The sequence below is a fragment of the Candidimonas nitroreducens genome (genome assembly GCF_002209565.1).
In the GTDB taxonomy this organism is placed as follows: domain Bacteria; phylum Pseudomonadota; class Gammaproteobacteria; order Burkholderiales; family Burkholderiaceae_B; genus Candidimonas; species Candidimonas nitroreducens.
Genome location: NZ_NJIH01000012.1, coordinates 1 through 115343, shown reverse-complemented (window position 1 = coordinate 115343; position 115343 = coordinate 1). Strand labels below are relative to the sequence as shown.

Below are 115343 nucleotides of genomic sequence, written 5' to 3'. Positions count from 1 at the left end.
TTCGGGTTGCGCAGGGTGAATGCGGGGTGCAGCATCAGGGCGCGCACGGCTTCCACGCTGGTGGTGGGGGCGGTGGCCTGCAAGGTGAACCAGCGATCCACCACCAGCGGGTCTTGCTGCCACTGTTCGTAGAAATGGCCCAGTGCCTGCGTGGCGGCGGGCGTATCCGAAAAATTGACCAGAGCCGACAGGCCGCCCATGCGGTCGGTCATGTTGGCGGCCTCGTAGTACTGGTCGAGCGCCAGTTTGGGCGCCTGCGGGTGGGCGCCGGCCATCAGGTAGCTGAGTGCCAGGTTTTGCAGCGCGCGCCGCCCGGCCTGCAGGGCGTCCGGGTGGTATTCCTGCGGTTCGTCGGCGCACTCTTGGTAGATGCGTAGCCACGACGAGCCCAGTTCCGCGCCCAGTACGCCGCGCAGTTCGGCGCGTGCGTGCGCCACGGCCTGCGGATCCATGGGCGAGGTGCGCTCGAGCAGGATTTTTTCCGCCGGCAGTGTCAGGGCGCGCGCCTGGTAGGCGGGCGAAAGCGTCTTGTCGTCGAGCAGCGCGTGCCAGACCTGCACGAAACCGGGGTCGACCCGCGGCGGCTGGCCGGCCTGGATCGCTGCCACCAGCGCCAGCAACTGGCGCATGGCCAGCTCCTGGCCGGCTTCCCAACGGGCAAAGGGGTCGGTGTCGTGCCCGGCCAGCAGCGTCAGTTCGGCGTCGCTGTACGGGTATTCGACGATGACGGGCGCCGAGAAATTGCGCAGCAGCGACGGCACGGGGCGTTCGGGGATGCCGTCGAAGCTCCAGCTTTGGCTGGCGGCGGTAAGGTCGAGCAGCACCGTGTCGCGCGCCTGGCCTTCGTGCTGCAGGCTTAGGGCCTGCCCCTCGCGGCCCAGCAGGCCGAGGGCGAACGGGATGTGCAGCGGCGGCTTGGCGGCCGGCGGCACCTGCAGCTTCTCGATGCCGGCGGGCTCGCAGTGCTGGCTCAGCGTAATCGTGCAGCGGCCCAGCGCCTGGTCGTAGTCCATCTTGACCTGGACGCGCGGCGTGCCGGCCTGGGAATACCAGCGGCGGAACACCTCGAAATTCTTGCCGGGATGCTGGCGTGCGTAGACCGATTCCATGGCCGCGACGAAATCGTCGCAGGTGACGGCCGAGCCGTCGTGGCGGCGGAAATATTCTTCGAGCCCGGCACGGAAGCCCGCCTCGCCCAGCAGCGTGTGCTGCATGCGTATGACCTCGGCGCCTTTCTCGTACACGGTTGCGGTATAGAAGTTGCCGATTTCCTGGTAGCTTTCGGGGCGTATCGGGTGCGCCATCGGGCCGGCGTCCTCGGGAAACTGGGCGATGCGCAGTGTAGTGACATCGTCGATACGCTTGACGGCGCGCGCGCTGCGGGCCTCGGCCTCGGGCAGGTCGGCCGCCAGCATGTCGGCCGAGAATTCCTGGTCGCGGAAGACCGTCAGGCCTTCTTTCAGGGACAGCTGGAACCAGTCGCGGCAGGTGACCCGGTTGCCGGTCCAGTTATGGAAGTATTCGTGCCCGATCACCGCCTCGATGGCCCGGAAGCTGGCGTCGGTGGCGCTTTCGGCGTCCGCCAGCACATAGGCCGAATTGAAGATGTTCAGGCCCTTGTTTTCCATGGCGCCCATATTGAAGTCGCGCGCCGCCACGACCATGAAGCGATCCAGGTCGAGTTCCAGGCCGAAGCGCTGTTCGTCCCAGCGCACCGCGCGGGCCAGCGATTCCAGCGCCCATTCGGTCTTGTCGCGCGATTCCGGGTCGCTGTAGACCTGCAGCAGGGCCTCGCGGCCGCTGCGGGTGCGTATCGTTTGTTCGCGGCAGGCGAAGCCGCCGGCCACCAGGGCGAACAGGTAGCAGGGCTTGGGATGCGGGTCTTCCCAGACGGCCTCGTGGCGGCCGTCGTCCAGATCACGGCTTTGCAGCAGATTGCCGTTGGACAGCAGCAGCGGATAGCGGCTTTTGTCGGCGCGCAGCGTGACCCGGTAGCGCGACATGACGTCGGGGCGGTCCGGAAACCAGGTGATGCGGCGAAAGCCTTCCGCCTCGCACTGCGTGAACAGGCTGGCGCCCGATACGTACAGCCCCATGAGCGAGGAATTTTCGGCCGGCTTGCAGAGACTGGTGATTTCGACCACAAAAGCCGCCGAGCGCGGGAACAGGCGCAGGGTTTCGCCGCTTAGTTCATATTGATCGGCGCGCAGCGCCTGGCCGTCGATGGCCACCGACACCAGCTCGAGCTCGGAGCCGTCCAGTACCAGCGGCAGGTCGGCTGCGGCATCGGGCTTGCGCTGGAAGTGCAAGCGCGCGCTGACTTTGGTGGCTGCGGCGTCCAGATCGAACTCCAGTTCTACGTTCGGCAGCAGATAAGGGTAGGGCTGGTAGTCCAGCCGGGAAATCGTGGTGGGAATATCGGATCGCATGCGGGAATCTGCCAGTGGCGATAATCTATGATCTATGGAAATGGCCGGCGCATAGCGTTTTTGCGTAACAGGCTGCCCGCCCTCTGGGTGGGCTCGGGGTGCGCCGGCCGTAGTTTGAATATTGCTGCTATTGTAGTGGCAGCCGGCTCACGGCAATGCAACCTTTTCCGCTTACGAGCTGTCTCAGGACTACGGGGCTCGTGCCCGCGAGCCGCGCAAGCGTGGCCGTGCGGCGCCCGCGAGGCGGCGCGGCTGCCGGTATTCCAGGAATATTCGCCAGGGCCGCGGACGCGGCAGGCGGCCGGCCCATAGCTGTAAGCACAAAGAGCACAGAGGTAACATTATGTTGAAAATACTGGAACCCATCAGGGCGCTGAGATCAGGGGCGCCGCGCGCGGCTTTGGTGCTGGCCGCGCTGCTGCTCAGCGGCTGCGTGTCCACTATTTCCGCGCGTGTGACTTCATATCAGCGCTGGCCCGGAAATGTGCAGGGCCAGACCTATCGCATCGTGCCCGACGCGGCGCAAAGAAATAATCTGCAGTACCAGTCGTTTGCCGATATGCTGCGTGCCGCCATAGGGCCTACGGGCCTGGTGGAATCGCATACCTCGAGCGCGCGTTTCGATGTGGGATTCACATATTCGAGCGCCCCGATGCAGGCCTGGGTGCAGCGTTTTGCACCCGCTCCGTATTATTATTCCGGCCCTGGCTGGGGCGGTTACTGGGGCGGTTATTATGGGCCGTGGGGGCCGGGATATTATGGCGGGGCGGCGGTGGTCGACGTGCCGGTGCCGGCTTACCGTAATACGCTGACGGTTACCATTAAGGACAAGAGCAACCATGACGCCGAGGTTTACCGCAGCAGCGCGGTCAGCGTCAGCGGCGGAAACGACCTGCAGATGCTCATGCCATACTTGGCCCGAGCGGTATTCGACGGCTTTCCCGGCAATAATGGGCAAGTGCGCGATATCAATTACCCGATGGACAATTACTGACGCGCACTTGCCAGCGCTGCGCGCCCCGAGGGGCGCGCAAAAGAACTGCGCCGGTTTTGCGTCCCCGCGCTGGCGCAGCGGCAGGGGACGTGGCCTTCTGCTTATTCGACCAGGAATTCGTCGCGCTTGCGGCCTTCGGCTTCGGCGGCCAGTATCCAGCGCGGCGATTTGCCGCGGCCCGTCCAGGTCTCGCCCGTGTCGGGATGGCGATACTTGATTTGCACGACCTTCTTGGCGGCGGGCTTGGCGCCGGCCCTGGTGCCCGTCTTGGCGGTTTTGCCGGCTTTCTTGCGGCCGAATGCGTCGATGATTTCTTGCGGAGAAATATCGTACTCGTGCATGGAACGGATAATCGACTCGATTACCGGGGCGCGGCGCTTCACACGTAGATCGTGAGCCTTTTTCTGCAGCTTGACGATTTCTTTTTCGATTTTCGACTTGAGGGTGGCGTATGAGTCACGTGGCATGCTGTATTCCTGTGTGAAGAATCAGTTGATGTCGTTGAAAAAAATAGCTTTACCCCTGGTTTCCATGGTTTCGCCGCCATACGCAAGCCATGCATTGAATATCGGGGGCAATGATATGCAAGGCCTGCGGCTGCCGGTTCATCTGGGAAACTCTGGGAGTTGCGCGAGTAGCGCCGCTAAGTTTGAAAATGGATAATGGATTCGTGCGCATAAACCCCCCACTGGCGCCGAACTCTTATTCATGCCCCAAATGTTAGCATTAACTGAATGATTTTCCGCCCGCTTTAAGGATTATTTTTTATTTTCTATTTGTGTGTTACAGAATAAGGTAATGCGAGTAATAGGCGGCTGCGCAGTTTGGGGCCCGCCTGCGGGCGGGCATATGGCGGGCGCGATGCAACGCGGGTTTTGCGAAACATGAAAAACACGGCTGTCTTGCAGGCCGCTGTCTTGCAGGCCGTGCACATACTTGTAAACTTGTATTCTCGGCCCCAAATAGTCAATGATGGGGTCGTGCCGCGATGGGCCGGCTCCGCCTTCTACTAACACGAGTGCAACATGACGATCAAACCTGAGTTTCGCGTGGCAGCCGTCCAAACCGTATCGGCCGCCGATTGGCCCAGCAATCGCGACCAGGCCGCCGGCCTGATCGAGCGTGCCGCAGGCCAGGGTGCGGAACTGATTGCCCTGCCCGAATATTTCTGCCTGATGGGGCGGCGCGATACCGACAAGGTGCAAATGAAGGAACAGCCGGGGCAGGGCCCGATCCAGGATTTCCTGCGCCAGCAGGCCGAACGCCACCGCGTCTGGCTGGTGGGGGGCACGCTGCCGCTGGCCAGCCCCGACGCGGATCGCATCTACAACACCAGCCTGGTCTACGGCCCCGACGGCGAGTGCGTGGCGCGCTACGACAAGATCCACCTGTTCGGCTTCCGCAAGGGCGAAGAGTCCTATGACGAGTCGGTGTCCATCCGCCCCGGCTCGAATACGCCCCAGTCTTTCGACGCTCCTTGCGGCAAAGTGGGGCTGTCGATCTGCTACGACCTGCGCTTTCCCGAACTGTATCGGGCAATGGGGGAACTGAGCCTGATACTGGTGCCCGCGGCCTTTACCTACACCACCGGCTCGGCGCACTGGGAAATCCTGCTCAAGGCCCGGGCCATCGAGAACCAGTGCTACGTGCTGGCCCCGGCCCAGGGCGGCAAGCACGAAAATGGGCGGCGCACCTGGGGCCATTCTGTTCTAATAGATCCATGGGGCGAGATTATCGACGAGTGCCCCGAAGGCCCGGGCGTGGCCGCCGGCGTCATCGACCAGCAGCGCCTGGCCGAAGTACGCGCCTCGCTACCCGCCCTGAAACACCGCACCATGTGACATATGGCAAAACCCGCAAGCCGCATCATGAAACCTACCGATCCCGCCATCCAGGCCCTGGCCACCGCACGTTCCGTCCTGCTCGAGCCCTGGGGCCTGTCCGAATCCGACATGGCCCGCGCCCTGGGTGAAATCTGCACCCATTCGGTCGATTATGCCGACCTGTACTTCCAGTACACCCGCAGCGAGGGCTGGAGCCTCGAAGAAGGCATGGTCAAGACCGGCAGCTTCTCCATCGGCCAGGGCGTCGGGGTGCGTGCGGTCAGCGGCGAGAAAACGGCCTTCGCGTATTCCGACGTGCTGTCGGCCGACGCGCTGCTGTCGGCGGCGCGCACGGTGCGCAGCATCGGCCGCCAGGGCAGCGGGCGGCGCAAGGTTACGGCGGCGCAGCCGCCGGCCGGGCATGGCCTGTATGCGCCCATAGACCCCTTGAACACACTGCCGGCGCCCGACAAGGTGGCCCTGCTGGAACGCGTCGAGGCCATGGCGCGCAAGGCCGACCCGCGCATCATCCAGGTCATGGCCGGCCTGGGCGCCGAATACGACGTGATCCTGGTGGCCGGCAGCGACGGCCGCCTGATGGCCGACGTGCGGCCGCTGGTGCGCCTGTCCCTTACCGTAATCGCCGAGCACGGCGGGCGCCGCGAAATGGGCCACGGCGGCGGCGGCGGCCGGGTAGGGCTGGCCTACTTCACCGACGACATACTGCGCTCTTATGTAAAGCACGCGGTGCACGAGGCCTCGATCAACCTCCAGGCCCGGCCGGCGCCGGCCGGCGAAATGACCGTGGTGCTGGGCTCGGGCTGGCCCGGCATTTTGCTGCACGAGGCGGTGGGGCACGGGCTGGAAGGCGACTTCAACCGCAAGGGCTCGAGCGTATTCGCCGGACGCATCGGGCAGCGCGTCGCCTCCAAGGGCGTAACCGTCATCGACGACGGCACCCTGGCCGATCGCCGCGGCTCGCTGAACATCGACGACGAGGGCAATCCGACCCAGCGCAACGTGCTCATCGAAGACGGCGTGCTGCGCGGCTACATGCAAGACTCGACCAACGCGCGCCTGATGAAGACCGCGGTCACCGGCAACGGCCGGCGCGAATCCTTCGCGCACCTGCCCATGCCGCGCATGACCAATACCTACATGCTGGCGGGCAAGGAAGACCCCGCGGGCATCGTCGCCTCGGTCAAGAAGGGCCTGTACGCGGTCAATTTCGGCGGCGGCCAGGTGGACATCACCAGCGGCAAGTTCGTCTTTTCCGCGTCCGAAGCCTACATGATCGAAAATGGCAAGATCACCTATCCGGTCAAGGGCGCCACGCTTATCGGCAACGGCCCCGACGCCATGAACCGCGTCAGCATGATCGGCAATGATCTGCAGCTGGATTCGGGCGTCGGCACCTGCGGCAAGGAAGGGCAGAGCGTGCCGGTCGGCGTGGGCATGCCGACGGTGCGCATGGACGGCCTGACGGTGGGCGGCACGGCGCAAGCCTAGGCCCCGCTGCACGGCAAGGCGGCTGCACTGGCTGGCAAACCGGCGCCTGGCCTGGCCTGGCCTGGCCCGGGCTGGGCGAGGCCAGGCCAGGCCAGGCTTGGCGCGAGGCCAGTAGGCCAGTAGGCCAGTAACGCGAGGCCAGTAATAGTGTCGTCTTGGCGCCACGTTCGCCGCGTACCGATGGCCGCAGCGTTTGGCAGGCGCCCGTGACTGTGCTAGGATTTGAAAACCATGTACCGCGCTACCCAGTTTTTCTTCTTTTATTTTGCTTTTCCGAAACCGCTGGTGGAGGAAGGGAAGCGTCGTACCCGGTAAAAAAACCGAATTCCCCGAAAAAGCCGCCAGCTTCGCTAGGCGGCTTTTTTAATGCCGCCGTGCCCGGCAAATGCTTGCAAAGCAGCTTGAAAAGCAGCCTGAATAGCGGCCTGAAAGCGAACCGCCAGTGTGACGCCACACAGACGGTATGGCCATTAACCTTGGAGTCCAGCCGTGTTACACAATACCGACGATTTACGTATCCGCGAAATCAAGGAACTGAGCCCTCCGGCTCACGTCATGCGCGAATTCGCGTGCACCACGCAAATCTCCGACACGGTCTATCGAACCCGGCGCGCCGTGCACAATGTGCTGCACGGCGCCGATGACCGGCTGGTGGTGATTATCGGGCCGTGCTCCATCCATAATCCCGACGCCGCGCTGGAATATGCCAAGCGCCTGAGCGCAGAGCGCGAGCGCCACAAGGGCGAGCTGGAAATCATCATGCGTGTCTACTTCGAGAAGCCGCGTACGACGGTGGGCTGGAAGGGTCTGATCAACGACCCCATGCTCGACGGCAGCTTCAACATCAACCAGGGCTTGCGCACGGCCCGCGAGGTGCTGCTCGGCATCAACGGCCTGGGCCTGCCGGCCGGCTGTGAATTCCTGGATATGATCACGCCGCAGTACATCGCCGACCTGGTGTCCTGGGGCGCCATCGGCGCGCGCACCACCGAAAGCCAGGTGCACCGCGAGCTGGCTTCGGGGCTGTCGTGCCCGGTGGGCTTCAAGAACGGCACCGACGGCAACGTCAAGATCGCGGTCGACGCGATCAAGGCTGCTTCGCAGCCGCACCATTTTCTGTCGGTTACCAAGGGCGGGCACTCGGCCATCGTGTCCACCCTGGGCAACGAAGACTGCCATATCATCCTGCGCGGCGGCAAGGCGCCGAACTTCGATGCCGCCAGTGTCGAGCAGGCCTGCCAGTTCCTGGTCAAATCTTCGATGCGGCCGCGGCTGATGATCGACGCCAGCCACGCCAACAGCAGCAAAGACTACCGCAAGCAGCCCGAAGTCGTGCAGGACATCGCCCACCAGATCGAGCAGGGCGAAGAGCGGATCTTCGGCGTCATGGTGGAAAGCCATTTGCTTGGCGGACGCCAGGATCTGGTGCCGGGCCGGCCGCTGGTGTATGGCCAGAGCATCACCGACGGCTGCATCGATTGGGATGCGTCGGTGCAGGTGCTGGATCGGCTGGCGGCGGCGGTCGTCTCCCGCCGGCAGGCGCTCGAGTCCGCGGCTGTGGCCGGCGGCAATCTGGCCGCATAGAACGGCCGCACATGGCTCGCGCAGCGCCGCCGCCACCCCTGGCCAACGGCGCCAGGCTGACGCTGCGCCAGTTGCGGTATTTCATCGAGATCGTCAAGGCGGGCAGTTTGTCGGGCGCGTCGGGGCGCCTGGGTATCGCGCAGCCGGCGCTCAGCCAGCACATCGGCGCCATGGAAGACGCCCTGGGGGCGCGGCTGTTCGAGCGCCATGCGCGCGGCATGAAGATCACGGCCGAAGGCCAGCGCCTGTACGGCCGGGCTTTGTCCATACTGGATCAGCTCGGTGCGCTGCGCGAAGACGTGCGCGATGCCGCGGCCAATCCGCGCGGCCGCGTGCGCCTGGCGATCGCCGGCGCCCTGAGCACGGTGCTGGCCGCGCCGCTGCTGCGCGCCGTGAGCCAGCGTTACCCCGACATCCGCCTCGATCTGATGGAGGGCCTGTCGCAGCGGGTGGCCGAATTGATCGAATCGCGCACGGTGGATCTGGCCATCTTCCCTGGGGCTGCCGACATGGAAGGCGTAGCGGCGCGCCCCTTGTTTACCGAGAAACTGCATCTGTTCGGCACTCCGGGCAGCCTGCCGGGGCGGGGCAAAACGCTGCGCTATGCGCGGATCGCCGATTGCGCGCTGGTGGCCCCCGACCGCCGCCACGATCTGCGCAAAATATTGGAGCGCGAGGCGGTGGCCCAGGGCCTGCGCCTGGACGTGCGCTACGAGCTGAACAGCGCCGCCATGACGGTGTCGCTGATCAGGGAAGGGCTGGCCTGCGCCGTGCTGCCGCGCAGCGCCTTCGGGGGGATGCTGGCGGCCATGCCGGTGCAGTCGCGCCTGATCGTGGAGCCGCAGCTCAGCCGCGTGCAGTCGCTGGTCTGGTCGCAGGATAGGCCGCTGGGCTCGGCCGCCCGGGCGCTGGTCGACCTGGTTGCAGAAGTGGTCGAGCAAGCGCACGCGCGGCAAGACATATAAGTTTTTCGATATAGGTTCCAGAAAAATATTGTATTTGTGCTGCCTTGCCCGGCTTCCCATAATAGGGGCGTGCAATGACTGCGGGAGGCCCCGTGCAACAGCAGCGAAATATGGTGATCGTCATGTCCGACGAGCACGATCCGAGAATGATGGGTTGTTCCGGCCACCCGTTCGTAAGTACGCCCGCGCTGGACGCATTGGCCGCCGGCGGAGTGCGTTTCAGCAATGCTTATACCCCCAGCCCGATTTGCGTGCCGGCCCGCGCGGCTTTTGCCACCGGCTGCCGCGTACACCGCATCGGCTATTGGGACAACGCCATGGCCTACGACGGCGCCCAGCGCGGCTGGGGCCATGCGCTGCAGGATCGCGGCATCCGGGTCGAAAGCATAGGCAAGCTGCACTACCGGGCCGAAGAAGATCCCGCCGGCTTCGATGCGGAGCACATCCCCATGCACGTCGTGGGCGGCCACGGCATGGTCTGGGCCTCGATACGCGACCCCTACGTGTCGCGCCCGGACGGCCCGCGCATGCTGGGCGAGCGTATCGGCCCCGGCGAATCGCCCTACACGGCCTACGATAGATCCGTGACCGGCCAGGCCTGCGACTGGCTGCAAGCAGCCGCGCGGCGCGGCCAGCCCTTTGTGCTGTACGTAGGCCTGGTGGCGCCGCATTTCCCGCTGATTGCGCCGCCGCAGTTCTATGCGCCCTACGAGGCCATGGCGCTGCCCGAGCCCAAGCTTCTGCCGCGCGACGGCTACGTGCGCCACCCCTGGGTGCAGGAATATGTGGATTTCATGGATTCCGAAAGCCGCTTCCGCAGCCCCGAAGAGCGGCGCATGGCTTTTGCCGCCTACTACGGGTTATGCAGCTGGCTGGATCACAACGTCGGCTGTATCACCGATGCCTTGCGCCAGGCCGGGCTGGATGACAGCACCTACGTTGTATATACGTCGGATCATGGCGAGAACCTCGGCGCGCGTGGGGTGTGGGGCAAGTCGACCCTGTACCAGGAAAGTGTATGCGTGCCCATGATCCTGTCCGGCCCGGGGCTGGCGCCGGGGGTTTGCGAGGCGCCGGTGGATCTGCTGGATCTGTACCCGACCATATTGCAGGCCGCCGGCGTCGATCCGCTGCCGTTGATGGAAGGGCGCCCGGGGCGCTCGCTGTTCGAGACCGCCGCCGATCCCGACCCGCAGCGGCCGGTGTTCAGTGAATATCATGCCGCGGGCAGCAACAGCGCCGGCTATATGCTGCGCAAGGGGCGCTGGAAGTACCACTACTACGTGCGCCATCGCCCCGAGCTGTTCGATTTGCAGGCCGACCCCGAAGAGTTGCGGGATCTGGCGGGCGACCCGGCGCATGCCGCGGTGCTGGCGGAAATGCATGCCGCGCTGCTGGAGATTGTCGACCCCGAGGCGACCGACCGGCGCGCCAAGCGCGACCAGCGCGCCATGATAGAGCGGCTCGGCGGCCCGCAGCGGGCGGCGAGCCTGGGCGCCCCGGGCGCCACGCCCGCGCCTCGCACCGGGCAGGGCGAGCGGCCCTGAGCCGCGCGTCGCCCCGCAGCTTCGACAAAAACCTGGATGGAGACCAAGGCCATGAATATCGAGCCAGCTATATTTTCCCGCCTGTGCAAATGCTTGTACGGATATTCCCGCCGCCACCGGAGCCTGGACTCGGGCGCTGAGCCGGCATCGGCCGCGGCGTCGCGGCCGCGCACACCGCGGCGCCGCCTGGCATTGCTGTGCATGGCCGCTTTCGTGTGCGGCGGCGCCGCCCACGCCGAAGGCTATCCATCCAGGCCGATACGCATGATCGTGCCCTATGCGGCCGGCGGCGGGATAGACGCTACCGCGCGCCTGTTCGCCAAGGCCATGGCGCAACAATTGCACGCGTCCCTCATCGTCGAGAACCGTCCTGGGGCGGGCGGCATGATAGGCGCGGAGGCGGCCGTGCGCGCGGCGCCCGACGGCTATACGGTGTTGTTCTCGGGCAATCCGGAACTGGGCAGCAGTCCGCGCTTCTACGGCCATGCGCCCTACGACCCGACCAAGGATCTGCGCCCGGTGGCGATGGTGGCCGAGTCTCCCACGGTCGTGGTGGCCTCCCCGTCGTTGCAGGCGGCGACGCTGCGCGACGCGCTGGCCCTGGGGCGCAAGGATCCGACCTTGTTGACCGTGGCGACGGCGGGGGTCGGCACCACTCACCATTTCGCGCTCGAGGCGCTCAGGCACAAGAGCGGCGTGAATCTGCTGCACGTGCCCTATAAGGGTGCGGCGCCCGCGACCATGGCGGTACTGGGTGGCCAGACCAAAATGGCCATCGTCGGCCTGCCGCCGGCATGGCCGTACATCAAATCGGGGCGCCTGCTTGCGTACGCGGTGCTGCAGCCCAAGCGTTCCGCCTTTCTGCCCGAGGTGCCGACGATCGAACAAGCCACGGGCATGAAGGGGCTGGATGCCTTTGCCACCTGGTACGGCCTGGTGGTGCCGGCCCGCACGCCCGACGCGGTGGTCGCGGTGCTGGAGCAGGCGGCGCGCAAAGTGCTGGCCGAGCCGCAGCTGGCGCAGGCGCTGGCCGTGCAGGGCACCGAGGTGCAGCCCTTGTTTGGCGCCGACTTCGGGCGGCGCATACAGCACGAATGGGAGCTGTACGGCGAGCTGGTCAAACAGTACGGCATTACCGCCGAGCACGAAGGAAAAGCCGGCCCTGCGAAATAAGCGGGCTGCGGCGTGGGCCGGGTGGAAATGCTACATTGATCGGTGCAGGCTCCGCGCCGGCGGCACCACTTGGCACACGCCGGCTGGTGGCCACAAGAGAGCATCGAAAGCAGGGCACCCAGAGCGAGGCACCCGGAGCAGGACATCAGGAGCTGTACCCATGGATATACCCCATTTTTCCGCCGGCGAACGCTGCGTTATCCCGCCGGGCTTCATCGAGGCGCTGCAGCAGCGCTTCGGCGCGCGCTGTTCCAGCGCGCAGGCTGTGCGTGAGCACCATGGCCGCGACGAGTCGCCTTACCCCACCATGCCGCCGGATGCCGTGGTCTATGCAGAAACCACCGAAGAGGTGGCCTGGGTAGCCCGGCTGTGCCATGAAAGCCGCGTGCCGCTGATCCCCTACGGCGCGGGTTCTTCCATAGAGGGGCATCTGCTGGCGATACGCGGCGGCATTACCCTGGATCTTTCCGGCATGAACCGCGTGGTTGCGGTCAATGCCGAAGACCTCACCGTGACGGTGCAGGCGGGCGTGACGCGCAAGCAGCTCAACGAAGAAATACGCGATACCGGCCTGTTCTTTCCGATCGATCCGGGCGCCGACGCCAGCCTGGGCGGCATGGCCGCCACGCGGGCCTCGGGCACCAACGCGGTGCGCTACGGCACCATGCGCGAGAACGTCATGAACCTCAAGGTCGTGACGGCCGACGGCCGCATCATCGAGACCGCCAACCGCGCCCGCAAGTCCTCGGCCGGCTACGACCTCACACATATTTTCGTGGGCAGTGAAGGAACCCTGGGCATCATCACCGAGGTCACGGTGCGGCTGTACCCGCAGCCCGAGGCGATCTCCGCCGCGATCTGCAATTTCCCCGACCTGGATGCCGCCGTCAACAGCGTCATCGAAATCATCCAGATGGGCATCCCGGTGGCGCGCGTGGAATTCTTGGACAATGCCGCGGTCAAGGCCACCAACGCCTACAGCAAACTGGGCCTGCGCGAGTCGCCGCTGCTGCTGTTCGAATTCCACGGCAGCCCCGCCGGCGTGAAAGAGCAGGCCGTGGCGGTGCAAGAGATCACGCGCGAACACGGCGGCATGGACTTCGATTGGGCCGAGCGGCCCGAAGACCGCAGCCGTCTCTGGACGGCGCGCCACAACGCGCTCTTTGCCGGGCTGCAGCTGCGGCCGGGCTCGCGCGCCAGCACCACCGACGTATGCGTGCCAATCTCGCGCCTGGCCGAGTGCGTGTCGGCCACCGCCCAGGAACTGGATCGCGCCAGCTTCCCCTACATGATCGTGGGCCACGTGGGCGACGGCAATTTCCACGTGCTGATGCTGATCGACCCCGACAGCCCAGAGCAATGGGAAGAGTCCGAGCGCCTCAATCGGCGCCTGGTGCGGCGCGCCATCGACATGGACGGCACTTGCACGGGCGAGCATGGCATCGGCCTGCACAAGAAAGAATTCATGCTGGCCGAGCACGGACAGGACGCGCTCGATCTGATGCGCGCCCTGAAGCTTGCTTTCGATCCGCACAACATCCTGAATCCAGGCAAAATACTGCCCTGAAGCGGCAGCGTCCGGCAAGCTCGGGCTGCCCGAGGCACGTGCGGCGCCGGCCTGCGCGGCAAGGCCGTGCGCGGCCGGCCCGGCGCGCCTGTACGCGGATTCTTAGGGTAGTCCCGATCATGTGTTTTCGAGGGGTTCGCGTTACATTCATGGCTTGAAGGAAGCCAATACATGAACCAGAACCCGATACCCCGGGTACCGCCGCAGACGCCAGATTTCCAGGGGCTCATAGCCAGGCTCAAGGCCGTTCTCCCCGCTCATTGCATCCTCTCCAGAATCGAGGACACCCGCCCGTACGAATGCGACGGGCTTTCCTTGTATCGCTGCCTGCCGGCGTTGGTGGTGCTGCCCGAAAACGAGCAGCAGGTCATTGCCGTGATGCAGGCCTGCAAGGCGCTGGACATACCCATAGTGGCGCGTGGCGCGGGCACCGGCCTGTCGGGCGGCGCCATGCCGCACGCGCAGGGCGTGGTGCTGGGCCTGTCGAAACTCAATCGCATCATCGGCATCGACCCTGAATCGGCCACCGCCGTGGTGCAGCCCGGGGTGCGCAATCTGGCCATCTCCGAGGCCGCCGCGGCCCACGGCCTGTATTACGCGCCAGACCCGTCCAGCCAGATCGCCTGTTCGATCGGCGGCAACGTCGCCGAAAACTCCGGCGGCGTGCACTGCCTCAAGTACGGCCTGACGGTGCACAACGTATTGCGCGTGCGGGTCGTCACGATAGACGGCAACGTGCTGGAACTCGGCGCCGAGGCCCCTGATGCGCCGGGCCTGGATCTGCTGGCCGTATTCATAGGCTCCGAGGGCATGCTCGGCGTGGTCACCGAGGTCACGGTCAAGCTGATCCCGCGGCCCGCCTGCGCGCGGGTCGTCATGGCCAGCTTCGCCAGCGTCGAGGCCGCCGGCCAGGCAGTCACCAACATCATCGCCGCCGGCATCATTCCCGCCGGCCTCGAAATGATGGACAAGCGCGCCATCCATATGGTGGAGCCATTCGTATGCGCCGGCTACGACCTCGAAGCCGCGGCGATCCTGTTGTGCGAGTCCGACGGCACGCAGGACGAAGTCGACGACGAGATCGAGCGCATGGAGGCGGTGTTCCGCGGCGCCGGCGCCACGCGCCTGCAGGTGTCGGCTTCCGAAGCCGAGCGCCTGAAATTCTGGGCCGGCCGCAAGAACGCCTTTCCCGCCGCGGGCCGCATCTCGCCCGACTACTATTGCATGGACGGCACCATCCCGCGCCGCCACCTGGCGCGCGTGCTCGGCGCCATCGAGCAAATGGAAGACGAATACGGCCTGCGCTGCGCCAATGTGTTCCATGCCGGCGACGGCAACCTGCATCCGCTGATCATGTTCGACTCCAACAAGCCCGCCGAGGTCGAGCGCGCCGAGAAGTTCGGCGCCTCGATCCTGGAACTGTGCGTCCAGGTGGGCGGTACGGTCACCGGCGAGCACGGCGTGGGCATCGAAAAAATCAATCAGATGTGCGTGCAGTTCAAGCCCGAAGAGCTCGGCGCCTTTGCCGCTGTCAAGGCGGCGTTCGATCCCTACGGCTTGCTCAACCCTGAAAAAGTCATCCCCACGCTGGCCCGCTGCGCCGAATACGGCAAGATGCACGTGCACGGCGGCGACATCAGTTTCCCCGAATTGCCTCGTTTTTGAGACCCCTATGGAGTTCGTTCTTGCGGAATTGAGCGACCAGGTCATGACTGCGCGCGCGGCGCAGCGGCCCTTGTCGATACGCGGCGGCGCCACCAAGCGCTTCTACGGCGAGGCCACCGACCTCGAAGACTTGCACAGCCACGCCGTGCTCGACATGTCGAGCCTGTGCGGCGTGGTGAATTATCAGCCCGCCGAACTGGTGATCACCGCCCGCGCGGGCACGCTGCTGTCCGACATCGAGCAGGTGCTCGACCAGGAAGGGCAGATGCTGGCTTTCGAGCCGCCGCGCCTGGGCGCGGCCTCGACCTTGGGCGGCTGTGTCGCCTCGGGGCTCTCGGGCCCCAGGCGCATGGCCGCCGGCAGCCTGCGCGATTTCGTGCTGGGCGCCAAGCTGCTCGATTCTTCGGGCGTGGTGCTGGAATTCGGCGGCGAGGTCATGAAGAACGTCGCGGGCTACGATGTATCGCGCCTGCTGGCGGGTTCTATGGGGGTGTTCGGCGCTCTGGTGGAGGTCTCGCTGAAAGTCGTTCCCAAGCCCTTCGAAGAGGCTACCCTGGTGCTGCAGGCCACCGAGGCCGAAGCGCTGCAGCATTTCGGCCGCTGGCGCACGATGCCGCTGGCCATATCGGCCACCAGCTGGGAAGATCCGGGCGACGGCGGCCGCGTCTCGGTGCGCCTGTCCGGCAGCGGTTCGGCGGTGGCCGCGGGCGTGCGCCGCATCGGCGGCGAGCGGCTCAACGAAGACGAGGCGCAGGCCTATTGGGTCAGCCTGCGCGACCAGACGCATGCTTTTTTCCGGGCGCGGCCCCTGTGGCGCCTGGCCTTGCCGCCGCGCGCCCGGGCGCTGCAGGCCGGGCCCACACTGATCGAATGGAATGGTGGCCAGCGCTGGCTGGCCGCCGATGCCGACCCGCTGGATCTGCGCCGGCGCGTGCAGGCGCTGGGCGGCCACGCCACGCTGTATCGCTACGACTACAAGCCGGTGGGGGTGCCAGTGTTCCATCCTCTGGCCGCCGGCCTCTTGGACGTGTCGCGCAGGCTCAAGCAAGAGTTCGACCCGGTGGGCATTTTCAACCCTAAACGCCTGTTCTCTGAATTCTGAGGTTTATCGCCGTGCAAACCAATCTAGCAGCCTGGGCGCGAGACAGTGAGTTGGGCAAGGAGGCCGAAGAAATCCTGCGCCGCTGCGTGCATTGCGGCTTCTGTACGGCCACCTGTCCCACTTATCAGATCCTGGGCGACGAGCTCGACAGCCCGCGCGGGCGCATCTATCTGATCAAGCAGGTGCTGGAGGGCGTCGCGCCCACCGCATCCACCCAGCAGCATCTGGATCGCTGCCTGACCTGCCGCAACTGCGAAACCACTTGTCCGTCGGGTGTGCAGTACGGCGCGCTGGTCGACATCGGCCGCAAGCTGGTGGACGAACGGGTCGAGCGTCCCGTGGCCCAGCGCGCCACGCGCACACTGTTGCGCCGCACATTGACTTCGCCGCTGTTCGCGCCCGCCTACAAGCTGGGCAGGGCGCTGCGCCCCGTCCTGCCCGCGGTGCTGCGCAACAAAATAGCGGCGGCGCGTCCGGCCGGCAAGCTGCCCGACGGCTCCGGCCTGCAGCGCCAGGTGCTGATGCCGGCCGGCTGCGTGCAGCCGGCCATGATGCCTTCCATCGACGCGGCCACGGCGCGGGTGCTGCACGCGGTGGGCATAGGCACGCGCACGGTGGCGGGGGCCGGATGCTGCGGCGCCATCAATTTCCACCTCGATGCGCAGGAAGCTGCTTTGGGCCAGATGCGCGCCAATATTGATGCCTGGCTGCCGCTGCTCGATAGCGGCCAGGTCGAGGCCATCGTCATCAACGCCTCGGGCTGCGGCGCCATGATGCGTGAATATGCGCATCATTTGCGCTTCGATACCGACTACGCCGCCCGCGCCTTGCGCTTCGTCGACAAGGTCAAAGACGTAGCCGAGATCCTCGCGCCGCATGCCGCACAGCTCAAGTCGGTGCTGGGAGACCTGCCGCAGCCGCTGGTGTTCCATCCGCCTTGCACCCTGCAGCACTGGCAGCAGTTGCGCGGCATCACCGAAAAGCTGCTGGGCGAACTGGGTTTTGATTTGCAGCCATTTGCCGAATCGCATCTGTGCTGCGGCTCGGCCGGCACCTATTCCGTGACCCAGCCCGAGCTGTCCAAAGCCTTGCGTGACCGCAAGCTGGAGGCGCTGCAGGCTGGCGGCCCGGCCTGCATCGTTTCATCCAATATGGGATGTATCGGCCACCTGCAAAGCGGTACCGACACGCCGGTGCGGCACTGGGTCGAGACGCTGGACGCCGCCCTGAGCGCCCGCGGCTAGCCTGGCCCGGGCGGCTCGAGCCCGTGGGCTCCGGCCGGCTGCTGCGTGCCTCGAGCCGGCCCACCTGGTGGGCTCGAACGGCGCGGCCGCGGCTCGATTCCGGCCCGATCTGTCCGGAAAGATCAGGCCGGCGCCCCAGCAAAGCATTATTTCCTTTGAGCAAATGCGGGTGGCGGATTTTGGTTACATTATGAGGCTGTTCTAGGGCTTGTTCACGACTGGGGGTGTGGCGTCTTCCCATGGCCTGAACAGGCCCCGGCGGTTCCGGGCTCCTTATCCGGCTCCCGGTTTGCCCCGGGCCATTGGTTTGGCTCGGGGGTCTGGTGTCCCATTTGGTTGAAGCATGGTTGAGTTCGGCGGCCGCAAGGCCCATACAGGGTTGCAAATCCACGCGATGGCCGGCGGCCGTTGCCGTGGGCCGCGCCTGGGCGGGGCGGTGCATTTGCCCGGCTGCATGTCCATGAATCAAGCCGACGGGGCGCTGGACGGCACGATGGCCAAAAAAAATGCACCGACAATTGCCTGGTAATTTGTATTCCTCGCAAGGAGCCGCCTACGGGCCGCACGTCCTGTTGGTGGACGACGATCTCGAAGAGTCGCGGCCCTTGGTAGAGGCGCTGTCACGCCGGAATTTCCGCGTCAGCGCCGCGTGCGACGGCCTGCACGGCTACGGCCGCGCCACCACCAGCATGCCCGACCTGGTGCTGTTGGAGGCCGAGATGGCCGGCATGAGCGGCCTGGCGGTATGCCGGCGCCTGAAGGCCAACCCCCGCACTGCGGCGATACCCGTGATCTTCCTCAGCACCCGGGCCGAGCTCGAGCATCGCCTGGCCGGCCTGAGCACCGGCGCCGTCGACTACATCATCAAGCCTTGCGCGCCGGCAGAGGTCATCGCCCGCATAGACATACACCTCGAGCTGGCACGCGGCTATCGCCGCGACGATCTTGCCGAAGCCGTGCAGAATCTCAGCGCTGCCGACGTGCTGGTGCGCTCCACCCAACGCTATCTGTCGGATCGGCTGCGCGACACGCCATCGGCCGAACTGCTGGCACAGGCGCTTGGCACCACCGAAAAGCGCCTGGTGCGCGCATTTCGCGAATGCCTGGGGCTCACGGTCTTCGAGTATGTGCGTCATGAGCGCATGCGCATGGCCAAGCGGCTGCTGGCGCAGACCTCGCTTAGCGTGGGTCAGATCTCGGCGGAAATGGGCTTTTCCAGCGCCGCGAATTTTTCCACCGCTTTTCGCGAACATACCGGCGTCTCGCCCTCGGTGTTCCGCAAGAATTCGTCCCTGAGCCACATGCCCGCCCTCTCGGCCGGGTTGACGCAGGCCGACGATGGGCAGGGCGATCCCGCCGACGCCTTGCCGGCCTGAACCGCGCCCTTGCGCCGGGCCGCATTCGGCGGGGCGTGCGATAAAAGGCGCAGCCGGAGCCCAGCCGCCACCAGGCTGCATTCTTGCGGGGCGGGCCATGGGATTAAAATGCGCTCCATGGTTAATTCATCCGTATCCAAAGGGCGCGTAGTCGTGGGCATGTCCGGGGGCGTCGATTCCTCGGTCGCCGCGTGGCTGCTGAAACAGCAAGGCTACGAGGTTGTCGGCCTGTTCATGAAGAACTGGGAAGACGACGATGATTCCGAGTACTGCTCGTCGCGCCAGGACTGGCTCGACGCGGCCAGCGTGGCCGACCTTGTGGGCGTGGACATCGAAGCGGTGAATTTTGCCGCGGAATACAAAGAGCGCGTCTTCGCCGATTTCCTGCGCGAATATTCGGCTGGGCGCACACCCAATCCAGACGTGCTGTGCAATGCCGAGATCAAGTTCAAGGCTTTTCTCGATCACGCCATGACGCTCGGGGCGGATTTGATCGCCACCGGCCATTACGCCCGGGTGCGGGCGCGCGGCGAGGCCGGTACGGCGCGCTACGAATTGCTCAAGGCACTGGATGCGACCAAGGATCAAAGCTATTTTCTGCATCGCCTGAACCAGGCGCAACTGGCCCGCACGCTTTTCCCCTTGGGTGAGTTGCGCAAGACCGAGGTGCGGCGCATCGCCCACGAGCTGGGTCTGCCCAACGCCGCCAAGAAAGATTCCACCGGCATCTGCTTCATAGGCGAAAGGCCGTTCCGCGAATTTCTCGGCCGCTATCTGCCTACTCGGCCCGGCCTCATCCGCAGCGACGAAGGCGAAGTGCTGGGCGAGCATCACGGCCTGTCCTTCTACACCCTGGGGCAGCGCAAGGGTCTGGGCATCGGCGGCGTCAAGGGCCGCCAGCGCGACGACGGGACGGCCGACGCCTGGTACGTGGCCCGCAAAGATCTCGCCAACAACACCTTGTACGTGACGCAGGGCCATGACCACCCGTGGCTGCTGGCGCGCAGCCTGTGCGCCGACGAGGCAAGCTGGGTGGCCGGCAGCGCACCGCCGCCCGGCGCGTATGCGGCCAAGACGCGCTATCGCCAGGCGGACGCGCCCTGCACGTTGAAGTCTACCGAGGCTGGCTGTTTCGAGCTGGATTTCGAACAACCGCAGTGGGCGGTTACGCCGGGCCAGTCGGCCGTGCTGTATGACGGCGACGTCTGCCTGGGCGGCGGCTTCATTGCGCTACAGGAAGCACTCGTGGCCGCCGCTGCCTGAGTCGGGCAGGGTACGTCGAGGGCAACCGGAAAAGCAGGGGCGCTAATTCGGCACCAGGATGGTGCCGCGATATCAGGCCTTGGGCGGCAGGCTGGCGACGAAAGAAGGGCGCTGCGCCAGTTTTTCTTCGAGCCGCGCCAGATGGCCGTACTGCTGACGCCAGTTCAAGTCTTCGAAGCGCAGATCCAGATAGCCCAGCGCGCAGCCGACGGCAATGTCGGCCAGGCTGAAATTAATGCCCGTACAGAAAGGCTGCGTGTCCAGGCCCTGATCCATGAAGCTGAGCGCCGCGGTGATTTTCTTGTGCTGGCGTTCTATCCAGGCGTCGCTGCGCAGTTCCGGCGGACGCTGGCGGTTTTCGATGTTGATGGCCGTTGCCGCATCGAGTACGCCGTCGGCAATCGCTTCCCAGCACTTGGTGGCGGTGCGGTCGCGCCCCGGCTGGGGGATCAGGCGGCCCACCGGCGACAAGGTGTCGAGGTACTCGACGATGACGCGCGAATCGAACAGGCTGCCGCCGTCGTCCATGAGCAGGCAAGGGACTTTGCCCAGGGGATTGGATTCCTGAATAGTGGTTTCTTCGGCCCAGACGTTTTCCAGCACGAATTCGTAGTCGAGCTTTTTTTCGGCCATGACGACGCGCACTTTGCGTACATACGGGCTAGTCAGGGAACCAATCAGTTTCATGGCAAAAAGTGGATGGTTACAGGCGGAAAAAGTATAGCAGGATAATACCGCCGCTTAGCCGCGTAAAAGGTTTGAAACCGGGCTTGCGGCGACATAAATTGCCAATCTGTGGTTTATATGTGGCGCGCCTTGCCGTGGGCCGGCGGCCGCAGCTTGCGCCGCCCCGGCGCGGGGTGCCGCGGCGTTGCGCCGCTGAGGGCGGTGCGAGGCGACCCGTTGCCCGAGACGGGGCCGCCAGGCAGCGGGCCGGATGATAAAATTTGCGCTCGAATTCAAGCATCTACACCATTACGATCCTCACGATTCCCACACGAGCCCCCCGATGCACATAGCCGAACAACTGAGTCATTTGAATGCCCTTTCGCCGCTGGACGGCCGCTACGCCGCCAAGGGCGAGCCGCTGCGTGGCTTGTTGTCGGAGGCGGCGTTCATGGCCCACCGCGTCGAGGTCGAGATCGCCTGGCTGGTCGGGCTGTCCGACGCCGGGCTGCCCGAACTGCCGCCTTTTTCGGAACGGGCACGCGCCGCGCTGCGCGAACTGGTGGAAGGCTTTTCCGAGCGCGATGCCGCGTTCATCAAAGAAATCGAAAAAACCACCAATCACGACGTCAAGGCCGTCGAGTACTGGCTCAAGGAACGCGTGGCCGACGACCCCGAACTGGCGCGCGCCGGCGAGTTCATCCATTTCGCCTGCACTTCCGAAGACATCAACAACACCTCGCACGCGCTGATGCTGACGCGCGCGCGTTCGCAATTCATCGTGCCGCGCCTGAACGAACTGTGCCGGCAGCTGCAGGCCTGCGCCCAGCGCTATGCCGAACAGCCCATGCTGTCGCGCACCCATGGCCAGCCGGCCAGCCCGACTACGCTGGGCAAGGAATTCGCCAACGTCGCGGCGCGCCTGCGGCGCGCTATCGATGCGATCGCCGCGGTGCAGCCGCTGGCCAAGCTCAACGGCGCCACCGGCAATTACAACGCGCACCTGGCGGCCTATCCCGAGATCGATTGGCCCGCCTTCAGCGCCAAGGTGCTCGAAGGGCTGGGCCTGGTGCAAAACCCCTACACCATACAGATCGAGCCGCACGACTGGATGGCGGCCCTGTTCGACGCCGTGGCGCGTGCCAACACCATCGTGCTGGATCTGGATCGCGACGTCTGGGGCTACATCTCGCTGGGCTACTTCCGCCAGCGCCTGAAAGAAGGCGAGGTCGGCTCGTCCACCATGCCGCACAAGGTCAACCCCATCGACTTCGAGAATTCGGAAGGCAATCTCGGCCTGGCCAATGCGCTGCTGCGGCACCTGTCCGAGAAGCTGCCCATATCGCGCTGGCAGCGCGATCTGACCGATTCCACGGTACTGCGCAACCTGGGCGTGGCCTTCGGCTACTGCGCGGTGGCCTGGGATGCCTGCCTGCGCGGCATCGGCAAGCTGGAACTGAATGCGCAGGCCATCGACGCCGATATCGACGGCTGCTGGGAAGTGCTGGCCGAGCCCGTGCAGACCGTGATGCGCCGCTACGGGCTGCCGCAGCCTTACGAGCAGCTCAAGGCCTTGACGCGCGGCAAGGGCATAGACCAGGAAGGCCTGCGGGCCTTCATCGCCGGCCTGGATCTGCCGGCCGAGCCCAAGGCCCGCCTGCTTGCCATGACGCCGCGCTCGTATGTGGGCCTGGCCGCCGGGCTGGCGCAGCGCATAGGCGGCTAGGGCCTGTTGAGACTACACTTGCAGGGCACGGGCCCTGGCCCATTGAAACGACGGAGACATTTCCCATGACCATGAAACACAAGCTGCTGCCCATTGCTGTGCTGGCCTTGGCAGGGGCCGTTGCCACGCCGGCCATGGCGCAGTTCGCGAAGGCCAAAGACGCCCAGGAATACCGCGAGGCCGCCATGACCCTCATGGCCTCGCATTTCGGGCGCATGCTGCCGGTGGTCAAGGGCCAGGTTCCCTACGACAAAGAAAAAATCAAAGAAAACGTCGCCATACTCAATGTGCTGGCCACCTTGCCTTGGGCGGGGTTTGCGCCGGGCTCCGAGGGCGGCAAGGCCAAGGACGACGTCTGGCTCGATCCCGATGGCTTCAAGCAGGCGCAAGACAAGTTCCACGCCAGCATGAAGAAGCTCACCACGGCCGCCGACGCCGGCGATTACGATGCCTTCCGCGTAGCCTTCGGCGACGTCGCCAAAAGCTGCAAGTCCTGTCACGACTCGTATCGTCAAAAGAAAAAATAGGTCTGTTGTGGCCGCTGTGGCCTGCTGTGGCTTGTTGCGGGCGGCGCCAGGCCGCCCCGCGCACCATGTTCGGGCCGCGGGGCCGCGCCCCGCTTAGCGGTGCGCGAGCCCGCGCAGCCGCCTCATGCGGCCCGGCAAACATAATTCCACTTCTGATACGGGCTTGCTAGTGCGGGTTTGCGAGCAATACGGCAAGCGCATCGAAAGAACAAGGCGCGAAGCCGTAGGCAGCACACATGGTGCGGCAAGCGAAGCTGGCTACTTGTCGCGCCACACCTCGGTGTCCAGCTGGCAAATCTCGATGATTTCCTGGACTAGCTGTCTTCTGGATTCAGGCAGCGATCGGATTTTCTCGATCATTCGCAACTCTTCGGCTGTCGGAATGGTCGGTTGAGGCTCCCGAAGCGGCGCCGGGGCCCTGGGTCGATCTGCCGTGCCATAGAGTAGCCAAGTGGGCGACACGTTCAGCCACGTAGCCAACGTCTTCAACTTGTCTGCCGTCGGGCGGCTCTTGCCGGTCAGCCACTTATGGGCGGACTGCGTCGTGATGGCTGTGGCCGAGTGCCTCAAGCTGAACTGCACCGCCAGATCGGCGGCCGTCTCGATTTTCTTCGGACTGCGCTTCAACGCCTGCCGCAACCGAGCCGCAAAAGCCTGTTTGTCGTCCAATTTTTGCATGGACGAAGTGTGGAAGATAGTTCAGCCTTGATGAAACCTGGCAGTTTAATAAGTTAAACTACTAGTTTTGTTTTGTGCCATTTGCAAATAAACTGTCATGGAAACGTCGAGGGCGTATCCCGGGCAAACCATCTAGGTTCCCGCGAAAGCTACTAAAAAAGCCGGCCCAGCGCCGGGATGCCACTAAAAAAATGCCTATCCCTGTCGACCATACCGCGACAAATCTGCCCGAGCTGCTGGCCTTGTTCTTCCATCCACAGGGCAAGGGCAGAAAAGCTGTGCTCGTAGACGTAGGGCCCCACTTGCTCGAGGCAGCCGGCCGGCCAGACGACTACATACTGCGCACGCTTGCTCCGCCTGCCGGCATCCAGGCGCTGGCGGTTCTGGGCGCGCAGTTTCATTTGTGCCGGCAAGGAACCATCCGTGTATGGCTGGCGGGCAAGCTGGTTGCCGCGGAAGCCGAGGCAGACTGTACCCATTATCAAGTGCGCAGTTTGGATCACGCCGAACTCGAATATTTGAGCGCCTACATGGTGGCAACCGGCCGGCGTTGGGATGATTCGGATCAACCGGACATATCCGAAACTACGGCCGCACCCGTGGCGTCTGCGTCGATACAAGACCGGCTTGCACAAGGGCTGTACAGGCTTGTGGTGCGCAGCCTTCAGCAGTCGTGACCTGTGCTTCCGTGGCCAGAAGAAGAAAACGAGGGTTTGTTCGCCGGCAGCAGGGGCCAACGGCAGGGCTAAGACCAATAGGTGGAGACATGCCTCGATCGTGTGGCCTTACCCAGACGATAGATAACTAGAGGGGTATGGTCATGAAGGCTGTAGCCTTGTACTATGGCTCCACTCTGTTTTCTATCGGCAATCCCTGTATGTCCGCCCTGATCGCAACACGGCGCTTGTATTTCGTCCATAAATGGTCAAGCCTGATTTGCACGGTATTCCTACTGTTTCTTTGCATCACGGGGTTGCCGCTGATCTTCAAAGATCAGATCGCGGCGCTGACCAACACCGATCCGCCTTTTGCGCAAGTCGACGCGGGCACGCCGCGTGTCAGCCTGGACAAGCTTGCTGATGACGCCCACGCCCGTTATCCGGGGCAGGTCATTACGTCGTTCCTGATCGACGACGACGAACCGCAAGTCATCGTCTACATGACGCCGTCGTGGAAGACTTTTCTCGGGCCTGGGTCGAAAAACCATTCGCTCAAATTCGATGCCCACAGCGGCGCGTTGCTGAACGACTCGACCGTGCCCGCCAACCCGGGCTCCGCTTTCATGAAGCTGGTGCGCGATCTGCATACCGATATCTTCCTGGACTTGCCCGGTGCATTGTTCCTGGCCGTTATGGGGCTGCTATTCGTGGCAGCCATTGTCTCGGGTGTCCTGCTCTATGGGCCGTTCATGAAGAAGCTGGATTTCGGCACGGTGCGTGCCGGTCGCTCTAAGCGCATCAAATGGCTGGATCTGCACAATCTGCTGGGCATTGTGCTGGCTGTCTGGACTCTAGTGGTCGGGGCGACCGGAGTAATGAACGAGTTGTCGACGCCGCTATTCAAATACTGGAACCGTACTGAAGTGCAGGCCATGCTTGCCCCGTACAAAGGCCATCCCGTGCCGGTGCGCAAGGACTGGGTCTCGCCCGAGCAAGTATTCAATACGACGGTGCAAGCGCTGCCGGGGCATACAGTCATGCTTCTGTTTCCCCCCGGTAATCCTTTCGGCAGCCCCTATCATTATCTGGCCTGGGCCAAAGGCGATACGCCGCTGACTTCGCGTCTGTTCACACCCGTGTTGATCGATGCTCTAACTGGCCAGATCACGGACAAGGTCAAGATGCCGCCCTACCTGCGGCTGTTGGAAGTATCGCGCCCGCTGCATTTCGGCGACTATGGCGGCATGCCGCTGAAGATCCTGTGGGTATTGCTCGACCTCTCCACCATCGTCGTGCTCGTCAGTGGTCTGTACCTGTGGCTGAAGCGCCGCAGCGTGCGCGAGCGGCGCTTGGCTGTTCCGTCGCTGCAGCCAAGTAGCGTAAACCAGGGGTGAAGCGATACCCCCGCGCCTGTCTCGCCTGCATCCGGTCTTGCGCTTCTTACTGGAGCCACATCTCCTCTTTTGATGCGGGCTGATCCGAGGCCTTGTCCGCGCTTGGGAATCCATCGGCGATTGCCTGAGCGGGGTGCGGACTCCGTGCGAATGTGGAGTACCTAAATCTGCTTGCCTATGAGCCGCCCTTGCGGGCGTGCCATATAGTTGCTAGAATAATAATGATAACTATTACTATTATCTGATAACTATTTCAAGCTGCCGCGGTTCAGGCCACACGGCCATATTGCGCTCCGTGGCCTTCCTATGCATACAGGCTTATGGCGACTCGGCATCCTGACGTCCATTCATCCGTCGCCCAGCTGTACAGGGATCACGGCGGTTGGCTGGTCGGCTGGCTGCATCGGCGTTTGGGCGATGGCCACGATGCCGCAGATCTCAGCCAGGACGTCTTCACCCGACTGCTTGCCCGGCCTAGGCCCCTGCCGCTGAACCAGCCGCGTGCGTATCTCAGCAGTATTGCGCGCGGCTTGGTCATCGACCATTGGCGGCGCCGCGACCTGCATCGCGCCTGGGTCGAAGCGTTGTCGCACCTGCCGCGCGAGTATGCTCCTTCCGCTGAGGCGCGCGTCGCGTTGTTTGAAACCATGGCGCTGATCGATCGAGCCCTGGATACTTTGAAGCCGGCGGTTCGTGCCGCTTTTTTGCTGGTGCAGTTAGAGGGGCTGACCTGTGCTCAGGCGGCGCAGCAGCTCGATATCTCTTTGTCTACGGTGGAGAGGCATGTGGCAAAGGCCTTGCGACATTGCTACGCCGTGTGGTTCGAATCCTGATCATGGCATCCCCGGCTCCGCCCCAGGCTATCGTCAATGCGGCCATCGATTGGGCCGTTAAGCTGCAGCTCGGAACTCCGAGCGCCGAAACGCGCGCCGCGTTCGACGTCTGGCTTGCCGATAATGCCTTGCATGCCGTGGCTTGGGATCGAGTACAGGCCATGTTCGGCGCCATGTCTGGCATGCGCGGCGGCGTGGCGGTGGATGTCCTGCGCAAGCTCGATGACGAGCGGTCGCAACGGCGCGACCGGCGCCGCAGTGCGTTGCGCAGGATCGCGGCTCTGGGCGTAATTTCGCCGCTCGCATTCTGGATCGCATACGAGTACAGCCCGTGGCAGCGTGTTCTCGCCGATCACAGCACGCGCCTGGGCGAACTGCGCAGCGTACGCCTCGCTGACGGGACTGTAGTCGACCTGAATTCGGACACGGCCATTTCCTTCAGCCAGTCCAATGGCCGGCGCCTCCTGACGCTGTGGCGTGGCGAGATCTACGTCCGAACCGGCCACGAGACGGGCGCAGCGCTGGGGCCTTTTTTCGTACGTATACCCTATGGGCTCGCCCAGGCGCTGGGCACACGCTTCACCGTCAGGATAGAGCAGGCTTCAAGCAGCCTGTTCGTGGACGAGGGTGCGATCCGCCTGTTGCCGGCCAATGGTCGTTCCCTGGTATTGAGCGCGGGGCAGAGCGGCTGGCTTTCCGACGCCGGGGCGGGCCGCTCGCCGCGGCCGCCCATCGACCCGATGGGCTGGATGGACGGCGTCATCAGCAGCCGCAGCGTCCGCCTCGCCGACTTGTTGGCCGAGGTGGCGCGCTACCGCAGTGGCCGCATCGTCTGTGATTCGCGCATCGCCGACCGCCGGGTATCGGGTACGTTCCATGTCGGCGATACCGACGGTGTATTGCGCTTCCTGGCCCGCACTCAGTCGCTACAAATCACTTATTACACTCCGTTGTGGGTTCATGTGGGCCCCCGCGCTGACGGAAGGGGCGGGGTGCGACAGTGAAGTTACAAATAAATTGAAAAATTCGTGAGGGGTTTTGAGCTTTCGTTCGGCCTAGGGTGAAGTTCCTTATACATTCAACCTTACTTCCTAGAGCCTTTATGCGCATCCCTCTACGTCGAGTTTCGTCTCCGTCCGCACGGCGGGTTTCCAACTTTGCAGTCTGCGCCAGCCTGTTGCTTGGCGGCGCCGGCTTGTTGCACTCGGCTGTTGCTGCCGCACAGTCACGGGCGGCCGAGGTCGTACACTTTGCAATACCGGCAGGCTCATTAGCTTCCGCGCTAGATTCGTATGCACGCGCTTCCCACGTCAACATTTCCTATGATGCAGCGCTGGTCGCGCATGCCCGCACGGGGGGCCTGAACGGCGCATACAGCGTTGCTAGTGGGCTCGCTCGCTTGTTGGCGGGAACGGGCCTGGCTGCGGATCGGCAACCGGAGGGCGGCTACGTGCTGCGTGCCGCGCCTGAGGGGGCGGTCACTCAATTGTCCACCGTGACCGTAAAGGCGTCCCCCGTTGTGGACGCAGTCATTCCCTATGCCGGCGGCCAGGTCAATATCGGTGCAGCACTGGGCCTGCTGGGTGGCAAGGACATCATGGATTCGCCCTTCAACGTCACCAGCTACTCTAGCCAGCTGATCACCGACCAGCAGGCGCGCACGGTAGGTGCCGTGGTGGAAAACGACCCATCCATACGCGTGTCGAGCCCTCCGGGCGGCATGTTTCAGGACTTCACCGTTCGTGGCTTTTATCAGGACTCACTCGCGGTCAATGGCCTGTATGGACTGTGGTTCGGCGAATCGATTCCAACCGCGATCGCTGATCGCGTGGACGTTGTGAAGGGGCCCACGGCATTGATCGCCGGTATGTCGCCCAGCGGTGCGGTCGGTGGTCTGATCGATGTCCATACCAAGCGGGCTACGGATGATCCTCTGACCCGGTTGGCCGTAGATTACACATCTGACAGACAGGTAGGCACGCATGTTGACCTTGGCAGGCGCTTTGGCGACGAGCAGCAATTTGGTGTCCGTTTAAACGGGGTATACCGTGATGGCGACACCGCCATAGACCACAACAGCAACCGGTTGGCGCTGGGTGCGCTGGGGCTGGACTATCGCGGAACCAGGCTGCGCGCCTCGCTGGACGTGACCACGCAGAGCTCTGCTGTCGACGGCTACCCGCGCTACATAGGCTTCGCTGGAACCTCCGTACCCGATGCCCCACGGAACTCGGTCAACCCCTTTGCCGGCTCGGCCTACCGCAGCAATACCACCATGGCGTTGGGGCGCGTTGAATACGATGTCGCCGACCATTGGACGGCTTATGTAACGGGTGGAGTATCCAGCAACCGCGCGACCATGGCCGGCATCAATGCCATCGGCGGGGTCGACCCGTATGGCAACTTCACTGCGACCGCGCTGAATGGGCGCCTTTCGAAGGACGGGGAATCCGGCGAGGCCGGCCTGAGCGGCAGCTTCCGAACCGGCGCGGTGTCGCACAAGCTGTCTTTGGCGGTCGATGGGGTTCGCACCAAGATAGGCTCGAATTACCTCAACGGCGAGACGATGAAATCCAATATCTACGATCCCGTGGATTTCGATTTTGCCAATAATCTGCCTGGCGAAGCCCGTCTTACCACCCGTACGACTTTACGTGGGATCGCCCTGGCCGACACGCTGGGCATCATGGATGATCGCATACAGCTTACGGTGGGCGGGCGCCGGCAGTGGGTGAAAACCGAAAACTTCAACGCGGCCGGGGCGCGCACGGCCGAATATGACGACAGCGCCCTGACCCCTATGGTTGGCCTGGTGGTCAAGCCCTGGAAGAGTGTTTCTCTGTATGCCAACTACATCGAAGGGCTGACGCCGGGAACAACGGTATCGGACATTACCGCTGCGAATTATGGCTCGACTTTCGCGCCTTACAAGTCCAAGCAGTACGAGGCAGGCGTCAAATGGGATCTGGGGCACGTTACAAACACTCTGAGCGTGTTCCAGATCGACAAGCCCAGCTTGATCAAGGATCCGGTTACCACCGTATACAGCGCCGACGGCAAACAGCGCAACCGGGGCGTCGAGTGGAACATCTTCGGTGAGATCAGGCCCGGTCTGCGTATTCTGGGCGGGGCATCGTATACACAAGCCGTTATACGCAAGAGCGCTGGCAATACATACAACGGCAACCAAGCGTTCGGTGTGCCGAAGTGGCTGGCCAATGCCGGTGTGGAGTGGGATTTACCGTGGATGCATGGCATGTCGGTCAACGCACGGGCCATTTACACCGGCAGCATGGAGATTAATACCGCGAATACGCAGAATATTCCCAGCTGGGTCCGCTATGATGCCGGCCTGCGTTATGCCACGCACATCGCCGGCAAGCCGGTAACCCTGCGCTTCGATGTGCAAAACTTGTTCAACAAAAGTTATTGGATAGGCGAGACATATCTTAGTGGCTTCGTCATCAAGAGTTATCCACGTACCTTCCTGCTGTCGGCCTCCATTGATTTTTGATTGGTGCCAGCAGTTCCGGCGGTTGTTTCTTGTCGTGGTACGCGCCAATTCACCATTGGCGCGCGTTGTGCAACGGTATTGAATAAGGTGGCCGGCTATTCGGACAATCGCCCTGATCCGCTAGTCGTCCCATACCGCGCTTGCCGGAAGGACGCTGATCGCTGCGTGGCAGCTTTTAGACGCACAAGCGATGACGGCCATCGGCTTGTCCGCATTCACCACGGCGTCGTCAAGCAGCGCAATAAACCCTTCATGGCCGCATTTCGGGCATACGGGGCGGATCCCCGCCGCGCAGAACTTGTCAAAAAAACTGCGCCCGGATTCTTTTTTCATCGGCGATATCTCCCTTCCGGCCGATCTTACCTTGATTAGCAGAGTTTGATGGATGCCGCTTTCCCGATTGTGGGCAGGGCTCCGCATGCGGGGTTTGGCCCAGTGCAGCTGGGCCGGTGTGATTAACCGAGTGTAGTGCATGCCCTGATTCCCCGAAAGTGGGGAAGAGCGTCTAATTATGGGGTAGAGCCCGATAACAGGGTAGAGCCAATACCCGTCTCATTGGAAATGGAGTAGAACCCGGAAAAGCAAAACGCCAACCCCGAAGGGTTGGCGTAAGTGCTTGGTATTTCTGGTGGGCTGTGAGCGGCTCGAACGCTCGACCTACGGATTAAGAGTCCGCTGCTCTACCAACTGAGCTAACAGCCCGAAAGCCTGTTCAGCGCCCTCTGTGGCAGGGGGCCGGCTGCGGCAAGACGTGAATTATATATTAAATTTCGAGAACGTTCTGGCGGCCGCTGGCCGCGTTGCGGAGATCCCGCTTCGACAGCGGCATGCCCGGGCCTTCAACCCGCCGCAGGGTGCGTGCAGGCGCCTGCGAGACCTTTCCCGCCTCTATCAACTATCATATACAGGTAGAGATTAGACACGTGCCTATCAGTAAGGAGTCCACATGATCAGGAAGCTGTTTTGTGTCGCGGTATTGAGTATGCAGGCGGCCTGCGCTTCTACCGGGCTGCATGCCCCCGGGGCTGCCTCGTCCTCCGATGCAGCACTGACTTCCAGTTCGGAGGGCGGTGCGGACATGGGCATGGGCGGGTCGGGAATCGCTGGCATGGGCAGCCAGGCTGGTGTTTGCAACGACGATGCGGTGCAATCCCTGGTCGGCAGCAAGTTCTCGCAGTCGCTGGCCGAACAGGCGCAAAAACGTTCCGGCAGTTCGGCGCTGCAGGTTGTGAAGCCGGGGCAGGTCATGACTATGGGCTACAACCCGGGGCGCCTGGACATCATCATCGACGAGCACGGTACGCTCAGCTCGATACACTGCGGCTGAGGGCATCCACGGGGCATCCACGGGGCATCCACGGGCTCTATACCCCTACGGGCAGATAGCTTCGGGCCGCTTGGCACGCCTATCCTGGTTCCCGTCTACGGATCCTGCCTCGCTATTTCCACAAAAGCCTCGATCATGGCGTTGCGCCGGTTGCTTTGCGACACCAGGGCCAGGTCGTAGTGCAGCAGCTTGCGTGCGTTGGCAATTTCCACGAAGCTGACGTTGTCCAGATGCATGGCTTTCATCGCGCCGGGCACGACCGCCACGCCCAGTCCGCTTGCCACGAGCGTGAGTATCGTCAGCATTTGCGAAGCTTCCTGCACGATGCGAGGTGTAAAGCCCGCCGCGTGGCAGGCCGCCAGCACGGCGCCGGCAAAGCCTCTGCCTTCGGTAAAAGGGAAGGAAATGAAGGCCTCCCGCGACAGGGTGGCCAGCGCGACGCTCTTGCGGCCGGCAAGGCGGTGCTTGCCGGGAACCGCCAGCACCATGGTTGCGGTGCGCAGCACCGAGATATCCAGGCCTGAAGTATCCGCCAGGGGCGGCACGATGATTGCGGCGTCCACCGATTGGGCGTGCAGCGCATCGATTTCCTTGCGGGTGGTGTCGGCGGTGAGTACCAGGCGCAGGCTGGGATAGGCCGCCTGGAAGCGCTGCAGTACCCCGGGCAGGAAGTCCAGTGCGGCGCTGGGCACGAAGGACAGGCGCAATACGCCGGTCAGGCCGCGCGCTACGCCTTGGGCCGCTTCGATGGCGAAGTGCGCCTGTGCGATGGTGCGCCGCGCCTCTTCGAGGAAAATTTCCCCTGCGGGCGTCAGGCGCACATAGTGCTTGGTGCGATCCAGCAGCTTTGCACCCACGCTTTGTTCGAGGCGGCGTATGGCGGTGCTCAGGGGTGGCTGGGACATGTGCAGGCGCTGCGCGGCGCGGCCGAAGTTCAGTTCAGTGGCCACCATGACGAATTGCTGCAATTGTCTGATGTCGACCATGGCTCGGATCTCCTTGCCGGTGTGCGGCTGTCTGGAAATGGCGCTGGTGCGCACAGAGCCTGCCGCCTCGGGACAAGAACATAAGGGCCGAGGCACGGGCTGGGCGCGCAGGCACGCCCTCAAGACAGACGCCTTCGAACAGACTGGGCCCGGGTGTGGCGGACAGGCTCTCTTTAATATATTAATGATATTACGAAGTCGTATGAATAGTATTGGAAATATTGCCTGGCTGTTCCTATACTGAATTCGCAGTTCCGCAGTTCCGCAGTTCCGCAGTTCCGCAGTTCCGCAGTTCCGCAGTTCCGCAGTTCTGCGGCGATGCCGACGGCAATTCGACAGGAGACAACCATGCAGCCATCTTTGCTGGAGGAATTGACTCCAGTACCGAATCCTTATCCGGTGGTTTCGGAACTCGAGTTTCCCGATATCTGGAAGTTGTGCGAGCAGGCGCGCGAACTGGCCTGGGATCCGCGCAGCATCGACCATACCGACATTGAACAGGCCGACATTCCCGCCGAGGTGCGCGCCGCCGGCGCGGAATGGTGGAGCCTGCGGGCGTGGATGGAGCATGGCGCCATACCCTATGGCGCCGAGCGGCTGCGTGACGCGATCTTCGGCCACCAGCCCTTCGAGGTGAAGCAGCACGTCGTGAACTTCATCGCCGAAGAACTGCGCCATCACGAGGCTTCCTTTCACATCGCCCAGGCGCTGGGCGGCTACCAGCCCACGCCGCGCGCCGAATACTTCAAGTCCATCATCCCGCGCTTTCACGAAGAAGGCGCCGAGAAGTCGATGTCGTTCTTCGGCAGCCTGGCAGTCAACACGCTGTTCGAAAAGTTGTCGGGCGAGCTGCTGCAGGCGCGCTACGAGAACGCCCGCTACGCGTCGATCCAGCAGGCCTGCAAGCTCATACTGCGCGACGAGGCCCGGCACATACAGTTCGGTCGCATCATCATGCGGCACTTCTTCGAAACCCTGGGGGCCGACGAAAAGGCGCTGCTGGGCCGGCAGTTCGCCAAGAAGCTGCAGGGCTCGCTGCTCAACGGCGTGTACGCCGTCGTCAATCTTCCCGAAGACGAACGGCTGCGCGCCGGGCGCAACCGCGCGCTGGCGGCCGATTATGGCCTGGGGGCGACGCACCCGGACGAAGAAGTCGGCATCATCCGGCGCTCGCTGGAAGAGATCCGTGCCGACGTGTCCGTCTATGGCATAGAAATTCCCGAAATTCCAGAGCTCGACGGACAGGCGGCGGTCTCGGCCTGAGGCTTGCCCGTTCTTGCAACATTAACAGCAACATTAACGGGGATGGCAGTTGCGGCCACCCCCGAGGATGAAAGAGGCTTCTTTCACATTAAAACCACTTGCCGCAAAGGCGAGGAGACATACCATGATCAAGCGGCTTGCAGTGGGCCTGGGGGCCTGTATGGTGGTGCTGTGCGCGACGGTTGCGGGTAATGCGTGGGCGGCAGGGTACCCCTCGCGGCCCGTACATCTGGTGATTCCTTATCCGCCGGGCGGCTCGGCCGATATCCTGGGCCGGGTCATGGGCAAAGAGCTGGAGGCCCAGCTAGGCCAGCCCGTGGTCGTCGACAACCGGCCCGGCGCCGGCGCCATCATAGGCGCGCGCTATGTGGCCAACGCGGCGCCGGACGGCTACACGCTGCTGATGGGCACGGTCAGCTCCAACGCCATGACCCCGGCAGTCAATCCCAAGGCGGGCTACGATCCGGTCAAGAGCTTCACGCCGGTGGCGCGGCTTGCCTCGATGCCGTTCGTGTTGTTGACGCGGCCTTCGCTGCACGTCAAGAGCTTTCAGCAGTTCTTGAAGCTGGCCAAGTCCAAGCCGGGTTCGATCTCGTATGGCTCGGCCGGACTGGGTACTTCGAACCACCTGGCTGGTGTGCTGTTGAGCCAGCAGGCCGGCGTACGCCTGTCTCACATACCCTACCGCGGCAGTGCGCCCGCCATGAATGCGCTGCTGGGCGGGCAGGTGGATGCCATGTTCGACCTGGTGCCCACGTCCATCGCGCATATCCGCGCCGGGACGGTCGATGCGCTGGCCACGACCGGCGCGCGGCGCAGCCCGTTCCTGCCGAAGCTGCCCACGCTTGCCGAACTGGGCCTGAAAGATTACCAAGTAACGGCATGGTTCGGCATTTTCGGGCCGGCCGGCATGCCGGCGGACGTGACGAAACTGCTTAGCCAGAAGATCAACGCGGCCTTGCGCAAGCCCGATGTGGAAAAGCAGTTCAAGCGCCTGAGCATTACGCCCGAGCCGGAAACCGCGGCCCATTTCAGCGCCTTCGTCAAGCAAGAGGCAGTGAAGTGGCACCGCGTGGTGGATCAGGCGGGGCTGGTACTGAAGCCATGAGCACGCACCCCGCCTCGCGGCGGATGTCGTGCGGCGGCGGGAGGACGCGTCGATGAGCAAGAGCCTTGGCCGGGCGGGCGCCGGTGGCGTCGAAGAGGGCGTCGGCCCGGCGCTGCAAGCCGAAGCCGGCCTGCCGATCGAGCAGCAGGACTACGAGGCATGCCCGTATCCCGTCGAACTCAAGCCCGTAGTCGGCGAGCGCATGGTGATCGCCACGCAGCCGCTGGCGGCGCAGGCGGGGCTGCGCATGCTGGAGCGGGGCGGCAACGCGGTGGACGCGGCGATCGCGGCTGCCGCGACCATTGCCGTGGTCGAGCCGACCAATAACGGCATCGGCGGCGACGCGTATGCCATGGTCAGGCAAGGCGACGGGCTGCACGGCCTGAACGCCACGGGCCGCGCCGGCCTGCGGGCCGATGCCGCTGACATGCGTGCGCGCTACGGCGAGCGGCTGCCGCAGCGCGGCTGGGACAGCGTAACCACGCCGGGCGCCGTGTCGGCCTGGGCGGCCTTGTCGGCCCGCTATGGCTCGCTGCCGTTCGCAGAGCTGCTGGGGCCGGCCCTGCATTACGCACGCCATGGGTTCCGCGTTTCGCCAGGCGTGGCCCGCAAATGGGCGGAGCAGGCGCGAGTGCTGGGCGGGCAGGAAGAGTTTCGCCGCGTGTTTCTGCCCGAGGGCGCGGCGCCACCGGCCGGCGCCTTGTTCACGCAGCCCGAGATGGCCGAGACCCTGGAGCGGATCGCCGCCACTTCCGGCGCCGACTTCTACACTGGCTATACTGCGCGGCTGCTGGCCGATCATGCGGCGGCTAGCGGTGCCTGCCTTACGCAGGAAGACCTGGCCGCGCACCGGGCCGATTGGGTCGAGGTATTGCGCGGGCGTTATCGGGACACGATCTTGTCCGAAATGCCGCCCAATGGCCTGGGCGTAGTCGCCTTGTATGCGCTTGCCGTGCTGGATCGGCTGGACGTCGCCCGCCACCCGGTCGATTCGGCACCTAGCCTGCATCTGCAGATCGAAGCCATGAAACTGGCATTCGCCCGGCTGGCGAGCCGCCTGGGCGACCCTCGCAATATGGATGCGGACGCCGCGGCACTGATGTCGCGGGAAAATATCGAGCAGGATGCCGCGCGCATCGACCCTCGGGCCGCGCTGGATCCGGGGCAGATCCTGCCCGCCGCGTCGGGCACTGTGTATCTGGCCGCGGGCGATGCGTCAGGCATGATGGTGTCGTTCATCCAGTCCAATTATATGGGTTTCGGCTCGGGCATCGTGGTGCCGGGCACCGGCATTGCGCTGCAGAATCGCGGTGCCTGCTTTTCGCTGGATCCGGGCTCGCCCGCGCGGCTGGCGCCCGGGGCGCGGCCGCTGCACACCATATTGCCCGGGTTTCTCGAGCGTGCCGACGGATCCGTGGCGGCCTTCGGCTCGACCGGCGGCATCTTCCAGCCGCAGGGCCATGTGCAGCTGACGGTAAGGCTGGCCGCCTATGGGCAGCAGCCGCAGGCCGTGGTCGATGCGCCGCGCTTCAAGGTCGGCAATGGCCGCCGGCTGGTGCTCGAGCCTGGGTTCGCGCCGGATACGGTGCGCGCGCTGGCCGATCTGGGGCACGAGATCACGCAGCGGGAAACCAGTACCTGGGATTTCGGCGGCATGCAGATACTGCTGCGACGCAATGATGGCTGCTATGTCGGCGCGCGCGACGCACGCCGCGACAGCCATGTGGCCGTCGGCTGAACCGCCGCGGCGCGGCACCGCGCCGCATTCCGCGTCCGGCCGCATCGCCGTCGACTGGCATCCCGTGCCGATGGATCCGCAAGTCTCTGCCCGGATTTCCTTGTCTCCATAGAAAGTCGTTACGGCTTTCGGGGCGTTTCGTTGCCGGGGCCTGTCCCCGGAATTTTCCGGCACCGGGATATCTTGTCCTTGTTTAATATATTTATGTATGCAAAAATATATTAAACGTTGTGGACGAGCATGCATGGAGCTGCCAGGCTGGGCCGTGCAAGGTACCGGCCATTCCGGCGGCCGGCATGCAACAGGATTGCTTCCGGCGCCCGGGCCGGCCGCGGGGCGCTTGTCCGCAGTGTCAATTGCGTGAAACTTTCCTGCACTCTGCCAAGCATGCCCGTATCCAAGCACAACACGCAGTTCTTTGCCGCATACAACGACATCAAGCAGAAGATTCTCAGCGGCTTTTTTTCCCATGACGACAGGCTGCGCGAGATCGAAGTCGCCAACCTGCTGGGCATGGGGCGCACGCCTGTCCGCGAGGCGCTCAAGCGGCTCGAAGATGAGCGCCTGCTGACGCACGAGCCGCGCCGTGGCCTGGTTGTCACCCGCATCGACCAGCAGGGTGTCACCGAGTTGTATGCCATGCGCGAGATACTGGAAGCCGCGGCGGCGGAATTCGCCGCGCGCCATGCCACGGATGCCGAAATCGACAATATGGAATCCATATTGGCGGAAGAGTCGCGCTGCGGCGACGACCCGGTGGCCTTGAATCTCGCGTTTCACGATGCCATCTATGGCGCCGCCCATAATCAGCACTTGATACGGTCCCTGAAGGCGGTAACTGAAACCACGTACTTGCTTGGTCGCAGCACGCTGCAGAATCCACAGCGTTCCGATGTCGCGCTCGGCGAACACCGTGCCATCGTTGCCGCCATCCGCGCGCGCGATCCGCGGGCCGCGGCAGAGGCGGCCAGGCATCACATCCGTCAGGCGTTCCTCGAGCGGCTGAAGATTCTCAGAGAGCGGGTGAGTGCACCTGACCCGCATCCCTCACCGAAGACGGGTGCGGCGCGGCGCGCGCGAACCGTCCGCGGCACGTAATCAAGGTGCGCCATGAAACCAGGAGCAAGCATGAAATCCAGCGTTACGATGAATCGCAAGGCCGATGCGGAAGGGAGCGGGGCCGGCGCCGTCCATGTCGGCCGCCGACATTTTCTGACTACCGGCTGCGCTGCCGTGCTGCTGGCGGCGGGCCAGCGCAGCGCCTTGGCCGCGCAGGCATATCCGGCCCACTCCGTCAATGTGATCGTGCCTTATGCGCCCGGCGGCCAGGGCGATCTCTTTGCCCGTGTGCTGTCCGACCCATTGGGCAAACTGCTCAAGCAGACCGTCATCGTCGAGAACCGTCCTGGCGCCACTGGCATGCTGGGCACCCGCTACATTGTGCGGGAGAAGCCCGATGGCTTGAACCTGCTGCTGGGTCAGACGGGCGAGATCGCCATCATTCCCTTGGCCAACAAGAAAGCCGGTTACGATCCGCTCAAGGATCTCGCGCCGATCGCGCTGGTGGGCGACTCGCCGCTGGTGATGATTACGTCGGCGAAGTCGCCCTTCAAAAGCGTCCAGGAGCTGATTGCGCTGGCGGCCGGCAAGCCCAAGCAGGTCGCCTATGCCTCGTCGGGAACGGCGACTCCCGGCCATCTGGCGGCTGCCGCCCTGGCCTTGGGAACCCACTGCGACATGATCCATGTGCCGTACAAGGGAGCCGGCCAGGCGATGACGGACGTCATCAGCGGCCAGGTCGGTTTTTTCTTTTCCAGCGCGTCGGCGGCGATGGGGCACATCAAGTCGGGCTCCGTCAAGGCGCTGGCCGTCGCTTCGACGCGGCGCATGCCCGCGCTGCCCGATGTGCCGACCATCGACGAGACCGTGCTCAAAGGCTTCAGCTACAGCTTGTGGGGCGGCTACTTCGCGCCCGCGGCCACGCCGGCGCCGATCATCGGGCAGCTCAATCGCGACATCAATGAACTGCTGGCCACGCTTGCGATCCGTACGCGCTTCGAAGCCGACGGCGCCGTCGTGAAAGCCAACACTCCCGAGCAATTCACCGAGTTCGTGCGGGCCGAAGCCCTCAAGTATCGCGACCTGCTCAAAACGACGGGCATCACCATAGGCTGATTGCCGCAACCCTTCACGACAAGGTATTTTTGATGAAGATAATAGTTCTGCCCGGCGACGGCATCGGCGCCGAAATTACCGCGGCCACCCTCGAAGTGCTGGAGGCCGCGTCCGGCCGCTACGGGCTGGATCTGCAGCTCGAGCGCGAGGCCGCCGGACACGACAGCCTCAAGCTGCACGGTGCCACCGTCACCGAGGCCTTGCTGGACAAGGTGAAGGCGGCCGACGGCCTGGTGCTCGGCCCCATGGCCACGTATGACTTCAAGGATGAATCCAAGGGCGAAATCAACCCGTCGAAATATTTCCGCAAGGAACTCGATCTATACGCGAACATCCGGCCGGCGCGCACCTATAAAGGCATGCCGGCGCGCTTGGGAGAATTCGATCTCGTCGTGGTGCGCGAGAACACCGAAGGCTTTTATGCCGACCGCAATATTGAGTCCGGCTCCAGCGAAATGCTGATCACGCCGGACGTGGCGATATCTCTGCGGCGCATCACGCGGCAGTGCTGCGAGCGCATCGCCCGTTCGGCCTTCGAGTTGGCCGTGACGCGCAAGCGTCATGTGACCATCGTGCACAAGGCCAACGTGCTGAAGATTGCCGATGGCATGTTCATCGACATCTGTCAACAGGTCGCAAAAGAATTTCCCGATGTGCAGGTGGACGACTTCATCGTCGATGCGATGATGGCGCATGTAGTGCGCGCGCCGCAGCGTTTCGATGTAATTGTCACGACCAATATGTTCGGCGACATTCTGTCGGATCTGACGGCTGAGCTGTCCGGCAGCCTGGGCCTGGGCGGCTCGCTGAACGCGGGCTCGCGCTACGCGATGGCCCAGGCCGCGCATGGCTCGGCCCCCGATATCGCGGGCCAGGACATCGCCAACCCGTTTTCCCTGGTGCTGTCGGCGGCGATGCTGCTGGGCTGGCACGGCCAGCGCCATGGCGATTCGCGCTTCCTGGATGCCGGCAAGGCCATATCCGAGGGCGTGGCCCAGGCCATCGAAGCCGGGGAAGCCACGCGCGACGTTTGCGGCCGCCTCGGAACCCGGGACACAGGGCTTGCGCTGGCGCGTCGCGTGGCCGGCAAATGAGCAGCGCCGCAGCGTTGCCGCGAGGCGCCTGCGATTGCCATGTGCATGTCGTCGGTGCGGCCGGCCGCTATCCCATGGATCCGGATCGCCCCTACACGCCCGCGCCCGCCGGCGTCCAGGATCTGCGCGCGCACCTGGCGCGCTTGTCGCTGGAGCGGGCGGTCATCGTCCAGCCCAGCGTCTATGGCACGGACAACCGCTGCCTGCTCGATGCGCTGCGGGAGATGGACGGTGCGGCGCGCGGGATTGCCGTCGTCGCGGACGATGCCGATGACCGGACGCTGGAACGGCTGGCGGCGGCAGGGGTGGCGGGCGTGCGCCTGAACCTGGAGAGCACGGGCCGCGGGGATCCGGATGCCGTGCGCGGCAGCCTCGCCAAATGGTCGCCGCGTCTTGCGGGACTGGACTGGCATGTGCAGATCTACGCCTCGTTCCAGACCATGGCGGCCGCGCTCGACGGCCTCGATGCATTGCGGGTGCCTCTGGTGCTGGATCATTTCGCGATGGTGCCGGCGGGTACGCCGGCCGGCGATGCCGGGCTTGCGCGCCTGTTGGCATGGCTGCGGGACGGGCGCTTGTACGTCAAGCTGTCGGGCGCCTATCGGCTGCCCGGGGCGGCAGGGCACGCCGCGCGCGAATTGGCCGGCATGTTTATCGCAGCCAACCCGGATCGCATCCTGTGGGCGAGCGATTGGCCGCATACCAACCGCGACCCGGGGAAAGAGCGTACCCAGGTCAGCGCCTATCGCCGCGTCGATCCCGCCGGCCTGTTCGCCGAGATACACGACTGGTTGCCCGGCGAAGCGCTGCTGCGCAAGGTGCTGGTGGATAATCCGGCCGCGCTTTATCGATTCTGATCAAGCGGGGAGACCCACGCGGCGTCGACAGGCATGCTGTCGCACGCGCACTGCCGTGTGTGGGGGCATTCTTGTGAAGCGTGGGTGCGATGAAGGGCGGGGGCGGGCGGCGGCCGCTGGTTCCGTCGGCTCAGCTTTGCGGCAGCAGGCAGCTTTCCAGCATGTCGCGCACGAACGCGGCGTATTGGCTGACGTGCACGCCCTGGTTGCGGTACTTGCGCCGTTTCAGGTACCAGTCCTGCATCAAGGCCTTGGTGGCGGAGGACAAGAGGCGCGCGTTGGCGGGCCTGAAGGCGCCGCAGGCGATGCCTTGTTCGATGATGCCGCAGATGATGTCCTCGATCTCGAGCTCGGCGGCGACGGCCTCTTGCTTTTCTTTGCGGGGCAGGCTCTTGGCCTCCATGAATGAGAAGCTGAACCAGGCCAGCATCAGCTCGCTCAGGTAGATATGGGACTTGATCGCCGCATAGAGCTTTTCCCGCGGGGATGCTATGCCGGCGGTATGGGCCAGCAGCGTGCGCCGCGTGAGTATGAAGCCGTGGCTCTGGATCAGGTGGATCAGGTCGTCCTTGTTCTTGATGTAGGCGTACAGGCCGCCCACGCTCATGCCTGAATCGGCGCATAGATCGCGCAGCGACATGGCATGAAAGCCTTTGGAATTGGCCAGCCGCAGCGTGGATTCTATGATGCGCGCCAGGTTCTTGACGGCCACGTGCTCTTTCTTGATGCGCACCAGGTCTTTGTTCTGCTGGTACAGCTCGCGGTAGATCTCTTGCCGGGACAGGCTCAGTTCGAGCTTGAACGCGTCGAACTCGGAGGGGGCGGCGGGGCTGGTGCTGTGACTGGCCCGCCCGGCCAAAGGTGCGAGAGATTCAGGCACGGACGACCCTGCCGTCTACCAGCTCGGCGACGAAGGGGCAGGTGTCGATGCCGGCGCTGTGCTGGATATCGGGCAGCATGGACTTGGCCGCCATGCGCCGGCCGATGCGCGACGCGGCCAGGGTCTCGACGGCCTCGTTTTGCTCGAACAGGCGCAGGGCGGCAATGGCCGCGTCGGTCAGGGCCACGTGCTCGGCACCGGCATATTCACGCAGCAGGTGCACGAAACAGCCGGCGCCGTAGTGGTCTTCCAGCGAGTACATGCCGCGCGAGCCCGAGCACAGCAGCAGTATGGTCTGATCGTGGGAGTTCTGCGCCACGTGGCGCGCCACGGCACTGGCGTTGAGCAGGCAGCCCGCGTACACGCGCTGGCAGGCACTGGCCGCGCGCAGGGCGACCGTGCCGTTGGTGGTGGAATAGATGAGGTCGCGGCCTTCCAGGTCGAGATCCAGCATGGCCAGCGGGTTGTAGGGCTGGAAGCCGGATAGCGTTTCGGCGCCGTACTCGCCGGCCAGCACGTAGCGTCCGTCGCGGCTGGCGGTGGCCAGTTCGAGGGCCTGGGCCTGGTCGGCGGCGGGGATCACGGCGCGTGCGCCGCGCTGCAGCGCGGTGATGATGGTGCTGGTGGCGAAGATGATGTCCAGCACCACGGCGATCTTGCCGGGTGCCTTGGCGGCGTCGAAGTCTTCCTTGCGGGCAATGACGTGGATTTTCTGCATGTATGAAGTCAGGGGATTCGGAGGCTGAATGAGTTCGGAAACTAAATAAATAAGTATGCGTGGCGGTATGTGTACGCCAGCCTGCGCCGCGGCCGCAGCGTGGGGGCCGCGGCTGCCGCGAGGCCCGTGGATTTCAACCCGTCTTAAGCTGGTCGCGCAGTATATTTTTGCGTATTTTGCCGGTGGATGTCTTGGGAAGTTCGCCGAACACCACCTTCTTGGGTATCTTGAACGAGGCCATGCCGGCCCTGCAGAAGTCGATGATGTCCTGTTCGCTGACTGGGCCGGCGTTGGGCTTGAGGCAGACGAACGCGCAGGGCACTTCGCCCCAGTGCGTATCGGCGAGCGCCACGACGGCGGCCTCGTAGACCCCGGGGTGGCGGTACAGCACTTCCTCGACTTCCTGGCTCGAGATGTTTTCGCCGCCCGAGATGATGATGTCTTTGGCGCGGTCTTTGATTTCCACATAGCCGTCCGGGTGCATCACCGCCAGATCGCCGCTATGGAACCAGCCGTCGCGGAAGGCTTCGTCGGTGCTTTTCTCGTTTTTCAGATAGCCTTTCATCAGCGTGTTGCCGCGCAGCGCCAGTTCGCCCAGCGTGCTGCCGTCGGCCGGCACGAACGAATTGCCGTCTGTGGCCAGCACCTGCATCTCGTCGATGGCGAAGCTGGCCACACCCTGGCGAGCCATCTTGCGTGCGAGCTCGTCGGGGTCGAGGCCGCGCCAGTCGTCCTGGATCACGCACAGTGCCGCCGGCCCGTAGGTTTCTGTCAGACCGTAAAGATGGGTGATGTCGAAGCCCGTTTTCTGTGCGCGCCGCACCACGGGACTGGGTGGCGCGGCGCCGCCCAGGGCGAACTGCACCGCGCGCTCGAGCTCGATGCTGCGGGCCTCGAAGTCGTTGAGCAGCATGTTCAGCACGACGGGCGCCCCGCACATGTGGGTGACGCCGCAGCTGCGGATGCGTTCCAGCACGGCGTCGGGCTGAACCTTGCGCAGGCACACGTGCGTGCCGCCGATGGCGGTGATCGCCCAGGTGTAGCCCCAGCCGTTGCAATGGAACATGGGCAGCGTCCACAGGTACACGGTATCGGGGTTCATGTTGAAGGCCATGGCATTGCTCATGGCCGCCAGGTAGGCGCCGCGGTGGTGGTACACGACCCCCTTGGGATTGCCAGTGGTGCCCGAAGTGTAGTTCAGGCTGATGGCGTCCCATTCATCGTCGACTTTTTTCCATTCGTAGCCCGGGTCGCCGGCGGCTATCATGTCTTCGTAGGACAGAGCGGCAAAGCCCTCGCGCGCGGACGCGGCGTGTTCGATGCAGGCCAGCAGGGGCGGGGAGTCCATGGCCGCCACGACCTCGGCCACCAGCGGCTCGAATTCGGTATCGTAGAACAGCAGCCGCGCCTCGCCGTGCTGCAGTATGAAGCGCAAGGTGGCCGCGTCCAGGCGCGTGTTCAGGGCATTGAGCACCGCGCCCGTCATGGGCACCGAGTAATGGCTTTCCAGCAGCTCGTGGCTGTTGTGGCACAGGATGGAAACCGTGTCGCCCGCGCCGATGCCGATTTCTTCCAGCGTGCAGGCCATGCGGCGGCAGCGTTCATAGAACTGCCGGTAGCTCAGGCTGGTGTCGTCGTCGACCACGGCGGTTTTGTCGGGAAAGATCCAGGCCGAGCGCTTCAGGAAGCTGGTGGGCGTCAGGGCGGAATAATTGGCGGGCCGCTTGCCGAGCCCGAGCTGGAATTGATTCGCCATTTCTATGCCTGCCTTTATGTATGTCTCTGTATGTCTCGTATGTACGTATGTGCTGCCTGCGTATGTACGGTTGCGCCTTGCCGGGCGGCTTGCGGCGCCGCCTGGTGCACTTACGTTTATCGTTGGGAAAGATACTTCGGGTTGCTGACGGCCAGTTTGGCACGGGTCAGCTGTAGCAGCAAGGCCCGCAACTGCGGCTCGAGCCCCGGCGCGATGGCGCGGCCGCGGATGCGTGCGGCAAGCAGGGCCTGCGCCCGATCCGCATGGCCGCGGGCGGCGGCCGCAGCGCTTGCATCCAGAGTGTCCGGTGTGTCCGGTGTATCTGGTGTGTCCAGCGTGTCCAGCGTGACCGGTGTATCTGGCGCAGCGGCCGCCGCGTTATTCAGGAATTCGGCGATCAGCCGCGTGCAGTCTCTTTCAGTGTCTGCACCACATTCCAGTTCGCGCGCGGCGATGGCCATGGCCTTGGCGATCATGCGCGCCGTGTAGCCTTGTTCGGGCGGCAGCGCCGGCAGGATTTCCTCCAGCAGGCTGCGTCTGGCCGTATCCAGCAGTTCAGGGCCGTGGGGCAGATCGAGCATCGTCGTTCTCCATGTCGCAGACCTGCCGCAGCAGGTCGAATTCGATTTCCGGCAGCATGCGTCCAGTCAGCGCCAGTTCGAGTGAACGCTGTTCCCCCGACAGGTGGCGCTGCGCCTGCTGCATGGCGATGATCGCCCAGCGCACCATGGCCATGATTTCCCAGTACAGCACCTTGTCCGGATCCACTGCCGTGCCGGAATGCTCGGTGTAGCCGGCGTATAGATCCTGTTTGTCGCCCAGGCCGCCGACTTCTTTTTCAGGCACGCCGAAGCGCCAACTGCGCGAGCACAGCCACCCCAGGTCTTCGTACGGGTCGCTCCAGGCGGCGAATTCCCAGTCGAGCACGGCAGTAAGCCGGCCGTCCCGCACCATGTAATTGCCGGTGCGGAAGTCGCAGTGGCACAGCGCCAGGCTGGAACTGGCCGGGACGTGGTCTTCGAGCCAGTTCAGGGCCCATTCGAGCACCGGATGGGAGTCGGGGATGCGCGCCAGCGCCTCGCGATAGGTGCGCAGCCGCTGGCGGGCGGGGGAATCGCCCGGCACGGGCAGGAAGTCGAGATCGGCGTGCGGCGGCCGTATCGTGTGCAGGCGCGCCAGTTCCGTGCCCAGGCGGCGGGTCAGGGCGCGCGCCTGTTGCGGGTCGATGGCGCCGCGCAGCAGCCGCGCCGGCGAAGCCGAGCCTGGCATGCGGTTCATGACGCTGAAGACTTGGCCGCTTACGGAGGTGTCGGTGCATAGCCAGAGCGGCCGCGGTACGGTGACTCCGGCCTCGAAGGCGGCGGCAAGCACATGGAATTCCTGGGCGCGATCCAGGCTGGACTCTATGCGCGAGGGGGCGTCGCTGCGCACCACGACTTCCAGCCGCCCCGGATTGCTGCCGCCTTCCAGCGACAGGGTCAGGGCATGGTTGTCTTGTATGGCGCCGCCCGACAGGCGCTGGAATTCCAGCACGCTGGCGCGCCGCGCGCCGGTGCGCTGCCTGATGAATTCCGCCAGGGCGGCTTCGGCTGCGGGTTCGGACATGCTTTCAGCTACCCCAATGCCAGAAGTCATTGCCTTCGGCCAGCAGATTGCGCGACAACACCATTTTGTGCACCTCGGAAGCACCGTCGACCAGGCGAGCCTGGCGTGCGTAGCGGTAGATCCATTCCAGGCGCGTGTCCTTGGAATAGCCGCGTGCCCCACACAATTGGATGGCGGTGTCGACCGCCTTGTGCAGGGTCTCGGAAACCGTGACCTTGGCCATGGACACTTCTTTGCGCGCGTAATTGCCTTGGTCGAGCTGCCAGGCGGCGTGCATGGTCAGCAGGCGCCCGACCTGTATGCCCATGGCCGCCTCGCCCAAGAGCCATTGCACGCCTTCGCGCTCGGCCAGGCGCTGCCCGAACGACTCGCGCCGCGACACGTATTCGCCGGCGATTTCCAGCGAGCGCTTGGCCAGGCCGAGCCAGCGCATGCAATGGGTGAGCCGCGCAGGCCCCAGCCGGATCTGGGTCAGCTTCAGGCCGTCGCCCACTTCCATCAGGCGGTTCTCGTCGGGGATGCGCAGGCCGTCGAAGCGCAATTCGCAGTGGCCGCCGTGCTCTTCGGGGCCCATGATAGGGATGCGGCGCACGATCTCCCAGCCCGGGTCGTCGCGATGGAACATGAAGGCGCTGAGCCCCTTGCGGCTGTCGTCCGAAGTGCGGGCGATGAGTATGAAGTGCGCGGCGATGCCCGCGCCGGTAATGAAGTGCTTGGTTCCGTTGACCACCCATTCCTTGCCCTGGCGTTCGGCGCGGGTCAGCATCATGGAGGGGTCGGAGCCCGAGCCCGGAGCCGGCTCGGTCATGGCGAACGAGGAGCGCACCTTGCCGTCGACGATGGGCTGCAGCCAGCGTTCTTTCTGGGCCGCGCTGGCGACCTTTTCCAGAACCATCATATTGCCGTCGTCGGGCGCAGCGGAATTGAAGACCACCGGCCCGAAAATGGAGCGGTTCATTTCTTCGTAGCATGCGGCCATTTCGCTGATGCGCAGGCCCTGGCCGCCGCGCTCGCGCGGCATCTGCAGGCACCATAGACCCTGGGCGCGGGCCTTTGCGCGCAATGATTGCAGCAGCGGCTCGGCGATGTTTTCGTGCTCGTCGTAGGAGCCGGGGTCGCTTTCCAGCCCGATCAGCTCGGCCTCGACGAATTCGCGGATGCGGCGGCGGTACGATTCGCCCTGGCTAGATAGTGTGAAATCCATATTTCCGTGTTCCCTGCGTAATGGTTGGTGGCGTTGCGGTGTGGGTCAGAGCGTGGACTGCAGATGGCCGCCGTCGACGACGATGGAGCTGCCCGTCATGTAGGCCGAAGCGTCGGAAGCCAGCAGCAGCAGCGCGCCGTCCAGGTCGGATGCGTGGCCCAGGCGGCGCTGCGGGATGCGGCGGATCATGGCGGCACCGGCGTCAGAGGCGAAGAAGTCGCGGTTCAGGTCGGTTTCCACATAGCCCGGCGAGAGCGCATTGACGCGGATGCCGTGGCGCGCCCATTCCAGTGCCAGGGCGCGGGTCATTTGTTCCAGCCCCGCCTTCGATACCGTATAGGGCAGCACGTTGCCGGCAACCCGGTGGCCCAATATGGACGAGACGTTGATGATGGAGCCGGGCCGCCCCGCGGCCACCAGCCGGCGCGCCGCTTCGCTGGCCACCTGCCAGCAGCCCTTCAGATTGACGTCGAGCACTTGATCCCATTCGGACGGGGCGAGAGCCAGGGCGTTCTTGGTGACGGTGGTGCCGGCGTTGCAGACGGCCACGTCGACCACGCCGCACAGGGCCTCGGCCTGTTCGAAGCCCGCCCGCACGGATTCAGCATCGGTAACGTCCAGGCTCAGCGGCTGGGCGCTTAAGCCCGACTCGCGCAGTTCGGCGGCCAGCCGCTGCAGCGGTTCGATGCGCCGGCCCGCCAGCACTACGGCGGCACCGGCACGGGCCAGCGTGCGGCAGAAGTGGGCGCCGAGCCCGCCGGCGGCGCCGGTGACCAGGGCGGTCTTGCCCGCCAGGCTGAACAAATCTGGCATGTCTCGTCCTTTCTCTTTCTTGCCGCTATCGTGCGTGGCCTATTTCCTCGCCAAATTTTAGAGCGATCGTTCGATATTATCAATGCCGTGCTGAAAATGACAGGAATGGGCTCGGAATAGTGCGGAACCGGCACGGACAATGTGAAGCGCGCCGTCCGAGCGGGGCGGCGCTGGCGTGGTGTGGCCGGCTCGCCACGCCGGAACCCGGTCGTCCGGCAAGAGGCGAGGGCGGCCCGGCTATATACCGTCAAACGCCTCTGTGTCACTGCCTATAGAACGATTCTTGATAAGAATATGCATATTGATTCGTTCCCAGCTTGAGATTGCACCGTTAAGCTCGAAGGCAATGAGGGAACCGTAGGGCGGTTGTGCCCGCAGGGATCCTTCATCCGGAGCTAGCCGCCATGTCGAAAATCCATGTCATCCACGAAAACGGCACCTGGGTCGAACCCCTGCGCGAGGCATTTGCCGAATTCGATCTTCCTTATGAAGAATGGTTTCTGCACGAAGGACGGCTGGATCTCGACCAGGAGCCGCCGCAGGGCGTGTTCTACAACCGCATGAGCGCGTCGTCGCATACGCGCGGCCACCGCTATGCGCCGGAATACACCGCGGGCGTGCTGGCCTGGCTGGAAGCGCATGGGCGGCGCGTCATCAACAACGGACGGGCGCTGCAGCTGGAAGTCAGCAAGATCGCGCAATACACCGCCTTGTCGAATTTCGGCGTCCGCACCCCGCGCACCATTGCCGCCATAGGCGCCGACCATATCGTCGCGGCCGCGCACAAGCTGTCCGGCTCCGTCGGCTCTTTCATCACCAAGCACAATCGCGCCGGCAAGGGCCTGGGCGTACGCCTGTTCCATGACGTGCAAGCGCTGGAAGACTATGTGCGCGGCGACGAATTCGAAGATTCCGTGGACGGCATCACGCTGGTACAGGAATATATACGCGCACCCGAGCCATTCATCACCCGGGTCGAATTCGTGGGCGGCGATTTCCTGTATGCGGTGCGGGTCGACACCTCGCTGGGCTTCGAGCTGTGCCCCGCCGATGTGTGCCAGGTGGGCGACCAGTTCTGCCCCGTAGGCGAAACGCCGGCGGCTTCTGCCGCCCCGGCCGCCGCCACGCAGGCGGGCGGTGCGCCGAGCTTCGCCGCGCCGCGCTTTCGCATCATCGAGGGCTTCCGGCATCCCATCATAGATTCCTACAGCCGCTTCCTGCGCGCCAACGGCATAGGCATTGCGGGCATCGAATTCATTACCGACGAACGCGGCGAGCTCTATACCTACGATGTGAACACCAACACCAACTACAACAGCGCCGCCGAAGATGCGGCCGGTGTTTCCGGCATGCGCGCCATCGCTTTGTATCTGGGCGGCGAATTGCGCAAGACCATCCAACGTCCTGTGTTGTCGGCCATCGGCTAAGACCGTTCGCGCCGCGGCCGGTGGGCGGCGGCATATAAACGGCCGGTAGGGTCGCCGCAATGCGGCGCCCTACCGGCCGTTTTGCGTTCGAGAGCCGCGCGGCGGGACGGCCGAATCGCGGCGCGTTGCGGGCGGTCGAATATCAAATAATGTCAATTTATTACGGCGTGCAGTTTCTGCATGCTCCGTTTGCATGAATTGACTATGAAAGCAAGCTCCGTGGCGAAGACAATGGGGCGTTGCTTTCCACCGCTACCCGGTTTCGTGGGCTATCCCACGCGGACAAGGGCCGAGCATGCTTGCATGGGCTGTATGCGTCGCGACAAAGGGTTCGATTGGATAGCGGCGGTGTGCCATCGGCAAAGAGTGCTTGGCCCTGAGCTGCGGCTCGATCATGCCCAGTCCCCTCGGGATAAGGAGCTGTCGAAGCTGCGGAGCAACCGCGGGCAATGATAGAGCGAATAGGAGCGATTTTGAGAGTCCCAGACGAGCCGATAGTTCTCGACACTCGGGATATCGTATCTGCAAAGAGGTTCCAGTTCTGGCGCGACTTCATCGCACGCCGACTCATGGCCATGGCCATGTGGTCGACCCATCAGCCGGACTATATCGGGCGCGTCGAGATCCATGGGCTGGACAATGCTTGTATGGTGTTCGCGAGTGGCGACAGCTGCGGTGCGTCCAGGGGCGTGCAAGAGATCGCCTGCAACACCGGCGAGATGCCGGCCTGGCTGTTGATGCGGACAAATGTGGCCACGCATATCGAGCACGGCGGCCGCCATTCGGACTTGAAACCGGGCGATCTCATAATCATCGATACGCGCCGGCCCTACGCGCGGGCCGATTCCCCGGTTGATTTCACGATCCTGGCCATGCCGGATTTCTTGTTGCACGACTGGCGCATGGTGTTCGATGCCTACGCCGGGCACTGTTTTCCTTCCGAACGGGAATGGGCAAAGCCGCTATCGGGGCTGCTGGCCGGTGTCAGTCCCCCGCTGATGCGCTCCATCAGCGGGCACCCGGTGCTGCGCACCATGTTCACCAAGAATCTGGTCTTCATGCTGGTGCAGATGTTGCTGCACGAGTCCGCCGACTTCGACCGCGAGTTCGAGACCGGCACACGCTCGGAGCAGGCTCGAATAAATCTCTATAACCTCATGCTGCTGTGGATTCGGGATCATCACGACGACCCGCAACTGACGGTTACCCATGTGGCTCAGGCCTTCGGGGTGTCGCCGCGCTACGTGCACAAGCTGTTCGCCACTTATTCCGAAGGGCGCAAGTTCCTGGCCTTTCTCCAGAAGACGCGCCTGGAGCATGCCGTTCAGCTGCTCATCGGCAAAGCCGACGCCGGCTCGTCGATTTCGGATATTTCCTGGCGCTGCGGCTTCGCCGACACAAGCACTTTCGGCCGCCTGTTCAAGCGCAACTATGGCGTTACCCCGGGCGCTTATCGTGCCCAGCAACTGAACGCTGATCTCCAGTCTTCGGACGCCCAGTAAATCAAGAGCCTTGCCGCGCGCCGGCGGCTTGCATTGTCATGGATCGTCAATTCGAAGCCTTGTGCAGTTTTTGCATGGATTGTTGTCGCTTCCTGTCTATCTGTTTCAAACTCCGTCAACCTATATTTCCCTAGCGAATTTTTTTATTTCCGAATGTCGTTTTTTGTTATGAAACGACGCTCGGAAGCAATGCGAAGCAACAGGTTTGCTGGGAGATGTGATGAATCGGATTTACAAGACTGTTTGGAACGAGCAGTCGGGAACATTTGTTGCGGTTTCGGAAAACACCAAGGCGCGCGGCAAGCGTTCGGGGCGGGCGACGGGACGTCTCGCGATCGCGAACATCGTACTTGCAGGAGCCAGCTTGGCTGGCTTCAGCGTGGCTTCGACCGCTGCTGATGATGCTATTACCTTCAAGGCCGATAGCGGGCAAACGGACGTTAGCCTTGGCGATACTGTAATCATAAGTGGTGGCACGTCGGGCAATGTGGTAACGGCTATTACCGGTAATACCGTGCAGATCCAGCTGGCGCAGCAAATAGATCTGAGTTCGGCCGGTGAACTCACGATCGGCAACAACAGTACGCTGAATACCAATGGCTTGACCATCGCTGGTGGGCCTAGCATGACCACGACAGGCCTTGACGCGGGCAACAAGACGATTACACATGTGGCCGACGGTACGGTGGGGGCAGGCAGCACCGAGGCGGTGAATGGCGGCCAGCTCAGCGCGGTGAGCACAGTGGCCAGCAAGGGCTGGAACGTCACGACGAGCAAGAGCGGCACGGGCACGGTAACAGGTAGCAGTACGACGAACGTGAAGCCCGGCGACACGGTGACGTACGATGCGGGTAACAATATCGCCATCACGCAGAATGGTGAGAAGGTTAGTATCGCCACAAGCATGACACCGGTGTTCACCAGCGTGACGACGGGCAACAGCACGCTGAACGCCAGCGGCCTGACCGTTACCGGCGGCACGAACGGCACGGTGACTCTGACCAATAGCGGCCTGAATAACGGCGGCAATAAGATCACCAACGTGGCGGCAGGATCGGTCGCGTCCGGTAGCCAGGAAGCTATCAATGCCGGCCAATTGTGGAGTCTGCAAAACGATCTGTATGAGACGGACAAGGGCATCAAGTATTTCCACGCTAATTCCACGCTCGATGATTCACAGGCTACTGGTACCGATGCCATTGCCATCGGCCCGGAGACCACGGCGGCTGGGCAGGACGGTTTCGCGGCGGGACATGGCGCCGCTATTGATGCTTCCGCGGAGAATGGCATTGCTATTGGGCCCGGAGCGGTAATTGGCCAGAGTTCGAACAGCGCTGTTGCGATGGGCGATGCAGCGTCGGTTGGAGAAAATGCGAGCTATGCCGTGGCGATAGGCGCCAATGCGCAGGTGGGTAAAGACGGCGAGAAAGCTGTTGCGATTGGCTACGAGTCGGACGCGGGCGCGAGCGCCGTGGCAATTGGCACCGCCGCGTCGGCAGGCGGTAGTGCCGTGGGCATGGGGGCCGGCGCCAGCGCGGGCGGCGGCAATAGCGTCGCCATCGGCACCCAGGCGCAAAGCGCGATGCCCGGTGATGTAGCCATAGGTAATCAGGCGGGATATAACTCGGCCGGCACGGATAACGGCACGGTTAATCGGGATAACGTCTATATCGGCACTCAAGCGGGTTCCAATGTGGCTGAGGGTGGCCATAACATTGCCGTTGGCTATAGCGCTGGCATGTCGCGGGGTATAGATAGCGATGAAAACATTGCGATTGGCTCGCAAGCCGGCCTCAATCAGTCAGGGCGCAACAATATCGCCATTGGAACCAAGGCGGCGTCCCAGAGCGGGGCAACGACGGTTGAAAGCCTGGCTATTGGTAACGAATCGAACGCCGCTGCGGATTACGCTGTCGGTATCGGGCCAGAAGCCGTAGTGACTGGTCGCAATGCGACGGCGCTGGGGTATAACACTATTGCCCAAGGCGGCGGCAGCTTGGCCTTGGGCAGCAATGCGCAGGCGTTGAGTGGTGGATTTGTTGCCCTGGGGAATGGATCCGTTGCCGATGAGACGATCGACAATCCGAGTACCCCCGCTTTCCTGACAAACCAAACGGCGACTTCCATTGTGTCGGTGGGGGGCGGGAACACCAATATCCTGCGCCGCATCACCAACGTGGCTGGCGGTATCAAGGGCAGCGATGCGGTCAATGTGAGTCAACTGAGCACCGCACAACAAGAAGTTAAGAATGTCATCGGGGAGTATGCCTCTTATGACCCCGCGACCGGCCAGTTGATTTATCGCCGTCCGATTACTGGGAGCAGCGGGAACTATACATCGCTGGATCAGTATCTGGATGCGCTGGGAACCGGCAGCGGGACGCCGACGTCTCCGCCCCTCGATGCCGTCATGTACAACTCCGCCCATGATCAGGTCACGCTGGATGGTGCCTCAGGAACCCGTGTGTCGGGGGTGGCCAATGCGATCAATTCAGATGACGCAGTCAATAAGGGGCAGATGGATGCTGCGATTGACCAAAGTAAAACCCATTATTTCAGCGTCAACTCCACCGGGGCCAATAACCGGGACAACACCGGGGCCACGGGCATTGACGCCATGGCAATTGGCATGGATGCCGAAGGGCTAGGCAATGCCGGCGTCGCTCTTGGCTCAGGTGCTAAAGCGGGCAACGAGGCGGCGGATCTGGCAGCCATTGCCATAGGACAGAATGCGGATTCGCGTAGCGCCTACGATATCTCTATGGGATACGGAGCGCGCACGCTTAATGAAAATGGAACGGCGATCGGTTACACGGCTCGCTCGGATGGCACCAGCTCCATCGCTCTGGGCGATCACGCCAATGTTGAACAGCAGGCCGGTACCCCGGATCCGGTGGACGGCATTGCCATCGGCACTTTTGCGCACGTGACAATGGCGCAAGGCACCGCCATCGGTAATCAGGCGCATGCGTTTGCCGAGCAGGGGCAGGCATTTGGTGATCATGCGTCGGTTATTGGGCAGAGTGCAATAGCCTTGGGCACCTCCGCGTCCGCGACCGCCACCAATGCCTATGCGGAGGGCAACAATGCCACCGCTAACGGAGCGGACTCACAGGCCATGGGTACCAAGGCGGTGACTTATAGCGGCAACGCCATTGCCATCGGCAACGGCGCGGTGTCGGGCGCTAACAATCTCCCGCTGGGCAGCACCAGTAGCGATAACATCGCCATGGGTACGAGTGCATCGGTCACCGGGGATCATTCCATTGGGATTGGTTCGGGTAATACCATCGGCGGTCTCCAGCAAAAGCCAAACGGCGGCAGTGGCCAGGAGCTGATCGGCAACTTCTCCGGCGCACTGGGCAATAACAATACTATCAAGCAGAACAATACCTTTGTGGTGGGCAATCAGGTCACCACGACGCAGGCCAATAGCGTCATCCTGGGTAATGCCTCCACCGATCGGGCGGCCACCACGGAAACGAGCGCCACGCTCAACAATATTACCTATACTACCTTCGCTGGCCCTGGATCCGCCGACAATGGCGTAGTCAGCGTGGGCGCGGTGGGCAAGGAACGCCAGATCATTAATGTCGCTGCCGGTGCGGTCAGTGCCAACAGCACTGACGCCATCAACGGCAGCCAGCTGTACGCTACGAATACCGTGCTGGGGAATGTCGCCAATACGACGAAGGGTATTTTGGGTGGCAATGCGGCTCTGGGTACCGATGGCAAGCTGACTATGAGCAATATCGGCGGCCCTAACGTTCCCGCCGCGAACGGCAACACCGTCAACAACGCCATCAGCTACGCTGCGCAAGGCTGGAATGTAAGCGCGAAGGGTACCTCGGGCACTCAGAGAGTCGCTCCCGGCGCTACGGTGGACTTCGGTAACACTGACAACAACATCGTCATCACCCGCAGCGGCACGAATTTGACATTTAACCTGGCTAATGATGTCAAGATTGCCAATAGTGTCACGGTTGGCGGTACCGTTATAAATAGCAGCGGCATGACGATCACCAATGGGCCGAGCGTTACCACCGGCGGCATCAATGCGGGCGGTAAGACGATCACGAATGTGGCGGCTGGCAACATCGCGTCGGGCAGTACGGATGCGGTCAACGGCGGCCAACTCTATGATGTGGCCAACCGGCCGATCACGTTTGCAGGGAACAATGGTTCTGTGGCCCGGAAGCTGGGTGAGACTCAGATAATACATGGCTCGCTCGACAGTAGCGCGGCTGCTTCTTCGGAAAACATCCGCACGCAAGTCAATACTGCAGGCGACATGGAAATCCTGCTGGCCAAGAATTTGACCGCCGATAGCCTGACCATCAACAACAATGGGCCGGTGATCAACAGTACCGGCATTAACATGAACAGCCAGAAGATCACTAACCTGGCCGAGGGTACGGATGGCTCCGATGCCGTTAATGTCGATCAGCTTAACGAAGTCAAAGATATCGCCGGCAAGGGTTGGAATCTTCAGGCTCAAACCGGCAACCAGACTACGGTGAAGCCGGGCGACACGGTGGATCTCAAGAACACCGATGGCAATATCACAGTGGCCAAAGGGGTGACTGATAATAATGTTACGTTCGATTTGAACAAGAACTTGGATTTGGGATCCGACGGCAGCCTGAAGACGGGTAATAGCGTTATCGACAATGACGGCTTGACGGTCGACGATGGCCACAACAACATCACCACGACCACGGCAGCAGGCACCACGGTGCAAAATACTGCGGGTGACAAGACCACGGTTGGTGCGGGTTCGATCGAGGTGGCCGATGCGTCTGGCAACAAGACCACTGTTGGAGGCACTCAGGTGGTGGTTGGCGGCGCCAGCCCGATCACCATTGACGGAGCTGGTGGCACCATAAGCGGCCTGACGAACAAGACTATCGACTATTCAGGCTTTGCAGATGGATCGGGCCGGGCTGCGACGGAAGAGCAGCTTAGTGAATCCAGTGCTGGGTTAGTGAACAAAGGGCTTCAGTTCGGGGCAAATGATGGAGGCATTGTCACCAATAAACTGGGCTCTGTGGTTAATGTGAAGGGGGCGGATGCTAATTCCGATTTCAGCGATTTTGATGCTGGCAAGAACATCTCGACCCAGATTGAGCAGGATGGCGACGGCAACAGCACGATTCGCGTTGCGTTAGCCAACAATTTGGCGGTGGATAGTGTCACTGCCGGCAATAGCAAGCTGGATAACGACGGCCTGATCGTTGACGACGGTGCAGGCAACATCACGACCACGTCGGCCACCGGCACGACGGTGACGGATGGCGCCAATACCACCACGACCATTGCGACGGGCACCACCGTGAAGGACAGCAGCGGTAATAAAACCAGGCTGACCGCCAAGGGCGCCACTGTCACCGATGAAGACGGCGACAAGACGGCGGTGCGGGCCGGCGTGGTGCGAGTGACAGGTGCCGCCAGCACCATCACCATTAACGGCCGTAAAGGAACCATCAGCGGTCTGACTAACCAGTCTATCGACTATTCAGGCTTTGCAGATGGATCGGGCCGGGCTGCAACGGAAGAGCAGCTTAGCGAATCCAGTGCTGGGTTAGTGAACAAAGGGCTTCAGTTCGGGGCAAATGATGGAGGCATTGTCACCAATAAACTGGGCTCTGTGGTTAATGTGAAGGGGGCGGACGCTAATTCCGATTTCAGCGATTTTGATGCTGGCAAGAACATCTCGACCCAGATTGAGCAGGATGGCGACGGCAACAGCACGATCCGCGTAGCGTTGGCCAACAATTTGGCGGTGGATAGCATCACTACGGGCAACAGCAAGCTGGATACGAACGGCTTGACTATTGTCAATGGCACCAACACCACCACGACCACGGCGGCGGGCACCACCGTGACGGATGGCACCAACACTACCACGACAACGGCGATGGGCACGACGGTGACGGATGGCACCAACACCACCACGACCACGGCAGCAGGCACCACGGTGCAAAATACTGCGGGTGACAAGACCACGGTTGGTGCGGGTTCGATCGAGGTGGCCGATGCGTCTGGCAACAAGACCACCGTTGGAGGCACCCAGGTGGTGGTTGGCGGCGCCAGCCCGATCACCATTGACGGAGCTGGTGGCACCATAAGCGGCCTGACGAACAAGACTATCGACTATTCAGGCTTTGCGGACGGATCGGGCCGGGCCGCAACGGAAGAACAACTCAAAGAATCCAGCGATGGATTAGTGGGCAAGGGGCTTCAGTTCCAGGCAAATGATGGAGGCCCTGTCACTAATAAGCTGGGCTCTGTGGTCAATGTGAGAGGGGCGGATGCTAATTCCGACTCCAGCAAGTTTGATGCTGGCAAGAACATCTCGACCAAAATTGAGCAGGATAGCGACGGCAACAGCACGATCCGCGTTGCGCTGGCCAAAGATTTGGCGGTGGATAGTGTCACTGCCGGCAATAGCAAGCTGGATAATGACGGCCTGATCGTTGACGACGGTGCAGGCAACATCACGACCACGTCGGCCACCGGCACGACGGTGACGGATGGCGCCAATACCACCACGACCATTGCGGCAGGTACTACGGTAACGGATGGCAGCAGCACGACCAATGTGGCCGCCGGTACTATCACGCTTGGCGACGGCACCTACACCACAACGGTGAGCCCCACTCAAGTGATGGTCGGCGGCGCCTACCCGGTGGTCATCAATGGCTCGGCGGGCACGATCGGCGGCCTGCAGAACAAGGTCTTCGACCCCAATAACATCGTATCGGGCCAGGCTGCCACGGAAGACCAGTTGGGCATGATGGGCAAAACCCTGAATCTCGGCCTGTCCAGCGATGGCAAGAGCAATGTCATCAATTATGGCGGCAGCCAATATGCCAGCCTGTCCGACGTGCTGGACAGCCTGCACTGGAATGTCGATGCTTCCGGCCCGACCGCCGGCAGCGGCGATACCGGCGGCACGGGAGGCTCGGGCGGTAGCGGAGGCTCTGGTGGCAGCGGCGGAACCACGGGCCCGACGCAAATTCATAACGGCAATACCGTTACTTTCGTCGCCGGCAGCAACATCACCGTCGACAAGACGCCTGCGGCGGCGGGCCAGGGCGATGCCAGCATCACTATCGGCATGGCCCAGGACATCAAGGTCAATAGCGTTACGGCGACCAATGTGACTGCGACCAACGTGACGGCGACCAATGTCACCGCCAACAATGTGCAGACCGACACGTTGAATGCCAAGACGGTAATCGTCCAGGACGGCCCGACCATCAACCAGAACGGCATTGACATGAACAACCAGCGCATCACGAATGTAGCTCCCGGGGTGAATGGCACCGACGCCGTCAATGTGAACCAGCTCAACAACCTGGCTAACAACGTTAGCAACAGCATGAACGCCATGCAGAACGAGATCAGCAGGAACGATCGTGTGGCCAGCGCCGGTATTGCCGCGGCCATTGCCACGGCCGGCCTGCCGCAGGCCTATCTGCCTGGCAAGAGCATGTTCAGTATCGCCGGCGGCACGTGGCGCGGCGAGAGCGGTTACGCCATGGGCCTGTCCCGGGTAACCGACAACGGCAACTGGGTGCTGAAGGCCACCGCCAGCGGTTCGTCCCGTGGCGACTACGGCGGCTCTGTTGGTGTCGGCTATCAATGGTAATGGCCCGTCGTCTCTCGAACCAAGGATGAATTTTCCATGCAACACACACTGAAAGCTTTTTCCCTACGTGCGGCGGGCCTGCTGGCGGTTCTGGCCCTGTCCGCCTGCGGCAGTCTGAGCAATGTGACCAGCCAGGGCACGACCGATAAGCCGGTCTGGCCCGACCCGGCAAAGGCGTCGTTCACCAACGGCTCTTACCCCAACCTGGACAGCCTGCGCCTGGTGGGCAGCGGCATGACTAAAGACCAGCTCTACAACCTGCTGGGGCGCCCGCATTTCAGCGAGGGTTTTGCCGGCGTGCATGAATGGGACTATCTGTTCCACTTCAGAACCCCCAAGGGCGACGTGACTTGCCAATACAAGGTGCTGTTCGACAAAGACATGCTGGCGCGCAGCTTCTTGTGGAAGCCGGCGGGATGCGCCGACATTTTGAACGGCCGTAAGCCGGCAGCGGCGGCCACGTTTTCGCTGAGCAGCGACGTGCTGTTCGGTTTCGACAGTGCCGTGCTGACTGCGAAGGGGCAGTCCGCGGTTGCCCGGATCGCCGCCCAGCTCAGGCAGCGCAATGACGCCTCTGTGTCGGTCGTGGGCTATACGGATCGGCTCGGATCGGATGCCTACAACCAGGCCCTGTCCCAGCGGCGCGCCGACGCGGTGCGTGCGACGCTGGTGAATGACGGCATCGAGGCGGGCCGAGTCACTGCGGTGGGCAAGGGCGAAAGCAAGCCCTTGGTGCAATGCGGCAAGGGTACCGGGAGCGAATTGATTGCCTGCCTGGCTCCCAACAGGCGGGTTGAGGTCGTCGCCTCGGGCTCTCGCTGAGGCTTTGGAGATTACTAATATGAAGCGTGTTTATATTGTTCCGGGAATCCTGGCGGCGGCTTTGCTGGCGGGCTGCCAGCAGATGCCCCAGAAAACGCAGTCCTCTGCTCTGGCGCAGCCGCCGAGCCTGGCGCAATCGGCACAGCCGCAGGCGGCTCCTGCCGCCAAGCAGCAGGCCCGGGTGGATTTCCGGCTGGCCCAGCCGGCCAAGGCCGCCGGCCTGTCCGAACTCAAGTTCCGGGATGGCTCTCTTTGGTATAGCCCGCAGCCGGTGCTGACACGGGCCGATCTTTCCGGCGTAGAGCCCCGGCGCACGGCCGACGGCCATCCTTATATCCGTTTCACGTTTTCCGCTCTGGGGGCGCAAAAGCTGGCTGCCGTGACCAAGCAGTATCGTGGCAAGCTGTTGGTATTGACGCTTAACAATTCCCTGGAATCGGTTTATGCGATCAACCAGCCGCTACAGTCCGGTGTGCTGGATATAGGTGTGAAGTCCGATCAGGAAGCGGTGAGAGCGGTCAAGACCATTGCTGGCCAGTAGCCTGGTCGCCAAACGGTAGCTTCATCGCTGGACGGCAGCCCGCTGGCTTGTCTGTCGGGACTGAAGCCCCGGGTGTTGCACCGCTGTTATCCAGGCCGGGCCCGGGCATGTTCCCGGGCCCGGACGCGTCTGGCCGGCGCTAATTGCATGTGCGGCCGTCGATAGAAGCCCACGATCGCTCTTATTCGGTTTATCCTTGCGCGGAGGGCCATTCGAAAAGAGGTTCGGAATGAGGCGAATATCGATCGTCGCACTGCTCGTCGTCCTGCTGGCGGCATGCCAGCACATGCCGGCCGATGAAGCCGCGGCGGATTCGTCAATGCTCGCCAGCCCGGCGCCGGCGGCCAGTGCTGCGGCGACTCCGGCCTCAACTCCGGCCCCGACACCGAGCTCAACTCCGGCTCCGATACCGGCTCCTACGCCGGCTCCGATACCAGGCTCGGCCGCCACACCGGCCTCGGCCCCGTCACCGGCCTTGGCATCGGCCTGGGCTTCCGCGCTGGAGTCGACCCCGGAATCAGCACCAGCACCGACACCTTCTGCACCCACATCTGTCGCCGATGAAGACGGCAAGGCGCCTGCGTTTGCGCCAGCGCCGGTACTAAGCCCGACGCCGGCTTCGGCCTTGGCCCCAGCACCAGCACCAGTGTTAGCACCAGTGCCAGCACCAGCACCCCAGCCGGTGGCGCCACCAGTATTGACGCCATCGCCGACGCCGGCCTCGGCCTTGCCGTCCGCAGCGGCCTTTGCACCCGTACCGGCGCCGACAGCACCAGCACCGATAGCGGCAGTGGAACCAGCACCAGCATTGACACCATCGCCGGCACTGCCCCTGACGCCGCCCCCGGCCCTGACGTCCGAATCGGCCTTTGCGCCCACACCTATGCCGACTCACGCACCAGCACCGGCAGCGACACCAGCGTTGGTACCGGCGCCAGCACTAGCCCTAGAGCCGGCCGCGGCCTTGGCGCCTACAGATGTACCGACTCCGACAGCACCGGCGCCAGCACCAGCAGCGGCACCAGCAGCGGCAGCGGCAGCGGCACCAGCATTGATACCATCGCCGACACTAGCCCTGGAGCCGACCGCGGCCTTGACGCCCGAATCGGCCTTGGCACCCGCGCCAGTACCAGCAGCGGCACCCGCAGCGACATCGGTAGCAACATTGTCGGCAGCGGCATCAGCACCAGCATTGATGCCGGCGCCGACACTAGCCCTGGAGCCGACCCCAGCCTTGGCGCCCGAATCGGCCTTGGCACCCGCACCAGTACCAGCAGCGACATCGGTAGCGACGTCGTCGACAGCGGCACCAGCACCGGCATTGATGCCGGCGCCGACACTAGCCCTGGAGCCGACCTCGGCCTTGGCGCCCGAATCGGCCTTGGCACCCGCACCAGTACCAGCAGCGACATCGGTAGCGATGTCGTCGGCAGCGGCACCAGCACCGGCATTGATGCCGGCGCCGACACTAGCCCTGGAACCGACCTCAACCTTGGCGTCCGCATCGGCCTTGACACCCGAACCTGTACCGACACCAGCACCGGCCCCAACGCCCGCATCAGCTCCTACACTGGCACCCGTAGCGACATCTACACCGACACCATCTGTTGTACCGGTACCGGCGCCCGCACCCTCACCAGCACCAGCACCAGCACCAGCATCAGCACCGACCTCGACACTACCAGCTGCACCGGCGCCAGCGCCAGCAGCGGCACCAGTACTGACGCCGGCACCGACGCCGGCGCCGGCATTGACACCGGCGCCGACTCTAGCCCTGATGGTTATCCCAACCTTGGAGCCGGCATCGGCCTTGATACCGGCACCGGGGTCAACACCAGTACCTGCTCCGGCACCCGCGCCGGTAGCTGCGCCAGCACCGGCACCCGAGCCAGCACTTGCGCCAACACCAACACCAGCGGCACTAGCACCTGCGCCAACACCTGCTCCGGTTCCAACACCTGCTCCGGCTCCAGCTCCAACCCCGGCTCCGACGCTGGCTCCAGCCCCAGTCCCGGCACCGGCACCGGCATCGCGGCCCGGCGTGGCCACGATAGTGGAGTTCCGCCTGGCCCAGGCTCAGCCGGCAAATAATCTGATGCCCTTGCCTATCGGCAAGCGTCTCTTCTATTACTTTCCGGTTCCTGTATTGACCGGCGCCGATCTGGACTGGGCCGTGCCCAGGAAGACCGGGCAGGGGCAGCCGTTCGTCCATATCAAGTTCAACCAGAAGGGCGCGCAGCGGCTGGCCGAGCTGACGCAGCGCAACAAAGGGCGCTGGCTGCTGATAACGGTGAACGGCAATCTGGAGGCGGGGCCGCGCATTGGCGATCCTATCGACAACGGCATCATCGACATGGCGACCAACACCGATAGCGAAGCTGCGCGCTTTGCCGGCGAGTTGAACGGCTCGGTGCACCGCGAAACAAGCCTCAGATAGCGCGCCGCCTGGCGGCGCGGCCGGCACGGATGGCAGACCACGCCGCTAGGGCGCAGGCGATCTGCACGCCGCCGCCCGCATACATCGCCAGCCGCAGCCCGTGCGTCGCGTCGGCCTCGACCGCATAGATCGCGCCCAGCGCGGCCACGCCCAAAGTGGCTCCGGCCATTCTGGCCACATTGATCAGCGCCGACGCAATGCCGGATTGCGCGGCTGGCACGGCGCCGATGGCGACGCCCATCAGCGGCCCGGTGGCCAGGCCCATGCCGATGCCGGCTGCAAGCAGCCCGGCCTCGGCCGGCAGCACGGTCGTGCTGCTTGCGGCGGCCCCTACAGCCAGCAAGCCGCCGCCGATGAGCGCCACTCCGCCGCAGGTAAGGACAGGGGTGCCCATGATTTCCGCCAACCGCCCTGTCCAGGACGACACCAGTACGAAGATCAGGGCCATGGGCATCAGCGCCAGCCCGGCCTGCATGGCGTCGAGCGTGTGCCTCGCCTGCCAGGTCATGGGCAGCAGGAACAGCAGCCCGTACATGCCGAAGGTCATGCCCGCCGTCGCCGCGAGCGCGCCGCGGAATGCCGGCTGGCGGAATATGTCCAGCGGCACCATGGCTGCGGAACCCCGGACGGCCTCGACGCGGATGAAGCCTGCGCCGGCCAATATCGACGCCGCCAGCGCATATCCGGCCAGCGTGTGATTGCGGCTTGCCTCGATGGCGGATAAGGCCAGCATGCCGAGCGCCGCCGCGCTCAGTGCCTGCGCGGCGAAGTCGAAGCGCCGGCCCTGGCGATCGGACGATTCGGGCACGGCACGCAAGGCCAGCGCAATGGTGCCGACACCTACGGGGACGACGAGAAAAAAGATGCTGCGCCAGCCCAGCCATTCGATCGCCAGCCCGCCCAGCGCGGGAGCGATGGCGAAAGCCAGTCCGTTGCATCCCGCCCAGATGCCCAGCGCCCGCGCCCGCCCGGCCTCGTCGTGCCACACCACGCGCAGGATCGCCAGCGACGCCGGGATCATCAGCGCGGCTCCCATGCCGGCCAGAGCCCGGCCGGCTATGAGCGGCGCCATGCTTGCGGCGCAGCCGCAAAGCACCGAAGCGGCCGTGAACAGGGCGGCGCCGGTCACGAAAATCTTCTTGCGGCCGAGCAGATCGGCCAGCAGGCCGCCGGTCAGCAGCATTATGGCGTAGACCAGGTTGTAGGCGTCGGCCACCCACTGCATGGCTCGCACGTCGGTCTTGAAGTAGGCCGCGATGGGATCCATGCCCAGGTTGACCACCGCGGTGTCGATCTGGGCCACCAGGACGGCCAGGCACAGCGCCATGAGCACCAGGGTTCGGGGTTCGTCAGCCCGCTGCTGGATGTGAGGGCAGGCCTGCGCCGCAACGGGGGCTTGGGCGGGCGCCTCGCTGCGGCCGGCGCCGGAGGCGGGTCGTATGCATCTGTTTTGCGTAGTCATGCCGCCACTGTATGCCGGCCGGGCACGCCGATGCTTCGCTGCGTGTCGAAGCATTCAGTGTCTGCCGCGGCGTAAGATACAGACAAGCGGCCTGCGGCCTGCACGGAGCCTTGCAATATGGACAGCCTGCCTCACATTTCTTCAGTGGCGTTCCTGATCGCCGACCCCACCCGCGCCGCGATGCTGTTGTCGCTGATGGACGGCAGCGCGCGGCCGGCGGGGGAATTGGCCTATTCGGCCGGCATCACGGCACAGACCGCCAGTGCACATCTGTCCAAGCTCATGGACGGCGGCATGGTGCTGTGCGAAAAAGAGGGGCGCCACCGCTATTACCGGCTGGCAGGCCCGCAGGTCGCCCAGGCGCTGGAACAACTGGCCTCGATCAGGCCTGCCGTGCGCCGCAAGCCCCTGAGCCCCCTGGCGCGGGAATTGCATGAGGCGCGTTGCTGCTACGACCATCTGGCCGGGCGCCTGGGCGTGGCGGTCACCCATGCATTGGTCGAACACCGCTACCTGATACCCGGCGAGAACAAGCTGTACGAGGTCACCGACAGCGGCCGCGCCTGGTTCGGCGCCATGGGCGTGGATGTGTCCCAGTTGAAGCCGACGCGGCGCGGCATCGCCAGGCAATGCCTGGATTGGACCGAGCGTTCGCACCATCTGGCCGGCCCGCTGGGGGTGCAGTTCCTGGCTGCCATGTGCGATTGCGGCTGGCTGCGCCGCTCGCGCTCTACGCGCCTGATACAAGTAACGCCGGCGGGCTGGCAAGGCCTTGGCCGGCAACTGGGGGTCGAGCAACGAATAGTGCAGGCCGCGCCCGAGGCTTGATCGAAAACCCAAACCCGTACGAGCTTGCGCGGGAAAGCGGGTTTGCGGCGGCGGGGCGCGTTGCTCAGTAGGAAAAATCGGCCGCGGGCGCCAGGCCCTGCAGCCACCAGATCAGCGCGGCAATGACGGCGCACAGCAGCAGGGCGCCCAGCCTGTAGCGCCAGGAGTCGTTTGCCGCGGGGTGCTCGGCCAGGGCATGGGCAGCGATTGGCGCATCGCCGCTTAGCATGGGCCCGACCAGCCGCAAGCCGCGCACGCGCCGATACCAGATCAGGGCGCCGACGTGCAGGCAGACCAGGGCGACCATGATCCATTGGTTGATGTCGTGCAGGCCGGTCATGGTGTCGGAAAGGGAATCGCTGAGGTAGGCCAGCGGGCCTGTCGTCATGACGTCGTCGTTGGCGAACAGGCCGCTGAATGCCTGGAAGCCGAAAGAGGCCAGCAGCGCCAGCACCGATAGGGCTCCCAGGGGGTTGTGGCCGGCGTAGTGAGGACGGATCCCGCGCAGGTAAGCCAGCACGTAGCGCGGGCCATGGACGAACTGCGTGAACCTTGCGTAGCGCGGCCCGCAAAACCCCCAGATGATGCGAAACACGATGAGCCCCAGTATGATCAGGCCGAAGCGCACGTGCCAGGCCATCCACAAGCCGCCCACCTTGACGGTGACGAACGAGCCCAGCACGCAGGCTACCAGCGCCCAATGAAACAGGCGGGTGGGCAGATCCCAGACGCGTATCTTAATGGCGGTGTTTTTTTCCATGAGCTGCTAGCGGTGGCTGGCCCCGGGGTGCCAGGACATTGGGGCGGCGGCTTCAGCGCACGCGCTGCTTGATATTGCGGCCGTCGTATACGTAGATGTCGATCTTGTTGGGCGCGGCCTTGCTGGGCGTTGCCAGTTCGAACCGCCGGCCGATCGCCGAGACTTTGATCTGGCTCGAGCAAGAGCCGAATGGGCGGGAGACATGGTAGCCGCCTTTGTACAGCGTGACCCAGCGGTATTGCACGGGGCAGACGCTGCTGCCGCTGTTGACGGATATCAGCGCCGACAGCTTGCCGGGTAGTGTAAAGGCGTAGGGGATGTTCAACAAGCCCACCATGTGCGGCTGGACTTCTTTGCCGTCGAGCAGCAGGTGCGACTCGTAGATGTAGTCGGTGGTCTTGACCTGCAGCGTGCCGTACGGGGAAGGCAATACCAGCCGCGACGGGGACGCCGGCCATTCGGTCGTGGATGCCATCGAGCCCTGGCTGCAGGCCAGCAATGCGCCGGCGGCCAGCAATTTGATGCCCGAAAGAAAAAGACTGCGCATGGTGCTCAGCTGAAATGTTGCATCGGCAGACTTGCGCGGTGCCGGGCTGCGCCGGTACGGATCGCAAGTACTTGTAAAGGGTATTACATTTCATTTTGCTGCTTCGCGCAAGCGCCGTTCAGCCGATGTGACGGGTATTTCAAACGTGATGAAAGTGCCGCGCGCAGTGATGCCGCAGCGGGGCCGGCCAGGCCGGCCGGCGGCTTCAGGAACCGCTTGCGAACAGGTACAGCACCATGATCAGCAGCGACAAGAAATATACGCAGATGCCCAGCGCCAGGCTGCGGTAGGCGCGGCGCAGGCCTTCGCGCCAACCGGCGGGCCCGGCCGTACGGCCGACCCAGTACCAATAGGCGATCATGGCCAGAAGGCTCAGTAACAGCAGGCGCAATTTCATGCGGCAATTGTAGCGGTACGGGTTCGGCGGCAAAGGCATGCGCAGGGGCGGTTGAACATCCTGTTGCCATTGCGCGGGAGCGGGGTGGCGGACAACGCGGTAAGGTAGTCGATAAGGTGACGCGAGCCGGTGGATCTGGATATAGTGATTGCTGCGGCTTGCGGCTGCGGTGCGCCGCCTCGCACCGGCGGCAATGCAAGGACGAACATCGGAGGAACGAGATATGAGTCAGAACCAGGACAATGCCATAGAGGGCACGCCGTTCCCGGGCGGCAACGACGGGCTCGAACATCGGCTCGACGATGCGCTGGACGACACTTTTCCCGCCAGCGATCCAGTGCAGCTCGTAGGTAGAAGCTCGCGGCGCGACACCGCGGCGCGCCGGCCTGCGGCCTCCGGCGAGCAGGGGCCGCTGGACGAGGGCCTGGAAGAAACCTTTCCCGCCAGCGACCCGGTCTCGATAGACACGCCCGAATCGGACGGGCCCTGATCTGCGCCGGCTGTTCCGGCCCGCCCGGTGCGGCGCGTGCCTGCTGCTGGTAGCTTTGCTGGCGGGCTGCGCGCAATTGCCCAGCCTGCAGGGGCGCCGCCAGTCCACGGCGCTGCAGCACACGCAGGACACCGTTCTGGGCCGGGCCTTCACACCGCTGGTGCGCCAGCACCCAGGCAAATCGGGGGTGATCGCACTGGCCGCCGGGCCGGCTGCGTTCGCCACGCGCCTGTGGCTGGTGCGCACGGCGCAGCGCTCGCTGGACGTGCAGTCCTACATCTGGCATGACGATGTCGCGGGCACTCTGCTGTTCGACGCTGTGCGCCGCGCCGCCCAGCGCGGCGTGCGCGTGCGCCTGCTGCTGGACGACAACGAGGCCGGCGATCTCGACGGCGTCCTGGCCGCGCTGGCCGCGCAGCCCAACATCCAGGTGCGGCTGTTCAATCCGTTCCTGCACCGCCACTGGCGTTTCCTGGATTATGTGACTGATTTCCAGCGCCTGAACCGGCGTATGCACAACAAATCCTTCACAGCCGACAACCAGGCCACGATCATAGGCGGGCGTAATATCGGCGACGAATATTTCGGGGGCGGCCAGGATTTCCTGTTCGTCGACCTGGATGTCATGGCCATAGGGCCGGTGGTCAAGACGGTGTCGCACGATTTCGACCGGTACTGGTCGAGCGCCTCGGCGTATCCGGTCGGCTGCATCCTGCCGCCAGCCGGCCCGGGGGCGATCGCGGCACTCGAGAGCCATGCCGCGCAGGCGCGCAGCGAGCCGGTGGGACAGGCGTATCTGAAGACCTTGGCGCGTCTGCGCCTGCCGGAGCAGTTGCGCGACCATCGTGCGCCGTTCGAGTGGGCGGTCACGCACATGGTCAGCGACGACCCGGCCAAGGGGCTGGGGCAGGCTCCGCCCAACGAGTTGATGGCGGCCAAGCTCGAGCGGATTCTGGGCACGCCGAAACATGAGATGCAGCTCGTGTCGCCTTATTTCGTTCCCACTGCGGCGGGGGCGCGCTATTTCGAAGACCTGGCGCGCAGGGGCGTGAAGGTCACGATTCTGACCAATTCCCTGGAGGCTACCGACGTGGCGGTGGTTCACGCCGGCTATGCCAAATGGCGCAAACCGCTGCTGCGCGCCGGGGTGAGGCTGTTCGAGATGAAGCGCGAGTTCTCGACCCCGCAGCCGCGCTACCGCAACCTGACCGGCAGATCGGCCTCGAGCCTGCACGCCAAGACGATATCGGTCGATCGTTCGCGCATATTCATCGGTTCATTCAACTTCGATCCGCGTTCGGCCACGCTGAACACGGAAATGGGTTTCGTGATCGACAGTGCCGACATGGCGCGCGCCATCCCGGAGGCCCTGGGCGGCAGCGTGCTGGTGCGCGCCTACCGCGTGCGGCTGAGCCCGCAGGGCAAGCTGCAATGGGTGGAGCACAAAGGCAAGAAGATCGTGGTCTACGACACCGAGCCGGGCACGAGCTTCTGGCTGCGGCTTGGGGTGGATACGCTATCCGCGCTGCCCATAGACTGGATGCTGTAGAAGGCTGCGGGCCGGCATCCTTATTGAACAGTTTTGCTGTGTAGCCGCATTCCAATTGCAAAGAATTTGTTACTTTGCTGACAAGAAATTCTGTTACGCTCCTTAGCAATTCGAATGGCGGTTCGCTACGTACGATCCCGCCACATAACGGGAGAATAGCCTTGAAGACCACAGTTCCGGCCCGAGTCGCGGCGGGTTTGGCTGCCCTTGTTCTTGCCGGCTGCGATAGCAGCGACAGCAATGTTTCAGGCAATGATACGGCGCAGGCCCCCAACATCCTGTTCGTCGTCATGGACGACGTCGGTATCGACCAGATGAAGGTCTTCGGCTACGGCGGCGATATGTGGCCCATTCTTCCCAATATAAATGCGGTTGCCCATGCCGGGGTGCGTTTCCGCAATACGTGGTCCATGCCGGAATGTTCTCCGGGCCGGGCCGCCATGTTCGTCGGCCGGTATCCGTTTCGCACCGGCATCTACCAGGCAATCGGGCCGCAAGATCTTGCCAACTCTCACTTGTCGCCTTACGAGGTTACCGTGCCCAAGTTGCTCAAGCGGGCGGGGTATGAAAGCGGGATGTTCGGCAAGTTCCACCTGGGCGGCCCCGAAAACGACCAGGCCGAAAACTCCCTGCCCAGCGTGCTCGGGTGGGACTACTTTTATGGCTGGATCGGCGGACTGCCCGGGTCGAATGACAAGACAGTAGGCGGCTACGACAAGGCGGGCACGCACATGTGCGGGTTTATTCCGGGCGAAAAAGCCGGCGGAGCCAAAAGCGGCGCCTGCTATCAGCCTGACGGCAGTTGCACGGCCATGGCCCGCACGGCGCCCGACCAGGACGCGGCAGGCCTGCAATGCGTGGCCTCGGGTGGCCTGCTGGTGCCCAACGAAACTTGCGGCACGCCGCCCGCGTATCTCGATTTCAATGTCCTGAATGCTTATTACGTCTCGCCGCTGGTCATCATCGAGAAGGGCAAGACCGAGGTCGTGAAGTTGTCGGACTCGCGGGCGCGGGGCTATCGAACCACGATCGAAACCGATGCCGCCATCGAATGGATCAAGTCGCGCCCCGCCGGCAAGCCCTGGATGGCCACGGTCAGCTACAGCGCGGCTCACACCCCTTGGCAGCAGCCCCCCAAACGGCTGGTGCCCTTGGCCCCTGGCGGCATAAGCCCGCTCGATGAACTCAGTTGCACGGACGACGGCCCGCGCGGCGTACTGGATCAGCGCATTATCCAGGATCGCATGACCGAGGCGCTGGATACCGAGTTCGGCCGCCTGCTGGTCGAGACCGGCATTGCCAAGTACAAGGACGATGGCAGCCTCGATTACGACCCCAAGGCGTCGAATACCGTCATAGCCATTGTCGGCGACAACGGTTCTTTGGCCGCCGCCGTCAAGCTGCCTTTCGATCCCACGCGGGCCAAGGGCTCGGCTTACCAGACCGGGGTGTGGGATCCGCTTATCATTGCCGGGCCGCAAGTGGCCGAGCCCGACCGCGAAGTCGATCATATGGTCAATATGGTCGATCTGTTCCAGTTCTTCGGCGAGCTGGCCGGGCTGGACGCGCACAAAGAAGTGCCGCACACCATCGATTCGGTCGGCATCCTGCCCTACCTGACCAATCCGGGCCAGGGCAGCCTGCGCACCATCAATTTCACTATGGGCGGCTTGAACGAACAGGCCAACGGCGGCCGCAACGGCCCTTGCGTAATGAGCACGGCGTGCACCGTCATCCCGACATCCAAGAGCGTGTGCGAAGACAACCAGGGCGTGTATTGGGGCGCGGGCTACGACGACGCGTCGGTAATCCCCACCAATCCCCCCGGCGCGGGATACGCGACATGCGCCGACGTGAACGAGGCGCGCTACAAGGCGAACCCCCGCCAGAGCCATCTTGCCCTGGTGCCCGAGTCTACCGTGGCGATCCGCAACGAGCGCTACAAATTGGTGGTCAACACCAGCGTGGACTACGACCCGGCTTCCGACGGCCCCAAGAAAGTCTCCAGCGAAGAACTCTACGAAGTCAACCAGGCTGCGCCGACGCCGCTGCTCGATACCGAAGATCGCAACCTGCTGCCTACGTCGGATGCCCAGCTGGAAGCCGTCCGCACGGATTTGCGCGCCAAGCTCGACAATATGCTGGCTTCCAACCCTGATTGTCCGGGCGATGGCAACATCGACCGTGTCGTCAATGCCGAGGATCTGAACAACTGGAGGCAGATCGCGCGTGATTGGGGCTTGTCCAGCGTATATGACTTCCTGACCCCCGAGTTCCGCGACGGAAAAACCGACACACAGGACGCGGCGGTCATCCAGGCCAACCTGGGCAAGACTTGCGAGCGCACCTACAGCGTCTATTGAGCTACAGCGCCTATTGAGGCATCAAGTCAGCGCCCGCCGCCCGCCATGCCCCCTGCTCATGCAGGGTGCCGGGTGGGCAGCAGCTCGTTGATCTGCGATTCCGCATAACCCAGTTCGCGCAGTACTTCGGCGGTGTGCTGGCCGATGCGCGCGATCGGCATGCGCGGCTGCAGGCGTGTGCCGTCCAGCGAGATCGGCAGCAGGGGCACGGGGGTGTCGGTACCGTCTTCCAGTTCCTGGCGGCCCAGCCCGCCGCTGGCGAGCAGGTGCGGGTCGTCGAACAGTTGCTCGGGCCGGGTGATGGGGGCGAAGGGCACGCTTTTTTCCTCGAAGACACGGGCCAGCGTGGTCGCGTCGAAATGCTGCAGCGTGCCGCGCAGTTCGGGTATGAGCCAGTCGCGCGCCAGCACGCGGTCGTTGTTGCTGCCCAGGCGCGGGTCGGCGCGCAGGTCGGCGCGCCCGATGATGTCGCACAGGGTGCGCCACTGAGCGTCGCCCGTGGCGGCGATGAACATCTGCTCGCCGCCGGCCAGCTCGAAGATGTCGTAGATGCCCCAGGCGCTGATGCGCTCGGGCATGGGGGCCGCCGCCTGGCCGGTGACGGCGTATTGCTGCATGTGCTGGGCCGACAGCAGCACGCAGTTCTCGAACAGCGCGCTTTGCACTTCGCGCCCGCGGTGGCTGCGGGTGCGCTGGAATAGCGCGGCGATCACCCCCAGGGCACCGAACATGCCGCCCATGATGTCGTTGACCGAACTGCCGGCGCGCAGCGGCCGGCCCACCGGGCCCGTCATGTAGGCCAGGCCGGCCATCATCTGCACTACCTCGTCCAGGGCCAGGCGCTTTTCGTAGGGGCCCTGCAGGAAGCCTTTGTGCGACACATAGATGAGGCCGGGGTTGCGCTGCTTGAGCGTGGTGTAGTCCAGCCCCATGGATGCCATGCGGCCGGGCTTGAAGTTCTCGACGAAAACATCGGCGGTTTCAATGAGCCTGTGCATCGCTTCGATGCCCGCGGGGCTGGCGAGATCCAGGGCGATACTTTTCTTGTTGCGGTTGAAGGTGCGGAAAAAACCCGAGCCCGCGCCCAGCAGCGTGCGTGTGCGATCGCCCCCGGGCGGTTCGACCTTGATGACTTCGGCGCCCAGGTCGCCCAATATCATGCCGCAGGTGGGGCCCATGACCATATGGGTCATTTCCACCACACGTATGCCTTGCAACGGAAGGTCGGAGGGGGTGTCGTCTTGCGGGGAAGCGTGATCCATGATGCGTACGGCAGTCTCAGGGCTGATAGGGATAGGTTGCGGGTATGCCGGCGCGCGCGATGCTGCCGTACAGGGGTTCTTGCGGCAGGGCGCGGGCCGGGATGTCGCGCACAGCCACGAGCCGGGCCAAGTCGATACCTGTATCGTAGCCCATGTTCTCGAGCATGAAGACCAGGTCTTCGGCCGCGACGTTGCCGGTGGCGCCCGGGGCGTGCGGGCAGCCTCCCAGTCCGGCCACGGTGGCATCGAATTCGCGGATGCCGTGCTCCAGCGCCACCACCGTGTTGGCCAGGCCCATGCCGCGTGTGTCGTGAAAGTGCATGGCCGTGAGCCGAACGCCGGCAATTTCGCGCACGGCCTCGATGACCCGGCCCACTTGCAGTGGCGTGGCGTGTCCCGTGGTGTCGGCCAGGGCAATGGTGTCCGCCCCGGCGTCCAGGCAAGCGGTCACGATACGGCACACGTCGGCCTGCGGCACTGTGCCTTGCAGGGCACAACCGAATACGGTCGACAGCCCCGCTATCAGTTGCGTTGGGCTGTCGGCAAGCTGGGCGCGCATCCTGCCGAATTCGGCGACCATCTCTTCGGGTGTGCGATGCACGTTGGCCAGGCTGTGGGCGTGGCTGACAGAGATCGGGGCCACGACGCGATCGGCGCCTGCTTGCAGGGCATCGACGGCTCCGCGCAGATTGGGCGCGAGCGAGGTCACGACGAGCCCGGGCAGGGTTTTCGCGTGCGCTACGACACGCGCGGCGTCGGCCATCTGGGGCAGCAGGCGGGCGGGTACGAACGAGGCTACTTCCATGTGGCGCACACCGGCCGCATAGGCCGCGTCGACCCAGTGCAGCTTGTCTGCCGTGGGCAACGTCTGTGCAATGCTTTGCAGGCCGTCGCGCAATCCCACTTCCTGGACGACGACGCAGGGTCTGTTCTGGGCCATGATGGCAATCCTCGGCGTATCGGGTATGGCATACAGTCTAGCGGTGCACACGGCCGGGCATAAGCGTTTTCCGGCGATGGAGTCCATCGCGATCGGCGATGGCGTCCCAGGGCCGGAGCGATGCGGTGCCTGTCCGCCCGTACGATCCCTCAGTATGAGCGGGGCCTGGCCGCCGGCGATGCCGGCATGCGTTCGATCAGGTGGTCGAGCAGGCGTCGCGCCGGGATCGACAGGCTGTCTGATCGACGGCAGCAGATGATGAAGCGTCGCGTCGCCCAGGCATCTTCCAGCGGTATCGCTTTCAGCCCGTAGGCCGCAGTGTAGCGGCATGCCACCTCAATGGGCAGCACGGCCACGGCCAGCCCCGCCTGCACGAAACGGCAGGCCGCATCGAAAGTGGTGATATGGGTGCGGTAGCGCAATTCCACGCCTTGTTCCGCCGCGATGCGCGTCATCAGCACATTGACCGAAGCATTGGGCGACAGGCCGATCTGGTCATAGTGCAGGGTTTCATCAAAGCGCAGAGAGGTGCGCCCGGCCAAGGGATGGGCATCGTGCACCACGACCGCGAAGTGATCCGTGCGATAGGGAATCACCTGCAGGCCTTCCGTGGGCACGAAATCCCGGCATATGCCCAGATCCGCGGCGCCATCCGCCACTCCCTGGGCGATTTCGGGGCTTACGCGTTCTTCGAGATCGACCCGTATGCGTTCATATTTCTTGAAGAAGGCGGTCAGATCTTCAGGCACGAACTCGCTAATGGCCGATACGTTAGCCAGCAGCCGGACATGACCTTGGATACCGCTGGCATATTCGCTCAGTTCGCATTGCAACTTGTTGATCTGGCTGGTCAGGCTGCGGGCATTGCGCAGCAGCACTTCTCCAGCCGCGGTTGGCACCACGCCGCGCTGGCTGCGCGACAGCAGCGGGGTGCCTATATCTTTTTCAATGTCGGCAATGCGCTTGCTGATGGCCGCGGCCGACATGGCCTCGCGCTGTGCTGCCTGGGCGATACTGCCCTGTTCGCATACCACGACGAACAGGTGCAGCGACATGGGATCGACTTTCCACACCGTGGCTTTCCTCTGCGGCCGTTCATGGGCCGGATCTAGCGGGACAAGCCGCCAGTATAGGCGCCTGGCGTGGAGGCGCCGGTTCAATCCACTGTATGGATGTGCTCCGCTTTCAGCAAGGCGGCGCTGGATTCGATGTCCCGCTTGAACGTCGCCAGGGCCTGTTCGGGCGTGCCGCCCGAGGCGACGAAACCCTGGACGTCGAACTGTTTCTGCACGTCCTTGCGGCTCAAGGCCTGGTGCAGATGCTGCTGCAGCTTGTGGGTCAGGGCGGGTGAGAGCCGGGGCGGGCCGATCAACGCGATCCACGGATCGTAGTCGTAGCCTTTCAGGCCCGATTCGTCCAAAGTGGGAACGGCGGGCAAAAGCGCCGAGCGCCGTAGCGTGGTCACGGCCAGCGCCCGCAGCGTTCCGGCCTTGACCTGTGCGATGACCGAAGGTGTACCGAGGAAGGCGAAATCGATCTGGCCCGAGATCAGGTCGGTGATCAGGGGGTTGCCGCCCTTGTATGGGATATGCACCATGTCCAGATTGGTCTTCGAGGCGAACAGCAGCGCGGCCAGGTGCAGGGCGGTTCCCGTGCCTGCAGAGCCATAGTTGATCTTGCCGGGGTGCGCCCGGGCGGCGGCGATCAGTTGGCCCACGGTCTTGTACTGGGACTTGCCGGGGACGACCAGTACCAGCGGCGTAGTGCCGATGATGCTGATGGGTGTGATGCCCTTGACCGAATCATAGGGCAGGTGCTTGTGCAGGCTGGGATTGACCGCATGGTTGGATGACACCATGCCCAGGGTATAGCCGTCTGGGCTGGAGCTTGCCACTTCGCGTGTGCCGGTAATGCCCGAGGCCCCCGCTTTGTTCTCGATGACGATGGGCTGCCCGAGTCCGGCGCTGAGAGTGGGCGCATACGTGCGCGCCACCAGATCGAGCGTGGAGCCAGGCGAGCTGGGCACGATCAGGCGTATGGGGTGGTCGGGATATGCGGCGCGCGCCTGTCCGCAGCCGGCTGCACAAGCAATCGCGAGAGCCGCACCGAGCATGCGGCGGCGTGTGGGCTGGATCATGGGTATGTCTCCGTGTGTGCCGCTACCCTTTGGATTCGCCGGGCGCAGCTATTGAATCTCGTTCCGCGCTGCAGGCCGTAGCGGCAGGCGTGGCGAGGCACATGGAAAAGTCTAGCGGGATCGCCGGCCCCTCATAAGGGTGTTTCCGCGATGGACTCCATCGCCGTTTGCGATGGTGGCAGCGGCGCCGGCATATTCGTTGCGGCGGTCAGGCGTCGTGGCAGGAGATCAGGTAGGAGGAATGCGCGAGCGAGGCGAAGAGGAGCGCTGCGGCGGCGGCCGCAGCGTCGGTGGAATGGCGGGCGCCTGGAGCTCAGGCTTCCCGGGGGCGGTGGGTCAATGTCAATATATGGGCGTGCGATTCAGCGATTGCAGCAGCTCACCGAGTGCCTGTGCCGCGCGGCTGTCCGGTGCCAGCTCTTTGATGCCGCCTTCGAGACGGCTTTCCAGGGCCGAGGTAACGGACGGGCGTTGCGATTCCGGCAGATCCGAGAGCTGTTCGGCTAGTGTCGCGGCAAATTCGTCCACGAGCCCCGTGAGGTCGGCGAAGGCGACTTGGCCACCTTCGTATTGGGCCGCGATTTTCAGCGCTTGGGCCAAAAAGGTATCGACGATGTCGTTCATGACAGTTCTCCTTATAAGTGGTGCCGGTCTTTGGGACGGCTTTACGGTTTGTTGGACGGGAACCCGTTGCGCTTCGCAGAGAGCCGTCCGTTGTGGCCCGCAGCGGGCCGATTTAGAAATGCCGCCGGCAGCGGCATGGTAAGAATTTTTGCCCGGATCGAAAGTGTGCGGGCGAGGTGGTGTGCGGTCAGTTTATATTGGCTTGGCGGATTGCCTAAATGGGTATCTGTTCTAAGCTTATGTAGGCTACCTGTTCTGGGCTTCAGGCCTGCAGGGCGTTTGACGCGCACCCTGGAACCCGCTGCACCGGTGCTGTTTCATGGCACCTTCGCCTGTGTGGCGGTATGTGTAGGGTAGCAGACAATTTCCGGCATGGATGTGACAAATTGAACTGTGATCGACGCTTCATTTGTGACTTGAAATATGTAGTTGAGACATGAAAATCAACGGCTTGGGCAACCTTCTTCAAACCTGTGTGAAGTTGTTCACGGGCGTGGCGCAATGCACCCGCCAGGCGCCCGGGCCCGTCGTTTCAGGGAAATCCCCTACGCTGATCGAGCCCGATGTCCTTCCTTCAAGCCTTATGCGGCGCCGCGGGCTTCGACCCCGCCCGGCACGGCATAGTTGCGACCATATGTAAGATTCACGTAAGACGCTCTGTGTACATATACGCCGGACGGAAACCCGCCTGATATTTGGCCCTGATCGGGCCGCTCGGGCGAGTCGTCCTGGCGGGCGTAAGCGTAGCACGCCAGGGCGGCACCGTCCCTGTGTCGGCCGTCGCGCCGGCTTCTGCCAAGAGCAATCGAATCGTGCATACGCGCATAAAGGAGAATAGGATGGCTGACAGTAACGAGGGGAACAAGCAAGCGGCCGGCATCGACCGCCGTTCAGTACTCAAGATGGGGCTGGGCGCGGCCGCGGGCGGCACACTGCTGCCGGGGCTGTCGGGCGTAGCCATGGCGGCCGACAAGTATCCGGCCGTGGGCAATTACCCTGCGGGCGTCAGCGGCGACTCCGTGTTCGTGGGCCTGACCGTCGACCTGACCGGCCCGTATTCGGCCGAAGGCGCGGACGAGCGCAAGGGCTATGAATTGGCCGCCGAGCAGCTCAATGCCGGCGCTCCCGAAATCAAGAAGATTTCCCCGCTGACCAAGAAGGGCATTCTGGGCAAGACCGTGAAGCTGGGCGTCATCGACGCCGAGACCAAGCCCAATTCGGCGGTGCAGGCGGCCACCCGCTTCATCCACGAGAACAAGGCTATGATGATCTCGGGCAGCGTCAGCAGCGCCGTGGCCATTGCCCTGCAAAAAGTTTGCAACCGCGAAAAAACCCTGTATCTGGCGGCCATCAGCGGCTCGAACGAAACCACCGGCGTGGACTGCCAGCGCTATGGCTTCCGCCTGTGCTACTTCGCCTACATGGCGGCCAAGGCGATCTCGCCGGTGCTGGCCAAGTCGCTGGGCAAGAACCGCAAGGCGGTCTACCTGGTGCCCGACTACACCTACGGCCACACCACCTACGACTCGATGAAGGAATTCACCGAGAAAGAAGGCTGGAAGACCGTCGGCCAGCAGGTTCACCCGCTGGGCGCCAAAGACTATAGCTCGTACCTGATCAACATCGCCAACAGCGGCGCCGACACGCTGGTGGTGATCGACTACGGCGCGGACGCCGCCAATTCGGTCAAGCAGGCCAAGCAGTTCGGCATACTCGACAAGATGAAGCTGGTGGTGCCCTACATGTCTCCGTTCCTGGGCGAGGAAGTTGGCGCCGAGGTGATGCAGGGCGTATACGGTTCGATGGGTTTCTGGTGGACGCTGGAAGACCGCTACCCGATCGCCAAGGATTTCGTCGCGGCCTTCGAGAAGAAGTTCAACGAGAAGCCTCACGATTCCGCCTACATTGCGTATCTGAATACGGCATTGTGGGCTGACGCCATCGAGCGGGCGGGCACCTTCTATACGCCCGAGGTCATCAAGGCCTACGAGAAGGGCGAGAAGCGCCAGGGCCCGGTGGGCGACGTCTGGTTCCGCGGCGCAGACCACCAGGGCGTGGTGAACTTCCCCATCGTGCGCGGCAAGAAGCCTGCCGACATGAAGAACAAGGCCGATCTGTTCGATATCGTCGACGTCATCAACGGCGCCGATTATCTGCCTCCGGTGGGCCTGCTGGGCTGCAAGATGGGTTCGGCCTGACGCAAGTGCGCGCGGGGCCCGTCCGTGCCGCGAGGGATATCCCCGCGGCCGCGGGCGGGCCCCGGCCCGCGAGGTCTCGCCGCATACCGCATACAAGAGGGAAGAAGGGGGAACTGCATGCCTAGCATGTCGTTGTTTTTATCGCAGCTATTCAACGGGCTCGCCGCGGGCCTGCTGCTGGCGCTGATCAGTACTGGCTTGACCATCATCTACGGCACGCTTGGTGTAGTCAATTTCGCCCACGGGGCCCTGTTCGTGGTCGGGGCGTATGCCGGCTACGTCGCCTACGGCGCCAGCCAGTCGTTCGTACTGGCCATTGTGGTGGGCGCGGTCGTCGCCCTGATCATCGGCCTGATCATCGAGCGCGGCCTGGTGCGGCTGTATTACGGGCGTCCGCCCGAAGACCAGATTCTGGTTACGTTCGGCATAGGCATCATCCTGGTCGAGATCGTGCGCGGCATCTTCGGCGGCGTCAGCTTGTCGGTGGCCACGCCTTCGTGGGGCCAGGGCATCGTGCACATAGGTTCGCTGATCTATCCCCTGTACCGCCTGCAGGCGCTACTGATATCGGCGGGCACCCTGGTAGTGCTGTATTTCGTGCTGTATCGCACCAGCCTGGGCCTGATCGTACGCGCCGGCATTGAAGACTCGCTCATGGTCAATATCCTGGGCATCAACGTCAAGCGCATCTTCCTTCTGGTATTCGGCATCGGCGCCATGGCCGCCGGATACGCGGGCGTGATCGACGCGCCCATCGTTACCCTGGCACCCGACATGGGCTTCCGGGTGCTGGTAGATTCATTCGTCGTGGTGGTTCTTGGCGGGGTCGGGTCGTTCCCTGGCGCCATCATAGGCGGCATCATCGCGGGCGAAATCCTCAGCCTTACCTCCATGTTCGATCCCGCATATTCCGATGTGATGCTGTTCGTTGCAATGGCCCTGGTGCTGATCTTCCGGCCCCAAGGCATCATGGGACAGGAGGGCCGCGAATGAGCGCGCACAATCGTCCCGGCTCCGTGCTGCGCAGGCAGGTGCCCGAACTGGTGGTGGGCCTGTGCCTGATCGCGGCGCCCTTCGTGCTGCCCAGCCTGGGCATAGGCGCCGACCTGCTGACCCGCGTTCTGATCTGGGGCCTGTTCGGCCTGGGCTTCGACCTGCTGTTCGGCTATACCGGGCTGCTGTCCTTCGGCCAGGCGGCCTTCTACGGCACGGGCGGCTTCGTCACGGCCTATATACTCACCAGCACCACTTCGCACATCTTGCTGGCGCTGCTGGTGGGCACCCTGGTGGCCACCGTGGCTGGCCTCGTCATCGGCTACCTGACCCTGCGCCGCACCGGCATCTATTTCGCCATGAGCACGCTGGCTTTCGGCGAAATGTTCTTCTTCCTGGAGAACTCTTCTTTCAAGGCCTATACGGGTGGCGAGAACGGCATCGCCGGCGTGCCGCCGCCGGTCATCAACCTGGGTTTCATCACGCTGCACATCTCCAGCGGCTGGCCCATGTATTGCTTCGTGGCGGTGTTCTTCTACCTGGGCTACCTGGTGGCGCGGCGCATCGTGCGCTCGCCCTTCGGTGCGGTGCTCAAGGCCATACGGGGCAATCCGCGGCGCACGGTGGCGCTGGGCCATTCGGCCCACCACTACAAGCTGTGTGTGTTCGTGATTGCCGCCGCATACGGCGGCCTGGCCGGCGGCCTGCTGGGCATCTTCCAGGCCTATATGCCGCCCGATGCCTTTGCGCTGGATACTTCCGCACAATTGGTGATCCAGACCGTGATCGGCGGGGCGGGCACGCTGCTCGGGCCCTTGCTGGGCGCCGGCATCTGGCTGGGCCTGTACCAGGGCCTGCAGAACATCGCCGGCGTGGGCGCTTACTGGAAGCTGATCCTGGGCGTGATCTTCGTGCTGCTGATCACCCTGTTCCGGCACGGTGTGGCCGGGGCGATTCTGTCCGGCTGGGTCCAATGGTTCAAGAAGTCGCGTAGCGACGCCGCCGAATCCGGCCAGCACGGCGACCGCGGCGCTGCGCTGAAGCTGGTGCCGGCCAAGTCTGTCGGGGAAGGCAAGGCAGTGCTGGAAGCGCGCGGCATCACCAAGCAGTATGGCGGCCTGACTGCCGTCAGCGACGTCGACTTCTCGCTGTCCGAAGGCGAAATGCGCGGCGTGATCGGCCCCAACGGCGCCGGCAAGTCGACCTTCTTCGGCATGCTGGCCGGCGAACTGCCCACCACGCGCGGCCAGGTGTTCCTGCGCGGCGACGAGATCACCGGCATAGGTGTCACCGCCGTGTGCCAGATGGGCATGAGCAAAAGCTACCAGATCAACCAGCTGTTCGAGCACCTGACCGTGCGCCAGAACACCATCATCCCGGTGCTGGCGCGCAGCCGCGGCCGTTTCAGGCCCGACATGCTGCGCGGCCTGCATCGCGTGCCCGAACTCGACGAGCAGGTCGACGCGGCCATCGAGCTGGTGGGGCTGACACACCGCGCCGATGCGCTGGTGTCCGAGCTGCCCTACGGCGAGAAGCGCCGGCTGGAAATCGGCCTGGCCCTGGCGACCGGCGCCAATGTGCTGCTGTTCGACGAGCCCCTGGCGGGCCTCGGGCCCGAAGAGCGTGTGCACGTGGTGGCGCTGCTCAAGTCGATACGCAAGGGCCGCAGCATGGTCATCGTCGAGCACGACATGGATGCCATGTTCGAGCTGGCCGAACGCATAACCGTACTATATGAAGGCCGCAAGCTGGCGGAAGGCACACCGGACGAGATCCGTGCCGATCCCGCAGTTCAGGCAGCATACCTCGGAGGAATGGACGAGCATGAGTCTGCTTGAGGTCGAAAAAATCAACAGCTATTACGGGGATTCCCACATCCTCTTCGACGTGTCGATGCGCGTTGAGGAAAACGAGGTGGTCGCTCTGCTGGGCCGCAACGGCGCGGGCAAGAGCACGACCCTGAAATCCCTGATGGGGGTGGTCAAGCCCAAGACCGGCATCATCCGCCACAAAGGTGTCGAGGTGCAGAATCTTGCGCCGCACGAACTGGCGCGCCGCGGCATACAGCTGGTGCCCGAGGAACGGCGCGTGTTCGGTTCGATTACGGTGCACGAGAACCTGCTGCTGGCGGCCATGACGGCCGAGAACCCCATGCCCATCGACGCCGTATACGAGGCTTTTCCGCGGCTGGGCGAACGGCGGCGCCACCGCGGCAAGCAGTTGTCGGGCGGCGAGCAGCAGATGGTGGCCATTGCCCGCGCCATGATTCGCAATGCCGGCATCATCCTGCTGGACGAACCGTTCGAGGGCCTGGCGCCGCTGATCGTGCGCGACCTGATGCAAGTCTGCCGCAGGCTGGCCGACGCCGGCCACACCATCGTCATCGTCGAGCAGAACGTGCGCGCGGCCCTGTCCTTCGCCCATCGCTGCTACATCATCAACAACGGTCACATGGTGTACGAAGGCACGCCCGATCAGCTGCAGCAGGAAGGCAGCATCATCGAGAAATACCTGGGTGTGAAGGTTTGAAGATTTGAGGATTTAAAAGGGGAAGAGGCCTGCCGTGTCCCACGGGCGCAAGCCCGTGGGCGCGGCTTGTTTATGCTTCTGCTTGTCCAGCCATGCCGGCCGGCGCTGCGGCGCCGGCGTGAGCTGATTCATGATTCACATTCGCCGGGCCGGCCCTTTGCTCAGTTCGAGACTTTCTCGTAGCCGACCCCGGTGTCTATGGTTCCGTAGAACTGCACGCCCGAACTCGAGGCCGAGGCGGGGCCGTTGCCCGACGGGCTGGAGCAAGCGGTCAGCGACAGCGTCGCGGCCAGGAATGCCAGGCCGCATAGCGCCGTCGTCGCGTGCCGCCGCCAAGCTGCGTGCGCAAGTGTAGATGCAACTTTCAAGCTGATTTCGGTTCGGTGCGTCAAGGCTGATCCCGATAAGTTTGTCCTAACCGGATAGCTAATTAGTACTAGTATTTATCCGGAGTTGCAAGCCGCGGGCGTTGGGATTATCGTTACTTCACTGCCCTCACTGTGGCAGCTCAGCCGCTCCCGAGGAGCGACTCCTCTGGCACCGCGTCCGCGGTGTTACTGCCACACCGGCAGTAGGGCCCCGCCAAAAGGCGGGGCCTTCGCGTTTCTGGGGAGGTAGTGGTTTGGAAATGGAAACAGGCTACTACAGGCGGTCGCTGCGCAGCGCCGTCAAGATGCCCTGCAGCAGTTCGGCGGGACGCGGCGGGCAGCCGGGCACCGTTACATCCACCGGCAGCCACTGGGCCAGCGGGCCGCATACCGCGTAGCTGTCCTTGAACATGCCGCCCGTGCAGGCGCAGGCGCCGGCGGCGACCACCAGCTTCGGATGCGGCGCCGCCTCGTAGGCGCGCAGCACCGCGTCTCTCATGTTCACGGTCAGCGGCCCGGTGATCAGCAGCATGTCGGCATGGCGCGGGCTGGCTACCAGCTTGATGCCCAGGCCCTCGATGTTGTAGTAGGGGTTGCTGAGCGCATTGATTTCCAGCTCGCAGCCATTGCACGAACCCGAGTCGATCACGCGTATGCACAGCGCGCGGCCCAGCAGGTCGAGGATTTCCTGGCGGATTCCGTGGCCTTCGGCGCGCGCCACGGCCTCGGGTTCTGGCACCGCGCCGACGCCGGCGCGGCCCGGTTGGCCTGACTTAGCTGGTTGACCCGATTGACTCGGTTGACCCAGTTGACCCGGTTGACCCGGTTGGCCCGGCCGGCCGGCCTGCCGCCGGGCTTCATCGGCCGCGGCCAGCGCCATTTCCCGGTTCCGGATTTCCCTGGGCGTGCCCGTGGCCGCGATCTGTTTCAGTATCTGCCACATCAGAGATCGTGCCCCGCATAGTTCAGGTTGAACGATTTGTTGATCAGCGGAAAGTCGGCAATGATGTTGCCGATGGCTGCGTGTTCCACCGCGGGCCAGTTCTGCCAGGACGGATCGTGGCAGTGGCAGCGTTCGATGCGCCCGTCGGCGCCCAGCTGCAGCGCCACCAGCACGTCGCCGCGCCAGCCTTCCACCCAGCCCAGTCCCCGGCAAGGTGCGCCGGCATCGGGCAGCGGCGCGGCCAGGTCGCCGCCGGGCAGGGCATCCAGTATGGATTCGATCAGGCCCAGGCTGGCATAGGTCTCGCCGAAGCGCACGGCGACGCGTGCGGCCGCGTCGCCGCGGGTATCCGTAATCTTCGGCACGGCCAGGTTGCGGTAAGGCGGGCAGGGGTGGTCGCTGCGTATGTCGACCGGGCGGCCGCTGGCCCGAGCGGCCGGGCCGCAGACGCTGAAGTGCGCCGCGACCTCGGCCGTGAGTATGCCGGTGCCGCCGTAGCGGTCTTGCAGGCCGGGGTGCTCGTCGTACAGTTTTTGCAGTTCGCGCACCTGCTTACCGATCTGTGCACATTGGCCGCGCAATGCGTCGGCGTCCTGTGCCGTGACATCGGCGGCCATGCCGCCGGCCGCCACCAGATCCATCAGGTAGCGATGACCGAACACTTGGTCGTGCAGGCGCAGCCAATCTTCCTTCAAGCGCGAGAAACGGGCCAGCCCATAGCCCAACCCCGCATCGTTGCCCAGGGCGCCCAGATCCCCCAGGTGGTTGGCCACGCGTTCGCGTTCCAGCAGCAGCGCGCGCAGCCATTGCGCGCGTGGCGGAATTTCTACGCCCAGGGCTTGTTCCAGAGCCATGCAATAAGCCCAGGTGAATGCCACGGTGCTGTCGCCGGCGATGCGGCCTGCCAGGTGCTGGCCCTGTTGCGGCGGCATGCCTGCATATAGTTTTTCGATGCCGCGGTGCGCGTAGCCAAGCCGTTTTTCCAGGCGCAGGACTTTCTCGCCGACGACCGAGAAGCGGAAATGGCCCGGCTCGATGATGCCGGCGTGTATGGGCCCTACGGCGACCTCGTGCACGCCTTCGCCGGCGACGCGCACGAACGGGTAGTCGCCCGTGCCGCGGCCGAAATGCTCGGTGCCCGTGGCGCCATGAGCCAGCGGATGGTAGTTGGCGGGCCAGCCGCCGTGGTTCAGCCAGGGCCGCGTATCGGCAGCGCCCACGGCCGCCACGCCGAGCAGATCGGCGACGGCGCGCTGCATGCGTGCCGCGCACGCAAAGGTGGCCGACAGGTCGGGATAGCCGGCATCGCGCGTCGTCGGCAGCAGCAGCCACAGCAAGCCGTCCTGCAGCGCGTAGGCGGCATGCATTGTGCAAGTGCCGTCCGCCGCCTCGGAGCCCCATAGCGACAGCAGGCGCATGTCCGCGGCGCGCGCCGCGCGCGCCACTTCCAGCCAGCGCGCGTCGTCGACTCTTGCCACGATTGCGGCATTGCCGCTGCCGGCCACCAAGGGAATGCTGCCGGGGAGTTCGAGGTCTGTGATGAGCATGCTGCCTGGCTCCTAATTGCCGGCGACCATGGCCGCGGCCTGCGTATACCAGGCCGCCAGCTGGGGCGGTATGTACAGCCCCAGCACCAGGCCCAGGCCCAGGTGAATGAATACGGGCAGCAGCGCCGGCCTGTGCTCCAGCGGCTTGAGCGTCGTATCGCCAAATACCATGGCCTGCACGGGCAGGAAAATGGCGGCGAAGGCCACCGCCAGGGTGCACAGCAACAGCGGCGTGGCCCACGGCAGCGTGTTCATGGTGGTGGTCAGAATCAGGAATTCGCTGGCGAACACGCCGAAGGGCGGCAGGCCCAGAATGGCCAGCGTGCCCAGCACCATGCCCCAGCCTACGGTGGGGCTGATGCGCAGCAGGCCGCGGATATGGGCGATGGCCTGGCTGCCGGCCTTCTGGGCGGCGTGGCCCACGGTGAAGAAGATGGCCGACTTGACCAGCGAGTGCACGGTCATGTGCAGCAGCCCGGCAAAAGTAGCGGCGGGCCCGCCCAGCCCGAAGGCGAAGGTAATGAGGCCCATGTGCTCGATCGACGAATACGAGAAGAGCCGCTTGATGTCTTTCTGGCGGAATAGCGACAGGGTGGCGACGACCACCGACAGCAGGCCGAAGCCGATCAGCAGGCGGCCCGGCAGGCCATTGCCGAGCGCGCCGTCGGCCAGGACTTTGCAGCGCAGCACCGCATACAGGGCGACGTTGAGCAGCAGGCCCGACAATACCGCCGAGATGGGCGTGGGGCCTTCGGCGTGGGCGTCGGGCAGCCAGCTATGCAGCGGCACCAACCCGACCTTGGTGCCGTAGCCCACCAGCAGGAACACGAAGGCCAGCGCCACTATCGTCGGATCCAGGTGGCTCTTGACGGCGTCCAGGCTGGTCCAGAGCAGTGCGTCGGCGCCCGCCAGCTGTTTCCCCGCCGCCAGGTACAGCAGTATGGTGCCGAACAGCGCCTGCGCGATGCCGACCCCGCACAATATGAAGTACTTCCAGGCGGCTTCCAGGCTGGCGGGGCTGCGGTATACGCTTACCAGCAGCACCGTGGCCAGGGTGGCCGCTTCCATCGCCACCCAGAGGATGCCCAGGTTGTTGGTCAGCAGGGCCAGCAGCATGGCGAACAGAAACAGCTGGTACATGCTGTGGTACAGGCGCATGCGCGCCAGGGTCATGCGGCCGCGGTCGAGTTCGATGCGCATATAGGGCCGCGAGAACAGCGCCGTGGTCCAGCCCACGAAGGCGGTCAGGCACACCAGGAACACATTCAGAGGGTCGATGAAGAACAGCTGGCCCAGCAGCAGCGTAGGGCCGTGCCTTGCAGTCTGCGCCGCCAGCAGCAAGGCGGCGCACAGGGTCAGGAAGCTGCATGCGATATTGAATTCGGGCGCGCGGCGGCGATGGCCCGCCAGCGCCAGGCATCCGCCCGCTGCCAGCGGGACGCCCAATACCAGAAGCAGGGCGCAGGCGTCAGTCATCTTTGAGCTTCTCGAGGTGGCGGATGTCCAGGCTGTCGAATTGCTCGCGGATCTGGAACATGAATACGCCCAATATCAGTATGCCGACCAGCACGTCCAGGCCGATGCCGAGTTCCACGGCCACGGGCATGCCGTTGGTGGCCGCCGAGGCGGCGAACAGCAGGCCGTTCTCCATCGACAGGAAGCCGATCACCTGCGGCACCGCGCGGGCGCGCGTGATCATCATCATGAACGACAGCAGCACGCAGGCCAGCGCGATGCCCAGCGCGGCGCGCGCCACCGAAGTGGACAGCATGCTTATCGGCGCGGCGACGTTGAAGGCCACGATCACCAGCACGATGCCCAGCAGCAGGGTGGCCGGGATGTTCAGCAGCGGCTCGACGTCGCCGCGCACATCGAGCCGGCGCACCAGTTTGTACAGTATCCACGGGATCAGTCCGGCCTTGAGCGCCAAGGTCAGCAGTGCCGACAGGTACAGATGCAGATCGCCGGTGGCGTGGCTCAGCACCAGGTTGGCGCCGGCCAGTGCCAATCCCTGCAGGGTGTACAGATGGATCAGCGACAGCGTGCGGCGCTGGCCCAGCATCGCGAACGACAGCATCAGCAGGATGGCGGCCAGCAGATTGATGATCTGGGTGGTGTAGTCGTGCATTCACGCCCCCAGCAGGAAGTGGGTGAGCATGCCTATTACCGCCAGCAGGAAGGCCGTGGTCAGGAACTCGGGAATGCGGAACAGCCGCAGCTTGGCATTGAGCGTTTCGATCACGGCCAGCGCGGCTCCGCCCGCCAGCAGCTTCAGGCACAGCAGCGGCAGCGCCAGCAGCAGGGCTAGAGGCTGATGCGCCTCGGCGATGCCCCAGGGCACGAACAGCGCCAGGCCGATGCAGGAATAGGCGTAGAGTTTCAGGCTGGCGGCCCATTCCAGCAGCGCCAGGTGCCGGCCCGAATATTCCAGCAGCAGCGCCTCGTGGATCATGGTCAGTTCCAGGTGCGTGGCCGGATTGTCGATCGGCATGCGCGCGTTCTCGGCCAGCGACACCATGGTGAAGGCGAGCCCGGCGAAGGCCAGGCTGGGGTAGATGGCCAGCTCGCTGTGGTTCAGCGCGGCGACGATGTGCGCGAACTGCGTGGATTGCGTGATCAGCGATGCCGAGAACAGCACCATCAGCAATGCCGGCTCGGCCAGGAAGCCGACCAGCATCTCGCGCCTTGCGCCCAGCATGCCGAAGGCCGTGCCCACGTCCATGGCGGCCAGGGAAATGGCCACGCGGGCCAGGGCGAACAGCCCCACCAGCGCGATCGTGTCGGCGGCCGGCGACAGCGGCAGGTCGGTCGACAGCGTGGGGATGATGGCGCAGGCCAGCAGCATGCATGCCCACACCACATAAGGAACGGCACGGAACACGGGGCTGGCGTGTTCGGCCAGCACCGATTCCTTGCGAAACAGTTTGCGCAGCATCCGGTAGGGCTGCCAGATGCTGGGCGCGCCGCGGTTCTGCAGGCGCGCGCGGCAGATGTTGACCCAGCCGGTAAGCAGCGGCGCGGCGGCCAGCGCCAGCAGGATCTCCAGCACTTGCGAAGCCCAGGCGTAGACGGCGGCCATCATTGACGCACCCACAGCAGCAGGGCGATCAGAACCGCGAAACTATAGGCCAGGTACACGGCAATGCGCCCCGCCTGCAGCTTGCCCGCCCAGGCTGCCGCGCGCATCGTCAGCCGCGCGATCGGGTCGTAGATCAGGGCCCAGCTGCGGTCGCTCACGCTGACGCGGTATTCTGGCCGGGTGTCGAACGGCGAGGGCAAGTGGCGGCGCATGTCGAACAGCGGCTCGAATACCCGCCGGATCGGCTGCCCGAAACCTTCGGCCGTGTCTTGCATGCGCGCGTTGAAATCCGGGTAGCCGCAGGCCCAGGGCGCCGAGCGGCGCTGGGCCGCGCGGCCCTTGCGATGCATGGCCGCCCAGGCCAGCGCGCCGCAGGCCAGCAGGAACAGCAGGAACACCGCCGGCATGTAGCTGGCCCGTGCCGGATTCAGCGGCGCAAGCATCAGCCAGCCGCGTTCGGCCGCCGCCTGGCCGATGCCCGCACCCACCAGTTGGTGCGTCACGCGATCCAGCAGTCCGATGATGGGTGTGGGCAGCAGGCCGAGCAGTGCGCACAAGGCCGCGAACCAGGCAAAGCCGGCGCGCTCCCAAAGACCCGCGTCATGGGCCCGGGCCAGCCTGGCTTCGCGCGGCTGGCCCAGGAAGACAATGCCGAAGAACTTCACCATGGCATAGCCCGCCAGCGCCGCCACCAATGCAATCAGCGCGGCCACTACCGGCACGGCCATGTTCAGGAAGGTATTCGGCAGGCCGGTGGTGAACAGGAAGCTTTGCAGCAGCAGCCACTCGGACACGAAGCCGCTCAGCGGCGGCAGTCCGGCGCAGGCCAGTGTCCCGACCAGCGCGGCGCAGGCAACCCACGGCATGTAGCGGATCAGCCCGCCCAGGCGCCCGAGGTTGCGCTCGCCCGTGGCGTGCAGCACCGACCCGGTGGCAAGGAACAACAGGCTCTTGAAAGCGGCGTGGCTGGCCACCTGATAGAGCAGCACCGTGACGGCCAGCGCCGCCAGGGTATTCATGCCGTAGGCGCGAAACAGCAGCGCCAGCCCTAGGCTGACGAACATCAGCCCGATATTGTCCACCGATGAATAGGCCAGCAGCCGCTTCATGTCAGTCTGGATGGTGCTGAACACCACCCCCAGCAGGGCGGTGGCCAGCCCCAGTACCAGCGCGACCACGCCCCACCACCATATCTGTATGTGCAGCAGGTCGAAAGCGACGCGCAGCATGCCGTACAGCGCGGTCTTCAGGACGAAGCCGCTGAGCACGGCGGACACTGGCGAGGGGGCGGCCGGATGCGCCTCGGGCAGCCAGACATGCAGGGGGAAGAGGCCCGCCTTGGTGCCGAAGCCGAACAGCGCCAGCAGGAACGCGGCCGAGGCCCAGGTGGCCGGCGGATGCTGCGCCCGCAGGGCGTCGAAGGCGTAGTCGCCCGAATGCACCTGCAGCAGGCCGAAGCACAGCAGCAGCGCCAGTGCGCCAACGTGCGAGATCAGGAAATACAGGAAGGCGGCCCGGCGTGTCTCGGCGCTGCGGTGGTTGGCCATGACCAGGAACACCGCCGATATGGTCATCGTTTCCCAGCACACCATGAAGCTGTAGGCATCGTCGGCCAGCAGCACCAGAGCCATGCTGGCCAGGCAGACGTGGTATTCGAAGCACAGCAGCCCCGGCGGCGTGCCTTCGCCCTTGCGGAAATAGCCCGCCGAGAAAATGCTGACGCCGGTACCGACCATGCCGAGTACTGTCAGGAAATAGGCGGAAAGACTGTCCAGGCGCAGGTGGAAGGGCAGCCCCGGCAGGCCCAGGGGCAGCACCATGCGCTGGGCTGGGCTGAACATGCCGGCCAGGCCCAGCGCGCACAGCGCCAGCCCGCAGGCCGCACCCAGCGGAAACAGCACGTGCGCCACCACGCGCGTGCGGCGCAGTGCGGCCAGCCCCAGCAGCGCGATGAGGAGCCAGCCCGCGACCGCCAGCAGCGCGGCGTGGATGAGCGGCGGCTGCATCATCGCGGCGGCTTCCTTCTTGTGATTGATGCCCTAGTCCTGGCGCCGGATCGGAAGGGATCCAGGCTTGCCGGCCTGCCGATGTATCCCTGGGGCATGCGCGTATTCATGGGTGCATGAAATTAGCAGGAAATGAGCAGAACATGATAAGGGCATTATCATATCATCATATTTATGTTTACATGCTGCGGGCTATGGCTATGGCTATGGCTATGGCTATGGCTATGGCTAGGGCTAGGGCTAGGGCTAGGGCTAGGGCTAGGGCTAGGGCTGTGGCGATGGCGATGGATCGTGGGTCATGACACCGCGGAATCCAGAACGATATTGGGTAATGGAGGATGTCCGCCCGTGTGCGGAGTCGGCCAGGATGAAAGGGTGAAATGAAGGTGCGATAGCTGCCGCAGACACAATGGCCGCAGCGTTTGAGCGTGCACATCCGTACCGCTACCGCAGCGTGGACGGATTGGGTGCAGGGGCGGGGCGAGCGGGGTGCTTGTGTCGCGCCGTTAAGGGTTGGTTCGCCAGGGACAAGCCGTGGCGCACAGCGGGCACTTGATTTGTTGCCAGGAGGTTGCGGCCTATGCCTTGACCGATACCGCGACTGATACCGCGACTGATACCGCGGCTGATACCGCGGCTGATACCGCGGCCGATACCGTGATCGATACCGCGACTTGCGCCAGCTGCTTCGATCATTATAATTCTATTAACATATATCCCGGTACAGCCATGGAAACGAAGAGTGCCCGATTGACGGTTCTGGTCGATCCCGTAAAAAAAGAAGTATTCGAAAAACTGTGCCATGCACAGGATCTGACGCCGTCGCAGGTGGTGCGCCAGCTCATACGCGAATACCTGGCGCAGCATGGCGTCACTTACAAAACGCAGAGCAGCGTCGGCGCGCGCAGGCGCGGCAAGGATTCCGCGCAATAAGCTTGCGTAGCGCCTGTCCCGGCTGGGGGCGATGGCCATGGCGGGCGATGAGCGCGCCATGCTGGGGGATAATACAGGAACAAGTTCAACAATCCATATCAGTTCGGGGGATATCCAATGGCTCGTTCCTTAGCTTCGTTTTCGCCACGTCGCCGCGCGCTGACCGCCGCGCTGAGCATGGCCGTTGTCGCCGCGCCCACGGCCTGGGCGCAGCGCGGCGGCCCTGTCATGCGCATTATCGTGCCCTTTGCGCCCGGCGGCGGTAACGATGTGCTGGGCCGGCAGATGGCGCACGGCCTGGGCGAAATGTTCAAGCAGGATGTCATCGTCGAGAACAAGCCGGGTGCTGGCGGCAATCTGGGCACCGAGCAAGTCGTGCGGGCCTCGGCCAAGAGCAATACATTTTTGCTGGGCCACACCGGTACCGTGTCGATCAACCCGGTGCTGTACATGAAGCTGAAATTCAACGCGTCCACAGACCTGCAGCCGGTGGCCATGTTTGCTTCTTCGGCCCTGCTGCTGGTCGTGCCGGCCAACTCTCCCGTGCACAATGTCCAGCAACTGGCCGATGCCTTGCGCAGCAAAGGCGGCGACATGGATTTCGCCTCGAGCGGCACCGGCACCGGCGGCCACCTCACTGGCGAAATGCTGCTGCAGACCCTGGGCGCCAAGGCGCTGCACGTGCCTTACAAAGGCACCGCGCCGGCGCTGACGGACGTTGCCGGGGGCCAGGTGGACTTCTGCTTCAGCGTCATCCCCGCCGCCATGGCCATGGTCAAGGGCGGAAAGCTGCGTGCCCTGGCCGTCACCAGCCCGAAGCGGCTGAACCTGCTGCCAGACATTCCCACCATGGGCGAGTCGGGGGTGCCGGAACTCAAGGGCTTTGAAAGCACGCTGACGTACGGCATTCTCGCCCCGAAGTCGGTCGGGGCGGATGTGGTCGCGAGTCTGGAGCAGAAAATACTGGAAGTGGCCGCCACGCCCGATTTCCAGTCCAGGCTGGTGGTCGAAGGCGCCGAGCCCATGCTCGGAGGCTCCGCCGCCTACGCCCACAGAATACAAGAGGAAAGCCGCAAGTGGGGCATAGTGATCAAGACCGCCGGTGTTGCGGTGTAAAGAATCATCGCCTTGGCACGGCGCGAGCCCTGCGGGCCGCGCCGGCAAGCCCAGCGAAACTATGCTATAGTGTCGCGCTTTGGCGCATTAGCTCAGCCGGTTAGAGCGACGGAATCATAATCCGCAGGTCCCCTGTTCGAATCAGGGATGCGCCACCAGAGATATCAAGGGCTTAGCGTTCGCACGCTAAGCCCTTTTCCATTGTCCGCCCAGCATGGGCGCAGGCTCGGCTCTTCCCCATTTTCGGGGGATGAGGGCATTCATTACACTCGGTTAATCACCCCGTTCCAACCGCACTGGGCCAAGACCCGCATGCGGTAATTCTCAAAATTCCTGAAGCCAGGCCCTTCTTCATTTTCGGAGGATCAAGGCAGGCTCTTCGGCTCTACCCCATCGGCTTTTGAGGCTTGATCAGTCTCCCGCCGCTGCCTGCGGCACGGGCGTTGCGGCATTGCCCGACAGGGCCGCGCTCAGGCTGTAGGTGGGAGCGAAGGACTCTGCTTGAGCCATGGGCCAGGCCACTCGGAAAATGGTCTGGCGGAATTTGCCGGCCAGCAGCTCGCCTTTTTCGAGGTCGGGGAACAGCGCCGAGAGCACGCGCACTTCGCCGTTGGAGATGCGCCGGGCGACGTGGTGCGGACGCAGCTCGCCGGGGTGCGTCAGGCCGGCCGCGCCCAGCAGCTCGGCCAGGGCCGCGAGCGTGTTGTGATGGAACTGCATTACGCGCACCGACTTGTCGGCCACCACCAGGCCGGCCTGGCGCTTCGGGTCTTGTGTGGTGACCCCCGTGGGGCACTTGCCGGTGTGGCAGACCTGCGCCTGGATACAGCCTATGGCGAACATGAAGGCGCGGGCGCTGTTGCACCAGTCGGCCCCCATGGCCATGACGCGGGCCATGTCGAAGGCGCTGATGACCTTGCCCGAGGCGCCCAGCTTGATGCGCTCGCGCAAGCCTATGCCCACCAGGGTGTTGTGCACCAGGCGCAGCCCTTCGCGCAGCGGCGTGCCGACGTGGTCGACGAACTCTATGGGCGCGGCGCCCGTGCCGCCCTCGGCGCCGTCGACGACGATGAAGTCGGGCGTGATGCCGGTCTTGAGCATGGCCTTGGCAATGCCGAACCATTCCCAGGGATGGCCCACGCACAGCTTGAATCCTACCGGCTTGCCGCCGGAAAGCCGGCGCAGCCGGGCGACGAACTGCATCAGCTCGATGGGGGTGCTGAAGGCGCTGTGCTTGGAGGGGGAATTACAGTCCTGCCAGGCGGGCACGCCGCGCGCGGCGGCGATTTCGGGGGTGACCTTGGGCCCGGGCAAAATGCCGCCATGGCCGGGCTTGGCGCCTTGCGAGAGCTTGATTTCTATCATCTTGACGCTGGGCTTCGTGGCGCGTTCGACGAAGGCTTCTTCCGAGAAATTGCCTTCGGCGTCGCGACAGCCGAAGTAGCCCGAGCCGATGTTCCAGATGAGCGAGCCGCCGTTGGCCAGGTGATAGCTGCTGATGCCGCCTTCGCCGGTGTCGTGGGCGAAGTTGCCTAGCAGGGCACCTTTGTTCAGTGCCAGGACGGCGTTGGCCGACAGGGCGCCGAAACTCATGGCCGAAATATTCAGCACCGACAACTGCACGGGCTGGGTGCAGTCGGGGCCGCCCACGGTGATGCGGAAATCGCTGTCCGCCGGATGAACCGGATCCATGGAGTGGTTGATCCACTCGTAGTCGGTGCCGTAGACATCGCGCTGCGTGCCGAAGGGGCGTTTGTCTATGACGTGCTTGGCGCGCTGATAGACCAGCGAGCGGTCGGCCCGCGAGAAGGGCAGCTGCTGCGTGTCGTCTTCAAGAAAATACTGGCGGATTTCGGGGCGGATGGACTCGAATATGAAGCGCAGGTTGCCGATGACCGGATAGTTGCGGCGTATCGTGTGGTGGGTCTGGATCTGATCCATCACCCCCAGCAGCGACAGAGCGCCGAAGATCAGCGTGCCGACCAGCCACCAGGCGCTGACGACTGCGGCAAGTATCAGCGTGACCAGGGTCAAAAGGATGACGAGGTGGAAGACGGTGTGGCGGGTGAACAGGCGGCTCATGCTAGGCGTCCTTGTGGTTCGTTCGCCCTGCACCTTACTTCAGAACTGCGGCCAGGGGCAAACACCGGGATGCCGTGGCGGCCGGCGGCAGGGGCCGGCCACTGCGGCGCCGCCTGTGCCCGTCTTCTTTGTTGATCTGCGCGACGACAGGCTATTGCTTCAACCGCCGGCTTTCGCCGTCTGGCGCTCGCCCATCAGTTCCCGGGTCGAGACGATTTCTTGCTTCAAGGTGTCCAGGAATTCGGCGGAAGAGGTGCCGCTGGGGTTGAAGCCCTGGACGGCGAACTGTTGCTTCACGCCGGGCAAGGCAATCACGTCATGCACTGTTGCTTGCAGCAGCTGAACCACCGGCGCGGGCAGCTTGGCCGGGCCGATGAGCCCTATCCAGGGCGTGTAGAGGTAGCCCGCCACGCCCGATTCGGCCAGCGTGGGCACGTTGGGCAGGGAGGGCAGGCGTTGGGCGGAGCTGGTCGCCAGGGCGCGTATGGTGCCGGCCTTGATCTGCGCTTCGGCCGTCGAGACCGCCAGGAAGGCGGTTGCCACCTGGCCCGACATCAGGTCGGTCATCAAGGGATTGCCGCCGCGGTAGGGGATGTGCATGAATTTGATGTGCGCCATTTTTTCCAGCATCAGGCCGGCGACGTCCAGGGCGCTGCCCACGCCGGCCGAACCGAAATTGATCTTGTCCGGATGGGCCTTGGCTGCTTCGATCAACTGCCGCACGGTCTGGTAGGGCGATTTGGCGGGGACGGCCAGTACCAGCGGCACGGAGCCGATGAGGGTGATGGCGGTGATGTCCTTTACCGTGTCATAGGGCAGGTCGGCGTGCATGCTGGGGTTGATGGCGTGATTGGACGACACCAGGCCCAGCGTGTAGCCGTCGGGGGCCGCGTTCACGATTTCCCGGGTACCCGGTATGCCGGCGGCGCCGGCCTTGTTCTCGACCACGAAGGACTGCTTCAGCGTCTTGCCCATGTCCGGGGCAATGGCGCGCGCCACCAGATCCAGCCCCGATCCGGGGGCGCTGGTTACGATCAGGCGCACGGGGTGATTGGGGTAGGCGCCCGCCGCCCATGCCGCGATGCAGGCGGTGCTGCCGGCCAGGGCCAATGCACAGGCCACGGCGATACGGTGAGTTGCTTTCATTTTGTCTGGTCTCCTCGAGTGATGGATGTGCTGTCCAGGCGCTGCGCCGGCGCCGGCCGGGACGAGCGGTACGGCCGTCGGCCCACGCGCCGGTGCGCGTCGATATGCCTGCACCCGGCGACGATTCTAAGAGGCACGCGGCTTTGCGCTGTAGAGTTAATCCGCGATGCCCCATATCGCCGATTACGATGGTGTCGCGCCGGGCGGGGTTACACTGCGGGGCGATCCTTCTTTTCGCAGCGCTACCGGAAACATGATTCGCCGCATCGATCCCTACAGCTTGCATTTATTTATTGCGGTCGTGGCCGAGGGGTCGATTTCGCGCGCGGCCGCCAGGGAACACATTGCTCCGTCGGCGCTCAGCCGCCGCATTGCCGAACTGGAAAACATGCTGGGCGTGAAGCTGCTGGTTCGGTCGCCCAAGGGCATAGAACTCACGCCCGCCGGCGCGCTGGTGCGGGAACGCGGCAGCCGCATCGACAAAGACCTGCAGGCGCTGGCGCGCGACGTGCTGGGGCTCGATGGCCAGGTCAACGGCCTGGTGCGCCTGTGTGCCAATATGTCTTCGTTGATCGGCTTCCTGCCGGAACGCCTGCAGGCTTTCAACACCGCGTATCCCGCGGTGCAGATAGCCATCGCAGAGCGCGACACCCCCGAAGTGATACGGGCCTGCCTGGACGATGAGGCCGACGTGGGCGTGTGCGTCAAGACGGAGTCGCCGGCCGGGCTGGAGGCGTGGCCGTTTGCCACCGACCCCTTGATCGTCGTCATGCTCAATGCGCATCCGCTGGGCGGGGCGAAGAAGCTGCGTTTCGCCGACGCGATGCAGTATCCGCTGATATGGGTGCATTCGGGCGGCGCATTGGATAATTTGCTGCGCACCCAGGCTGGGAAGATTGCAGGCGGTTATACCCCGCAGGTGGTCGTCAGCAGCTTCGACATCGCCTGCCGCATGATCGAGGCCGGGCTGGGCATTGCCATCATGCCGCAAAGTGCGGCGACCGCTTATGCGGGCGCGCGCAAGTTCGCGCGCCGCGCCCTGGCGGAAAGCTGGGCGGCGCGCGATCTGTACGTGTACGCTATGCGCAAATCGCCGCGCCACCGCGCGGTGCAGGAGCTGATAGAGGCGCTCAAGGGCTGAGGCCGACGGCCGCCCGGGAAGCTCTCGCAAGCGGGGCGGCGTGCGCAACAGCGGCCGCCTGGAGGTCTATGTGCCGCAAGGCTGCGGGGTGCGACCGCGTAGTACTGGGCACGGTTGCCCCGCCAACCGATCATCGCCGTTTGCGATGCCGGCCTGCGCGCCTGAGCACTTGCGGGCGGTGCGCAATTCGCGACATAATTTCCCGATGGAAGCCATTACGCAAAATGCCCTGTCTTTCGGGCGCATCCTGTTTCTGAGCATGGATCCGGCCCTCATCAGGCTGCAGCTCGACGGCCAGGATCTCGACCTGGATCGCGCCGGCCCCTTGCGCGACGACGTCTCGACCGACGAGATCACGCCCATGGCGGCCCTGGCCCATTATGACGAGCAACTGGGCCGCTACCCCTATACCGGCCTGCGGGCCGGCGCGCAGATTCCCATCGGCCCGGACGCCGTGCTCGCGGGGAAATTCGGCGTCACGGTCGGCGGCAAGCGCTACGGCAAGGGTTCTTCGCGTGAGCACAGCCCGGCCGCCGAAAAACTGGCCGGCATCCGCTTGGTCGTGGCCGAGAGCTTCGAGCGCCTGTACCGGCAGAACGCCGACAATATCGGCCTGATCACCTCGACCGATTTCGGCCTGATAGCGCGCATACAGCGGGGCGAGGCGATCCCGCTTGCCGAGCTGCTTGCCGGCCGCGAGGCGCTGGCCGCCGGCATACTGGGCAGCGGCGGCCTGCTGCGCTTCGGGCGCCTGCACATGGCCGGGCTGCAGCCCTCGGGCGCCGTTGCGGCCGAGCCGCCGGCTGGCGCTTTGAACCAGGGCTCCGGGCGGGATGATGCGTCCGCCGGCGCGGATCGACGGCCGGATGAGCCCGCCCACGATCTGCCTGCGCAGGATCTATCGGCGCAAGATCTACCGTCGCGGGGTCTATCGGCACAGGATCTACCGTCACAGGATCCATCGGCTCGAGGCCTGCCCGAAGGCCGGCCCAGAACCCTGTTCGAAAAAATCATCGCCCGCCACCTGCTGCAGACCGAATACACGCGCGATGCACAAAACCCGGGCGACGGTGTGTTCGTCAGAGCCGACTGGCGCTTCATCCACGAGTACTACACGGGCATGTGCGCGCACATGCTGCATGCCGCCTTCGGCGCGCCGGTGTCCATGCACGACAAGGACTCCATCATCGCCTTCGAGGATCACACCTCGTATGTGGAGTCCAGCCCCATGCACCTGGCGCGCGGGCTGGTGCCGAACATCCTGCGCCTGCGCCAGGCGCACCGCGATTTCGTGGCCCGCTACGGCCTGCGCTCGCACCGCACGCTAAGCGAATCCGAGGCGGCGCGCGACGACGGCACCAATGTGGCCGGCATATCGCACGCCATGATCAGCGAACACTACGCGCTGCCGGGGCAGGTCGTGGTGGGTACCGATTCCCACACGCCGCATAGCGGTGCGCTGGGCTGTGCGGCTTTCGGGGTGGGAACCACCGACATGGCCAACGCCTTCGTCACCGGCGCGGTGCGCATGCCGCTGCCCGAGTCGATATTGGTGGACTTGCAGGGCAGCCTGCCCGCGGGCATTACCGCCAAGGACATCGCCTTGGAGCTGCTGGCGCGGCCCGAAATCCGCAGCGGCGCCGGCATAGGCAAGGTCTTCGAATTCGGCGGCGAGGCCGTGGCGGCGCTGCCTACCGACGAGCGTGCCACGCTGACCAATATGACGGCCGAGCTGGGCGGCTTGACCGGCATCGTGGCGCCCGATGCGGAAACCCTGCGCTTCCTGCGCGAGCGCCGCGGCATCGATTTCCGGCTCGAGCCCTGGATGCGCAGCGACCCCGGCGCCCGCTACGCAGCCGTGCTGCGCGTGGATTGCAGCCGCCTCTCGCCCATGGTGGCCCGCCCCGGCGACCCGGGCAACGGCGTGGCGCTGGGCAGCCTGCCCGAGCGGGCCGCCATCGATATCGCCTATGGCGGGTCGTGCACGGCCGGCAAGCGTGAAGACTTCGACCAATACTATGCCGTACTGGCCTGGGGGGTGGAGCACGGCTTGCGCGTGCCCGACTCGGTCACGCTGTACCTGCAGTACGGCACGACCGCCGTGCGCGATTATTGCGTGGGGCGCGGCTACGACCGCGTGTTTGCCGCCGTGGGGGCACGCATGCTGGAGCCTTCCTGCGGCGCCTGTGCCAATTGCGGGCCGGGCTCGTCGGAACGGACGGGGCAAGTTACTGTCAGCGCCATCAACCGCAATTTCCCCGGCCGCTCGGGGCCGGGGCAGGTCTGGCTGGCCAGCCCGCCCACGGTGGCGGCGAGCGCCCTGGCAGGCCGGCTGGTGTCGTTTGCAGAGCTACAGCGGCAGCAAGGCCGCTAATTACCAGCCCAGGCGTTCAGCACCCGGACGGTTGCGCGGTCTTCTCGACGGACAGCCCGAACCAGGGGCGCAGCAGTACGCCCAGGGCGCTGCCGGCGAAGGCGCTGGGCAGCCAGATCCAGGCGTGCAGGCTGCCGGACACCATGCCGCTGAAATAGGCACCGATATTGCAGCCCCAGGCCAGCCGGGCACCGAAGCCCAGCATGACACCGCCCACCGCCGCGGCCAGCAGCGAGCGCAGCGGGATCTTCCAGACCGGGGAGAAGCGTCCGGCCAGGGAGGCGGCCACCAGGGCGCCGAGCATGATGCCGATGTCCATGACCGTGGTGACGTCGTGGCTGAGCGGCGCGAACAGCGTGTCCTGGTCGTTGGCCCAGTATTGCCAGAAGGCCACATCGGTGCCGGCCGCATCTAGGGCCTTGGCGCCCCACAGGGTGAAGGCGGAAGTGATGCCCCATGGGCGGCCCGACACGGCCAGCGTGGCGAAATTCAGCAGCGCCAGCGCGACTGCGCCCCATATCAACGGCCAGGGGCCGCGTATGGCCTGCCACCACGCGGGCTTGCCGGCACCGGGGTTGGCGGGGGCCACGAGCCTGCCATGGCGGCGTTTTTCTATGACCGTGGTAAGCCAATAGATGACGGCGAACACCGCCAGGTTGGCGACCAGCGCGGTGGGCCAGCCCCATTCCTTGACCAGCGATGTGGGCGGCAGCGAGGGCAGCGTTGCCCACCAGGTGAAGTTGACCGTGGCCAGCACCGAGCCCGCGACGAAGCCGGCCAGAGTGAGGATCATGCGGGTGCTGCCGCCGCCCACGGCGAACAGGGTGCCCGAGGCACAGCCGCCGCCGAGCTGCATGCCGATGCCGAAGATGAATGCGCCGATAACCACCGACAGGCTGGCCGGCGCCACAATGCCCGACACGTGCTCGCCCCACAAGCTGCCCTGCGACAGCGCCGGGAAGAACAGCACCACGCCCAGGGCCAGCATGATCATCTGTGCGCGCAGGCCGGCACCGCGGCCGTCGGCGACGAATACCCGCCAGGCCTGGGTGAACCCGAAAGACGCGTGATACAGGGTTACGCCCAGCAGCGCGCCGATGATCCACAGCGAGCCTTGGCGCCATCCGGCCTGTTGCGCGAGGTAGTTGGCGCCCACGGCCAGCAATAGCAGCGACACCAGCAGCGGCATGTAATTGATGCGCGGCGCGGAAGCGCCGCCGCGGGCGGGATTCAGGGTGGAAACCAGGGTGTTCATTGAGGATCTTTCTAATATAAGCAAGGACATCCAGCGCAAAGTCTAGCGGCTGGGCGCTTATTCTAAAACGACTATATAGATATTCTCTTATAGCGTAATTGTATATAACGATGAATAAGCGGTCTAATGGGTAATTTGCAGCCAGGCCGCCAGCGCCGCCAGCGTGCACAGCAGCACGGGCAGCGTCAGCACAATGCCGGTGCGGAAATAGGCGCCCCAGCCTATGCGGATGCCGCGTCCGGCCAGGACATGCAGCCACAACAGGGTGGCCAGGCTGCCGATGGGCGTTATCTTGGGGCCCAGGTCGCTGCCGATGATATTGGCGTACACCATGGCCTGGCGCACCAGCTCGGGGGCATGGCTGTCTTGTATCGACAACATGCCCAGCAGCACGCCGGGCAGATTGTTGGTGATCGACGACAGGAATGCGGCCGTCAGGCCGGTGCCCAGCGTGGCGGCCCACAGCCCCGCATCGGCCAGCCACTGGAACAGGGCCGACAGCCAGCCCAGCAATCCGGCGTTGCGCAGGGCCAGCACGATCAGGTACATGCCCAGCGAGAAGAACACGATGTTCCAGGGCGCCCGGCGCATCAGGCGCCGCGTGCTGATCGCCCGCCCGCGCCCGGCCACCAGCAGCAGTACCAGGGCGGCCGTGCCGGCGATGGCGCTGGTGGGGACGTGCAGCCTGCCCAGGAAGAAAAAGCCGGCCAGCGTCGCCAGCAGCAAGACCCAGCCCGCGTGGAAGGTTCGGCGGTCGCGGATGGCGCTGGCGGGGGCGGGCAGGGCGCCCAGCTCGTAGCGGCGCGGCAGCAGCCTGCCGAAGTACAGCAGCAGCACCGCCAGGCTCGCGGCGATGGATACCAGGTTCACCGGCAGCATCACGGCCGCATAGCCGCCGAAGTCCAGTCCGAAGAAATCGGCGGAAAGGATATTCACCAGGTTGGACACGGTCAGGGGCAGGCTGGCGGTGTCGGCGATGAAGCCCGCCGCCAGCACGAAGGCGAACAGGCTCGCGCCGGTCAGGCCCAGCGCCACCAGGATCTCGACCACGATGGGAGTGAGTATCAGGGCTGCGCCGTCGTTGGTCAGCAGGCCCGAGACGCAGGCGCCGAACAGCACCACCATGATGAACAAGCGGCGGCCGTGCCCGCGGCCCCAGCGCACTACATGCAGCGCCAGCCATTTGAAGAAGCCCGCTTCGTCTAGCAGCGAGTTGCTGATGATGATGGCCACCAGCGTTGCGGTGGCATTCCACACCATGTGCCAGATGTGCAGCACGTCTTCCCCATGCACCAGCCCCAGGGCCAGGCACAGCGCCGCCCCGGCCAACGCGCTCCAGCCTATGTCCAGCCCGCGCGGCCGGCGCACCACCAGGAACAGCGTGGCGGCGAATATGGCCAGCGCGGCGGCGGACGAAATGCTGGCGGCTTCGGGTAGGGCAGGCATGGAGTCCAGGCGGGCGCAATCGGCAATAAGGGGGGCGGGAGCCGGAAATCGATAGTAGTAGAATCAGAGGCCTTCGGACAGCGGGGACGGCCCCGTTGCCGGAAGCCTGCGCGGCGCCATGCCGGCCTTGCGGCTTCCGCGGCCATGACCGGGGACGGCCCCTTTATACCGTAAGGAGTGCAGTATGGCTTGGCTGGTGCTGGTGCTTGCCGGATTGTTGGAAGTGGGGTGGGCCATAGGCCTGAAGTATACCGAGGGCTTCACGCGCCTCTGGCCGACGCTCTGGACCGTGGCCAGCATGGCGCTAAGCGTGGCGATGCTGGGCGTGGCGCTCAGATCCCTGCCGGTGGGCTCGGCCTATGCGGTCTGGGTCGGCATCGGGGCGGTGGGTACCGTGATCCTGGGCATTGTGTTGTTCGGCGATTCGGCCAGCCTGCCCAGGCTGGCGAGCGTGGCCTGCATCATCGTCGGCATCGTCGGCCTGAAGCTGGCCGGCTGACGCCGCCGGGTGTGCCGGCCACGATCGTTGCGGGGCCATGTTGCGGCAGCGCCGCTGCGCCGTCCGCAGCCGCACCGCCCATGGCCCCAGGGCTTGCGTCGCCATAACGCTGGCGACATGTCGGGAGTATGCACATGGACAAGAACTTACACGGCAAACAGAACGGGCAGCAGGTCAGAGTGCTGCTGGGCGACTGGCCCACCTGCCAGCGGGACGCCCTGGCGGTGCGCTACGAGGTCTTTGTGGACGAGCAGCATGTGCCGGCCGAAATCGAAGCCGATGGCGAAGATGCGGTCAGCCTGCACGCGGTGGCCTACGATGGGCGGGACGTGCCGGTGGGTACGGGCCGGCTGCTGCGCGATGCGCACATCGGGCGCATGGCGGTGCGGGCTCCGTACCGTGGCCACGGCGTGGGCTCGCGCATCTTGATGGCGCTGGTGGACGAGGCCCGCGCGCGCAATTACCCGCAGGTAGTGTTGTCGGCCCAGGTGCATGCCCGCGCCTTCTACGAAGCCCATGGCTTCGTCGCGCAGGGCGCCACGTACATGGAAGCGGGCATCGAACACGTCGCCATGTCCAAGGCCCTGTCCGCCTGACGCGGCCCGGCCGGTACGCGCCGTCAGTGCCGCCCGCGCCCCGATTTACGCGCGCTTGCGGTAGCCTTGGCGCTGCGCTTGGCCGCTGCGCGCCGCTCGCGCGAGGTCGTACCCTTGAGCGCCTCGGGCTTGGCCGAGGCCGCCCGCTTGACGCGCCGTTGCGGCGCCGCTTCGGTGCCGGTCACGGATTTCTGCAGCTCTTTGAAGCCCGTGCCTTTGACCAGCCGGAATTCGATGCGGCGCGCCTCGAGGTCGACGCGCGAGACCTGCACCTGAACCGCGTCGGTCAGGCGGTAGCGGATGCCGGTGCGCTCGCCGCGCAGCTCGTGCATGGCTTCGTTGAACTGGAAATAGTCCGAGCCCAGCTCGGAGACGTGCACCATGCCTTCCACGTGCAGGGTGTCCAGCGTGATGAATACACCGAAGCTGGCCACGCCGGTGACGCGCCCGCTGAAGACTTCGCCCACGCGCTCTTTCATGAACCAGCACTTGAGCCAGGCCTCGACGTCGCGCGAGGCGTCGTCGGCACGGCGTTCGCGCGCCGACAGCAGTACGCCGAGTTTTTCCCACACGGCGTGTTCGCGTTCGCCGCGCGGCAGCGCCACGGCCGCCGGCACATCGGCCAGCTGCGGCACGTAGTGCTTGCCGGCCAGTATCGACTTGATGACGCGGTGCGTAAGCAGGTCGGGATAGCGGCGGATGGGCGAGGTGAAGTGCGTGTAATGCTCGTAGGCCAGACCGAAATGCCCGAGGGGTTCGGGGCTGTAGATGGCCTGCTGCAGCGAACGCAGGCACATGGTCTGCAGGATCTCGAAGTCGGGCCGCTTGCCGGCTTCTTGCACCAGGCGCGCGTAGTCTTGCGTGCCGGGCTCGTCGCCGCCACCCAGGCTCAGGCCCAGGTTGCGCAGGTATTCGCGCAGCGCCTTGAGCTTTTCCGGGGTCGGCCCTTCGTGAACGCGGTACAGGCCCTGGCGCTTGTTGCGCACGATGAAATCGGCGGCGCAGGTATTGGCCGCCAGCATGCATTCCTCGATGAGCTTGTGCGCGTCGTTGCGCGCATAGGGAACGATTTTTTCTATGCGGCCCAGCGGGTTGCAGATGATCTTGGTTTCTACTGTGTCGAAATCGATGGCGCCGCGCTTGACGCGCGCCTGCGCGAACAGCTGGTACAGCTCGTACAGGTTCTGCAGATGCGGCAGCACCTCGCCCAGCGCCTGCGCCGCCGGCCCGGTGGGCTGCTGCAGGGCGGCCCACACGTCGGTGTAGGTGGTGCGGGCATGCGAATGGATGACGGCCTCGTAGAACTGGTAGGCGCCGACCGTGCCCGCCTTGGCGCCGCTGGCCTGCACCACCATGTCGCAGACCATGACCAGTCGGTCGACCTTGGGGTTGAGCGAGCAGATGCCGTTGGACAGCGATTCGGGCAGCATGGGTATGACCCGGCGCGGGAAGTAGACGCTGGTGCCGCGCTCCAGCGCGTCGTCGTCCAGCGCATCGCCCGGCCGCACGTAGTGGCTCACGTCGGCGATGGCCACCAGCAGGCGCCAGGCGGGTTTCTTGCGCTTGGCGGTACCGGTGTCGACCGGCATGCAGAACACGGCATCGTCGAAGTCGCGCGCGTCTTCCCCGTCTATGGTTACGAAAGGCACGTCGCGCAGATCGATGCGGCCTTTGATCTCGCCAGGGCGGACGATGGCGGGCAGCTTGGCGGCCTGTTTCAGCGCCGCTTCCGAGAAGTCGAGCGGCACGTCGAACTTGCGCACCGCGATTTCGATTTCCATGCCGGGGTCGTCGATCTCGCCCAGCACTTCGACCACGCGGCCTATGGGCTGCGTGTGGCGGGTGGGCTGCTGCACGATCTGCACCGTGACCACCTGGCCGTTTTCGGCGCCGGCGGTGTCGCCGGGCGGGATCAGGATGTCGTGCTTGATGCGCTGGTCTTCGGGTGCGACGATGAGCGCCCCGCGTTCTTTGAGGAAGCGTCCGACCAGCTTGTCGGTGCGGCGTTCCACCACTTCGACGATGGTGGCCTCGGGCTTGCCGCGGTATTCGCCGTCGGGCCTGGCCAGCACCCGGTCGCCGTGCAGAACCTTGAGCATTTCACGCGGCGACAGGAACAGGTCGGGCCCGCCATCGTCGCGCAACAGGAAGCCGAAGCCGTCGCGGTGCCCCTGCACGCGCCCGGCGATGAAGTCCAGCTTGCCGCTTAGCGCCAGGCGCCCTTGCGGATTGACGAATAGTTGCCCGTCGCGTTCCATGGCTTTCAGGCGGCGTTCGAAGCCGTGGGAAATAGGGACGTCGGCTCCCAGCGCGGCCGCGAGTTCGTTCACGGCTAGGGGCCCGGTCGAGGCCCGCATCTGTTTAAGAATGGACTCCCGGCTGGGGACGTCCGGATCGTAATCGGCGGGCAGTTCGGGCCCGCCTTGGGCGATCTCGCTTTTGTTGCTTTCGTTCTTGGATCGTTTGGTCAAAAGAGGGTTTCCGATGGGTAACAAAGTAGGATATACTAGCGCCTCTTAGCGAGTCGTGCTCGATAAAAAACGGGTCACGCAGCTAAGAAATAGTGAAGAAGTATTGAAGAAGGTACGTGCAAAGCTACGGGTGCGCCGGGCATAGGCCCAAGCCCCAAGCAGCGTCGGCAAAAATCTAGTATGATTGCGCCTTCGCAAAAAGCAGTACGCGACAAAGCATAGTTGGCCCAGGTGGCGGAATTGGTAGACGCGCATGGTTCAGGTCCATGTGCCGCAAGGTGTGGAGGTTCGAGTCCTCTCCTGGGCACCAACAGCTTTGAACATAAAGCCTCGTAAATCGTCGATTTGCGGGGTTTTTTGTTTTTTTGCCTGCATTTTCCGCTTACCGGCGTCATGGCGTCGCGGACAGTGGCATTATAAGTCCCTCCATTGGTATGGGGTAAATGCCAGCGGCCGGCAAGGCCTACGGGCCGGGTCTTTTCGGTGGCCTGGTTTGCGGCGCCCGCCTGGTTTTCGAGGAACGAACATGTCGTCACATCAAGTCCTGGCCGGCTTCCATGCCGTGACCGCCCGCCTGCGCCATGCGCCGGCCACGCTCAAAGAGCTTTACGTCGAGGCTTCGCGCCGCGACAAGCGCATGCAAGCCTTCATACAGCAGGCCCAGGCGGCGGGTGTGCGCGTGCATCCGGTCGCGGCCGAGCGGCTCGACGGGCTGGCGCATGGCTTGCGGCACCAGGGTGTGGTGGGGCTGGCCGAAGCCCAGGCCTTGGCGGTCGATGTGGACGAAGTGCTGGATCTGCTGGAAGACCGCAGCGACCCGGCACTGCTATTGGTGCTGGACGGCGTTACCGACCCTCACAATTTAGGAGCCTGCCTGCGCACGGCCGATGCTGCCGGCGTGCATGCCGTGCTGGCGCCGCGCGACCGCGCCGTCGGCCTGAACGCTACGGTGCAGCGCGTGGCCTGCGGCGCGGCCCAGACCGTGCCCTACATCATGGTGACCAATCTGGCGCGCACCCTGCGGCGCCTGAAAGAGCGCGGCATATGGCTGGTGGGTACCGACGACCAGGCGGCCCAGGGGCTATACGATGTGGATGCACGCCGGCCCATGGCCTGGGTAATGGGAGCCGAAGGCGAGGGCATGCGGCGCCTGACTTCCGAGCTTTGCGACCAGCGCGTCACCATCCCCATGCTGGGCTCGGTCGAGAGCCTGAATGTCAGCGTGGCCAGCGCCGTCTGCCTGTACGAGGCGGTGCGCCAGCGCCGCTGAAGGCCCGCAGCGGCCGGGCCGCGGCCGGCTCCAGACATTGTCTGATGTCGGCATCACGGAACTCGGCCCGGACTCATCTGATATTGGACAGGGCCGGCCGGCTTGGCGGTATCGCCGCAGTAGTATGATTCCTGCTTGTTTCCCGCTACAACACATGGCAATCATGGCCGACAAGAACGGTTTCACTACGACTATCCTGCATTCCGACCGGCGTTCCCAGGTCGAGCACGGGGCGGTGCACAAGCCCATACATCCCTCGTCCCAATATGCCTTTTCCAGTTCGCGCGAGCTGGCGGCGGTGTTCCAGGGCAAATCGGGCTTTACCTACGCGCGCCAGGGCACGCCCACTACCGCGGCGCTCGAGGCCAAGATAACCCGGATGGAGGGCGGGCAGGCTTCGGTCAGCTTCGCCACCGGCATGGCCGCGCTCACCGCGACGTTCTTCACGCTGCTGCGCGCCGGCGACCACCTTATTACCAGCCAGTACATATTCGGCAACACCAACAGCTTGCTGGGCACATTGGCCGGCCTGGGCGTAGAGGTAACACTGGTCGATGCGACCGATATCGATGCGGTGCGGCGCGCCTGGCGCCCCGAGACCCGCATGGTCTTCACCGAGACCATCGCCAATCCCGGCACGCAAGTCGCCGACATTGCCGCCATCGGCCAGTGGTGCAAGGAAAAGAATCTGGTCTACGTGGTCGACAATACCCTGACCACGCCCTGGCTGTGCCGCGGCATAGACGTCGGCGCATCGCTGGTGGTGAATTCCCTGTCCAAGCATATTGGCGGCCACGCCAACGCGCTGGGCGGCACCGTCACCAGTACCGGCTTGTACGACTGGTCGGGCTACGACACTATCGCTGAACCCTACCGCAAGGGCGATCCCGCCGGCTGGGGCCTGCTGCAGATCAAGAAAAAAGGCCTGCGCGACATGGGCGGCACGCTGTCCGCCGACGCGGCGCATCGCATCGCGATCGGGGCCGAGACGCTGGCGCTGCGCATGGACAAGTGCTGCGCCAATGCGCTGGCCCTGGCGCAGGCCTTGCAGGCTCATCCCAAGGTCGCCCGGGTTCATTACCCCGGTCTGCCCGGTCACCCGCAGCACGAGCGCGCCGGCCAGCTGTTCGGCGGCCGCTATGGCGCGCTGATGGGGGTCGAGCTGGTCGACGAACTGGATGTGTTCGAGTTCCTGGATCGGCTGCGCGTGTTCGCGCTGGCGACCCACCTGGGCGATACCCGCAGCCTGGTGCTGCCCGTGGCGCACACCATCTACTACGAGATGGGGGCCGAGCGGCGCGCGCTCATGGGCATCAGCGACAACCAGCTGCGGCTGTCCATAGGCATCGAAGACACGCAGGACATCATCGACGACATGCTGCTGGCCATGGAGTAGCCGGTCGGCTCGCGCCCCGGCTTACATCCTGTCCCGGCTCGTGTCCCGGCTTGCCGGATTGCATGGCGCCGGGCTTGCCGGCCCGGGGCAGCTGCGCCGTTGCCCGGCCTTCATTCAATCGGCCTGGCCGCGCCCGCTCAAGCTGTCGAGCAGGGCCTTGACCGTGGGCGTGGCATCGCGCAGGCTGCGCACCCCCATGAGCAGATCGCGCCGCGCCCAGGGTTCGTTCAGCGTCAGGGCCTTGAGGCCCGTGCCCTTCAGGTGCGGCTGCGCCAGGGCGCGCGGCATCAGCGCCAGGCCCAGGCCGGCCTCGACCATCTGGCACATGCTCTCGAAGCTGCTGATGCGGATCTTGAATGCCAGGCTGCGTCCGCGTCGTGCGGCCTCGGTCGTCAGCAGGGTATGCACCGAGCTGTCCACGTGCGGGCCGACGAACTCGTGCTCGATGATTTCGTCGAATGTTACGCGGCTCTTGCGCGCCAGAGCATGGCCGCGCCCCACCAGGGCGATCAGCTCGTCGCGCCGGTAGGGAAACACTTCCAGGCCCTGCGCCGGCGTCTGTTGCGCGAAGATGCCCAGATCGGCGCTGCCGTCGCACACGGCCTGCACCACGGCCGAGCCGACACGCTCCTCGATGTCGAAGCGGATCAGGGGGTAGGCCGCGACAAAGCGCGCGATGTCCCTGGGCAGAAACTGGGCGATGGCCGAGGTGATGGCGTGGATGCGCACGTGCCCCTTGATGCCGCCGCCGTAATCGGCCAATTCGTTTTCCATCTGCCCCAGAACCGCTTGCAGCTGGCGCGCGTAGAACACCATGGATTGCCCGGCCGGGGTCAGTTCCACCCCGCGCGAATAACGCGCCAGCAGCGGCGCGCCGACCTGGTCTTCCAGTTCTTTGATGCGTTTGCTTACCGCCGAGACCGCCAGGTGGCGGCGCCGCGCGGCCCGTGTAAGGTTTTTTTCTTCGGCCACCGCAAGCAGGATGGCAAGCGTCGTCAGGTCGTATTTCATCGCGGGAACATTGCGTGTGCAGGCTTGGGTGCCAGCTTCCCGGAGAATACATCAGCGGGGCGCGCATGGCAGCCGGCTCGTGCGCGCGGGTGCGCCAGTGTGGTGCGCGGGGCCGGCCCGCAAGCCATAGTCTTGAAGAAAATTGACAATGTTGTCACTCGGAAACAAAAAAGCCAGTAACGATGCGGGTCTTGAGGGGTGTTTTGCTTGACAGCCCTTTTTTAAAAAGGCTTAATACGCGTTAGCAAACGGATCGCATGTCTTGCTTGCGCCGCTTGCGTAAAAAAGCCATCGACGGTTATAAGGCAGCCCGGCAGATCGCGTTCGCTGCCGGTCTTTCAATAAAGCGCCAGACTGCACTCTTTCGTTGGGGGCGTCTGGTTTTAATAATTTCTAGGGGTGAACCTTAATGAACAAAACTGAACTCATCGAACACATTTCTAGTAAAGCCGATCTGTCCAAGGCCGACGCCGGCCGTGCGCTCGACGCATTCATCGGCGCAGTCAAGACCACTCTCAAAAAGAAAGGTTCGGTGACCTTGGTTGGGTTCGGTACCTTTGCCGTGTCCGAACGCGCTGCCCGCACCGGCCGCAATCCCCGCACCGGCGAAGCCATCAAGATCAAAAAGGCCAAGGTACCCAAGTTCCGTCCGGGCAAAGCCCTGAAAGACGCCGTCAACTAATGCACGGTCTGGTGCTCCGCGCTATTTGCGCGGGCACCTGCGACTGGCTATAATCTGGCCCTCGCATTTCGCGGGAAATCTGGCGGCCCCTGGCACACGACACAAAGGGGTGCTTAGCTCAGTTGGTAGAGCGGCGCCCTTACAAGGCGTAGGTCACAGGTTCGACCCCTGTAGCACCCACCAAGATTTCCGCAGCCGATCAAAGCACTTGAAAATTTCTTTCAAGTGCTTTTTTTATACGCGCGCTCGGCAGCCACGCGTTCTCCAAACGAGAACGCAGCAGTGGCAAATGACCAATTGTCGCTGATCCGTCCCATCGCTAGCATTGCTGCATGTGGAAGTGCGCGGCCTCGCCGCAAGCGCATTTCCGAACTGGAAATGCGAACGCGATCATGGACATCAAACCTCTGCCGCAACACCTGAGCTCCGTTACTGTCGGCGCTCGGCCGTATCAATACGTCGATCTGCTGAAGGTGGTCGGCGCCGAACGCCTGGCGCGCTTGCCTTTTTCCTTGCGGCTATTGATCGAGAACGTGGCGCGCTGCGCGCCGCAGGCGCTGGACTCGGTGCTGGCGCGGGCCGCGGGTCAGGGGCCGGACTGCGAGGTGCCGTTCTATCCGAACCGCCTGATGATGCACGACACCACCTGTCTGCCGGCTCTGGTCGATTTCGCCGGGATGCGTGATGCGGTGCATGCGCTGGGCGGCGATCCGGCGCGCGTCAATCCCGTGATTCCCGCCGTGCTGGCCATCGACCATTCGGTGATCGTCGAGGAATACGCCCGGCCCGATGCGCTGCAGCGCAATCTGGACATCGATTTCCGCCGCAACGGTGAACGCTACCGCTACATCCGCTGGGCGCAGAACAGCCTGGACAATTTCAAGGTGATTCCGCCCGGCACCGGCATCATCCACCAGATGAACATGGAGGTCGTGGCGCAGGTGGTGTGCGAGACAGCCATGCCCGGCGGCGGCATGCTGCTGCATCCGGACGATATGGTGGCCACCGACAGCCATACCCCCATGATCAATGCCATCGGCGTGCTGGCTTGGGGCGTGGGCGGCCTGGAAGGCCAGGCCGCGCTGGTGGGTGAGCCGGTGCCGATTCCGTTTCCGCGCGTGCTGGGCGTGCGCCTGAGCAATCGCCTGCCGGCCGGCGCGACAGCTACCGACCTGGCCCTGCGGCTGGCCGAGCTGCTGCGCGCCCGCGGCGTGGTCGGGAAGTTCGTCGAGTTCTACGGCCCGGGTGTGTCGACGCTGGGCTGGGGCGCGCGCGGCACTGTTTCGAACATGGCGCCCGAGTATGGCGCAACGGTGGTGTTCTTCCCCTACGACGATGAAACACAGCGCTATCTGCGCCTGTCGGGTCGCAGCGGCGAGCACCTGGAACGAGTAGGCAGCTACCTGCGCGCGCAACGGCTCTGGCGTCGCGACGATATGCCCGAGCCGCATTTCGACGAGGTGCTCGAGCTCGACCTTGCGAGCGTCGAGCCCAGCGTGGCCGGCCCCTTCCAGCCGCACCAGCGGCGCAGCCTGGCACAGGCACGCCGTTCCTTCTTCGATCAAGTGCCGATCGGGCACGTGCGGGAAGAGGGCGCTGCCGGCCGGCGGCCGGTGCTGCCCGGGGAGCAGGCCACAACAGGTGCCGCAGGCGGCGCCGCAACCATAGAGGCTGCAGCCGGAGCCGACGCGGCTGCGGCGGGCGTGGGCAGCCCGCGCGAGGGGGCGGTGGTGATCGCCGCCATCACCAGCTGCACCAACACCGCCAATCCGGACGTGATGATCCAGGCCGGACTGCTGGCGCGCAAGGCCCGCGGCCTGGGGCTGCGCCCCAAGCCCTGGGTCAAGACTTCCTTGTCCCCGGGCTCGCAGGTGGTCGCCGATTATCTGCGCGCTTCGGGCCTGCTCGATGATCTGGCCGCGCTGGGCTTCGACCTGACGGGCTTCGGCTGTATGACCTGCATCGGCAATTCGGGGCGCCTCGAGCCGCACATGGAAAGCCTGGCCGACCGGGGCTTCAAGGGCGTTGCGGTGCTGTCGGGCAATCGCAATTTCGCCGGGCGCGTCAATCCGAAAGTGCCGGCAGGCTATCTGGCTTCGCCCGCGCTGGTGGTGGCGTACGCCTTGGCGGGAACGATAGATATAGACATCGGTGCCGAGCCGATAGGCCGCGATGCCGCCGGCCACGAGGTGTTCCTGCGCGACCTGATGCCCTCGGACGCCGAGGTGCGCGAGCTGGCGTCGCACTGGGTGCGCACCGAAGACTTCCGCGCGCGCGCCCGCAGCGCCTGGGACGGCACGCCCCAATGGGCGCGGCTCGAAGCGCCGCACGGCACGCTATATGCCTGGGATCCGCGCTCCACGTATCTGCGCCGCCCGGGCTACCTGGAATCGGTGCCTGCACAGGCCCCGCTGCGCGGCGCGATAAAAGGCGCGCGCGTGCTGATGCAGCTTGGCGACAACGTCACGACCGACCATATATCGCCGGCGGGGGCGATTCCGGCGTCGAGCCTGGCGGGGCAGTGGCTGCTGCAGCGCGGCGAGCGCTCGGAGGACTTGAATCAATATTCCACGCGCCGCAGCAACCACGAGGTGATGCTGCGCGGCGCCTATACCAATGTCGCGGTACGCAATCTGATAGAGGGCGTGCAGCAGGCCGGCAGCGGCGGCCATGCCTGGAATGTCGAGCACACGGAAGTGCTGCCGGTCTATGAGGCCTCGCGCCCGTACATCGAGCGCGGCATCGACCTGGTCATCATGAGCGGCATCAACTACGGCGCGGGCTCCAGCCGCGACTGGGCGGCCAAGGCCCAGGCTTTGCTGGGGGTCAAGGCTGTGGTCGCGCTCAGCTTCGAGCGCATACACCGCAGCAATCTGATCGGCATGGGGGTGTATCCGCTGGAGTTCCCGGCCGGCTTCGACTACGGCGCCCTGCGGCTGCGCGGCGACGAAGAACTGGACTTCGACGGCCTGGAGCACATCGCCGTGGGCGCCAATGCCGTGACGCTGCGCATACGCGACGCGCAGGGGCGCGGCACCGAACTGGGCCTGACCCTGCGCATCGACTCGCAACAGGAAATTCTTTATCTGCGCCACGGCGGCGTGCTGCCTTTCGTGGTGCGCAAGATGGCCGGCACGGGCGGCGCCCAGGCCGGTGACGGCGGCTTGCAAGGAACTGCCCGATGAGCGCTCCGGCCCACGGAGCGCACGCGGCACAGCCACAAGAGGCACAGCCACAAGAGCCCTTGCCGACGGGCGGCGCCGGCTCGTACTTTGCCTACGTGGGCAGCCGCACCACGCGCGAGCGCAATGCCCGCGGCAAGGGCATCAGCGTGTTCCGCTATGACCCCGGCCGCGCGGCACTGACGCTGCTGCAAGAGTTCGGCGGGCTGGTGAACCCTTCGTTCCTGGCCATCGACCGCGCCCAGCGCCACCTGTATACGGTGCATGGCGACAGCCGGCAGGTCAGTTCTTTCGACATCGGCGAGGACGGCCGCATCGCCTTGTTGAACACGCAGGACACGGGCGGCACGAATCCGGTGCATCTGGCCTTGGATCCCAGCGAGCGTTTCCTGGTGGTGTCGAACCATTTGTCCAGTTCGCTGGCGGTGCTGCCGATTTCGCCCGAGGGCCGGATCGGCACGGTGGCGCAGACGCTGCGCCTGGAGGGGCCAGCCGGCCCGCACCGCATCGAGCAGCCGCATTCCAAGCCGCACTTCAATCCCTTCGACCCTGCCGGGCGCCACGTGCTAGTGCCCGACAAGGGGCTGGATCGGGTGTTCTGCCTGGCCTTCGAAGAGGGCCGTCTGCGGCCGGTGTCGTATGCCGTGTGCCGCGAGCATGCGGGCCCGCGCAACCTGGTGTTTCATCCGCGGCTGCCGCTGGCCTATGTGGTCAACGAGCTGGATTCCACCGTGACCTCGTATCGCTACGAGCCGGGCACGGCGCGGCTGGAGCCGCTGCAGATCATTCCGACCCTGCCGCAGAGCTACACCGGCAACAGCCGCGCCTCGGGCGTCGTGGTCGATCCGGCCGGGCGTTTTCTTTATGCCAGCAACCGCGGGTTGGACAGTATCGCGATGTATGCGATCGACGCCGCCAGCGGCTGGCTGGAGTTTCTGGGGGTGCAGGACGCCCTGGGGGCAACACCGCGTTTCATCACCCTGGATCCGGACGGCCGCAGCCTGTTCGTCGCCCACGAAGACAGCGACGGCATCGCGGTTTTCCATGTGGATCCGGATTCCGGCGCCTTGCGCCTGGCCGCGCCGGTCGTGCCTGTGGGCAGCCCGGTCAGCGTGGTCTTCAAGACCGCTGCAAGCTCATCGGTTTCATCAATTTCAAGGAGACAAGCATGATTTCATTCTACAAGCGCAAGGGCCTGCGCCGGGTATTGCCGGCAGGCGTGTGTGCGGCCGTGCTGGCATTGGCGGGCGGCAGCGCCGCGGCTGCGTCGTATCCGGACGCGCCGATACGCCTCGTGGTGCCGTTTTCGGCGGGGGGCGGCGTGGACATCGTCGGCCGCATCTTCGCCAAGAAGCTCAACGAGGCGCTGAAGCAGCCGGTCATCGTCGAGAACAAGCCCGGGGCCAGCGCCATGATAGGCGCGGGCTACGTGGCGCATTCCAAACCCGACGGGCTGACCATACTGCTGGCCAGTTCCGGCGAGACCGCCATCAACCCGCATTTGTACAAGCACATGGCCTACGATCCGGCCAAGGATCTGGCGCCCATTTCCCTGATCGCGCGGATACCCAACCTGCTGGTGGTCAACATGGGGATACCCGTCAAGAACGCCGCGGAACTGGTCAAATACGCCAAGGCGCATCCCAGGGCCATGACTTATTCCTCGAGCGGGGTGGGCAATATCCAGAACCTGTCGGGCGAGCTCTTCAACAAGATGGCCGGCACGCACATACGCCACATCCCCTACAAAGGCGCCGCGCAGCAGATCGCCGACGTGGCCGCGCAGCACGTAAGCATGACTTTCGCCAGCGGCGCCGCGCTGCAGCCTTACATACAAAGCGGCAAGGTGCGGCCCATTGCGGTGACATCCACCCAGCCCATGTCGGCCTTCCCGAAGGTGCCGCCGCTGGCCGGCACGGCGCAATTCGCCGGCTACGACCTGGTCAACTGGTTCGGCCTTTTTGCGCCCGGCGGCACACCCAAGGCGATCATCGACACGCTCAATGCCGCGACCGTGAAAATACTGCGCGACCCTGAATTCGTGAAGACCCTGGAACTGCAAGGCGCGATCCCGGCGCCCATGAGCGCCCAGGAATTCGCGGCGTTCCGCAGCAGCGAGTCGGCGAAATTCGCGCAGATCATCCATGACACCGGAATTGCCGTGAACGAGTAATGCGGGCCGCAGCGCGATGCCGGTAGTACCCGGTGTCGCGCTGCAGCGCAGTGGCCGGGTCGCGGCCAGCATGGCACTAACAGCGTGGCACTCTGTGATAAGTGGCACCCTGATATTGCGAATAATTCCTATTTTTGTTAACATCGCTGTCTTCCCTGTGACAGGGGCTTGACGGTGCCGTGCCTTGCGCGGCTGCGCAGAGCCCGTGCGCGGGGGCTTTGAGCAACCCTTTCCTTTCTAGTGTCTGCCGCATTCATGACGCGCCTGCGAGTCCCTGCTAAAAACCGTTCGGTACTGATCAAGATCTCGGCGGCTTTCCTGGTACTCGGCTTGCACGTTGCCGTGCTGGCGGGCATTCTCAGCACCTCGACCGTCAAGCCCGAGATCGAGCCGGCGGATTCCACCGAGCTGCGCTTTGTCGAGATCGCACCTGAACCGGTCGATACGGCGCCCACCGAAACACCCGCGGTAGAGCAGGTGCAGCCGCCCGAACCCGAGCCGGTGCAGGAAGAAACCCCGCCCGAGCCGGAGGAAGAGCCTCCGCCGCCGCCTGAAGAGCAGACTCCGCCTCCTGTGGAAGAGCCGCCTCCCGTGGAAGAGCCCCCGCCCCCTGTGGAGGAGCCGCCTCCGCTGGTCGAGCAGCCTGCCGAAGAACATGTCGAGCCCAAGCCCGAGGTCAAGCCGGAACCCAAGCCCGAGCCTCCGCCCAAGCCGAAGCCCAAACCGAAACCGAAGCCCAAGCCGGTGCACAAGCCGCGGCCCAAGCCACGGCCGCAGCCGGTCAAGCCCGCGCCCGAGCCGGTGCAGGCGGCGGCGCCGTCCGGCCACGCCGACGAGCAACAAGTGGCCAAGGCGCCGGCCAAGCCGGTCGACCCCAATCGTCCGCGGCTGATCGGCCGCATCGATTACCTGGGCCGCAGGCCGGTGCCGGTTTATCCGCGCCTGTCCGAACGGCGCGGCGAGCAGGGCAGGGTAGTGATACGGGTAGTGATCTCGCCCAAGGGCGAGGTCATGAAGGCGACCGTGCGCAGCTCTTCGGGCTTCACGCGGCTCGACGACGCGGCGCTGGACGCGGCGCGTTCGGCCCGCTTCAAGCCTTACACGGAAAACGGCGTGGCCTTTGCCGCCATGGCCGATATTCCCTTCGATTTCGTTTTATAGATTCGTACCAGACTGACAGCAGATAGGAACGAGACATGTTCGATTTACTTCATAGCGCCATGCACGTGCTGGCCCAAGTAGGGGGCGATGCCGCAACGGCCGCCGCTCCCGCCGCCCAGGCCGCGGCGGCCGCCGGCGCCGCAGCCGCAGGGGCGGCCGCACCCGCCGTTGGCGCAGCCGGGGCCATGGCGCCGGCCGTCGGCGCCGTTGGCGCTGCAGCCGCGCCGGCTATCGGCGCCGCC

Annotated in this window: 93 protein-coding genes, 4 tRNA genes and 1 pseudogene (1 of these 98 running past the window's edge); 59 read left to right on the top strand and 39 right to left on the bottom strand. The window is 64.4% G+C overall.

The features are described 5' to 3' along the window. Positions 1-2429 carry the 5' portion of an aminopeptidase N gene (gene pepN / locus CEY11_RS20360; protein WP_088605251.1) on the bottom strand. The gene continues 271 nt to the left of window position 1, outside the view, so the window shows 2429 of its 2700 coding nt (coding positions 1-2429); the start codon lies at positions 2427-2429; its stop codon lies beyond the left edge, outside the window. A 343-nt stretch (positions 2430-2772) separates the two neighbouring features. On the opposite strand from pepN, the gene CEY11_RS20355 reads away from it, so the two are divergent. Beyond that, positions 2773-3423, top strand: coding sequence for a DUF4136 domain-containing protein (locus CEY11_RS20355; protein ID WP_088605250.1), 651 nt, complete (start codon positions 2773-2775; stop codon positions 3421-3423). 101 nt (positions 3424-3524) lie between these two features. Here the strand turns inward: CEY11_RS20355 and CEY11_RS20350 are convergent, their stop codons facing one another. Further along, positions 3525-3890 carry an H-NS histone family protein gene (locus CEY11_RS20350; protein ID WP_088605249.1) on the bottom strand — a complete coding sequence of 122 codons (366 nt, stop codon included), beginning with the start codon at positions 3888-3890 and terminating at the stop codon, positions 3525-3527. A 558-nt stretch (positions 3891-4448) separates the two neighbouring features. Here CEY11_RS20350 and CEY11_RS20345 point away from each other — a divergent pair. From CEY11_RS20345 to mnmA, 12 genes are all read left to right on the top strand, one after another. Then, positions 4449-5264, top strand: a complete 816-nt coding sequence (locus CEY11_RS20345; protein WP_088605248.1) for a carbon-nitrogen hydrolase family protein — start codon at positions 4449-4451, stop codon at positions 5262-5264. A 27-nt stretch (positions 5265-5291) separates the two neighbouring features. Beyond that, positions 5292-6755, top strand: coding sequence for a metalloprotease TldD (gene tldD, locus CEY11_RS20340; RefSeq protein WP_088605247.1), 1464 nt, complete (start codon positions 5292-5294; stop codon positions 6753-6755). Positions 6756-7244: 489 nt separating this feature from the next. Beyond that, entirely contained in the window at positions 7245-8339 is a 1095-nt protein-coding gene (gene aroG, locus CEY11_RS20335; protein ID WP_088605246.1) for a 3-deoxy-7-phosphoheptulonate synthase AroG, read from the top strand. 11 nt (positions 8340-8350) lie between these two features. Further along, positions 8351-9304 (top strand): LysR family transcriptional regulator, encoded by a 954-nt coding sequence (locus tag CEY11_RS20330; RefSeq protein WP_088605245.1) that lies wholly within the window; start codon positions 8351-8353, stop codon positions 9302-9304. 92 nt (positions 9305-9396) lie between these two features. Next, the gene (locus CEY11_RS20325; RefSeq protein WP_233155002.1) at positions 9397-10851 is read left to right on the top strand and encodes a sulfatase-like hydrolase/transferase; all 1455 of its coding nucleotides are present in this window, start codon (positions 9397-9399) and stop codon (positions 10849-10851) included. Positions 10852-11052: 201 nt separating this feature from the next. Continuing rightward, entirely contained in the window at positions 11053-12024 is a 972-nt protein-coding gene (locus tag CEY11_RS20320) for a Bug family tripartite tricarboxylate transporter substrate binding protein (RefSeq protein WP_158215395.1), read from the top strand. Between the two features lie 160 nt (positions 12025-12184). Further along, complete coding sequence (locus tag CEY11_RS20315; RefSeq protein WP_088605242.1) at positions 12185-13591, top strand: FAD-binding oxidoreductase; 1407 nt, start codon at positions 12185-12187, stop codon at positions 13589-13591. Between the two features lie 171 nt (positions 13592-13762). After that, positions 13763-15256 carry an FAD-linked oxidase C-terminal domain-containing protein gene (locus CEY11_RS20310; protein WP_088605241.1) on the top strand — a complete coding sequence of 498 codons (1494 nt, stop codon included), beginning with the start codon at positions 13763-13765 and terminating at the stop codon, positions 15254-15256. Positions 15257-15263: 7 nt separating this feature from the next. Beyond that, positions 15264-16358, top strand: coding sequence for a glycolate oxidase subunit GlcE (glcE, locus tag CEY11_RS20305; protein WP_088605240.1), 1095 nt, complete (start codon positions 15264-15266; stop codon positions 16356-16358). An 11-nt stretch (positions 16359-16369) separates the two neighbouring features. Next, a complete protein-coding gene (gene glcF / locus CEY11_RS20300) occupies positions 16370-17602 on the top strand; it encodes a glycolate oxidase subunit GlcF (RefSeq protein WP_088605239.1) in 1233 nt (410 codons plus the stop codon). Between the two features lie 506 nt (positions 17603-18108). Beyond that, positions 18109-18978 carry a response regulator transcription factor gene (locus tag CEY11_RS20290; protein WP_088605237.1) on the top strand — a complete coding sequence of 290 codons (870 nt, stop codon included), beginning with the start codon at positions 18109-18111 and terminating at the stop codon, positions 18976-18978. A gap of 117 nt (positions 18979-19095) precedes the next feature. After that, positions 19096-20241, top strand: coding sequence for a tRNA 2-thiouridine(34) synthase MnmA (gene mnmA, locus CEY11_RS20285; RefSeq protein ID WP_088605317.1), 1146 nt, complete (start codon positions 19096-19098; stop codon positions 20239-20241). Positions 20242-20313: 72 nt separating this feature from the next. On the opposite strand, the gene CEY11_RS20280 is transcribed toward mnmA, so the two are convergent. Beyond that, entirely contained in the window at positions 20314-20928 is a 615-nt protein-coding gene (locus CEY11_RS20280) for a glutathione S-transferase N-terminal domain-containing protein (RefSeq protein ID WP_088605236.1), read from the bottom strand. A gap of 322 nt (positions 20929-21250) precedes the next feature. Here CEY11_RS20280 and purB point away from each other — a divergent pair, with 322 nt between their 5' ends. Both purB and CEY11_RS20270 read left to right on the top strand, forming a co-directional pair. Beyond that, entirely contained in the window at positions 21251-22633 is a 1383-nt protein-coding gene (gene purB, locus CEY11_RS20275; protein ID WP_088605316.1) for an adenylosuccinate lyase, read from the top strand. Positions 22634-22704: 71 nt separating this feature from the next. Beyond that, the gene (locus CEY11_RS20270) at positions 22705-23160 is read left to right on the top strand and encodes a c-type cytochrome (protein WP_088605315.1); all 456 of its coding nucleotides are present in this window, start codon (positions 22705-22707) and stop codon (positions 23158-23160) included. Positions 23161-23418: 258 nt separating this feature from the next. Here CEY11_RS20270 and CEY11_RS20265 read toward each other — a convergent pair whose 3' ends face one another. Then, on the bottom strand, positions 23419-23838 hold the full coding sequence (locus CEY11_RS20265; RefSeq protein ID WP_088605235.1) for a transcriptional regulator: 420 nt from the start codon (positions 23836-23838) through the stop codon (positions 23419-23421). A gap of 191 nt (positions 23839-24029) precedes the next feature. Here CEY11_RS20265 and CEY11_RS20260 point away from each other — a divergent pair, with 191 nt between their 5' ends. From CEY11_RS20260 to CEY11_RS20240, 5 genes are all read left to right on the top strand, one after another. Continuing rightward, positions 24030-24515: a hypothetical protein gene (locus tag CEY11_RS20260; RefSeq protein WP_088605234.1), complete on the top strand. Its 486-nt coding sequence runs from the start codon at positions 24030-24032 to the stop codon at positions 24513-24515. 200 nt (positions 24516-24715) lie between these two features. Then, positions 24716-25891: a PepSY-associated TM helix domain-containing protein gene (locus CEY11_RS20255; protein ID WP_088605314.1), complete on the top strand. Its 1176-nt coding sequence runs from the start codon at positions 24716-24718 to the stop codon at positions 25889-25891. A 320-nt stretch (positions 25892-26211) separates the two neighbouring features. After that, positions 26212-26724 (top strand): sigma-70 family RNA polymerase sigma factor, encoded by a 513-nt coding sequence (locus CEY11_RS20250; protein ID WP_088605233.1) that lies wholly within the window; start codon positions 26212-26214, stop codon positions 26722-26724. Positions 26725-26726: 2 nt separating this feature from the next. Then, positions 26727-27728: a FecR domain-containing protein gene (locus tag CEY11_RS20245; RefSeq protein ID WP_088605232.1), complete on the top strand. Its 1002-nt coding sequence runs from the start codon at positions 26727-26729 to the stop codon at positions 27726-27728. Between the two features lie 98 nt (positions 27729-27826). Beyond that, entirely contained in the window at positions 27827-30238 is a 2412-nt protein-coding gene (locus tag CEY11_RS20240; protein ID WP_088605231.1) for a TonB-dependent receptor, read from the top strand. Positions 30239-30358: 120 nt separating this feature from the next. Here CEY11_RS20240 and CEY11_RS20235 read toward each other — a convergent pair whose 3' ends face one another. Together CEY11_RS20235 and CEY11_RS20230 are read right to left on the bottom strand one after the other, a co-directional pair. Further along, on the bottom strand, positions 30359-30571 hold the full coding sequence (locus CEY11_RS20235) for a hypothetical protein (RefSeq protein ID WP_088605230.1): 213 nt from the start codon (positions 30569-30571) through the stop codon (positions 30359-30361). 293 nt (positions 30572-30864) lie between these two features. Next, positions 30865-30940: transfer RNA gene (locus tag CEY11_RS20230), tRNA-Lys, on the bottom strand. A gap of 244 nt (positions 30941-31184) precedes the next feature. Between CEY11_RS20230 and CEY11_RS20225 the strand changes: the two genes are divergently transcribed. Then, positions 31185-31565, top strand: a complete 381-nt coding sequence (locus CEY11_RS20225; RefSeq protein ID WP_088605229.1) for an I78 family peptidase inhibitor — start codon at positions 31185-31187, stop codon at positions 31563-31565. A 95-nt stretch (positions 31566-31660) separates the two neighbouring features. On the opposite strand, the gene CEY11_RS20220 is transcribed toward CEY11_RS20225, so the two are convergent. Further along, positions 31661-32551: a LysR family transcriptional regulator gene (locus tag CEY11_RS20220; RefSeq protein ID WP_088605228.1), complete on the bottom strand. Its 891-nt coding sequence runs from the start codon at positions 32549-32551 to the stop codon at positions 31661-31663. 348 nt (positions 32552-32899) lie between these two features. On the opposite strand from CEY11_RS20220, the gene CEY11_RS20215 reads away from it, so the two are divergent. The 7 genes from CEY11_RS20215 to CEY11_RS20185 all read left to right on the top strand — a co-directional run bounded on the left by CEY11_RS20215 (position 32900) and on the right by CEY11_RS20185 (position 40786). Further along, positions 32900-33814 (top strand): ferritin family protein, encoded by a 915-nt coding sequence (locus CEY11_RS20215; protein WP_088605227.1) that lies wholly within the window; start codon positions 32900-32902, stop codon positions 33812-33814. Positions 33815-33938: 124 nt separating this feature from the next. Then, positions 33939-34922 (top strand): Bug family tripartite tricarboxylate transporter substrate binding protein, encoded by a 984-nt coding sequence (locus CEY11_RS20210; protein ID WP_233155001.1) that lies wholly within the window; start codon positions 33939-33941, stop codon positions 34920-34922. A 202-nt stretch (positions 34923-35124) separates the two neighbouring features. Beyond that, positions 35125-36660 carry a gamma-glutamyltransferase family protein gene (locus tag CEY11_RS20205; protein ID WP_408608155.1) on the top strand — a complete coding sequence of 512 codons (1536 nt, stop codon included), beginning with the start codon at positions 35125-35127 and terminating at the stop codon, positions 36658-36660. A gap of 387 nt (positions 36661-37047) precedes the next feature. Beyond that, on the top strand, positions 37048-37758 hold the full coding sequence (locus CEY11_RS20200) for a GntR family transcriptional regulator (protein ID WP_088605225.1): 711 nt from the start codon (positions 37048-37050) through the stop codon (positions 37756-37758). A gap of 30 nt (positions 37759-37788) precedes the next feature. After that, positions 37789-38835 (top strand): Bug family tripartite tricarboxylate transporter substrate binding protein, encoded by a 1047-nt coding sequence (locus CEY11_RS20195; protein ID WP_233155000.1) that lies wholly within the window; start codon positions 37789-37791, stop codon positions 38833-38835. Positions 38836-38867: 32 nt separating this feature from the next. Then, positions 38868-39929 carry an isocitrate/isopropylmalate dehydrogenase family protein gene (locus CEY11_RS20190; protein ID WP_088605224.1) on the top strand — a complete coding sequence of 354 codons (1062 nt, stop codon included), beginning with the start codon at positions 38868-38870 and terminating at the stop codon, positions 39927-39929. Beyond that, positions 39926-40786 carry an amidohydrolase family protein gene (locus CEY11_RS20185; protein WP_233154999.1) on the top strand — a complete coding sequence of 287 codons (861 nt, stop codon included), beginning with the start codon at positions 39926-39928 and terminating at the stop codon, positions 40784-40786. Before CEY11_RS20190 ends, CEY11_RS20185 begins: the two co-directional genes overlap by 4 nt. 130 nt (positions 40787-40916) lie before the next feature. On the opposite strand, the gene CEY11_RS20180 is transcribed toward CEY11_RS20185, so the two are convergent. The 7 genes from CEY11_RS20180 to CEY11_RS20150 all read right to left on the bottom strand — a co-directional run bounded on the left by CEY11_RS20180 (position 40917) and on the right by CEY11_RS20150 (position 47762). Then, complete coding sequence (locus tag CEY11_RS20180) at positions 40917-41666, bottom strand: TetR/AcrR family transcriptional regulator (RefSeq protein WP_233154998.1); 750 nt, start codon at positions 41664-41666, stop codon at positions 40917-40919. Continuing rightward, positions 41659-42384, bottom strand: a complete 726-nt coding sequence (locus CEY11_RS20175) for a 2-phosphosulfolactate phosphatase (protein ID WP_088605222.1) — start codon at positions 42382-42384, stop codon at positions 41659-41661. Before CEY11_RS20175 ends, CEY11_RS20180 begins: the two co-directional genes overlap by 8 nt. 133 nt (positions 42385-42517) lie before the next feature. Beyond that, positions 42518-44140, bottom strand: coding sequence for a long-chain-fatty-acid--CoA ligase (locus tag CEY11_RS20170; protein WP_088605221.1), 1623 nt, complete (start codon positions 44138-44140; stop codon positions 42518-42520). 116 nt (positions 44141-44256) lie between these two features. Further along, entirely contained in the window at positions 44257-44721 is a 465-nt protein-coding gene (locus CEY11_RS20165; protein ID WP_088605220.1) for a DUF6285 domain-containing protein, read from the bottom strand. Next, complete coding sequence (locus CEY11_RS20160; protein WP_088605219.1) at positions 44696-45745, bottom strand: phosphotransferase family protein; 1050 nt, start codon at positions 45743-45745, stop codon at positions 44696-44698. Before CEY11_RS20160 ends, CEY11_RS20165 begins: the two co-directional genes overlap by 26 nt. Positions 45746-45749: 4 nt before the next feature. Then, positions 45750-46949: an acyl-CoA dehydrogenase family protein gene (locus CEY11_RS20155; RefSeq protein WP_088605218.1), complete on the bottom strand. Its 1200-nt coding sequence runs from the start codon at positions 46947-46949 to the stop codon at positions 45750-45752. A 45-nt stretch (positions 46950-46994) separates the two neighbouring features. Then, positions 46995-47762: an SDR family NAD(P)-dependent oxidoreductase gene (locus CEY11_RS20150; protein WP_088605217.1), complete on the bottom strand. Its 768-nt coding sequence runs from the start codon at positions 47760-47762 to the stop codon at positions 46995-46997. 404 nt (positions 47763-48166) lie between these two features. On the opposite strand from CEY11_RS20150, the gene CEY11_RS20145 reads away from it, so the two are divergent. The 5 genes from CEY11_RS20145 to CEY11_RS20125 all read left to right on the top strand — a co-directional run bounded on the left by CEY11_RS20145 (position 48167) and on the right by CEY11_RS20125 (position 59708). Then, a complete protein-coding gene (locus CEY11_RS20145) occupies positions 48167-49189 on the top strand; it encodes an ATP-grasp domain-containing protein (protein WP_088605216.1) in 1023 nt (340 codons plus the stop codon). A 473-nt stretch (positions 49190-49662) separates the two neighbouring features. Continuing rightward, the gene (locus CEY11_RS20140; protein ID WP_158215394.1) at positions 49663-50691 is read left to right on the top strand and encodes a helix-turn-helix transcriptional regulator; all 1029 of its coding nucleotides are present in this window, start codon (positions 49663-49665) and stop codon (positions 50689-50691) included. 220 nt (positions 50692-50911) lie between these two features. Next, positions 50912-58345 (top strand): YadA-like family protein, encoded by a 7434-nt coding sequence (locus CEY11_RS20135; protein WP_088605214.1) that lies wholly within the window; start codon positions 50912-50914, stop codon positions 58343-58345. A 36-nt stretch (positions 58346-58381) separates the two neighbouring features. After that, positions 58382-59167, top strand: a complete 786-nt coding sequence (locus CEY11_RS20130) for an OmpA family protein (RefSeq protein WP_088605213.1) — start codon at positions 58382-58384, stop codon at positions 59165-59167. Between the two features lie 19 nt (positions 59168-59186). Then, the gene (locus tag CEY11_RS20125; RefSeq protein WP_088605212.1) at positions 59187-59708 is read left to right on the top strand and encodes a SecDF P1 head subdomain-containing protein; all 522 of its coding nucleotides are present in this window, start codon (positions 59187-59189) and stop codon (positions 59706-59708) included. A 971-nt stretch (positions 59709-60679) separates the two neighbouring features. Here CEY11_RS20125 and CEY11_RS25265 read toward each other — a convergent pair. The 3 genes from CEY11_RS25265 to CEY11_RS25600 all read right to left on the bottom strand — a co-directional run bounded on the left by CEY11_RS25265 (position 60680) and on the right by CEY11_RS25600 (position 61663). Next, complete coding sequence (locus CEY11_RS25265; RefSeq protein ID WP_143322965.1) at positions 60680-61030, bottom strand: hypothetical protein; 351 nt, start codon at positions 61028-61030, stop codon at positions 60680-60682. A 267-nt stretch (positions 61031-61297) separates the two neighbouring features. Next, positions 61298-61441 carry a hypothetical protein gene (locus CEY11_RS25445; RefSeq protein WP_158215393.1) on the bottom strand — a complete coding sequence of 48 codons (144 nt, stop codon included), beginning with the start codon at positions 61439-61441 and terminating at the stop codon, positions 61298-61300. 48 nt (positions 61442-61489) lie between these two features. Continuing rightward, positions 61490-61663, bottom strand: a complete 174-nt coding sequence (locus CEY11_RS25600) for a hypothetical protein (protein ID WP_198958953.1) — start codon at positions 61661-61663, stop codon at positions 61490-61492. Positions 61664-61761: 98 nt separating this feature from the next. Here CEY11_RS25600 and CEY11_RS25595 point away from each other — a divergent pair, with 98 nt between their 5' ends. Continuing rightward, complete coding sequence (locus tag CEY11_RS25595; RefSeq protein WP_198958952.1) at positions 61762-62145, top strand: SecDF P1 head subdomain-containing protein; 384 nt, start codon at positions 61762-61764, stop codon at positions 62143-62145. Here CEY11_RS25595 and CEY11_RS20105 read toward each other — a convergent pair. Next, entirely contained in the window at positions 62138-63472 is a 1335-nt protein-coding gene (locus tag CEY11_RS20105; RefSeq protein ID WP_233155007.1) for an MFS transporter, read from the bottom strand. The two genes, CEY11_RS25595 and CEY11_RS20105, sit on opposite strands and share 8 nt — an antisense overlap. 252 nt (positions 63473-63724) lie before the next feature. Here CEY11_RS20105 and CEY11_RS20100 point away from each other — a divergent pair, with 252 nt between their 5' ends. Beyond that, positions 63725-64435 carry an ArsR/SmtB family transcription factor gene (locus tag CEY11_RS20100; RefSeq protein WP_088605207.1) on the top strand — a complete coding sequence of 237 codons (711 nt, stop codon included), beginning with the start codon at positions 63725-63727 and terminating at the stop codon, positions 64433-64435. A 64-nt stretch (positions 64436-64499) separates the two neighbouring features. Here the strand turns inward: CEY11_RS20100 and CEY11_RS20095 are convergent, their stop codons facing one another. The 3 genes from CEY11_RS20095 to CEY11_RS20085 all read right to left on the bottom strand — a co-directional run bounded on the left by CEY11_RS20095 (position 64500) and on the right by CEY11_RS20085 (position 66139). After that, positions 64500-65195, bottom strand: coding sequence for a cytochrome b/b6 domain-containing protein (locus CEY11_RS20095; protein ID WP_088605206.1), 696 nt, complete (start codon positions 65193-65195; stop codon positions 64500-64502). 52 nt (positions 65196-65247) lie between these two features. After that, positions 65248-65742, bottom strand: coding sequence for a hypothetical protein (locus tag CEY11_RS20090; RefSeq protein ID WP_088605205.1), 495 nt, complete (start codon positions 65740-65742; stop codon positions 65248-65250). Positions 65743-65947: 205 nt separating this feature from the next. Further along, positions 65948-66139 (bottom strand): hypothetical protein, encoded by a 192-nt coding sequence (locus CEY11_RS20085; protein WP_143322962.1) that lies wholly within the window; start codon positions 66137-66139, stop codon positions 65948-65950. Between the two features lie 223 nt (positions 66140-66362). Between CEY11_RS20085 and CEY11_RS20080 the strand changes: the two genes are divergently transcribed. From CEY11_RS20080 to CEY11_RS20070, 3 genes are all read left to right on the top strand, one after another. After that, entirely contained in the window at positions 66363-66629 is a 267-nt protein-coding gene (locus CEY11_RS20080) for a hypothetical protein (RefSeq protein ID WP_088605203.1), read from the top strand. Positions 66630-66705: 76 nt separating this feature from the next. After that, a complete protein-coding gene (locus CEY11_RS20075; RefSeq protein ID WP_233154997.1) occupies positions 66706-68178 on the top strand; it encodes a phospholipase D family protein in 1473 nt (490 codons plus the stop codon). A gap of 161 nt (positions 68179-68339) precedes the next feature. Then, positions 68340-70541, top strand: coding sequence for a sulfatase-like hydrolase/transferase (locus CEY11_RS20070; protein WP_088605201.1), 2202 nt, complete (start codon positions 68340-68342; stop codon positions 70539-70541). A gap of 56 nt (positions 70542-70597) precedes the next feature. Here the strand turns inward: CEY11_RS20070 and CEY11_RS20065 are convergent, their stop codons facing one another. The 5 genes from CEY11_RS20065 to CEY11_RS20045 all read right to left on the bottom strand — a co-directional run bounded on the left by CEY11_RS20065 (position 70598) and on the right by CEY11_RS20045 (position 75504). Further along, positions 70598-71803, bottom strand: coding sequence for a CaiB/BaiF CoA transferase family protein (locus CEY11_RS20065; protein ID WP_088605200.1), 1206 nt, complete (start codon positions 71801-71803; stop codon positions 70598-70600). Positions 71804-71819: 16 nt separating this feature from the next. After that, a complete protein-coding gene (locus CEY11_RS20060; protein WP_088605199.1) occupies positions 71820-72743 on the bottom strand; it encodes a hydroxymethylglutaryl-CoA lyase in 924 nt (307 codons plus the stop codon). 149 nt (positions 72744-72892) lie between these two features. Next, complete coding sequence (locus CEY11_RS20055; RefSeq protein WP_088605198.1) at positions 72893-73816, bottom strand: LysR family transcriptional regulator; 924 nt, start codon at positions 73814-73816, stop codon at positions 72893-72895. Positions 73817-73899: 83 nt separating this feature from the next. Further along, positions 73900-74880: a tripartite tricarboxylate transporter substrate binding protein gene (locus CEY11_RS20050; protein WP_233154996.1), complete on the bottom strand. Its 981-nt coding sequence runs from the start codon at positions 74878-74880 to the stop codon at positions 73900-73902. A gap of 342 nt (positions 74881-75222) precedes the next feature. Further along, the gene (locus CEY11_RS20045; RefSeq protein ID WP_088605197.1) at positions 75223-75504 is read right to left on the bottom strand and encodes a hypothetical protein; all 282 of its coding nucleotides are present in this window, start codon (positions 75502-75504) and stop codon (positions 75223-75225) included. A gap of 839 nt (positions 75505-76343) precedes the next feature. Between CEY11_RS20045 and CEY11_RS20040 the strand changes: the two genes are divergently transcribed. The 4 genes from CEY11_RS20040 to CEY11_RS20025 all read left to right on the top strand — a co-directional run bounded on the left by CEY11_RS20040 (position 76344) and on the right by CEY11_RS20025 (position 81224). Further along, a complete protein-coding gene (locus tag CEY11_RS20040; RefSeq protein ID WP_088605196.1) occupies positions 76344-77702 on the top strand; it encodes a substrate-binding protein in 1359 nt (452 codons plus the stop codon). Between the two features lie 126 nt (positions 77703-77828). Then, the gene (locus CEY11_RS20035) at positions 77829-78695 is read left to right on the top strand and encodes a branched-chain amino acid ABC transporter permease (protein ID WP_233154995.1); all 867 of its coding nucleotides are present in this window, start codon (positions 77829-77831) and stop codon (positions 78693-78695) included. Beyond that, the gene (locus tag CEY11_RS20030; protein ID WP_088605194.1) at positions 78692-80533 is read left to right on the top strand and encodes a branched-chain amino acid ABC transporter ATP-binding protein/permease; all 1842 of its coding nucleotides are present in this window, start codon (positions 78692-78694) and stop codon (positions 80531-80533) included. Before CEY11_RS20035 ends, CEY11_RS20030 begins: the two co-directional genes overlap by 4 nt. Then, entirely contained in the window at positions 80520-81224 is a 705-nt protein-coding gene (locus CEY11_RS20025) for an ABC transporter ATP-binding protein (RefSeq protein ID WP_088605193.1), read from the top strand. Before CEY11_RS20030 ends, CEY11_RS20025 begins: the two co-directional genes overlap by 14 nt. A 161-nt stretch (positions 81225-81385) precedes the next feature. Here CEY11_RS20025 and CEY11_RS25255 read toward each other — a convergent pair whose 3' ends face one another. The 7 genes from CEY11_RS25255 to hyfB form a co-directional block, all read right to left on the bottom strand. After that, positions 81386-81592 (bottom strand): hypothetical protein, encoded by a 207-nt coding sequence (locus CEY11_RS25255; protein ID WP_143322960.1) that lies wholly within the window; start codon positions 81590-81592, stop codon positions 81386-81388. Between the two features lie 274 nt (positions 81593-81866). Further along, positions 81867-82331: an NADH-quinone oxidoreductase subunit B family protein gene (locus CEY11_RS20020; RefSeq protein ID WP_088605192.1), complete on the bottom strand. Its 465-nt coding sequence runs from the start codon at positions 82329-82331 to the stop codon at positions 81867-81869. A gap of 203 nt (positions 82332-82534) precedes the next feature. Next, entirely contained in the window at positions 82535-84082 is a 1548-nt protein-coding gene (locus CEY11_RS20015; RefSeq protein ID WP_088605191.1) for a hydrogenase large subunit, read from the bottom strand. Between the two features lie 12 nt (positions 84083-84094). Then, positions 84095-85558, bottom strand: coding sequence for a hydrogenase 4 subunit F (locus tag CEY11_RS20010; protein WP_088605190.1), 1464 nt, complete (start codon positions 85556-85558; stop codon positions 84095-84097). Further along, the gene (locus CEY11_RS20005; RefSeq protein WP_088605189.1) at positions 85551-86210 is read right to left on the bottom strand and encodes a formate hydrogenlyase; all 660 of its coding nucleotides are present in this window, start codon (positions 86208-86210) and stop codon (positions 85551-85553) included. The genes CEY11_RS20010 and CEY11_RS20005 overlap by 8 nt, the downstream gene beginning before the upstream one ends. Further along, on the bottom strand, positions 86211-87161 hold the full coding sequence (locus CEY11_RS20000; protein WP_088605309.1) for a respiratory chain complex I subunit 1 family protein: 951 nt from the start codon (positions 87159-87161) through the stop codon (positions 86211-86213). Beyond that, positions 87161-89170, bottom strand: coding sequence for a hydrogenase 4 subunit B (gene hyfB, locus CEY11_RS19995; RefSeq protein WP_408608152.1), 2010 nt, complete (start codon positions 89168-89170; stop codon positions 87161-87163). Before hyfB ends, CEY11_RS20000 begins: the two co-directional genes overlap by 1 nt. A gap of 726 nt (positions 89171-89896) precedes the next feature. Here hyfB and CEY11_RS19990 point away from each other — a divergent pair. The 3 genes from CEY11_RS19990 to CEY11_RS19980 all read left to right on the top strand — a co-directional run bounded on the left by CEY11_RS19990 (position 89897) and on the right by CEY11_RS19980 (position 91374). Beyond that, positions 89897-90100, top strand: a complete 204-nt coding sequence (locus CEY11_RS19990) for a CopG family transcriptional regulator (protein WP_088605307.1) — start codon at positions 89897-89899, stop codon at positions 90098-90100. A gap of 117 nt (positions 90101-90217) precedes the next feature. Then, positions 90218-91216: a Bug family tripartite tricarboxylate transporter substrate binding protein gene (locus CEY11_RS19985; RefSeq protein ID WP_088605188.1), complete on the top strand. Its 999-nt coding sequence runs from the start codon at positions 90218-90220 to the stop codon at positions 91214-91216. A gap of 81 nt (positions 91217-91297) precedes the next feature. Beyond that, positions 91298-91374: transfer RNA gene (locus CEY11_RS19980), tRNA-Met, on the top strand. A gap of 253 nt (positions 91375-91627) precedes the next feature. Here CEY11_RS19980 and CEY11_RS19975 read toward each other — a convergent pair. Both CEY11_RS19975 and CEY11_RS19970 read right to left on the bottom strand, forming a co-directional pair. Beyond that, complete coding sequence (locus tag CEY11_RS19975; protein WP_088605187.1) at positions 91628-93298, bottom strand: FMN-binding glutamate synthase family protein; 1671 nt, start codon at positions 93296-93298, stop codon at positions 91628-91630. 159 nt (positions 93299-93457) lie between these two features. After that, complete coding sequence (locus CEY11_RS19970; protein ID WP_233154994.1) at positions 93458-94444, bottom strand: Bug family tripartite tricarboxylate transporter substrate binding protein; 987 nt, start codon at positions 94442-94444, stop codon at positions 93458-93460. Positions 94445-94697: 253 nt separating this feature from the next. On the opposite strand from CEY11_RS19970, the gene CEY11_RS19965 reads away from it, so the two are divergent. Together CEY11_RS19965 and CEY11_RS19960 are read left to right on the top strand one after the other, a co-directional pair. Beyond that, positions 94698-95585, top strand: a complete 888-nt coding sequence (locus CEY11_RS19965; protein ID WP_088605186.1) for a LysR family transcriptional regulator — start codon at positions 94698-94700, stop codon at positions 95583-95585. Between the two features lie 205 nt (positions 95586-95790). Continuing rightward, complete coding sequence (locus CEY11_RS19960; protein ID WP_233154993.1) at positions 95791-97959, top strand: aconitase family protein; 2169 nt, start codon at positions 95791-95793, stop codon at positions 97957-97959. A 16-nt stretch (positions 97960-97975) separates the two neighbouring features. Here CEY11_RS19960 and CEY11_RS19955 read toward each other — a convergent pair whose 3' ends face one another. Both CEY11_RS19955 and CEY11_RS19950 read right to left on the bottom strand, forming a co-directional pair. Then, positions 97976-99214, bottom strand: coding sequence for a YeeE/YedE family protein (locus CEY11_RS19955; RefSeq protein WP_088605184.1), 1239 nt, complete (start codon positions 99212-99214; stop codon positions 97976-97978). A gap of 123 nt (positions 99215-99337) precedes the next feature. Then, positions 99338-100660, bottom strand: a complete 1323-nt coding sequence (locus CEY11_RS19950; protein ID WP_088605183.1) for an arsenic transporter — start codon at positions 100658-100660, stop codon at positions 99338-99340. 184 nt (positions 100661-100844) lie between these two features. Here CEY11_RS19950 and sugE point away from each other — a divergent pair, with 184 nt between their 5' ends. After that, complete coding sequence (sugE, locus tag CEY11_RS19945) at positions 100845-101159, top strand: quaternary ammonium compound efflux SMR transporter SugE (RefSeq protein WP_088605182.1); 315 nt, start codon at positions 100845-100847, stop codon at positions 101157-101159. 134 nt (positions 101160-101293) lie between these two features. After that, positions 101294-101755, top strand: coding sequence for a GNAT family N-acetyltransferase (locus CEY11_RS19940; RefSeq protein WP_088605305.1), 462 nt, complete (start codon positions 101294-101296; stop codon positions 101753-101755). 23 nt (positions 101756-101778) lie between these two features. On the opposite strand, the gene rnr is transcribed toward CEY11_RS19940, so the two are convergent. After that, on the bottom strand, positions 101779-104226 hold the full coding sequence (gene rnr / locus CEY11_RS19935) for a ribonuclease R (protein WP_088605181.1): 2448 nt from the start codon (positions 104224-104226) through the stop codon (positions 101779-101781). Positions 104227-104451: 225 nt separating this feature from the next. On the opposite strand from rnr, the gene CEY11_RS19930 reads away from it, so the two are divergent. From CEY11_RS19930 to CEY11_RS19920, 3 genes are all read left to right on the top strand, one after another. Then, positions 104452-104536: transfer RNA gene (locus CEY11_RS19930), tRNA-Leu, on the top strand. 216 nt (positions 104537-104752) lie between these two features. After that, positions 104753-105496: a 23S rRNA (guanosine(2251)-2'-O)-methyltransferase RlmB gene (gene rlmB, locus CEY11_RS19925; RefSeq protein WP_088605180.1), complete on the top strand. Its 744-nt coding sequence runs from the start codon at positions 104753-104755 to the stop codon at positions 105494-105496. Between the two features lie 163 nt (positions 105497-105659). Then, a complete protein-coding gene (locus tag CEY11_RS19920; protein ID WP_088605304.1) occupies positions 105660-106892 on the top strand; it encodes a cystathionine gamma-synthase family protein in 1233 nt (410 codons plus the stop codon). Between the two features lie 114 nt (positions 106893-107006). Here the strand turns inward: CEY11_RS19920 and CEY11_RS19915 are convergent, their stop codons facing one another. Next, a complete protein-coding gene (locus tag CEY11_RS19915; RefSeq protein WP_088605179.1) occupies positions 107007-107903 on the bottom strand; it encodes a LysR family transcriptional regulator in 897 nt (298 codons plus the stop codon). A gap of 409 nt (positions 107904-108312) precedes the next feature. Here CEY11_RS19915 and CEY11_RS19910 point away from each other — a divergent pair, with 409 nt between their 5' ends. The 7 genes and pseudogenes from CEY11_RS19910 to CEY11_RS25440 all read left to right on the top strand — a co-directional run. Further along, entirely contained in the window at positions 108313-108585 is a 273-nt protein-coding gene (locus CEY11_RS19910) for an HU family DNA-binding protein (RefSeq protein WP_088605178.1), read from the top strand. A 107-nt stretch (positions 108586-108692) separates the two neighbouring features. Beyond that, a tRNA-Val gene (locus CEY11_RS19905) sits at positions 108693-108768 on the top strand. Between the two features lie 209 nt (positions 108769-108977). After that, positions 108978-111770 (top strand): aconitate hydratase AcnA, encoded by a 2793-nt coding sequence (acnA, locus tag CEY11_RS19900; protein WP_088605177.1) that lies wholly within the window; start codon positions 108978-108980, stop codon positions 111768-111770. Further along, positions 111767-112939 (top strand): lactonase family protein, encoded by a 1173-nt coding sequence (locus CEY11_RS19895; RefSeq protein ID WP_088605176.1) that lies wholly within the window; start codon positions 111767-111769, stop codon positions 112937-112939. Before acnA ends, CEY11_RS19895 begins: the two co-directional genes overlap by 4 nt. Next, a complete protein-coding gene (locus tag CEY11_RS19890; protein ID WP_088605175.1) occupies positions 112936-113940 on the top strand; it encodes a Bug family tripartite tricarboxylate transporter substrate binding protein in 1005 nt (334 codons plus the stop codon). The genes CEY11_RS19895 and CEY11_RS19890 overlap by 4 nt, the downstream gene beginning before the upstream one ends. A gap of 255 nt (positions 113941-114195) precedes the next feature. After that, the gene (locus CEY11_RS19885) at positions 114196-115101 is read left to right on the top strand and encodes an energy transducer TonB (RefSeq protein ID WP_088605174.1); all 906 of its coding nucleotides are present in this window, start codon (positions 114196-114198) and stop codon (positions 115099-115101) included. A gap of 35 nt (positions 115102-115136) precedes the next feature. Next, a pseudogene (locus tag CEY11_RS25440) lies at positions 115137-115343 on the top strand (hypothetical protein); the annotation flags it as partial.

Coding starts and splice junctions, on each gene's coding strand:
- CEY11_RS20355 (WP_088605250.1), top strand. CDS start 2,773: ATGTTGAAAATACTGGAACCCATCAGGGCGCTGAGATCAGGGGCGCCG.
- CEY11_RS20350 (WP_088605249.1), bottom strand. CDS start 3,890: ATGCCACGTGACTCATACGCCACCCTCAAGTCGAAAATCGAAAAAGAA.
- CEY11_RS20345 (WP_088605248.1), top strand. CDS start 4,449: ATGACGATCAAACCTGAGTTTCGCGTGGCAGCCGTCCAAACCGTATCG.
- tldD (WP_088605247.1), top strand. CDS start 5,292: ATGAAACCTACCGATCCCGCCATCCAGGCCCTGGCCACCGCACGTTCC.
- CEY11_RS20330 (WP_088605245.1), top strand. CDS start 8,351: ATGGCTCGCGCAGCGCCGCCGCCACCCCTGGCCAACGGCGCCAGGCTG.
- CEY11_RS20320 (WP_158215395.1), top strand. CDS start 11,053: ATGGCCGCTTTCGTGTGCGGCGGCGCCGCCCACGCCGAAGGCTATCCA.
- CEY11_RS20315 (WP_088605242.1), top strand. CDS start 12,185: ATGGATATACCCCATTTTTCCGCCGGCGAACGCTGCGTTATCCCGCCG.
- CEY11_RS20310 (WP_088605241.1), top strand. CDS start 13,763: ATGAACCAGAACCCGATACCCCGGGTACCGCCGCAGACGCCAGATTTC.
- glcE (WP_088605240.1), top strand. CDS start 15,264: ATGGAGTTCGTTCTTGCGGAATTGAGCGACCAGGTCATGACTGCGCGC.
- CEY11_RS20290 (WP_088605237.1), top strand. CDS start 18,109: ATGCACCGACAATTGCCTGGTAATTTGTATTCCTCGCAAGGAGCCGCC.
- mnmA (WP_088605317.1), top strand. CDS start 19,096: ATGGTTAATTCATCCGTATCCAAAGGGCGCGTAGTCGTGGGCATGTCC.
- CEY11_RS20280 (WP_088605236.1), bottom strand. CDS start 20,928: ATGAAACTGATTGGTTCCCTGACTAGCCCGTATGTACGCAAAGTGCGC.
- purB (WP_088605316.1), top strand. CDS start 21,251: ATGCACATAGCCGAACAACTGAGTCATTTGAATGCCCTTTCGCCGCTG.
- CEY11_RS20270 (WP_088605315.1), top strand. CDS start 22,705: ATGAAACACAAGCTGCTGCCCATTGCTGTGCTGGCCTTGGCAGGGGCC.
- CEY11_RS20265 (WP_088605235.1), bottom strand. CDS start 23,838: ATGCAAAAATTGGACGACAAACAGGCTTTTGCGGCTCGGTTGCGGCAG.
- CEY11_RS20260 (WP_088605234.1), top strand. CDS start 24,030: ATGCCTATCCCTGTCGACCATACCGCGACAAATCTGCCCGAGCTGCTG.
- CEY11_RS20255 (WP_088605314.1), top strand. CDS start 24,716: ATGTCCGCCCTGATCGCAACACGGCGCTTGTATTTCGTCCATAAATGG.
- CEY11_RS20250 (WP_088605233.1), top strand. CDS start 26,212: ATGGCGACTCGGCATCCTGACGTCCATTCATCCGTCGCCCAGCTGTAC.
- CEY11_RS20245 (WP_088605232.1), top strand. CDS start 26,727: ATGGCATCCCCGGCTCCGCCCCAGGCTATCGTCAATGCGGCCATCGAT.
- CEY11_RS20240 (WP_088605231.1), top strand. CDS start 27,827: ATGCGCATCCCTCTACGTCGAGTTTCGTCTCCGTCCGCACGGCGGGTT.
- CEY11_RS20235 (WP_088605230.1), bottom strand. CDS start 30,571: ATGAAAAAAGAATCCGGGCGCAGTTTTTTTGACAAGTTCTGCGCGGCG.
- CEY11_RS20225 (WP_088605229.1), top strand. CDS start 31,185: ATGATCAGGAAGCTGTTTTGTGTCGCGGTATTGAGTATGCAGGCGGCC.
- CEY11_RS20220 (WP_088605228.1), bottom strand. CDS start 32,551: ATGGTCGACATCAGACAATTGCAGCAATTCGTCATGGTGGCCACTGAA.
- CEY11_RS20215 (WP_088605227.1), top strand. CDS start 32,900: ATGCAGCCATCTTTGCTGGAGGAATTGACTCCAGTACCGAATCCTTAT.
- CEY11_RS20210 (WP_233155001.1), top strand. CDS start 33,939: ATGATCAAGCGGCTTGCAGTGGGCCTGGGGGCCTGTATGGTGGTGCTG.
- CEY11_RS20205 (WP_408608155.1), top strand. CDS start 35,125: ATGGTGATCGCCACGCAGCCGCTGGCGGCGCAGGCGGGGCTGCGCATG.
- CEY11_RS20200 (WP_088605225.1), top strand. CDS start 37,048: ATGCCCGTATCCAAGCACAACACGCAGTTCTTTGCCGCATACAACGAC.
- CEY11_RS20195 (WP_233155000.1), top strand. CDS start 37,789: ATGAAATCCAGCGTTACGATGAATCGCAAGGCCGATGCGGAAGGGAGC.
- CEY11_RS20190 (WP_088605224.1), top strand. CDS start 38,868: ATGAAGATAATAGTTCTGCCCGGCGACGGCATCGGCGCCGAAATTACC.
- CEY11_RS20185 (WP_233154999.1), top strand. CDS start 39,926: ATGAGCAGCGCCGCAGCGTTGCCGCGAGGCGCCTGCGATTGCCATGTG.
- CEY11_RS20175 (WP_088605222.1), bottom strand. CDS start 42,384: ATGCAGAAAATCCACGTCATTGCCCGCAAGGAAGACTTCGACGCCGCC.
- CEY11_RS20170 (WP_088605221.1), bottom strand. CDS start 44,140: ATGGCGAATCAATTCCAGCTCGGGCTCGGCAAGCGGCCCGCCAATTAT.
- CEY11_RS20165 (WP_088605220.1), bottom strand. CDS start 44,721: ATGCTCGATCTGCCCCACGGCCCTGAACTGCTGGATACGGCCAGACGC.
- CEY11_RS20160 (WP_088605219.1), bottom strand. CDS start 45,745: ATGTCCGAACCCGCAGCCGAAGCCGCCCTGGCGGAATTCATCAGGCAG.
- CEY11_RS20155 (WP_088605218.1), bottom strand. CDS start 46,949: ATGGATTTCACACTATCTAGCCAGGGCGAATCGTACCGCCGCCGCATC.
- CEY11_RS20150 (WP_088605217.1), bottom strand. CDS start 47,762: ATGCCAGATTTGTTCAGCCTGGCGGGCAAGACCGCCCTGGTCACCGGC.
- CEY11_RS20145 (WP_088605216.1), top strand. CDS start 48,167: ATGTCGAAAATCCATGTCATCCACGAAAACGGCACCTGGGTCGAACCC.
- CEY11_RS20135 (WP_088605214.1), top strand. CDS start 50,912: ATGAATCGGATTTACAAGACTGTTTGGAACGAGCAGTCGGGAACATTT.
- CEY11_RS20130 (WP_088605213.1), top strand. CDS start 58,382: ATGCAACACACACTGAAAGCTTTTTCCCTACGTGCGGCGGGCCTGCTG.
- CEY11_RS20125 (WP_088605212.1), top strand. CDS start 59,187: ATGAAGCGTGTTTATATTGTTCCGGGAATCCTGGCGGCGGCTTTGCTG.
- CEY11_RS25265 (WP_143322965.1), bottom strand. CDS start 61,030: ATGCCGGTGCTGGTGCCGCTGTCGACGACGTCGCTACCGATGTCGCTG.
- CEY11_RS20105 (WP_233155007.1), bottom strand. CDS start 63,472: ATGGCGCTGTGCCTGGCCGTCCTGGTGGCCCAGATCGACACCGCGGTG.
- CEY11_RS20100 (WP_088605207.1), top strand. CDS start 63,725: ATGGACAGCCTGCCTCACATTTCTTCAGTGGCGTTCCTGATCGCCGAC.
- CEY11_RS20095 (WP_088605206.1), bottom strand. CDS start 65,195: ATGGAAAAAAACACCGCCATTAAGATACGCGTCTGGGATCTGCCCACC.
- CEY11_RS20090 (WP_088605205.1), bottom strand. CDS start 65,742: ATGCGCAGTCTTTTTCTTTCGGGCATCAAATTGCTGGCCGCCGGCGCA.
- CEY11_RS20085 (WP_143322962.1), bottom strand. CDS start 66,139: ATGAAATTGCGCCTGCTGTTACTGAGCCTTCTGGCCATGATCGCCTAT.
- CEY11_RS20080 (WP_088605203.1), top strand. CDS start 66,363: ATGAGTCAGAACCAGGACAATGCCATAGAGGGCACGCCGTTCCCGGGC.
- CEY11_RS20065 (WP_088605200.1), bottom strand. CDS start 71,803: ATGGATCACGCTTCCCCGCAAGACGACACCCCCTCCGACCTTCCGTTG.
- CEY11_RS20060 (WP_088605199.1), bottom strand. CDS start 72,743: ATGGCCCAGAACAGACCCTGCGTCGTCGTCCAGGAAGTGGGATTGCGC.
- CEY11_RS20050 (WP_233154996.1), bottom strand. CDS start 74,880: ATGATCCAGCCCACACGCCGCCGCATGCTCGGTGCGGCTCTCGCGATT.
- CEY11_RS20045 (WP_088605197.1), bottom strand. CDS start 75,504: ATGAACGACATCGTCGATACCTTTTTGGCCCAAGCGCTGAAAATCGCG.
- CEY11_RS20040 (WP_088605196.1), top strand. CDS start 76,344: ATGGCTGACAGTAACGAGGGGAACAAGCAAGCGGCCGGCATCGACCGC.
- CEY11_RS20035 (WP_233154995.1), top strand. CDS start 77,829: ATGTCGTTGTTTTTATCGCAGCTATTCAACGGGCTCGCCGCGGGCCTG.
- CEY11_RS20030 (WP_088605194.1), top strand. CDS start 78,692: ATGAGCGCGCACAATCGTCCCGGCTCCGTGCTGCGCAGGCAGGTGCCC.
- CEY11_RS20025 (WP_088605193.1), top strand. CDS start 80,520: ATGAGTCTGCTTGAGGTCGAAAAAATCAACAGCTATTACGGGGATTCC.
- CEY11_RS20015 (WP_088605191.1), bottom strand. CDS start 84,082: ATGCTCATCACAGACCTCGAACTCCCCGGCAGCATTCCCTTGGTGGCC.
- CEY11_RS20010 (WP_088605190.1), bottom strand. CDS start 85,558: ATGACTGACGCCTGCGCCCTGCTTCTGGTATTGGGCGTCCCGCTGGCA.
- CEY11_RS20005 (WP_088605189.1), bottom strand. CDS start 86,210: ATGCACGACTACACCACCCAGATCATCAATCTGCTGGCCGCCATCCTG.
- CEY11_RS20000 (WP_088605309.1), bottom strand. CDS start 87,161: ATGGCCGCCGTCTACGCCTGGGCTTCGCAAGTGCTGGAGATCCTGCTG.
- hyfB (WP_408608152.1), bottom strand. CDS start 89,170: ATGATGCAGCCGCCGCTCATCCACGCCGCGCTGCTGGCGGTCGCGGGC.
- CEY11_RS19990 (WP_088605307.1), top strand. CDS start 89,897: ATGGAAACGAAGAGTGCCCGATTGACGGTTCTGGTCGATCCCGTAAAA.
- CEY11_RS19985 (WP_088605188.1), top strand. CDS start 90,218: ATGGCTCGTTCCTTAGCTTCGTTTTCGCCACGTCGCCGCGCGCTGACC.
- CEY11_RS19975 (WP_088605187.1), bottom strand. CDS start 93,298: ATGAGCCGCCTGTTCACCCGCCACACCGTCTTCCACCTCGTCATCCTT.
- CEY11_RS19970 (WP_233154994.1), bottom strand. CDS start 94,444: ATGAAAGCAACTCACCGTATCGCCGTGGCCTGTGCATTGGCCCTGGCC.
- CEY11_RS19965 (WP_088605186.1), top strand. CDS start 94,698: ATGATTCGCCGCATCGATCCCTACAGCTTGCATTTATTTATTGCGGTC.
- CEY11_RS19960 (WP_233154993.1), top strand. CDS start 95,791: ATGGAAGCCATTACGCAAAATGCCCTGTCTTTCGGGCGCATCCTGTTT.
- CEY11_RS19955 (WP_088605184.1), bottom strand. CDS start 99,214: ATGAACACCCTGGTTTCCACCCTGAATCCCGCCCGCGGCGGCGCTTCC.
- CEY11_RS19950 (WP_088605183.1), bottom strand. CDS start 100,660: ATGCCTGCCCTACCCGAAGCCGCCAGCATTTCGTCCGCCGCCGCGCTG.
- sugE (WP_088605182.1), top strand. CDS start 100,845: ATGGCTTGGCTGGTGCTGGTGCTTGCCGGATTGTTGGAAGTGGGGTGG.
- CEY11_RS19940 (WP_088605305.1), top strand. CDS start 101,294: ATGGACAAGAACTTACACGGCAAACAGAACGGGCAGCAGGTCAGAGTG.
- rlmB (WP_088605180.1), top strand. CDS start 104,753: ATGTCGTCACATCAAGTCCTGGCCGGCTTCCATGCCGTGACCGCCCGC.
- CEY11_RS19920 (WP_088605304.1), top strand. CDS start 105,660: ATGGCCGACAAGAACGGTTTCACTACGACTATCCTGCATTCCGACCGG.
- CEY11_RS19915 (WP_088605179.1), bottom strand. CDS start 107,903: ATGAAATACGACCTGACGACGCTTGCCATCCTGCTTGCGGTGGCCGAA.
- CEY11_RS19910 (WP_088605178.1), top strand. CDS start 108,313: ATGAACAAAACTGAACTCATCGAACACATTTCTAGTAAAGCCGATCTG.
- acnA (WP_088605177.1), top strand. CDS start 108,978: ATGGACATCAAACCTCTGCCGCAACACCTGAGCTCCGTTACTGTCGGC.
- CEY11_RS19895 (WP_088605176.1), top strand. CDS start 111,767: ATGAGCGCTCCGGCCCACGGAGCGCACGCGGCACAGCCACAAGAGGCA.
- CEY11_RS19890 (WP_088605175.1), top strand. CDS start 112,936: ATGATTTCATTCTACAAGCGCAAGGGCCTGCGCCGGGTATTGCCGGCA.
- CEY11_RS19885 (WP_088605174.1), top strand. CDS start 114,196: ATGACGCGCCTGCGAGTCCCTGCTAAAAACCGTTCGGTACTGATCAAG.